Raw genomic sequence first — 89,727 nt, forward strand, 5'->3', positions numbered from 1 at the left:
CGGCGGGGTTTCAACGTGCTGCGCGGGCCTCCGCCACCAGCCGCTCCAGCGTCGGCAGGTCCACCGCGCCGGGCACCAGGGTGCGGCCGATCACGAGCGCCGGCGTGCCCTCGATGCCCAGCGTCTGGGCCAGGCCGAGATTGGCCTCGATCCGCGCGGTGACCTCCGGATGGTCCATCTCCCGCCGCAGCCGCGCCCAGTCGAGGCCCGCGCGTTCCGCCTGCTGGCGCAGCACCGGCTCGGTCGGCTCCGTCCGCAGCCCCATCAGCGCGTCATACAGCCGGCCATACCCACCCTGGCGCTGCGCCGCGAGCAGGGCGCGGCTGGCCAGCACGCTGTTCGGGCCGAGGATGGGCAGGTCCTTCATCACCACGCGGAGGTTGGGGTCGCGGCGGATCAGCGCCTCCATGGTCGGGTGCAGCTGCTTGCAGTAGCCGCAGCGGGCATCGAAGAACTCCACCAGGGTCACGTCGCCCTGCGGATTGCCCTTCACCGGGTCCGCGGCATTGCGGAACAGCGCCGCCTCCTGCGCCTGGATGGCTTCCCGCCGGGCGGTGGCGCGCGCCGCCTGCTCCGCCGCCTCCAGCCCGCCGAGGGCCTCGCGCAGGATATTCGGGTCCTCGCGCAGCGCCTGGCGCAGGATCTCGACGATCTCGGCCCGCTGGGCGGGGGTGAAGCCCTGGGCCACCGCCGCCAGGGGCAGGGCCAGGACCAGCAGCAGGGCGGCGGCCCGGATCAATCGGCGCATGGGATTCCTCACCTGCCGCGGAGCGGCGTTCATCACCTGCCGCGGAGCGGCGTTCATCACCTGCCGCGGAGCGGCGTTCGTCACCTGCCGCGGAGCGGCGTCCATCATCTGCCGCTTCGCGGCCGGTTCTCGGGCTCGGCGGCGTTGCGCAGGTCCTGCGCCCGCAGCCGCTGCGGCCCCGCCGGCAGGGCGGCCTCGGCGCGGGTGGCCAGCCTGCGCGCGCTGGCCGGGTCGCCCAATAGCAGCGCCTCCTCCGCCAAGGCGAGGTCGGCCTGCGGCATATTGCCGAGCCGCCCCTGCGCAACCGCCACCTGGCGCCAGACGAAGGGGCTTTCGCGTTCCGTCCGCAGGGTGGCGTCCAGCTCCTCCAGCGCCTGGCGCAGCTGCGCCGGCTGGCCCAGCTCGATCAGCACCCGGGCATGGCTGAGGCGGACCATCGGCTCGTCCGGCGCCAGGCGGCTGGCCATTGCATAGGGGGCCAGCGCCTCCGCCGGGCGATGGCCCTCGAACAGGATCTGGCCCTTCAATTCGTGCAGCCAGGGCGAATTCGGCGCCTCCGCGATCAGCGCCTCGACCAGCGCCACCGCCTCCGCGATGCGGCCGGATCGGAACTGGGCGATGGCGCGGGCATAGCGGGCGGGGGCGGAGAGGTCCGAGGGCGGGTAGCGGCGCCAGGTCATGGCCGGGGCGTCGATGAAGCCGTCCAGCTTCGCCCGCACCATGGCAAAGCTTTCCTCGAATCCGGGCGGCGTCGGTGCATCGGCGAAGCGGGACCGCAGGATATGCTCGCGGGCGAATTCCAGACGGTCGCGGGACAGGGGGTGGGTGCGGAAATACGGATCCTGCCGGCCGACCGCCAGCAGCTCCTGCTCCAGCAGCTTCTCCAGCAGCGATTCCAGGCCGCGGGAGGACCAGCCGAGCCGGTCCAGATAGGTCACCGCCGCCTGGTCGGCGGATTGTTCCTGGGTGCGGGTGAAGGCGTAGAATTCGCCCATGGCGCTGGCCTGGCCGCCCAGCATGCCCGCCGCCAGCGCGCCGGATTGGCCGGAGGCCGCGGCCGCCGCCCCGCCCAGCAGCATGGCGCCCACGGCCCGCAGCATGGCCGCGCGCATCTCATCCGGCAGCCGCGCCAGGTGGCCGCCCGCGATATGGCCGGTCTCATGCGCCAGCACGCCGATCAGCTCCCGCACCGATCCGGCCTGCTGGATCAGGCCGGTATGGATGAACAGCCGGTTGCCGGTGCTGACGAAGGCGTTTATGGCCCGGTTCTGGATCAGCGTGATCCGAACCAGTCCGGGATCCACCCCCGCCGTGCGGAACAGCGGGTGCGCCAGGCGACGGACCAGGTTTTCGGTCTCCGCATCCCGGATGGTGACGATGCGCGACGAGGCCGATTGCGCCGCGGTCGGTCCGGCGGTGACCAGCGCGACGAGAAGGGCGAGGACGACCAGGATGACGACCAGCTTGGTGCCGGCGATCGAAGTGGCCAGGGGGCGCGACATGGCCCTTAGCCTAGCGCGATCGGTGCCCTCGGCCCACCCCGAAGCCTCCCGCCGCCCGGCGCCACGCGCCCTGCTGCCGCTGGTGCTGCCCCTGCTGCTGGCCGCCTGCGGCGCCGAGACGGCGCTGACCGGGGGCCCCACGCCCCAGGCCGGCGAGGAAGGATTTGTGCGCGGCTTCCTGGGCGGCGTGGCGGCGGAGGAGCCCCGCGCGGCGCTGATCGCGCGCAACGTGCTCTCGGCCGGCGGGTCGGCCGCCGATGCGGCGGTGGCGGGCGGCTTCGCGCTATCCGTCACCCTGCCGTCGCGCGCCGGGCTCGGCGGTGGCGGCGCCTGCCTGCTCTATGCGCCCAGCCGGAACGAGGTGGAGGCCATCGTCTTCCCCGCCGGCCCGCGTGCCGCCGTGCCCGCCGGCGCCGACCGCCCGGCCGCCGTGCCGCTGATGGCGCGCGGCCTGTTTGCCCTGCATGCCCGCGCCGGGCGCCGGCCTTTCGAGGAATTGATCGTCCCGGCCGAACAGGCCGCGCGCTTCGGCACCGAGGTCAGCCGCGCCTTCGCAGCCGACCTCGCCGCCGTCTCCGGCCCGCTCTTCGCCGATCCTGGCGCCGCCGCGGCCTTCGGCGGCCCCGGTGGCCAGCCGCTGGCCAGCGGCGCGCGGATGACCCAGGTGGATCTGGGCGGCACGCTGGCCACGCTGCGCACCGCCGGCGTCGGCGACCTGCACCAGGGCGCGCTGGCGCGGCGGCTGGAGGAAACCTCCCGCGCTGCCGGCGGCATGCTGACGGTGGCCGAGCTCCGGGAGGCGGTGCCCCAGGTGCTGCCGCCGCTGCAGTTGCGCGCCGGCAACGACCTGGTCTCCTTCCTGCCGCCGCCGGCCGATGGCGGCCTGGCCGCGGCGGCCGCCTTCGCGGCACTGCAGGCCGGCGCCCCTCCGGAAGCCGCCGCGGCGCGCAGCGTGGCCAGGTCGCCCGCCTGGCGCAGCCGCGGCGGCACCCCCATGGCGTTGCTCTCGGCCACCGACCTGCCGGCGGCCAGCCTCGGCCTGTTGCCGGCCTCCACCGGGCTGACCGTGGTGGATCGCGACGGCATGGCGGTGACCTGCGCCTTCAGCATGAACAACCTGTTCGGCACCGGCCGCATGGCGCCGGGCACCGGCATCCTGCTGGCGGCGGCCCCGGGCATCGGCCAGGTGCAGCCGGCGCTGCTCTCGGCCGGGCTGGTGCATGCGCCGAACCTGCGCGCCTTCCGCGCCGCCGCCGCCGGCAGTGGCCAGCAGGCCGCCCCGATGGCGGTGGCGCTGCCGCTGGCGCGGGTGCTGGGCGGCACGCCGGCCGCCGGCGCCGTGGGTTCGGCGCCGGAGCCGGGCCGCACCCAGCTGATGTCCTGCCCGCGCTACCTGCCGGGCGGCGAGGCGAGCTGCGCGGCGGTGACCGATCCGCGCGGCGCCGGCCTCGCCGTGGGGGCGGTGGACCGCTGAGCCGGCCATGCCGCTGAAGACGGGCCGGGGCGCGGAGGCCCCGCCCTTCCTGGTCATGGACGTGATCGCGGCCGCCAATGCGCGCGCCGCGCGCCTGCCCGCCGGTGCCCCCGGCGTGCTGCGGATGGAGGTCGGCCAGCCCGGTAGCGGCGCGCCGCGCGGGGCGGAGGAAGCCGCCATCCGCGCGCTGCAGGCGCGCCGGCCGATGGGCTATACTGAGGCCTTCGGCCTGGCCTCGCTCCGCGCCCGCATCGCGCGGCACTACCAGGACCAGTATGGCGTCGCGGTCCCGCCGGCGCGAATCGCGGTGACGGTGGGGGCCTCCGGTGCCTTTCCGCTGGCCTTCCTGGCGGCCTTCGATGTCGGCGACCGCATCGCCATGGCCGCACCCTTCTACCCGCCCTATGCCAATATCCTGGCCGCGCTGGGCATGGTGCCGCAGCTGCTGCCCTGCGATGCCACCACCCGCTTCCAGCCGACCCTGGAAATGCTGGAACGGCTGGACCCGCTGCCCGCCGGGCTGATCGTCGCCAGCCCCTGCAACCCGGCCGGCACCATGCTGGCGCCGGAGGAGCTTTCTTCAATTGCCCGCTGGTGCCACGCCAAGGGCGTGCGGCTGGTCTCGGACGAGATCTATCACGGGCTGTCCTGGGGCACCGTCGCCGAAAGCACCGCCGCGGCGTTTTCCGACAGCGCCATCGTGGTGAACAGCTTTTCGAAGTATTTCTGCATGACCGGCTGGCGGATCGGCTGGCTGCTGCTGCCGGAGGATCTGTGCCGGCCGGTGGAATGCCTGGCCCAGAACCTGTTCATCAGCGCCCCCCACATCGCCCAGGTCGCCGCCGAAGCCGCCTTCGACTGCACCGAGGAGCTGGAGGCGAACAAGGCCGGCTACCGCCGCGCCCGCGCCGCGCTGCTGGAAGGCCTGCCTGCGGCGGGTTTCGACCGCATCGCGGCGGCGGATGGCGCCTTCTACCTCTGGTGCGACATCGGCCATCTCAGCAATGACAGCCTGGATTTGTGCGCCCGGATGCTGGAGGGGGCGGATATCGCCGCCGCCGCCGGCGTCGATTTCGACCGCGAGCGGGGGCACCGGTTCCTGCGGTTCAGCTATTGCGGGGCGGAGGCGGAGGTGGTGCAGGCGCCGGCGCGGCTGAAGGACTGGCTCAGGCGCTGAGGGGGGGGCACCCTGCCCCCACCCCGACCAGCCTTCGGCGTTGCGGCAGTGCCGCAACCCCCCGCAAGTGCGGGGGAGGGAGCAGCCCTTCTCCCTCCCCTGCGGAGCGGGGGAGGGTCGGGGTGGGGGCTTCGGCGCCCCCTCACCCCAACACCCCCCCACCCCAGCGCCACCACTCCGCCGGCAGCGCCGCCGCCGCGGCCTCCGCCTGGGCGGGCGTGGCGAAAAGCCCGAAGCAGGTCGCACCCGATCCGCTCATCCGCGCCAGCAGGCAGCCCGGCTGCGCTTCGATCGCGGCCAGCACCTCCGCCACCGGGGGGCAGAGCGTGATGGCGGCCTCCTGAAGGTCATTCCCCAGCGGCCCCAGCCATTCGGCCAGCGCCGCGGCATCCGCCCAGGCCGCCGGCAATTCGGCCGGCGCCGAAAAGCCGCCCTGCCGCGCGCGGAAGACGGCCGGCGTAGCCAGCGGCAGGCGCGGATTGGCCAGCAGCAAGCCGCAGGGCGGCAGCGGCGGCACAGGGGACAGCACCTCCCCCACCCCCTGCATCCGCGCCGGCCGGCCGGCCAGGCAGACCGGCACATCGGCGCCGAGCCCCGCGGCCAGTGCCGGCAGATCCGCCGAAACCCCCCAAAGCCCCGCCAGCACCCGCAGCGCCGCCGCCGCATCCGCCGAGCCGCCGCCGATGCCGGAGGCCACCGGCAGGTGCTTGTCGAGATGCAGCGCCGCCCCCCGGCCCGCCCCCAGAGCCCGGGCCGCGCGCAGCACCAGATTGTCCGGCTCCGCCGTCAGCGCCGCCGCCTCCGGCCCGCCCAGCGTCAGGCGCAGCGCCGCCGCCGGCGCGGCCGAGACCCGGTCGCCGATGCTGGCAAAAACGGCCAGGCTGTCCAGCAGATGGTAACCGTCCGCGCGCCGCCCGGTCACGCGCAGGAACAGGTTGACCTTGGCCGGCGCGAAGCCGGATTGAAGCAAACTCAATCCCGGCGCTGCGCCGTGGAGGCCGGCGGGTCCGGCAGGCCGTCGCGCAGCTTGGTGGTGATCTTCGCGAGGTCGTCCGGCTCCGGCTCAAGCCCCAAGGCGCGGCGCCACTGGAATCGGGCCTCCTGCTGCCGGCCGGCGGCCCAGTAGACGTCGCCCAGATGGTCGTTGATGACGGAATTGCGCGGCTCCAGCTCCACCGCGCGTTCCAGCGCCGCCAGGGCGCCCGGGATATCGCCCATGTGGAACAGCGCCCAGCCGAGGCTGTCCACGATATTGCCGTCGTTCGGCCGCAGCTCCACCGCGCGTTCCAGCATGCGCCGCGCCTCCGGCAGGCGCTCGCGCCGTTCCACCCAGGTATAGGCCAGGTAGTTCAGGACATAGGGCTGCTCCGGCGCCAGCTCCAAGGCGCGCTGGAAATCCGCCTCGGCGCGCGGCCAGTTGCCGGATCGCTCATTGGAGATGCCGCGCGCATAGAATAGCGGCCAGTCACCGCCGCCCGGCGTCGCGATGCGGGCCAGGGCGCCGTCATAGGCCGTGACCGCATCGGGGAAGCGATTGCGGGCGCGCAGCATGTCGCCCAGGCGCAGCAGGGGCTGTGGCGCGCTGGGCATATCCGCGGCCAGGCCGCGCAGCAGCGTCTCCGCCATCTCCACCCGGTCCATGCGGTCGTACAGCCCGGCGCGGCGCAGCGTGGCGACGCTGGCCAGCGGATCGCCGGCGGGCAGCCCTTCCAGCACCTGCAGGGCGGTCTCGGGGTGGCGGTCCTCGGCGTAGTTCTCGGCGATCAGCAGCAGCGTCGGCGCAAAATTCGGCCGCAGCCGCAGGGACAGCCGGGACAGGATCAGCGTCGCCTCCCCACCGCCCTGCTGGCGCAGCGCCGCGGCCAAGGCGAGGTAGGATTCGGCAATGCCATCCACCGCCGAGCCGACGGGCCGGGTTTCCAGCAGGGCGCGGCGGCTGGCCGGCGTCGCGGCCGCCACCGCATAGTCGCCGAGGCCCCGCGCCAGGCCATCGACCAGCGCCATGGCCTCCGCCTCCCGCCCCGCGCGGGACAGAATGGCGGTGGCCACCTGCAGCAGGCGCAGCGAGGGGTCGGGCGTTTCCGCCATGGCGATGCGGATGGCGCGCTCCGCCTCCCGCGTCCGGCCGGCGAGGTCGGCGATCAGCGCCATGTGCAGGGCGTGGATGCCGCGCAGCCGCCCGGCCTCGGCCAGGGGGCGCAGCGTGGCCAGCGCCGCATCGGTCTGCCCGCGGCCCTGCTGCACCCAGGCCAGCAGCAGCGGCTGCAGCAGCTGTGAGGGGCCCTGGCGCGGCAGGGCGCGCACCCGCTGCTCGGCCCGGTCCCAGCGGCCGGCGAGCGAATCGGAGCCCACCAGCAGCAGCGCCGCCGCCTGGTTCTGCGGCAGGCGGCGCGCCAGGCGCAGCGCCTCCGGCCGCCCGTCCAGCAGGGCGGCGGCGAAGGCGCGGCTCAGCACCTCCGGCTGGTCGGGGTCGCGGCGCAGCGCCTCCAGCAGCCGGTCGGCCGCGGCGCGCGTATCGGTCTCGGATTGCGCAAAGCGGCCGGAGAGGTAGTTGCCGAAGACCCCGGATGGCTCCGCGGCCTCGGCCGAGACCGGCGTGGTGGCCGGGCTGGGCGTTCCGGCGGCGGCACAGCCCGAGAGCAGCGCGGCGGCGAGCAGAAGGGCACGACGGGGCGGGACGAACCAGGTCATGCCCGTGAGCCTAGCAGGCAAGCGCGCGGCTTCGCCAGGAGGCCGTGGATGCATCGCAGCATGGGCGCAGGGATCAGCCAAGGCCCAGCAGCAGCAGCAGCCCCGCCCCCGCGACCCAGGCCAGCATGGCCGTGGGCAGGGAGGCGCCGAGCCGCTCCAGGATCGCGGCCGGCAGGGCGGAGAGCAGCAGCGTGGCGGTGGAGACCATCAGGCTCGCGCCGTAGAAGACGATCTCATTGGTGGGGGTCAGCATCTCCGGCAGCCAGACGGGATGCAGCGCCATCATCACCGGCAGGGCCGGGCTGATCAGGCCATTCATCAGGCAGAGGCCTACCACGGCCACGAAAAGGGTCTGCGGCTGCATGGCGCTCAGCCCGCCCCGGGCGGCGTGATGCGCGGGCCGAGGCCGGCCGAGAGCATCAGCACGCCGGCCACCAGCCGGATGCCGAACAGCCAGCAGGCCGCGACCAGCGGCAGGAAGCGCGGGTGGACATAGGAGGGCACGGCGCGCCGGGCGAGCCAGACGGCCCAGCCGGTCAGCAGGCGGAATCCGCGCCAGATGTAGTTCGGACTGTCCTCCGGGACGATCGCCTGCATCATGAACCGGCCGAGGCAGGCCCAGGCGGTCAGCGCCAGGATATAGAGCGGGATCCAGAAGCCGAGGTGGTCGGCGACGAAGGGCTGCATCGGCGGCGAAAGATCCTGACGGGTCGCGCATCAGACATGGAAAGGGCGGCCGCGTCACCGCGGCCGCCCCTCAGCCATTCAGGCCGCTGGCCTGCTACTCGACGGCCTCGCGCCGATCCACCAGGCGAACGCCGCCCTTCGGGATGCGGATGTCGTCGATGAAGTCCTGCATCGCCTGGCTGGGCGCCGTGGTGAACTTGGAGACCAGCCAGATGGTGAAGAAGGAGAGCGGCACGCCGACGATGCCGCCCGAGATGTTGTTCAGCGTCCAGAGCCGCGCCACCGTCCGGCCGCGCAGCACCACGCTGTCCGTCGTCAGGATCAGCTGGCCGAACCACGACATGGCGCCATCCGTGATCTGCCCCGCATTGGCGACCAGGGCCGCGGCATAGGCCTTGAGCTCCGCATCCGCGGCCGGCAGCGCGGCGGTCTGCCGGGCGGCGGCCAGGATCGCCTCCTTCGTGCCGAAGAGCTCGACGAAGGACAGGCCGTAGAACTCGGTCCAGACCAGGTAGCCGGTGGTGAAGATATAGCCCACCGCCATGCCCCAGCAGGCCGCGGCATTGGTCGTCTTCTTGTACCAGACGCCCATGACCAGCGCGGCGAAAAGCCCCGCCGCGGCGATGGAGAAGGCCCAGGCCACCAGGAACAGGATGTCCGCCCCCGCATTGCCCGCCGTCCAGGCCGCCAGGATGGCCACCAGGATGAGCAGGACGCGGGAGATGATAAGGCGCTTGGCCGTCGGCGCGTTGCGGTCGATCATCTTGTAGTAGACGTCGTGCGACAGCGCATTGGCGAGTGCCAGCAGCAGCCCGTCCGCGGTGGAGAGCGCGGCCGCCAGGCCGCCCGCGGCGACCAGGCCCGCGATGACATAGGGCAGGCCCGCGATTTCCGGCGTCGCCAGCACGACCACGTCCGGATGGATGCGGAATTCGCCCCATTGCACGATGCCGTCGGTGTTGACGTCGACGATGTTCACCCACGGCACGCCGTAGGGGGAGACGATCTGCCAGTTTCGGATCCACTCCGGCAGCGCCGCGATCGGCTGGCCGATGACGGTCTGGTAGATCTCCAGCTTGCCGAAGGCCGCATAGGCCGGGGCGGTGAAGTAGAGCAGGAAGATGAAGAACAGCGACCAGGCGACCGACTGCCGCGCCTCACGCACCGAAGGCGTGGTGAAGTAGCGCATCAGGATATGCGGCAGGGCGGCGGTGCCGACCATCAGGCAGAAGACGAGCGCGAAGAAGTTGAAGGCGGCGGACCAGGAGAAGGCGCCGTTGGGGCCGATGAAGGGCGCCGTGTGCCAGCCCGTCACCCCAGGTGGCGGCAGCATCCCCGCGGCGCGGAAGCCCTGCTCCAGCCCCTCGATCCGCTCCAGCGCGAAGCCGTACATGATCTGCGGCACCGGCACGCCGGTGAGCTTCACCGACATCAGCACCGCCGGGATCAGGTAGGCGATGATCAGGATGATGTACTGCGCCACCTGGGTCCAGGTGACGGCGCGCATGCCGCCCAGCATGGAGCAGACCAGGATGCCGGCGAGGCCCAGGAAGACGGCGGTGAGGAAGGAGACTTCCAGGAAGCGCTGGGTGATGATGCCCACGCCCACGATCTGCGCCACCACATAGACGAAGGAGGCGGTGATCAGCACGATGACGCCGAGCGAGCGCGCGACATTGCCGCCGAAGCGGGCGCCCAGGAAGTCCGGCACCGTGTACTGGCCGAATTTCCGGAGGTACGGCGCAAGCAAAATCGCCACCAGCATGTAGCCGCCGGTCCAGCCTAGGATAAACGCCAGCCCACCATAGCCGAGCGCGTAAAGGCTGCCCGCCATGCCGATGAAGCTGGCGGCGGACATCCAGTCCGACCCCGTCGCCATGCCGTTGTAGATCGCCGGCACCCGCCGCCCGGCGACATAGTATTCGGCCACCGCCGCAGTGCGGCTGATGATGCCGATATAGGCATAGACGCCGATGGTCAGGACGACGAAAAGATAGCCGATGATGCGGTCCGGGACGCCCATCTGCTCGAGGATCGCGAGCAGGACGACGAAGACGGCGAAGCCGCCGGTATAGCCGGCGTAGATCTTGCCAAGACTGGCGATGAAGGGGTCCTTGCTCCCCGCGCTGGTGGACATGGGATCAGTCCTCCTGCACGCCGAATTCCTCGTCGATCTCGTTCTGCCGCTTGGCGAACCAGAAGAGACCGACGACGAAGACGATCAGGCTGCCCTGGGCCGCGAAGTAGAAACCCAGGGGAAAGCCCAGGACATGGATGGGATTCAAAGCATTCGCGAAGAAATGGATGCCGAAACCGGCAACGAACCATATCCCCAGGACCGTCCACATCAGCCCGGAGGTCTTCTTCCAATAGGCCTCGCCATTCAGCCGGTCGGTGGCAGCCACCCGGGCGCCCGTCCGAACCTCGACATCCTCCACCAAAGGCATCCGCTCTCTCCCCCGCCAGGCCGCCGGCCACCCCGGCGGCGACACGCTTCATCGCCGGCATGCGGCGTGAATTATTCGTTGTACGAGCGGCTATCATGTGTCCGCCCCGTCATGCAACATCGTTGCGAGGAGGCAAGAGGGGTATGGTGCTGACGTGGCTGCGGCAGCGTCTTCGGGCGGCGCCGTCCGACGATCCGCGGGCGCTGGACGTGTTTTTGGAACGCCAGGCCGCCTTCGTCACACAGAAGACGGTGATCGATTATTGCCGCGTCAAGGCGGGGCGGTCGGAGCGCCAGACCTTCGCCGATCCGGATTTCCAGGCGGCGCTGAACCACTGCCGCTGGCAGACCTTCCCCGCCGCGGTGCAGGACGTGGCCGCGCTCGCCGAGGCTTGGCTGCGGCCGCATGCCGGCGGCGCCGAACCCCGCCTGGCCGAGGCCCTGGCACGAATCGCGGCCGATATCCTGGCCCGGGCGGAGGCGCCGGAGGCGGAGCGCGCGGCGATCGCGGCGGAGGCCGCGCTGCTGCCCGCCCGCCTCGCAGCGCGGCAGGAAAGCCCGCCGGCCACCGCCGACCGCCTGCCCCTGGCGGCGGAGGCGCCGCTGCTGGCCACCCTGCCGATCCACCCGGACCAGCGGATCGGCGAGACGCCGGCGATCCGCGGCGCGCTGCGCTTCCACATCGTCGCGACCCAGCAGGAGATGGAGCGCGCCTTCGATCCGGCCGGCCTGGCGCGCAACCTGGCTGCAGTCTTGTTGCGCAGCCCGTAATGTAATCGCGTTGGTTTTATGGCAGTCGTGTAATATCCAGACATCTCATGAAGCATTCGTCATGCAACACTTCATGATGAAATCATTTTCATAAAATTCCGACTTCCCAGTCTCTTCCCCAGCCAGGACGTTTTGTATTCGCGCGAATCGGCGGTTCCGCGAAAGCACAACAAGCCAGAACAGGCCACAACAGGCGGGGCTCGGCGCGCGCGCGCGGCGTCATCGCGATTGGGGGGTATCGGATGTCTGCAAGCCAGACGGCCGCAAGGCCGATGTCGCCCGAGGAACGGAAGGTCATTGTCGCCTCCTCCCTCGGCACCGTCTTCGAATGGTACGATTTCTACCTCTACGGATCCCTGGCGGCGGTGATCGGCGCCAACTTCTTCAGCCAGTTCCCGGAATCCACCCGCAATATCTTCGCCCTGCTGGCCTTCGCCGCGGGCTTCCTGGTGCGGCCCTTCGGCGCGCTGGTCTTCGGCCGGCTGGGCGACCTGGTCGGGCGGAAGTACACCTTCCTGATCACCATCGTGATCATGGGCGCCTCCACCTTCGTGGTGGGCATCCTGCCGACCTCCGACAGCATCGGCATCCTCGCGCCGATCATCCTGATCATCCTGCGCATGCTGCAGGGCCTGGCGCTGGGCGGCGAATATGGCGGGGCTGCGACCTACGTCGCGGAACACGCTCCGCACGGCAAGCGCGGCTTCTACACCAGCTTCATCCAGGTCACCGCGACGGCCGGCCTGTTCCTGTCGCTCCTGGTCATCCTGTTCACCCAGCTGGCGGTGGGCGATGCCAATTTCCGCGCCTGGGGCTGGCGGATTCCCTTCCTGGTCTCGATCCTGCTGCTCGGCATTTCCGTCTGGATCCGCCTGCAGATGGAAGAAAGCCCAGCCTTCCGTAAGATGAAGGAGGAAGGCAGCGGGTCCAAGGCGCCGATCAGCGAGGCCTTCGGCCAGTGGAAGAATGCCAAGGTGGCGCTGCTGGCGCTGCTCGGCCTGGTCATGGGCCAGGCGGTGGTCTGGTACACTGGGCAGTTCTACGCGCTGTTCTTCATGGGCCAGGTGCTGAAGGTGGATGCCTTCACCACCAACATGCTGATCGCCTGGTCGCTGCTGCTGGGATCCGGCGGTTTCATCTTCTTCGGCTGGCTCTCGGACAAGGTGGGGCGGAAGCCGATCATCCTCGGCGGCTGCCTGATCGCGGCGCTGACCTATTTCCCGCTGTTCAAGCTGATGAGTGCGGAGGCCAATCCCGACCTCGCCCGCGCGCACCAGTCCATCTCGGTGCAGGTGGTGGTGGACAAGGCCGGCTGCTCCTTCCAGTTCAACCCAACCGGCACGGCACGCTTCACCCAGCCCTGCGACGTGGCCAAGGCGGCGCTGGCCCGCGCTTCCGTCAACTACACGGTCGAGGAAGCCGCCCCCGGCACGGTCGCCGGCGTGCGCATCCAGGGCGCGGCACCGATCATGGCCGATAGCCCGACCTTCGCGCGGGACCTCGGCGCGGCGCTGACCGCGGCGGGCTATCCTGCGGCCTCCAACCCCTCGGTGGTGAAGATGTCGAGCCCCTTCGACATCTTCCGCGAACAGCCGGCGGTGCTGATCGGCATCCTGACCCTGCTGGTGATCTACGTGACCATGGTCTACGGCCCGATCGCGGCGGCGCTGGTGGAGCTGTTCCCGACGCGGATCCGCTACACCTCCATGTCGCTGCCCTATCACATCGGCAATGGCTGGTTCGGCGGCCTGCTGCCGGCCACCTCCTTCGCCATGATCGCGCAGACCGGCGATGTCTATTACGGGCTCTGGTATCCCGTCGTCATCGCGCTGATCACCGTGGTGGTGGGCACCTTCTTCGTGCCGGAGACCAAGGACCGCGACATCTTCGCCACCGAGAACGACGCCCGTGCGGCGCGGGAGGCCGAGGCCCGCGGCTGAGGCCCAACCAGGCACGGCTTGTCAGGGGCCGGCGGGGCAACCCGCCGGCCCTTCGTCTGTCCGGCCCCCATCCGTTGCGGCAGTTGCGCGACCGCCCGCCCCCGGCGCAGTCTGCCGCCCCAGAACACCGAAGCCGGGAGCCCAGCCATGCCGAACCAAGGCCCTGCCGCAGCGGACCGCGACCCCCCGGCCGGCGGAGCCTGAGCGATGCCCGACGGCACCAACCCCCTGCTACTGCGGCAGGACAGCGAGACCGGCGTCACCCGCCTCACCCTGAACCGCCCGGACAGCCGCAACAGCCTGTCCTTCGCCATGCTCGGCGCGCTGCAGCATGCGCTGGAGGAGATCGCCCGCGACGCCAGGGTGCGCGTGGTGGTGCTGGCCGCCGCCGGCCCGGTCTTCTGCGCCGGCCATGACCTGCGGGAGATCACGGCGCATCGCAATGACGAGGATGCCGGCCGCGGCTTCTTCGAGGCCGCGATGCAGCGCTGCGCCACGGTGATGCAGGCCATCGTCGCTTTGCCCCAGCCGGTGATCGCGGAGGTGCAGGGCATCGCCACCGCCGCGGGCTGCCAGATGGTGGCGAGCTGCGACCTGGCGGTGGCCAGCGAGGCCGCGAAATTCTGTACGCCGGGCGTGGATATCGGCCTGTTCTGCTCGACGCCCGCCGTGGCCCTGTCTCGCGCCATCGCGGCCAAGCCGGCGCTGGAGATGCTGCTGACCGGCGCCATGGTGCCGGCGGCGGAAGCCCAGCGCCTGGGCCTGGTGAACCGCGTGGTGCCGGCGGCGGAGCTGACGGCGGAGGCGCTGGCGCTGGCCGGGCAGATCGCCACGCGCTCCGCCCATGCGGTGCGGCTCGGCAAGGCCGCCTTCCACCGCCAGCGCGGCCTGCCTCTGGACCAGGCCTATGCCCATTGCGCCGCGGTGATGACCGAGAACCTGCTGGCCGAGGATGCGGCGGAAGGCATCGGCGCCTTCCTGGCGAAGCGCAGCCCGGTCTGGCAGGACCGCTGACCCCGGCTTGCCGTAGATCATGGACAAGCCGGCGCGGCGGGGCCCTGATCCCGCCCGCGTCCAAGAGAACGACCAAGGGACTCCGAGAATGGCTGCCTCCGACTACGACGCCCTGCCGCGCACCCCGGCCAACCACCAGCCCCTGACGCCGCTGCTGTTCCTGGAGCGCTCCGCCACCACCTTCCCCGACCATACCGCCGTGGTGCATGGCGCCGTCCGCCGCAACTACCGCGAGCTGCGCGCCCGCTGCGTGGCGCTGGCCGATGCGCTGGCGAAGCGTGGCGTGAAGCGCGGAGATACGGTGGCCGCCCTGCTGCCGAACATCCCGGCCATGCTGGAATGCCATTACGGCGTGCCGATGTCGGGTGCCGTGCTGAACACGCTGAACACGCGCCTGGACGCCGGGACCATCGCCTATTGCCTCGACCATGGGGAGGCGAAGGTGCTGGTGGTGGACCGCGAATTCGCGCCGCTGGCCCGCATGGCGCTGACCCAGTGTGCCGTGAAGCCACTGCTGGTCGAGGTGGACGACCCCGAGGCCAGCGAGGCCGCGCGCGCCAACCGGCTGGAGGGCGCGCTGGACTACGAGGTGCTGCTGGCCGAGGGGTCCGAAAGCTACGACTGGAAGCTGCCGGGCGATGAGTGGGACGCGATCTCGCTGAACTATACCTCGGGCACCACGGGGCGGCCGAAGGGCGTGGTCTATCACCATCGCGGCGCGCAGCTGCTGGCCATCGGCAACATGCTCTCGGCCGGCATCGGCAAGCACCCGGTCTATCTCTGGACGCTGCCGATGTTCCATTGCAATGGCTGGTGCTTCCCCTGGTCCATCACTGCGCAGGCCGGCACCCATGTCTGCCTGCGCGCGGTGCGCGGCAATGCGATGTGGGCGCTGATGGCCGCCGAGGGCGTGACGCATATGTGCGGCGCGCCGATCGTCATGGCGACGCTGCTGGCCACCGCGGAGGCGGAGAAGAAGCCGCTGCGCCACCAGGTGCAATTCGTCACCGCCGGCGCGCCGCCGCCGGAGGCGGTGCTGGGCGCGATGAAGCAGGCGGGCTTCGCGGTCTGCCATGTCTATGGCCTGACCGAATGCTACGGCCCCTCCGTGGTCAACGAATGGAACCACGCCTGGGACACGAAGTCCGATGCCGAGCAGGCGGCGCTGATGGCGCGCCAGGGCGTGCGCTACATCGCGCTCGAGGGCCTGGTGGTGATGGACCCCGATACGATGCAGCCGGTCCCCGCCGATGGCACGACCATGGGCGAGGTCATGATGCGCGGCAATGTCGTGATGAAGGGCTATCTGAAGGACGAAGAAGCCACCCGAAAAGCCTTCGCCGGCGGCTGGTTCCACACCGGCGACCTCGCCGTGACCTACCCCGATGGCTATATCCAGCTGAAGGACCGCTCCAAGGACATCATCATCTCGGGCGGCGAAAACATCTCGTCTATCGAGGTCGAGGACGCGCTGTACAAGCACCCGGCCGTGGCGGTGGCAGCCGTCGTCGCGCGGCCTGACGAAAAGTGGGGCGAGACGCCCTGCGCCTTCATCGAGCTGAAGCCTGGCGCGGAAGCGACGGCAGAGGACCTGATCGCCTGGTGCAAGGGCCGGCTGGCCAGCTTCAAGGTGCCGCGCCACGTGGTCTTCGCCGAACTGCCGAAGACCAGCACCGGCAAGATCCAGAAGCACGTGCTGCGCGCCCAGGCGCGCGAGGGGGTTGGCTGAGCGGGGCGTGGCGTCACCTGCACCCGCCGAAGGCGGGTGAGCGGCCGAACGGCCGCCGCCGCATGTGCGGCGAGCCAAGCGCGCGGAGCGCGCGCCCGGCGCTTGAGGGATGGATGGGCGAATCTTTTCTTGCAAGGCGCGCGCAGCCTCCCCATCATCTTGCCAGTCGTCAACAACCGAAAGGAGGTGATCCAGTGTCTCATGGTATCAATGCGGGCGTCCGTTCCGCGGCCTGGATCATCGCCACTGCCAGCGCGGCGGCGAGTCACTAGGCTCAAGGCGGCAACGCCACAGGATCCATGCAAAAGGCCCCGGCGGAGTGATCCGCCGGGGTTTTTTCTTGGTGCTAGTCGCAACCTTTCCGGTTGGGCGGCGATGGGGGCTGGCCTCGCCAGGACCCTTACCGAATCATGTCGTCCCTCGCCGCGCTGAACGCGATGAACTTCTTCATGGCCGATGTCCGGGACGGGCTCGGCCCCTTCCTCGGCGTTTTCCTGCAGCAGCAGGGCTGGCAGCCGGGCGCGATCGGCCTGGTGATGACGCTAGGCGGCATCGCCGGCATGGCGGCCACCACGCCGCTCGGCCTGCTGGTGGACCACACCACCCATAAGCGCGCGCTGCTGGTCATCGCGGCGCTGGCCATCATCGCCGCCTGCTCCATCAACTATTTCGCGCCGCTCTTCGCCGTGACGGCGGTGGCGCAGGCGGTGGCGGGCATTGGCGGCGCGCTGGTCGCGCCCTGCATCGCCGCCATCACCCTCGGCCTGGTGCGGCAGCAGGGCTATGCGCATCAGCTCGGCCGCAACGAGGCCTATAACCACGCAGGCAATGCCTCCGCCGCCGCGCTGGCCGGGCTGTTCGGCTGGTGGTTCGGGCTGGTCGCAGTCTTCGTGCTGATGGCCGCCATGGCGCTGGCCGCCATCGTCGCGGTGCTGCTGATCCGCCCGCGCGAGATCGACCACGCAGCCGCGCGCGGCCTGCACGAGGCGGCGCCGGAGCCGCTGCTGCCGGCGCTGCTCGGATCCCGCCCGCTTCTGGTGCTGGCGGTGACGCTGATGCTGTTTCATCTCGCCAATGCGGCGATGCTGCCGCTGCTGGGCCAGGCGATGGTGGCGCGCAACCCGGATGTGGACCCGGCGGGCTATACCGCCGCCACCGTGATCCTGGCGCAGGTCACGATGATCCCGATGGCGCTGCTGGCCGCGCGGCTGGCCATGCGCCGCGGCTATTTCATGGTGTTCCTCATCGCCCTCGCCGCGCTGCCGCTGCGCGGCCTGCTGGCGGGCTTCGTCGCGCATCCGCTGGCCTTGGTGCCGGTGCAGATGCTGGACGGCGTCGGCGCCGGCATGCTCGGCGTCGCCGTGCCCGGCCTCGTCTCCCGCATCCTCGATGGCAGCGGCCATGTCACGGCAGGGCTGGCCGCGGTGATGACGCTGCAGGGCATCGGCGCGGCGCTCAGCGCCACGCTCGGCGGCTTCGTCGCGCAGTACTACGGCTATGGCGCCGCCTTCCTGGTGCTGGCGGGCGTCGCCGCCGCGGCGCTGCTGCTGTGGCTGGCCGCCAGCGCCATCCTGCGTCCGGCTGGCGCCGCGCAAGCTGCCTGCCCCGAAGCTGCCTGCCCCGAAGCTGCCTGCCCCGAAGCTGCCTGATTGACAGCCCCCGCCCGACGGCGTGACCATTCGGCCCGGGTAATCAAACAGGGGGCTTCAAAAATGTCTTGGGCACGGGGCCTTTCGGCCGCGTTCGTCGCCGCATGCGCGACCTTCTTCCAACCGGCGCCGGCTACGGCAGGACCGACGCTGGATGCGATCCGCGCGCGCGGATTGCTGGTGTGTGGCATCCATACCGGCGTCGCCGGCTTCGCGCTGCCGGACAGCCGCGGCGAATGGCAGGGCATGGATGTGGATCTCTGCCGCGGCGTCGCGGTGGCGATCTTCAACGATCCCACCAAGGTGCGCTTCGTCGGCCTCTCCTCCTCCACCCGCTTCACGGCGCTGGGCTCGGGCGAGGTGGATGTGCTGTTCCGCACCTCGACGCAGACCATGCTGCGCGACACCACGCTCGGCCTGCGCCATGCCGTCACCTATTTCTACGACGGCCACGGCTTCATGGTGCGCAACAACCTCGGCGTCTCCAAGGTCGCGGAGATGCGCGGCGCCACCATCTGCCTGATCCAGGGCACGACGAATGAGCAGGTGACGGCGGACTATTTCCGCTCGATCAACGTGCCCTTCACCCCCGTGCTGTATGAGCGCACGGACCAGGCCAGCGCCGCGCTGCAGGCCGGGCGCTGCGATGCCTTCGGCACGGATGCCTCCCAGCTTGCCGGCGTCCGCTCCTCCATGCCCCGGCCCGCCGACTGGACCATCCTGGAGGAGCGCTTCTCCAAGGAACCCTATGGCGCCTATCTCCGCCGCGGCGACGACGAGTGGTTCGACCTGATCCGCTGGTACACCTATGCGGTGATCGAGGCCGAGGAACAGGGCGTGACGCGCGCGAATGCCGAGGAGATGCGCCGCACCAGCGTGAACCCGAACACCCGCCGGCTGCTGGGCGTGACGCCGGAGCTCGGCCAGTCGCTGAAGCTGGACCCGGCCTGGGCCTACAACACCGTCCGCACCATGGGCAATTACGGCGAGATCTACGATCGCCACTTCGGCCCGAGCACGCCGGTGAACCTGCCGCGCGGCCCGAACCGGCTCTGGACCCAGGGCGGGCTGATCTACGCGCTGCCGCTGCGCTGACTCTGGGGCGGGGCAGGCCGGCGCGCCTGCCCCGCCAGCACCGCCTGCGAACCGGCCACCGCCCAGCGCGGCTGGCCGGCATGCACCATCATCCCCTCCGGCCCGATGCCGAGCTCCGCGCGCAGCCCCGCCAGGTCGCGATCCAGCCAGGCCATGTAGTCCAGCCCGGGATCGGCGATATCGACCTTGCAGGCGGCGCCGCGCGCCACGGCCAGGAAGAAGCTGTCCGGTCGCAGCGCGCCGCGCGTCACCACCTCCTTGGTGAACTCCTGCACCGGGATCGCCTGCTGGAACTGCAGAACGCAGGTCAGCATCGCCTCCAGCCGCGTCGGCTGGCCGCAGCCGCCGACGAAGCCGGCCAGGCACAGCTCGCCTTCGGTGGAGGTGTCGTAGCCGGTCAGCACATGCACATAGTCGTGCCGGCCCACCAGCACGGGCGGCATGCCGCGCGTCTCGCCCGGCAGCTCGAAGGGATTGTCCGCGTAGTAGCGCTGCAGCTCCGCCCCCAGCGTGCCGGGCGCGCGGGGCTGCCGCAGCTGCCTGGCATGGCCGCGGTCGAGGCCGAGCCGGGTGCGCGCGACGGCGGCCAGCGCGCCGGCCACGCCGCAGCCGGCCAGCTGCCGCACCAGCGGATCCGCCACCTGCAGGCGCAGCCGGGCAAGCCTTCCCGCCGCCGCGTGCCGCAGCAGGCCGATCTGCGGCTGGGGCTGGCCCAGCGCCGCGATCACCTGCGCCGCGCGCTCCACCTTCTGCGGATCGATGGCCTGGTCCATCAGGGGCATCAGCAGCGCAAGCTCGGCGATCGGCCGGGCGAGCGCGGGCGGCAGCGGCATGGTGGCATCGCCGGGCCTGGCCTCTGGGTCACGGAACAGATGCGTCGCGATGGCCCGCAGCACCGCGGGCTCCGGCGCGGTGGCGCCGCAGTGCAGGATCTCGCTGAGCCGCCCGAGTGCTGCGGCCTTCTGGTCTGCCGTGGCCTGAAGGAAGGGCTCGATCCGCATCCCTGGCTTCCCGCGCGTGCTGCAAGGCTCTCAGCCTAAAGCACTATCCGAAAACACTGGATCAGTGTTATCGGATTTCGTGCTTTAGGAATAATAACTTCTAGAGCACGAGATCCGTCCGAGAGGACGGATCGTGCTCTAGCGCGGCGCAACGCGGAGCCAAACGCGAATCCGCAGGCGGGATCAGATCCCGCCGCCATCCACCACGAAATACTGCGCCGTGACCATGGCGCTGTCATCGGCGGCCAGCCACAGCACCATGCGGGCGATATCGGGCGGCATCACCTTGCGCTTCAGGCATTGCTTCTGCATGTGCCGCTCCACCGCCTCCGGCGTCGCCCAGAGCGCCTCCTGGCGCTCGGTGAAGACCCAGCCGGGCACCACCTCGTTCACCCTGATCCCATCCACGCCGAGGTCCCGCGCCAGGCCACGGGTCAGGCCGCGCACGGCGGATTTCGCCGCCGTATAGGCCGGCATGCCGCCCTGGCCGGACATCCAGCTGACGCTGCCCATGTTGATGATGGACCCCGCCCCCGCCTTGCGCATCTCCGGCGCCACGGCCTGGGCGCAGAAGAACATGTGGCGCAGGTTGGTCGCCATGCGCTCGTCCCAGTAGTCGGGCTCGACCGTCTCGAGGCCGTGGCGGTCGTCGCGCGCGGCGTTGTTCACCAGCACCTGCACCGCGCCCAGGGTCCGTGCCACATGGGCGATGGCCTCCCGCAGCGCGGCGATGTCGCGCAGGTCGCAATGCAGGAACAGCGCGCCCGTCTCGGCCGCCACGCGCCGGCCGCCGGCATCGTCGAAATCGAGGAAGGCGACCCGCGCCTCCTGCTGCGCGAATTGCGCCACGATCTCCGCCCCGATGCCGGAGGCGCCGCCGGTGACCAGCACCACCTTGCCGGCCAGCGAGGGATAATGTGCGAAGCGCATGGGCGTCACCCTTGTTCAGCCGGCAACAGCGGCTGCGGATCGAGGAAGGTCTGATACCAGGACAGAGAGAAATGCAGATGCGGCCCGGTGACGCGGCCTGTCGCGCCCATCAGTGCGATCCGGTCGCCGCGCGCCACCACATCGCCCTCATTCGCAATGCGCTGGGACAGATGGGCATAGAGCGTGTTCACGCCATGCCCATGGTCCAGCACCAGGATCTGGCCGAAGAAGAAGAAATCGCCCGAGAGCGTGACGCGCCCCGGCAGGGCGGCGGAAATCGGCGTGCCGGTGGGCGCCGCGATATCCAGCCCGTAATGCGGCTGGCGCGGCTGGCCGTTCAGGATGCGCTGGCTGCCATAGATGCCGCTGATGCGCCCGCGCGCCGGCCAGGCCATCGGCGCCATGAAGCCGGTGCCGGCATTGTCCACCCCCCGCGCGGCGGCGAGCTGGGCGCGTTCCGCCGTGATCCGGCGCAGCGCCGCCTCGTCCGGCGTCACCATGGCGCCCGGCAGGCCGGTGATGCGCTGCACGTCCCAGTCGCGCTTCGCCACCGGCAGGCGCATCTCCTCCCGCCGCCCATCGGGCTTGGTGATGGACAGGGTGGCGCTGGGGTCGTGGTCGCGGCTGAAGCCGAGGGCGAAATAGCCTTCCGGGGAAACGCGCACCGCGCGCCCGTCCAGCGCCAGCCGCGTGCCGGCCAGCGCCTGGCCGCGCAGCAGCCCGCCCTGCGCGGGCACGCCATTCCAGGTGAGCTCCTGGGCCACGGCGCGACGGGCCAGCAGCAGAGCGGGGCTTGCGAGAAGAAGGCGACGAGCGATCAAAGCAGGGACTCCTGCGCCGGCGGGGTTTTGGGGCTTCGGCCGCGCTTCAGCGCCTCGCCCTCGGCCGTGGCGGCCACCTCTCCATCTGCGAAGGCGACCTGGAGTTTCGCGCCAGGGGCGACCTGCGCCGCACGGGTCAGGGCATGGCCTTGCGCATCCCGCACCAAAGCAAAGCCGCGGGCCAGGACGGATTGGTAGGACCCGGACTCCAGCCGCGCCGCAAGCCCGGCCAGCCGCGCCGCCTTTTCCCGCAGCAGCCCGGCCAAAGGCGCGGCGGAAAAAGCCTGCAGGGCGCGGGCGCCCTGGGCGCGCTGCACCAGCCGGGCGAAGGCGGCGCCCTTGCGGCCCTCCAGCAGGGCCAGGGTGGCGCGGCGGGCGGCGATGCCGGCGCGGGGGTGTGGGATGGGCAGCCGGGCCAGCGCCTCATGCCGCCGCCTGACGAAGCTGGCCAAGGCGGGGGCCAATCCCTCCTCCGCCTCGTCCAGCCGGCGGCGCAGATCCGCGACGCGGGCCGGCACATCCGGCAGGCGGCGTTCCAGGCGCAGCAGCACCGTCTCCGCCGCCCGCATCTGCCGCACCATGGCACCCCGCAGCCGCGCCTCCCGCTGCGCCAGGTCGGCCAGCAGGTCGGCCCGCGCCGGCACGGCCAGTTCCGCCGCCGCGGTCGGCGTGGGCGCGCGGCGGTCGGAGGCGAAATCGATCAGCGTGGTGTCGGTCTCATGCCCCACGGCGGAGATCAGCGGGATGGCGGAGGCGGCAGCGGCGCGCACCACCACCTCCTCGTTGAAGGCCATCAGATCCTCCAGGCTGCCGCCGCCGCGCGCCACGATCAGCACATCGGGGCGTGGAATCGGCCCGCCGGCCGGCAGCGCATTGAAGCCGGCGATGGCAGCGGCGATTTTTTCCGCCCCCCCCTTCCCCTGTACCGCCACCGGCCAAAGGATCACGCGGCGCGGAAAGCGCCGCAGGATGGTGGTGCGGATATCCTGGATGACGGCGCCGGCCTCGCTGCTGACCACGCCGACCACGGCGGGCAGGCGCGGCAGCGGCCGTTTCCGATCCTCCTCGAACAGCCCCTCGGCCAGCAGCTTCTTGCGCAGCATTTCGATGCGCGCCAGCAGCGCACCCTCGCCGGCGAATTCCAGTCGGTCGATCACTAGCTGGTATTTCGACCGGTCGGCGTAGGTGGTGATGCGGCCGGTGGCGATGACCTCCACGCCATTCTCCGGCTGGATCGCCAGCCGCGGCACGGTGGTCTTCCAGATCACCGATTCCAGCTTGGCATTCTCATCCTTCAGCGAGAGGTACCAGTGGCCGGAGGGATAGCGCTTCGCCTCGCACACCTCGCCCCGCACCCGGACCCGGCCGAAGGCGCCCTCCAGCGTGCGGCGCACGGCGCCGGCGATTTCGGAGACGGCGTATTCGGGAACGTTGCTGGCAGCGGGGGTGGGCGTCGTGTCCATGGCCGGACCCTATGCTAAGGGGCCGCCTGCGCGAAGCGGGGCGGAGAGATCGTGATGCGGGTGCTGGTGGTGGGTGGCGGCGGCCGGGAACACGCGCTGTGCTGGAAGATCGCGCAGTCGCCGCAGCTGGCAAAACTGTGGTGCGCCCCGGGCAATCCGGGCATCGCCGCCGTGGCCGAATGCGTCGCCATCGGCGCCGAAGATATTTCTGCCCTTGTCGCCTTCGCGCGGGACAAGGCGGTGGATCTGGTGGTGGCGGGGCCGGAGGCGCCGCTGACGCTGGGCCTGGCGGATGCCTGCGCCGCCGCCGGCATCGCCTGCTTCGGCCCCTCCGCCGCCGCCGCGCAGCTCGAGGGCAGCAAGGCCTTCTGCAAGGAAGTCGCGGATGCCGCCGGCGTGCCCACCGCCGCCTGGGCCCGATTCGAGGAGGCCGGCGCCGCCCGCGCCTGGCTGTCCGAAAAGGGCGCGCCGATCGTGGTGAAGGCGGATGGCCTGGCCGCCGGCAAGGGGGTGGTGGTGGCCATGACCCCGGCCGAGGCCGAGGCCGCCATCGCCGCCATCATGGAGGACCGCATCCATGGCAGCGCCGGCGCCGCCGTGGTCATCGAGGAATTTTTGCAGGGCGAGGAGGTTTCCTTCTTCGCCCTGTGCGACGGCACGGAGGCGCTGGCCTTCGGTGCGGCCCAGGACCACAAGCGCGTGGGCGACGGCGATACCGGCCCCAATACCGGCGGCATGGGTGCCTATTCCCCCGCCCCAGCCTTCACCGATTCCCTGCGCGACGAGGTGATGGCGCGTTTCATCCGTCCGACACTGGCGGAAATGGCCCGGCGCGGCACCCCCTTCCGCGGCGTGCTCTTTGCCGGGCTGATGCTCACGGCCTCCGGCCCGAAACTCATCGAATACAACGTCCGCTTCGGCGATCCGGAATGCGAGACGCTGCTGCCCCTGCTGCGCTCCGACCTGCTGCCCGTGCTCGCCGCCGCCGCCACCGGCAGCCTGGCCGGCCTCTCGCTGGACTGGGCGGCCGCCCATAGCCTGGTGGTGATCCTGGCCGCCGAGGGTTACCCCGGCACGCCCCGCCGCGGCACCGAGATCCGGGGCCTGCAGGCCGCCGCCGCCATCCCTGGCGTGCAGATCTTCCATGCCGGCACCAGCCGCGACGCGGCGGGGGCGGTGCGGGCCAATGGCGGCCGCGTGCTGGCGGTGCAGGCCAGCGGGGCCACGCTGCGCGCGGCGCGCGATGCTGCCTACCAGGCGGTGGAGGCCATCGACTGGCCGGAGGGATTCGCGCGGCGCGACATCGGCTGGCGCGCGCTTTAGACGCTACTCCGCCCGCAGCGCGGCGCGGATCTCGGCCTGGCCGGCGGGGTCCTGCAGCCCGGCCAGGCGGGCGGCGGCCACCACGGCATAGCGGTGCAGCAGCGACCGCCGCCGCGCCGGGGCCAGGGGATGGGCGGGGGCTTCCCGCACCAGGCTGGCCTCCGGCCCCTCCGCCACCACCAGGCCGACATCCTCCGGCAGCAACTCCTCGGGGAAGTCGAGGTCGACGGCGAAGTACAGCCGGTCACAGAAATCCCTGTACTCCGGCCACTTGCCGTCGCTGAGGAAATCCCGGGCGCAGGACTTCACCTCCAGCACCACGAAGCCGCCATCCGGCTGCAGCGCCAGGATATCCGCGCGCCGCCCGTTCGGCAGCGGCATCTCCCGCACCGGGGCCCAGCCGCGCTGGGCGCAGAAGCGCGCGGCGGCGCGGCAGACGGACAGGGTGCGCTCGGCGGGAAGCAGGGCGGGCGAGGACAGGAGCGAGGCGGGGGGCGAAGCTGCGGACATGGCGCATGTTCGCTGTGTGTTCACTGGTTGGTCAAGTGTTTCGCATATGGCGGAACCAATGGCTGCGCCATGCGTGTAACAAGCCATGGTCGCCACACGCTTCGCAGTCGCTGTGCACATCCTTCTTCTGCTGGCCACCGCGCCTGGCGGCCAGCTCACCAGTGGTCGCCTCGCGGAAAGCGTGGGGACCAACCCGGTGGTCATCCGGCGCCTGGCGGGGCAACTGGCCCGCGCCGGCCTGATCCGGATCCGCCGCGGCCCGGGCGGCGCTGAGCTCGCCCGGCCGCCCGGCGACATCACGCTGGGCCATATCTGGCAGGCCATGCGCCGCAAGGGCCTGCCGCTTCTGCCGGTGCATCGCGGCCCCGCCCGCAGCGAGCAGGGCCCCGCGCCGGCCATCCCCACCATCCTCCGCCGCGCCTTCGACTCGGCCGAGGCGGCGATGGAATCGGATCTCTCGGCGGTGACGCTGGAGGAACTCTGCCACCAGATGCGCGCGCCGGCCGAGGCTCACGCCACCTGATCGAGCCCGGCGCGCAGGAACTCCGCCCCCGGCGCCGCCGCATCGATCAGCCCGTGCCGCAGGAAGAAGTCGATCAGCACAAGGTTCACGTTGAACTTCACCTGGTCGCGGTCGCGCACCTCCGCCAGCAGGCGTTGCGCGGGCCATAGCTCGAAACGCTCCACCTCCTCGTCATGCGGGCGCGGCACCAGGCCGTCGGGCAGTTCCAGGTCGTGGCAATGCAGCACGTCCCGCCGCAGCCCCTCCGGCGTCGCCATGACGTAGGAGACGCGACCCACCGGCTGCGCCCGGGCGGCGACCTCGGGCGGGATCGAGGCCTCCTCCGCCGCTTCCTTCACCAGCGTCTCCGCCGCCGACAGCCCGGCCGGGATGCCACCGGCCACCACATTGTCGATCTGCCCGGGCGCCACCGATTTGTGGCGGGACCGGAAGCCAACCCAGAGGTGCAGGCCCTCCGCCCGCCGGACGAAGCCGTTCACATGCACGCCCTGGGAGATGGCGCCGAAGGCCGGCATGGCGCCGCGGTCCAGCTGCGCCAGCACCGGGCCCTCCGGCGTCGCGCGGATATCGAAAAGCTCGCCCCGCAGCGCCAGGTGGCCCCGCCCGGCCAGGCCCTTGGCGACCTCCGCCAGGGCATGGCTGCGGGCGCCGGGTGCGCGCAGGCGGCCGGCCAGCGCCACGCCCTGGTGGTCGAAATGGAAGTCCCGCGGGTAGAAGGCCAGCGCCCGGGCCAGGTCCCCCCCCACCCAGCCGACCTGCGCCTCCCCGATCCGGAAGCGGAGGAGATGGGCGGGGGAGGCGATGTTGTTGCAGGCCTGGATATGTCGCTCGAAGCGGGCGAGAGCAGGATCGGGCGGCGGGTCGGTGGGGGGCATGGGGCCCTGTAGCGCGCACAGCGCATGGCACGGAAGCCCGTGCGGCGCTTTGCGCCCGGCGCTAGAAGCCCCATCTGCTGACCAACTGGCTTCCGGAGCTTTCCTGTGCGGACCGACCAACCCCGCGAGCGTGGCCATCTGCGCACGCTGCTGACGCTTGCCCCCTATCTGTGGCCGAAAGGAGAGTTGGGGCTGCGCCTGCGCGTGGTGGCCAGCCTGGTGCTCCTGGTCTTCGCCAAGGCCGCCAATGTGGTGGTGCCCATCGCCTTCGCCCGCGCGGTGGATGCCCTGGCGCCGGAGGCCGGGGTTGCGGCGGGCATTGCCGTGGTGCCCATCGCCCTGGTGCTGGCCTATGGCCTGTTGCGGCTGACCAGCTCCGCCTTCAACGAGGCGCGCGACGCCATCTTCGTGAAGGTGCAGGCGCGCGCCATGCGGCGCATCGCGCTGCAGGTCTTCCAGCACCTGCATGCCCTGTCCCTGCGCTTCCACCTGGACCGGCAGACCGGCGGCCTGTCCCGCGTGCTGGAACGCGGCACCCGCGGCATGACCTTCGTGCTGGATTTTCTCCTCTTCAACATCGTGCCGACGATCTTCGAGATCCTGCTGGTGGCGGCGATCCTCTGGGGCATGTTCGACTTCAGCTTCAGCTTCGTCATCCTGGTGACGGTCGGCATCTACATCGCCTTTACGCTGATGTTCACCGAATGGCGCCTGCGCTTCCGCCGCGCGATGAACGACACGGATACCGAGGCCAATACCCGCGCCGTCGACAGCCTTCTGAACTTCGAGACGGTGAAGTATTTCGGCAATGAGCGGCACGAGGCCCGGCGCTACGACGCCAGCATGGAACGCTACGAGCGCGCCTATTCGCGGTCCGAGGTCAGCCTGAACGCGCTGAACTTCGGCCAGCAGGCGGTGATCGCGGTCGGCCTGACGGTGGTGATGATGATGGCCGCCGGCCGTGTTTCCGGCGGCGGCATGACGGTAGGCGACTTCGTGCTGGTCAACACCTACATGATCCAGCTGTTCCAGCCGCTGAATTTCCTCGGCTTCGCCTATCGCGAGATCAAGCAGGGGCTGGTGGACATGGAAGCCATGTTCGCCCTGATGCGGGAGGACCGCGAGGTGGCGGACGCGCCCGGTGCGCCGGCCCTGGTCGCGACCGGCGGCGAGGTGCGCTTCGAGAATGTGCGCTTCGGCTACCGGCCGGACCGGGAAATCCTGAAGGGCGTCAGCTTCACCGTGCCGCCGGGCCGGACGCTGGCCATCGTGGGTCCCACGGGCGCGGGCAAGTCCACCATCAGCCGCCTGCTGTTCCGCTTCTATGACGCGACCGGCGGGCGCGTGCTGATCGACGGGCAGGATGTGCGGGAAGTGCAGCAGGACAGCGTCCGCGCCGCCATCGGCGTGGTGCCGCAGGACACCGTGCTGTTCAACGACACCATCCGCTACAACATCGCCTATGGCCGCCCCGGCGCGACGCAGGAGGAGGTGGAGGCCGCCGCCCGTGCCGCCCAGGTGCACGACTTCGTGCTGCGCCTGCCGGATGGCTACGACACCAAGGTGGGCGAGCGCGGCTTGAAGCTTTCGGGCGGCGAGAAGCAGCGCGTGGCCATCGCCCGCACCCTGCTGAAGAACCCCCGCATCGTCATCCTGGACGAGGCGACCAGCGCCCTGGATACCCGCACCGAGCAGGACATCCAGGCCGCGCTGCGCGACGCCGCCCGCGGCCGCACCACCCTGGTCATCGCCCATCGCCTGTCCACCGTGGTGGATGCGGACGAGATCCTGGTGCTGCAGGAAGGCCAGGTGGCGGAGCGGGGTTCGCATGCCGCGCTGATCGCCGCCGATGGCCTCTATGCCGCCATGTGGCGCCGCCAGTCCGAGGCGGTGGCGGCGGCGGAGGCCGCCGCGGCGGCCCAGGCGGCGGAAGCCGCCACGGGGATCCAGGCGGCGGAAGCCGCCAAGGGCATTCAGGCGGCATCGAAGCTGCCCGCCTGAGGGGGGTTCCCATGCCGCGCCCGCCTGCCTATGTCCCGATTCATTGAGGAGGCCGCCTATGCAGTTCGACCCCCAGGGCGAGGCCCCTGAAGATCTCAGCCATGCCGGTTCGGTGGTGGACAAGGCCATCGAATACATGATCGAGCAGGGCATCGACCCGATCTCCATCGCCTCGGCCCTGCTCGGCGGCTCGCTCGGCATGCTGGCGCGCAGCATGGACGACCGCGCGGTGGCCGGCGTGCTGCGCAGCGCCCTCGCCTCGGTCGAAGCCGGCGAATTGGCGGAGATGCGGCGCGCGTCGGAAGCCGAGCAGGCGGCTAATCCCTGAGCTGGGGCCGGCCCCAGGCTTGACGAACCGGGCGCGATCCGCGATACGCCCCGGCTCCGGACCACTTCCGCGCGCGGCTGCCTGGACCACTCGGCCCAGGACCCGCGCGTGTGCTTTTCGGGATTGATGAGTCATGGCCCGCCGCTGCGGTATCACCGGCAAGGGCGTGCTGACGGGCAACAACGTCAGCCACGCCAACAACAAGACGCGCCGGCGCTTCCTGCCGAACATGCAGGAGACGTCGTTCTTCTCGGACATCCTGGGCACGCCGGTCCGGATGCGCCTGACGGTGAACGGCATCCGCACGGTGGAGCACAATGGGGGTCTCGACTCCTTCCTGCTCGGCACCCCGGACCGCCGCCTGCCGGTCGAGGCGCTGGTGCTGAAGCGCCGGCTGGAGCGCGCGCGGGACAAGAAGGCCGCTGCCTGATCCGGCGGCGCGGGCCAGGGCGCCCGCGCCAGCCGTTCAGGGCGACCCCACCGTCATGGGGCACCCCCTGGCCGCCCGACACGAAATCGTGTGGTTGGGCGCGATGCGGACGGTGCATTAACCGCGCGGCAACCGGCGCGGCGCCAAGCTTCCGGCGATGCCAACCGAGTCGCACCTTGCCGTCGCCCTCCTGGTCCTCGGAGCCTGGATCGCCTGCGCCTTGTGGGTCCGCAGCGCCCTCCTCCAATCGCGGGATCGCGTCGCCTCGGCCGAACGCCTTGCCGCCGCACGGGGGCGCTGCCTTTCGCTGGCCGCGCAGGAATTGCGGGGGCCGGGCCTGGCGCTGATGGCGCAGGCCGCGGACGAAAGCCCCGCCCCCCGCCGTGCGGGCGAGGAAACCCAGCTGAAGGCGGTCGCCCAACAATTGCTGCGCCTGGCCGATGACCTGGCCGACTTCGCCACCGAACCCTCCCCCCGCTCCCTGCACGAGGCCCCGGCCCTGCTCGGCCCTGTGATCGATGCCGCAGTCGCCGGCGTCAGCGCCCAGCTGGGCGCCGGCCGCCGCCATTGGCAGGTGGAGCCCGATCTGCGGGCGCTGCGCGTGCGTGCCGATAGCCGCGCGCTGGAAGGCGCGCTGGCCGCCCTGCTGCGCCGCGCCGCGCGCCATTCCCGCGACGGCGATGTGGTGGCGCTGCGCCATGTGCTGGGATCGGAAACGGTCGCCATCGTGGTGGAGGATGAGGGCGATGGCCTGCCGGCGCAGGACCTGGTGCCGGAATCCGCCAGCCCCAGCCAGCAGTCCGGCCTCGGCGCCGGCAATGGCTCACGCGGGCTGGACCTCGGCCTGACCCTGGCGCGTTCCCTGGCCGCGGCGCATGGCGGCGACATCCGCCTGGAAAGCGCCCCCGGCATCGGCGCCCGCGCCTGGCTCACCCTGCCGCGCACACGGCTGCTCGACGCGGCCTGATCGGGATCAGCTGGGCGCCTCGAACAGCAGCAGCAGGCTGCGCTGCCAGAGGCTTTCATTGTCGTCGGAGATCAGCGCCACCAGCACGCGGCCCTCTCGCTCCAGCACCGCCACACCCTCGTAATTGTCGACCGGCAACGGGGGCTCCAGGCGCAGCAGGACCTCGCCCTGCACCAGTCGGCCCTGGCTGGCCTGGCGCAGCTGGTCGGGGGCCAGGCGCAGCAGACGGCCGCCAAAGCCGGCCAGCAGGCCGAAGGACCGCTCCAGCACCAGCGCGCCGCCATCCGGCAGCGCCGCCGCATCCACCGGCACATGGCCGGCAGCGGGACGATAGCCGAAGGCGCGCCAGGAGTCGGGGCCGCCGATCCAGCCGGTAAGGTCGCCGGGCTCGCCCGGACCCCAGGGCAGCCCCTCGGACAGCGCCAGCCAGCGCCCATCCGCCAGCACCGCCAGGGATTCCAGCGCGGCATTGCCGGGCGAGCGATCGAGTCCCGGCGGGGCGGGCATGGGGCGGGCGGGGCCCGTCCAGCTGGCATAGGCGGCGATGCGGTGCCGGCGCTCGAAACCCACCAGCCAGGTGCCGTCCGGCAGCCGCGCCAGCGCCTCCGCATCCGCCGCGCGGCCGGGCGGCATGGCGCGGCCCCGCTCGTCCCGCAAAAAGCCACTGCGGATCAGCGAAAGGTTCAGGGGCCGCAGCCCCTCATCCAGCGCCAGCCGCATCTCGACGAAGCGCGCGCGATCGCTGATGGCGGTCAGCGTCAGGTCTGGCGCCAGATGCAGCCCGGACAGCCCGCCGAAGCCCAGCACGCCGGTGTTGATCTCCAGGCCGCCGAGCAGCCGGAGCGCGCCGAAGGGGCCCTCCGGCAGGTCGAGCCGGCGGGTGAGCGGCGGCTCCGCCCCCTTCCCGCAGCTGGGCAGCGCCGCCAGCGCGGCGGCGGCGCCCAGCAGAAGACCGCGGCGGGTGGTCAGGCGACCAGGGGCGCGCGTTCGGAAGCGGCCCGCTGCCAGGCCAGCGCCGCATCCTCGTCGAAGAGCTCGGCGAGCTTCTTCATCATGGTGCCGCCCAGCTCCTCCGCATCCACGATGGTCACCGCGCGGCGGTAGTAGCGGGTGACGTCGTGGCCGATGCCGATGGCGATCAGCTCCACCGCCTCGCGGCCCTCGATCTCGCCGATCACCTTGCGCAGGTGGCGCTCCAGATAGTTGCCGGGGTTCACGGACAGGGTGCTGTCATCCACCGGCGCGCCGTCCGAGATCACCATCAGGATGCGGCGATGCTCGGTGCGGGTCAGCAGGCGCTTGTAGGCCCATTCCAGCGCCTCGCCGTCGATGTTCTCCTTCAGCAGCCCCTCGCGCAGCATCAGGCCGAGGTTCTTGCGGGCGCGGCGCCAGGGGGCGTCGGCCGACTTGTAGATGACGTGGCGCAGGTCGTTCAGCCGGCCCGGATTGCGCGGCTTGCCCTCCTGCACCCAGCGCTCGCGGCTCTGGCCGCCTTTCCAGGCGCGGGTGGTGAAGCCCAGGATCTCGACCTTCACCGAGCAGCGCTCCAGCGTGCGGGCCAGGATGTCGCAGCACATGGCGGCCACGGTGATCGGCCGGCCGCGCATGGAGCCGGAATTGTCGATCAGCAGGGTCACCACCGTGTCCCGGAAATCCGCCTCGCGCTCCTTCTTGTAGGACAGCGACTGCATCGGGTTCACCACGACGCGCGCCAGCCGCGCCACGTCCAGGATCCCCTCCTCCAGGTCGAATTCCCAGGCGCGCTGCTGCTGCGCCATCAGCCGGCGCTGCAGCCGGTTCGCCAGCTTGGAAACCACGCCCTGCAGGTGGGACAGCTGCTGGTCGAGCTGCTGGCGGAGGCGGGCGAGCTCATCCGCGTCACACAGGTCATCGGCCTCGACGACCTCGTCGAAGGCCTTGTTGTAGGCGCGGTAGATGGAGGCGTCGTCGGTGGCCGGCACCTCCTTGCGCTGCTGCGGTCCGCCCGGGCGGTCGTCGCCCTCGGCGGCGGCGCCTTCCTCCTCGCCCTCCTGGCCCTCATCCTCGGCGGCGTCGCCCTGCATGGTCTCGGGCTGGGCGCCGAGCATGCTCTCGGTGTCCTGGGCCTGGGATTCGCCCTCGCCGGACTGGTCCTGCTGCGAGGTGGTCTCGCCGCCCTCGCCCTCCTCCTCATCCTGCTCGGCCTCGGTCTCCACTTCGGCCTCGGCCAGGTCGAGCGCGGCCAGCAGCTTGCGGGCGGCGCGGCCGAAGGCGTCCTGGTCCGTGCTGCGCTCGGCCATCTCGGCCAGCGCAGCCTCGGCGGATTCGCCGATGGTGTCGCGCCACATGTCGAGGATGCGCTGGGCGGCGGCGGGGGCTGGCTCCCCGGACAGACGCTCCCGCGCCAGCAGGCCCAGCGCCGCGGCCAGCGGTAGCTGGTCCTTCCGCGTCATGCGGTCGTAGCCCTCCGACTCGCACTGGTCGGTCAGCCGGGCGCGCAGATTGGCGGCGACGCCGGACATGTGCTGGCTGCCCACCACCTCGACCCGCACATCCTCCAGCGCGTCGAAGACCTCCCGCGCCTCGCGGCGGGCGGGGATCCGGTTGGCGTGCACGCCCTCATCATGGTGGCGCAGCTTCAGCGCGATGGCGTCCGCCGCGCCGCGCAGCTTGGCCATTTCGGCCGGCGGCAAGGCGCGCGTCGGCAGCGGCAGGCGGGCGCGCTTGCCGGCGAGGCCGGAGGGGCCTGGCTGATAGGCCACCTGCACTTCCGGCTGGCGCGCGATGGCGCGCACCGCGCCGGCGGTGGCCCGCTTGAATTCTTCCTGGCGCGTCTGGTCGGGCTTGCCGCTCATGCTTGGAAATCCGTCATGCGCGCACCGCTTCCCGGGCGCGGGCGGCTGCCAGCGCGGGTCGGGCCTCGAGCGCGGCGAGGTAGGAGGCGATGACCGGAGAGGGCGTCAGCATGCCCCAGGCGGTCACATATTGCAGGGTGGAGCCGATCAGCACATCGGCCGTGCTCAGCGCCGCGCCGAGCAGGAAGGGGCCGCCGGAGGCCTCGATCTGCCGCTCGATGCGCCCCAGCGCGGTGGCGAAATCCGGCCAGCCCAGCGCCCGTGCCGGCGGCGGCTCTGCCCGCGGAAAGGCCTTGTCGGCCAGCGCCGGTTCCAGCACGCCGGCGCCATAGGCCATCAGCGTCTGGTACAGCGCGCGTTCCGGATTGCCGGGCGGCGGCGAGAGCAGGCCGGGATGCAGTTCGTCCAGATAGGCGCAGATGCCCAGGCTTTCGGAAACCACGATGCCGGTCCAGTCGCCGGCCGGCCCGCGATCCTCCAGCACCGGCAGCTTGCCGTCCGGGTTGATCGCGAGGAATTCCGGCCGCTTATGGGTGCCTGCCTCCAGGTCGTGCTGGATCAGCGCATAGTCGGCGCCGAATTCCTCCAGCAGCCAGAGGATGCGGAAGGCCCGCGTTCTCGGTGCGAAATGCAGCAGGAAGCGCGGACCCGCCATGCGGCCTCACCCCGCCTTGCGCAGCATGCTGCCGGTGGAGAGCTCCTCGTTAAAGCAGCGCTGGTAGTATTCGGCCACCGTGCCGCGCTCCGCCTCATCGCACTTGTTCAGGAAGGTCATGCGGAAGGCGAAGCCGATGTCGCCGAAGATCTTGGCGTTCTCGGCCCAGGTGATGACGGTGCGCGGCGACATGACGGTGGAGATGTCGCCGGCGATGAAGCCGGCGCGCGTCAGGTCGGCGAGCGCCACCATGGCTTCCGTCTGCCGCTTCATCTTCGCGTCCTTCTCGTCCCAGCCGAGCTTGGCCATGACGATCGCCGTCTCCTGCGCATGCGGCAGGTAGTTCAGCGTGGCGACGATGTTCCAGCGGTCCATCTGCCCTTGGTTGATCTGCTGCGTGCCGTGATAGAGGCCCGTGGTGTCGCCGAGGCCCACCGTATTCGCCGTGGCGAACAGCCGGAACATCGGATGCGGGCGGATCACCTTGTTCTGGTCGAGCAAAGTGAGCTTGCCCTCCACCTCCAGCACGCGCTGGATCACGAACATCACGTCCGGGCGACCGGCGTCGTATTCGTCGAAGACCAGCGCGCAGGGGTGCTGCAGCGCCCAGGGCAGGATGCCTTCGCGGAATTCCGTGACCTGCTTGCCGTCCTTCAGGACGATCGCATCCTTGCCGATCAGGTCGATGCGGGAGATGTGGCTGTCCAGGTTCACCCGGATGCAGGGCCAGTTCAGCCGCGCCGCCACCTGTTCGATATGCGTCGACTTGCCGGTGCCGTGATAGCCCTGGACCATGACGCGACGGTTGAAGGCGAAGCCGGCGAGGATCGCCAGCGTCGTCTCCCGGTCGAAGCGATAGGTGCTGTCCACCTCCGGAACATGTTCGGTGCGGCGGCTGAAGGCCGGCACCTTCATGTCGCTGTCGATGCCGAAGACATCGCGCACGAGAAGGTGCGTGTCCGGCATATCGATCACGGAGGTGGGGCTAATCTCGGCGAGGCTGGCGGCCTTGTTCATCTGCTGGTCCGGCTGTGACATCGATTGCGATCCTAGGGCGCCAGGACGGGCGCGGCTACCCGGCTGGTGCGGCTGCGGGCGTGGCTTTGCCCGGAAGCTTGCGGCGAACCAGGCTGTAGGCGCGGTTGATGTCCTTCAACCGCTCCTCCGCCTGGCGATCGCCGCCATTGGCGTCGGGGTGGTAGCGTTTGGCGAGTTCCTTGTAGCGCGTTCGCAGCGCCAGGGCATCGAGCGGCCAGCCCAGGCCCAGCACATCCAGCGCCGCGCGCAGTTCGGCCGGCGGTTCGTCCTGCCGCGGCGGCTTGGCGCGGCGCTGGGCATGCAGCGGCGTGGCGCCCAGTACGCCCAGCGGGTCGCGCAGCACCTCCGGGTCGAAGGGATTGGCGCCGCCGAGCCGGCCGAGCGGCCAGGTCGGGCGCTGCCAGCCGGAATCCTCGCGCAGATGCGCCTCGATCTCGCCGGGGGACATGCCCTTGTAGTAGTCCCAGGCGCGGTTGTAGGCGCGCACATGGTCCAGGCAGAACCATCGGTATTGGTTGAGCGTCTTGCGGTCGCGCGGCGCGCGGAATTCGCCGGGCAGCGGGCAGCCCGGGGACTCGCAGGGGCGCACCGGCGCCTCCGGCTCCGCCGTCATTGTTCCGATGCGGTCGCCACGTCGCGCCATTCCGGGTTTATGGTCGCCGGGTTGCGGCCGCGCAAGGCGGGCCGGCGAAACGGAGCCATGCCGGATCCGGCCCTGTCCAAGCCCGCAGCAGCCCCCACATGTCAGGAACAGCCATGACCGACCGAGCCCAGCGCATCGCCACCTGCCTGCAACGGGCCTTCGCCGAGGCGGAGGTCGCGGTGCAGGACGACAGCGCCCAGCATGCCGGCCATTCGGGCGCGCGGCCGGGCGGGGAGACTCATTATTCCGTGCGCGTCATCAGTCCCGCCTTCGCGGGCCTGTCCCGCGTGGCGCGGTCCCGCGCGGCGCATGAGGCGGTGGCGGCGGAATTCGAGACCGGGCTGCACGCGCTGTCGCTACGGCTGCTGACGCCGGAGGAAGCCGCGAAGGCTGGGTAGGCCCTTCTCCCTCCCCCGCGACGCGGGGGGTTGCGGCACTGCGGCGACGCCGAAGGCTGGTCGGGGTGGGGGGTCAAAGCTCAGGATGCTGGGCGACCGGGCCATTCTGCACGCCCCCCCCCCCACCCAACCCTCCCCCCCCTTCGGGTGGAGAGGGCTTAAGCGCTACTCCGCGCTGCCGCCCGCGCGGTGCCGCTGCACCACGGGACTGTCCTCGGCATAGGCATAGCAGCTGCCGATCGGGAGGCGGCGGGGCGGTGGGGCCTCGGCCGGTTGGCCGGCGGCGATCGCCGCTTCCCGCCGCGCCCGGTCCCGGCGCCATTTCCAAGGGGCGATGGTCTGGTAGGCGACGGTCGCCATCTGGGCCATCACCTCTCGCAGATGCGTGCAGCCCAGCGCACCACCCACCCTTTCCTTCACCGCCCGGTTGAAGCCCGGCCCGATGGAGACGCCCGCCAGGCGGCTCATGCTGGCCGCCGCCTTGGGGCAGACGTCATAGGGGGTGAAGTCGGAGACGGCCTCGCAGGCGCGGATCACCATCTGCTCATCCACCGTCATGCGCACCCACATGCCGTGCAGCGCATCCCCCGGCTGCAGCGTGCCGCGGTCCATATTGTCGAAGGGATAGGACTTGGTGTCGACCAGATGCGCCTCGATGTCGAAGAGCCCGTCGGTGCGCTGGTAGCCGTCCATGGTGATCTGGCGGCGGTGCAGCGGAATGCGCGAAACCTCGGGCTCGGGGAGCGGCATCGGGCGGGGTCCCGGGATGTTGCAGTGCAGCGCCTGGGTATCGCATGGCGATCCCAGCCCTGGAAGGCTAGGCTTTCGCCCCCTCATCCCGCAGCAGCGATTCCACCGCCAGGGGCGGCACCTCCGCCGTGGTGAAGGCCTCCCCCGGCCCGCGCAGCAGCACGAAGCGCATGGCGCCGTCGCGCACCTTCTTGTCCTTGCGCATCCGCGCCATCAGCCGCTCCGCCGAGAAGCCGCGCGGCAGGTCCCCGATGCGCGCCGGCAGGCCGAGCTCCTGCAGGTGGGAGATCACCCGCCCCGGCAATTCCTGCGAACAGAAGCCCAGCCGGGCGGAGAGCGCGGCGGCCAGGCCCAGGCCCAGCGCCACCGCCTCCCCATGCAGCAGCGTGCCGTCATAGCCGCACTCGGCCTCCAAGGCGTGGCCGAAGGTGTGGCCGAGGTTGAGCAGGGCGCGGCCGCCCTCGGCGCTTTCCTCCCGCTCATCCGCCGCCACCACCCCGGCCTTCAGCCGGCAGGATTCCAGAACCGCATGGGCCAGCGCCGCCGGATCGCCGGCCACCGCCCGCGCACCCTCCGCCTCGCACCAGTCCCAGAGCGGGCCCTGCAGCAGCCCGTGTTTGGCCACCTCGGCATAGCCGGCGCGGAGTTCGCGCGGCGGCAGGGTGGCCAGCACGCCGGTATCGGCCAGCACCAGCAGCGGCTGGTGGAAGGCGCCCACCAGGTTCTTGCCCAGGCCGAGATTGATCCCGGTCTTGCCGCCCACCGAACTGTCCACCTGCGCCAGCAGCGAGGTGGGAATCTGCACGAAGGGCAGGCCGCGCAGCGCCACGGCTGCGGCGAAGCCCGCCAGGTCGCCCACCACGCCGCCGCCGAGTGCCACGACCGTGGTGCGCCGGTCCGCGCCCGCGGCCAGCGCCGCCTCCACCACCCGTTCCAACTGGGAAAAGGATTTGCTGGCCTCGCCGGGCGGCACCTCGATGGTGGCCACCACGGCGATGCCGGCGGCATCCAGCCCCGCCCGGAGCGCCGGCAGGTGCAGCGGCCCGACCGTAGCATCCGTCACCACCACCACGCGCCGCGCCGGCAGCACCGGGGCCAGCCGCGCGCCGGCCCGCGCCACGAGCCCCTCGCCCACCAGGATATCGTAGCTGCGCTCGGCCAGCCGCACCTTCATCCGCGCCGGTTCGCGATGCGCCGCCAGCGCCTCCATCACCCGCCTGGTCGTGGTCTCGGGCGGCTCGTCGGTGCAGTCCACGATCACGGAGGCCTCTGCGAAGGTCGGGTGGCGCGCCGTCATCAGGCGCTCCAGCACCTCGCGCGGGTCCCGGTTGAGAAACAGCGGCCGATGCTCCCGCCCCGCCACGCGGCGCAGCAGCACCGGCAGCGAGCACCGCAGCCAGACCGCGACGGCGCCCGATTCGGCAACCGCGCGCCGGGTGCGCGCATCGGTGAAGGCGCCGCCCCCCGTCGCCAGCACCAAAGGCGGCCCGGCCAGCAGGCGGGCGATCACCCGGCGCTCGCCATCCCGGAAATGCGGCTCCCCGTATCGCGTGAAGATATCCGTGATCGGCAGGCCGGCCGCGGCCTCGATCTCGCTATCCGCATCGACGAAGGGCAGGCCCAGCTTCACCGAGAGGCGCCGGCCGATGGAGGACTTGCCGCAGCCGGGCATGCCGACCAGCACCACGCTGCGGCTGGGCGGGGTGAGGGCCGCCGGCTCCGGCGGGGCGGCATCCGGCAAGGGCCAGGCCGAAAGGGCGGTGTTGCGTGACACGGTGGCGAAGGCTACAGCAACTCCGGTTCGGATGAAATCATCCGATCCGATCTCTTGCTGTAGTTTCAACGACTTCACAGCTCGGTTTTTGTCGGTCGTGCCGGACGGCACACAGCGCGTGAGGATCCGCTTCCACGATGTTCCGACACCCGCTCCTGCTGCTGGCGCTTGTGATTGCAGCCCTGCTGGCCATCGGACTGCTCGGCATCGGCGCCTTCCCGCCCTCCGTCACGCCGCAGCCGGTCGAGCGCAGCGTGCCGGCCGAACGCTTCGGGACCCGCTGACCTAGCTGGGCCGGCCCCGCCCATGGATCGCCATGCCGAGGCTTTTCTCGAAATGCTGGCGGCGGAGCGCGGCGCGGCGCGCAACACGCTGGCTGCCTATGCCGCGGACCTGGCCGATTTCAACGCCCATTGCACGCCGCGCGGCATCACGCCGCTGACCGCCGATTCCGGCACCATCCAGGCCTATCTGCGCAGCCTGACCGATGCGGGCCTGGCCGCCCGCACCGCCGCCCGGCGGCTCTCCGCGCTGCGCCAATTTTTCCGCTTCCTGGTGCAGGAGGGCCTCCGCACGGAAGACCCGACCGAACTCCAGGAAGGCCCCCGCCTGCCGGCCAGCCTGCCGAAACCCCTGGCCGAGGCCGAATTGACCGCCCTGCTGGAGGGCGCCGCCCGCCTGCCCGGCGCTCGGGGCCCCTTCGCCGTGGCGCTGGTGGAACTTCTCTACAGCAGCGGGCTGCGGGTGAGCGAATTGGCCTCCCTGCCCGCCGGCGCGCTGCGACCGGACCAGCCGCTGGTGGCGGTCCGCGGCAAGGGCAACAAGGAAAGGCTGGTGCCGATCTCCGCCCGCGCCCGCGCCGCCGTGCTGGCCGCCGCCGCGGCCAAGCCGGAGCCGGAGCGGAAATCGCGCTGGCTCTTCCCCTCCCGCGCCGCGGGCGGGCATGTCACCCGCCAGACCATCGGCCTGGTGCTGAAGGATGCGGCCCTTGCGGCCGGGCTCGACCCGGCGCGCGTCAGCCCGCACGTCCTGCGGCACTCCTTCGCCTCCCACCTGCTGGCGCACGGCGCGGATCTCCGCAGCCTGCAGATGCTGCTCGGCCACGCCGACATCGCCACCACGCAGATCTACACCAAGGTGCTCGAGGAACGGTTGCAGCGCCTGGTCGAGGAACACCACCCACTCGCGACGCAGGAGCCTGCCGCATGACCCACTCGCCTCTCGCCCGCCTGCATCGCAGCGAACTCGCCGTGCCGGCGATCCGCCCCGAACTCTTCCCCAAGGGCGCGGCCGGCCCGGCCGACGCCGTGTTCCTCGACCTGGAGGACAGCGTGCCGGAAGCCGAGAAGGACCGCGCCCGCGCCAATGCCGTCGCCGCCCTGTCCAGCATCGACTGGGGCAGCAAGATCCTCGCCGTGCGGGTGAACGGCCAGGACACGCCCCACTTCTACAAGGACATGATCGCCCTGCTGGAAGCCGCCAGCGACCGGCTCGACGTCATCATGATCCCGAAAGTCGGCGACCCGCGCGAAGTCTTCGCCGCCGACCTCCTCGCCAGCCAGATCGAAGCCAGCGCCAATCGCGCCCGCCGCGTCGGCCTCGGCCTGGTGATCGAGACCGCCAAGGGCCTCGCCCACGTCGAAGCCATCGCCAGCGCCTCCCCCCGCACCGAAAGCCTGCACCTGGGCGTCGCCGACCTCGCCGCCAGCCTCGGCATGCGCACCACCGCCATCGGCGGCCTGAACCCCGACTACGCCAGCCCCGCCGGCCTCCTCGACCCCTGGCACTTCGCCGTCGCCCGCATCATCACCGCCGCCCGCGCCGCCGGCCTGCGCCCGATCGACGGCCCCTACGGCGACTTCCGCGACACCGAAGGTTTGACAGCCAGCGCCCGCCGCGGCCGCGCCCTCGGCGCCGAAGGCAAAATGGCCATCCACCCCAACCAGGTCGCCACCCTCAACACCGCCTTCCAGCCCGACGCAAAAGAAGTGGCCCAAGCCCACCGCGTCCTCGCCGCCATGGAAACCGCCCGCCTCGAAGGCCGCGCCGCCGTCGCCCTCGATGGCAAACTCCTCGACATCGCCTCCATCCGCCAAGCCGAAGCCATGGTGGCCAAGGCGGCACGTTCGGCGGGGTAGAGGGGGCGGCGCTGGGTGATCGCAAGGAGGGCTCCGCCCTCCCTGCACCCTCCCGCCAAGGGGCAGTGGCCCCTTGGAACCCTTTGAGTCATGAACAGAAATGGAGAGGGGCCGGGGGTACCGCATGTTCGGCGGTCCCGCTGGCCCCTCTCCATTTCTGTTCAAGGTCCTGAGGTCCAGGAGGCCACTGCCTCCTGGCAGGGGGTGCAGGGGGACAGCGTCCCCCTGCAAACAACCCGCGCCGACCCTCCAACCCCCGCCTAAACGTGCAGTCCTTGGTCGACCAAGGGCAGGCTGCGCAGACGGCGGCCGGTGGCGGCGAAGATGGCGTTGCAGACGGCGGGGGCGAGTGGGGGCACGCCGGGTTCGCCGATGCCGCCGAGGGGTTGGCCGCTGCGGATGATGTGGGTGTCGACCTGGGGGGCCTGGTTGATGCGCAGGATGGGGTAGGTGTCGAAGTTGCGTTCGACGGCGGCGCCGTCTTTCAGGGTGATGTGTTCGGCGGCCATGGCGGAGAGGCCCCAGACGACGGCGCCCTGCATCTGGGCGGCGACGGTGTCGGTGTTCACCACGTCGCCGCAGTCGACGGCGACGGTCACCTTGTGGACGCGGATCTCGCGGCCGGTGACGGAGATTTCGGCGACCTGGGCGCAGAGGGTGCCGTAGCATTCGACATAGGCGAGGCCGCGGTGGCGCCCGGCGGGGGCGGGGGTGCCCCAGCCGCCTTCGCGCGCGGCGGTGTTGAGGACGGTGAGCGCGCGGGGGTCGTGGGCCAGGAGTTCCTGGCGGAGCGCGAGGGGGTCTTTGTTCGCGGCGAGCGCGACCTCGTCCAGGAAGGATTCCAGGAAGAAGCCGTATTGCGAGGAGCCGACGGAGCGCCAGAGCCAGACCTTGGGCGCGGCCTGGATGCGGTGCCATTCGGCGCGGAAGGCGCCGAAGCGGTAGCGGGTGTCGCTGATGGATTGCAGGGAGAAGGGGTCGTTGCCCCGCAGCGGCCCGGCGAAGAGGGCGGGGCGGTAGTCGCCCATCACGGACTGGCCGGCGGCGCGCAGGTTGAGGCCGACCACCTTGCCCTGGGCATCGAGGGCCGCCTGGATGCGGGCGGCGAAGGCGGGGCGCCAGTAGGATTGGGCGAATTCCTCCTCCCGCGTCCAGATCAGCTTGACGGGGCGGTTGATGGCCTTGGCGACGGTGGTGGCCTGTTCGACGATGGTGGTCACCAGGCGCCGGCCGAAGCCGCCGCCGGTCATCGGCGTGTGGATGCGGACGTTTTCGCGCGGCACGCCGGCGACGCGGGCGGCGTCGCGGATGCACCAGTCCTGGTGCTGGGTGGAGCACCAGACGTCCACGCGGTCGCCCTGGATCTGGACGGTGGCGTTTTCCGTCTCCATGGGGGCGTGGGCGAGGTAGGGCGCGGTGTAGGTCGCCTCCACCCCCTTGGCGGCGCCGCGCAGCGTGGCCTCGATATCGCCGTCGTTCTTGCCCCGGAAGGCTTCGGGGGCGGCGAGGCCGGCCTGGAGGCGGCGGATGAGCTCGGCGCTGTCCAGCGCCTGGTCCGGCGTCGGCTTGAAGCGCAGGGTGATGCGCTGGGCGCCCTGCATGGCGGCCCAGGTGTTCTCGGCCACCACCGCCACGCCATTGGGCAGCGGCACCACGTCGATGAGGCCGCGGAGGCCGGCGAGGGAGGCGCGATCGAAGCTTTCGAGTTCTGCGCCAAAGACGGGCGAAAGCCGAGCGACGGCATAGGCCATGCCGGGCAGCTTCACGTCATGGCCGTAGATGGCGGCGCCGCGTGTCTTGGCCGGGATATCGGCGCGCGGCGCGGCGCGGCCGGTCAGGCGCCGCTCCGCCGCGGGCTTGATGCGGGGCTGGTCGTCGAGTGGCAGCCGCGCGGCCAGGTCCACCAGCTCGCCGTAGGAGAGGCTGCGGCCGGAGGTGGCGTGGAGCACGCGGCCTTCCGCCGTGGTCAGCTCGCCGACCGGCGCGCCGAGCCGCTCCGCCGCCGCCGAGGTCAGCGCCATGCGCGCCTGGGCGGCGGCGCGGCGGATGCGGTCGTGCCAGAAGCGGATGCCGAAGCTGGCGCCGGAATACATCTCCCCCACCGGCTGCAGCCGCAGCGCGGGTTCGGGCTGGCCGGCGGTGACGCGGACCGCGCTCAGCGGCACGTCCAGCTCATCCGCCACGATCATGGCATGGGCGGTATGGGTGCCCTGCCCCATCTCCGTCACCGGCGATGCGAAATCCACCAGGCCGTCCTGGCCGATGCGCAGGAAGGCGGTGATCTGGCCGGGGCCGCCATTCGGGCTGTTTGCCGCGGCGGCGGTGATGACGGCGGGCGGCGCGGGCTGCGCCGAGGCGGGGGCGAGCGGCACCACCAGCGTGGCGATGCCCGCCTGCAGAAGGGTTCTGCGCTGCATGGCCATCCCCCTCAGGTCTTCGCCGCGGCGTGGTGGATGGCGGCGCGGATGCGCTGGTAGGTGCCGCAGCGGCAAATATGGCCGGCCATGGCGGCGTCGATATCGGCATCGCTGGGCTGCGGCTTCTCGGCCAGCATGGCGGCGGCGGACATGATCTGCCCGGATTGGCAGAAGCCGCATTGCGGCACCTGTTCGGCCACCCAGGCCAGCTGCACGGGATGCGCGCCCTCGGGGTGCAGGCCCTCGATGGTGGTGACCTTGCGGCCGGCGAGCTCGCCCAGCGTGGTCTGGCAGGATCGCGCCGGCTGGCCGTCCAGATGCACGGTGCAGGCGCCGCATTGCGCGATGCCGCAGCCGTATTTGGTGCCGGTCAGGTTCAGCAGGTCGCGCAGCGCCCAGAGCAAGGGCATGTCGGGCTCCGCATCAAGCCGATGCGGCTGCCCGTTGACGGTCAGGTCGATCATCCCGGAACGCTCCCCACCCGGGCCGCCCGTGTTGACGGTGCGTGCCTGCCCGGCAGGCCAAGCGGTAGCGTTTGTTATGAACCATATGCAAGCGCGAAGATGACGGCGGGTTCACGCCGCCAGGCTCAGATCCGGCCGATCAGGTCCCCGAACCCCCAGACCAGCGTGCCCAGGATCAGCAGCGCGAAGCCGGCGCGTTCCATCACCTGGCGGTCGATGTCGCGCTGCAGCCGCTTGAAGCTGGCCAGCCGCACCGTGCGCTCGGCCCCGTCCACCCGCTCCATGTCGGAGAGCAGCGCCAGCAGGTCCGCCCGCGCGATCAGCACCTTGCGGCTGGCCAGCACCAGGCCGAGGGCAGTGAGGATGGCGCCGGAGCGGGCGAACCAGGTCCAGTCGCCGGTGCCGATGCTCATCCAGATGCCCGCAGCCATGGTCAGCAGCGAGGCCAGCGTGAAGCCTCGCACCACGCGGCGGAGTGCGCGGGAGCCCTCCTCCGTCAAGACTTTTCCGCGCGCCTCCGTCACGACTTGTGCACGCGCAGCGGCCCGAAGCTCTGCGCCACGGGCATCACCTGCAGCGTGTTGACGTTCACCCGCGCCGGGCGGGTGGCCACCCAATGAACGGCGTCCGCGATATCCTCGGGCTCCAGCGCCTCCGTCCCGGCGTAAGGGGCCGCGGCCTTCTCGGCATCGCCCTTGAAGCGCACGGCGCTGAATTCGGTGCCGCCGACCAGGCCGGGCTCGATCTCCGTCACGCGCACCGCCGTGCCGAAAAGGTCGGCGCGCAGGTTCAAGCTGAAGTGGCGGACGAAGGCCTTGGTCGCGCCGTAGACATTGCCGCCCGGATAGGGCCATTCGCCGGCGGTGGAGCCGATATTCACCACATGGCCGCGGTTTCGCGCCACCATCCCCGGCAGCACGGCGCGGGTGACATACATCAGCCCCTTGCAGTTGGTGTCGACCATCGCGTCCCAGTCATCGAGGTCGGCGCCCTGGGCCGGGTTCAGGCCGAGCGCCAGGCCGGCATTGTTCACCAGCAGGTCGATCTCGGCGAAGCTGGGCGGCAGCGTCGCCACCGCCTGCTCCACCGCCGCGCGGTCGCGCACATCCAGCACCAGGCCATGGCAGCGATCCGCGCCGAGCTCCGCGACAAGCGCATCCAGCCGCTCCGACCGGCGCCCGGCGGCGAGGATGCGCCAGCCATCGGCGGCCATGCGCCGCGCGATGGCGAGGCCGAAGCCGGCGGTGGCGCCGGTGATGAAGGCAAGGCGCATCGCATCTCTCTCCGTTCTGGTTCAGCCGATCCGCAGCAGGCCAGGCCCGTGGGTGCGCAGCCAGGCGACCGCTTCCTCCCGATGCGGGGAGAGGCGGGCGACATGCGCCCAGAACCGCGCCGAGTGGTTCATCTCCCGCAGATGCGCCACCTCATGCGCCACGACGTAGTCCAGCACCCATTCGGGCGCCATCACCAGGCGCCAGGAGAAGGCGAGCGTGCCGTCCGGGGCGCAGCTGCCCCAGCGGCTGCGCGGGTCCTTCAGCCGGATGGCGCGCGGCGTGACCTCCAGCGCCGCGGCATGGGGGGCGGCCAGCGCCGTGATGCGCCGCTTCGCCTCGGCGCGCAGGAAATCCGCGACGCGGCGGGCGAGGAAGGTCGGGTCGCCGCTGACCACGATGCTGTCCTCGTGCAGGAAGGCGCCGCCGCGGGCCGCCGGATCGTGCAGGATGGCATGCTCCCGCCCGCCCAGCGGCACGCTTCCGCCGGCGACGAAGGGCGTATTGGGGGCGAGCGCGGCCAGCTTCTGGCGCACCCAGGGGCCATTGTCCCGCAGCAGCTTCAGCCCGGCGCGCCGCCCCGCGCGCGGCGGCAGCGTCACCACCACGGCGCCGGCGCGCGGGCAGATCCGCAGCGAGACATTTCGCGCCCGCGTGGAGGGACGCCACTGCACCAGGCATTCGCCCGGCGCATCCGCTTCATCCGGCAGGGTGACGAGTTCCGAGTCGGGCAGCTCCATCGCAGCAGCCTGCCCCGGCGCGGTGGGCCGGCTCAACCGCGGTGTGCGGCCGGGCGCCGGAAGCCGGCGCGGGCCTCCGCGGCCTCGGCCCGAAAAGCGCAGCCCTCGGCATGGTCGTTGATCAGGCCCATGGCCTGCAGGAAGGCATGCACCGTGGTCGGGCCGACAAAAGCCCAGCCGCGCTTCTTCAGGTCCTTGGAGAGGGCAATGGAGGCGGCGGAGGTGGCCGCGCCCTGCGGCGGCAGGTTTTGGGCATCCGGCTCGAAGGACCAGACATAGGCGGCGAGCGAACCCTCGCTGCGCACCAGCTCCTGCGCCCGGCGGGCATTGTTGATCACCGCCTGGATCTTGCCGCGGTGGCGGACGATGCCGGCATCGGCCAGCAGGCGTTCGACATCGGCCTCGGTATAGGCCGCGATGCGGTCGATATCGAAGTTGGCGAAGGCCGCGCGAAAATTCTCGCGCTTGTTCAGGATGGTCAGCCAGTTCAGCCCGGACTGGAAACCCTCCAGGCAGAGCTTCTCGAACAGCCGGCGGTCATCCGCGACCGGGAAACCCCATTCCCGGTCGTGATAGGCGATGTAGCCGGGCGTCGCGGCGCACCAGTGGCAGCGTGGGCGTCCATCGGGGCCGGTGAAAGGGTCCGCCATCGCTCAGCCCGGCAAGGCCTTCAGCTCCACCTCGACGAAGGAGAGCTTTTCGCTGCCCGCATTGACCACATTGTGCTCCACGCCCGGGTCGCGGGTGTAGGAGACGCCCGCGGTCAGGGTGGCGTTGGCGGTGGCGCCGCCGGGCAGTTCCAGCAGCAGCGTGCCGTCGGTGACGGGGATCACCACATAGCCCCAGCCATGGCGATGCCAGCCGGTCTCCGCGCCGGGATCGAAATCCCAGCGCGTGACGCGGACCATGTCGTCGTCCTGCTGCAAGGTGCCGATCGCCGGCGCCCGGCAGGTGAGCGGCGTGCTCACTCCGCCGCGGCCTTCATCCCGAGGCCCGGCAGCGGCAGCGCGCCGGTGGCCTGCATGTTGTCCCAGGCCTTCTGGCCGGCCTCGGCGGACAGGGGCAGGTGCGGCGGGCGGATGTTGCGCCAGGCTGCATCGCCCGTGCTGCGGGCGATGATCTCGCGCAGGCCGGGGATGAGCGGGCTGGCGGTGGCGGCCTTGCGGGTCGCGTTCAGAACGGCCTGGGCGGCATCGGCCTCCGGCCCCGTGCGGTGCTTGTAGACGATCGCACCGAAGCGAGCGTTGACGTTGCCGGCTGCGGTGATGCAGCCCGCGCCGCCCTCGGCCAGGATCTTCTGGACGAATTCGTCGGAGCCCGAATAGACCTCGAACCCGTCCTTGGCGAAGTTGTCGATCATCGCCTTCATGTTCGCATAGTCGCCGGAGCTGTCCTTCACGCCCTTGATGACGCCCGGAAAGGCCTTCAGCAGGCGGCCGATCAGGTCGAGGCTGAAGGGCACCGCGGATTGCTGCGGGAAGTGGTAGAGGTAGATGGCGATGCCGCCGCCGACCCGCTGAACCAGTTCGGAGAAGTAGGCAAACAGTCCGTCATCGGAGGGCGCCTTGTAGTAGAAGGGCGGCAGCACCAGAACGCCGCGGCAGCCCTGCGCCTTGGCGTGCTTCGTCAGCTCCACCGTATCGGCGAGCGACGCGCAGCCGGTGCCCGGCATCAGCTTCGTGGCCGGCACGCCGCGGGCGATGATGCCCTCCAGGATCTGCTTGCGCTCCTCGAAGCCGAAGCTGTTCGCCTCGCCGGTGGTGCCCAGGATGCCGAGGCCGTTGCAGCCATTGGCCAGCAGCCAGTTGCAATGCGCCGCATAGCGGTCGAGGTCCGGCGAGAAATCGGCCTTCATGGCGGTCAGCGCCGCCGCATTGATGCCGCCGAAAAGCGCGTCTTTCATCTTCAGGGTCCTTCCCTTGGAAATCAGGCCCGCCGCGGGCGGGGCATCGGCCGTGCCGCCCGGGGCCACTGCCCCGGCCAGTCCACGGCATGGTCTTCCAGCGCATCCGCGTCCCGCTCCGCCACCACGCGGCCGCGGACGGAGACTCCGGCTTCATGCACCGTCTCGCGGCTGCCGGAGACCAGCGGGTGCCACCAGGGCAGGTCGCGGCCCTCGGCCAGCAGGCGATAGGCGCAGGTGGGCGGCAGCCAGTCGATCGCGGCCACCTTGGCGGGCGTCAGCTTCACGCAATCCGGCACCTTGGCCTTGCGGTTCGCATAATCCTTGCAGAGGCAGCTCTGCCCATCCAGCAGCCGGCAGGCGACGCTGGTCCAGACCAGCGCCTCGGTCTCGGCATCGCGCAGCTTGTGCAGGCAGCAGCGGCCGCAGCCATCGCACAGGCTTTCCCATTCGGCACGCGTCATGGCGCCGAGCGACTTGGTACGCCAAAAAGGTTCGGGGGAGGCCATGGGTGGCACGCTACCCCCTGCGGTGGCGGGTGGGAACGCCGCCGGCCGCATATCAGCCTTCGGCGACGTCGCGGAAATAGGGTTCGACGGTGCCCTTCAGCTTCAGCGTCAGCGGCTGGCCCTTGCGGTCCACCGCCTTGCCGACGGAAACCCGCACCCAGCCCTCGCTGACGCAGTATTCCTCGACATTGGTCTTCTCGGTGCCGTTGAAGCGGATGCCGACGCCGCGCGCCAGCAGCACCTCCTGGTAGAAGGGGCTGCGCGGGTCCACGGAGAGGCGGTCGGGCAGAGTCTCGGGGGCGTTTTCGGGGGCGTTTTCGCTCATGCGGGGGTGGTAGTCGCAGCGGGCGGCGCTGCCAAGGGTTCCTGCCAGCGGCGCAGCGCCGCCAGGAAGCGGGCGGCGGCCTGTTCCGGCGGCCAGGGCTGCCAGGGCGTGCCGCCATAGCCCTCCACCAGCGGGTCCGTTTCCATCACGGCGGCGCGGATGCCGAGCGTGTCCCGCACTTCGGCGCTGGACCAGCCGGCGACATGCACCGCCTCCGCCGCCGCCATGGCCACATCCAGCTTCTTGTGCAGTTTCCGCTGCGCCGGATCCCAGGGCGGCAGGGCGTAGCGCTGCGCGATCACCGACCAGAGCCGCTCCTGCAACGCCAGGAAGCCCGGCCCCAGGAAGGGTTTGAGGGGCGAGATGCAGTCGAAATTGGTCAGCCCCTCCTCCGCATCATGCAGCAATTCGCGCAGCGCCTCCGCCGGGCCGGGCGCGGGGCGGGCCCGAAGCCGCAGCGCCAGCACCGAAAGGCAGTGCTGCGCGACCGAAAGCGGCGCGCCCGGCCAGATGGAATGGCCGCCCCAGCGGAAGGTGCGGGACAGGCCGGTGGCCAGGTCCTCATCCGTCCAATCGAAGGGGGTGGGCGCCAGCAGGTCCAGCCGGCGGCCGGAGGGCAGGCGGACCCAGGCGCGGGCCTCGTTCAAGGTGCCGTCAGGTCGAATTCGGCGGTCACGGCCAGGTCCTCGCTGAACCAGGACCGGATCGCCGCCTGGCGCTGGCCGCAATATTCCGGGTGGCCCTCCGCATCCAGCCGCATGGTCAGGTCATGCCCGGGGACAAGCAGCGTGCCCGGCACCGCCCGCCACAGCGACCAGATGCCGGCCATGGAGGATTCGGACGCCGCGGCATCCATGGTCATGTCGGCGGCCATCGAGAGCATTTCCGCCCGGTTCTTCGCCGCATCGCCGCTGAAGATCACCGGCGGGTCATTGGCGGCCAGGTAATAGACCAGGCAGCCCGGCGTATGGCCGGGGGCGGCGATGGCATGGATGCCCGGCAACGGCTCATCCCCCGCCGCGATCCTGCGCGTGCGGGGGTTCTGGGCCAGTTCGCGCACATGCAGCTCCGGCAGGGCGTTGAAATCCCAGGGCTCGGCCTCGGCCCAGGCCATCTCCGCCGCGCCAATCCAGACCGTGGCATTGGGGAAAAGCGGCGCATTCACGCTGTGGTCCCAATGCGCATGGGTCAGCAGGATGTCTGTCACATCCTCCCGCCTCACCCCGCGGGCCGCCAATTGCTTGGCGAGCTCCGGCCGCACGCCAAAGGACCCCACATCCACCAGCGCCACCCTTCCCTCGCCCCGCAGCAGGGCGATGGTGCTCCAGCCCAGCGCGCCATGGCAGACCGACTTGCCCGGATAGCCCTGCACCAGCACGTCCAGCGTATACATCAGCGCGTCCCCGATCCTTCGCGCCACAGTAGCGGGGTTGCGGAGCGCGCCAAGCCGGCCGATTCTTGGGGGCAGATGAAGTTCCTCCACGCCGCAGATATCCACCTCGACAGCCCCATGGCCGGCCTGCAGGCGCGCGCCGACCTGCCGCCGGACCTGCTGCGCCACTGCACCCGCCGCGCCTTCACCGCCCTGTTCGACCTGGCCATCGCGGAGGACGTCGCCTTCGTCCTGATCGCCGGCGACCTGTATGACGGCGACTGGAAGGATTTCTCCACCGGGCTTTTCGTGGCCGAGCAGATGAAGCGCCTCGGCCGGCCCTGCTTCCTGCTGCGCGGCAACCACGACGCCCGCTCCGTCATCACCAAGGAGCTGGCGCTGCCCGCCAATGTCTTCGAATTCTCCACTCGAACCTGCCAGACGCATGAGCTGGGCGAGCTCGGCATCGCCATCCACGGCCATTCCTTCCCGAACCGCGCGGTGCCGGAGGATCTTTCCCTCGGCTATCCCGAGCCCCGCCGCGGCTGGCTGAACATCGGACTGCTGCATACCAGCGCCAATGATCCCGGCGAGCATGAGACCTATGCCCCCTGCGACCCCGCCCTGCTGCGGCTGAAGGGCTACGACTACTGGGCGCTTGGCCATATCCACCAGCGCCAGGTGCTGTCCGAGCACCCCTGGATCGTCTTCCCCGGCAATATCCAGGGCCGCCATATCCGCGAGACCGGCGCCAAGGGCTGCAGCCTGGTGACGGTGGAGGAGGGCCGGGTGGTCTCGGTGGAACACCGCGCCCTGGACACGCTGCGCTGGGCCTTGCTGGAGGTGGAGGCGGCGGCGGAGGAGACCCTCGCCGCCCGCATCGCGGATGCCGTCGGCCAGGCCCTCTCCGAATCCGAGGACCGCCCCCTTCTGGCCCGCCTGGTCCTGACCGGGGAGGCGCTGCCCGGCCTCGCCGCCGATGCCGAGCGCCTGGCCGCTGAATGCCGTAACGCCGCCATCGAGGCCGGCGGCACCCTGTTCATCGAGGCCGTGCGCCTGCGCACCCGCCCGCGCCGCAGCCTGGAGGCCGGCGCGCTGGACCCGCTGCGCGCCGCCTTCGCCGCCGGCCTCGCCGACCCCGCCCGCAGCGCCGCCCTGCTGGCCGAGATGGCCGCCCTGCGCGCCAAGATCCCCGCCCCGGCGCGGGAGGGGCTGGACCTGCCGGAGGATGCGGAGGCGCTCGCCCGCATGGCGGAGGAAGCCTGGGCCCTGGCAGCGGCCGCCATCGCGGCCGAACAGCCGGCATGAGGCCCTCTGACCATGAGCACGACCTGCGGCCGCTGCTTGCAGCCCGCCAGCGGCGTGGCGAGCCAAGCGGCCGCAGGCCGCGCCCGGCGCTTGAGGGCGGCAAGGACGTGCCAACGAGCTGCCGGAGGCGGGCTTTGGCATGAGGCTGCTGCGCCTGGACCTGCTGCGCTACGGGCACCTGACCGATACGCGGCTGGATTTTCCCGAAGACGCACCGCTGGTGGTGGTGCTCGGCCCGAACGAGGCGGGGAAATCCACCACCCTCTCCGCCATCGGCGATGCGCTCTTCGGCTTCCCGACGCGCAGCCCCTATGCCTTCCTGCACGAGACCAGCGCGCTGCGGCTCGGCTTCGAAGTGCTGGGGCGCGACGGCAGCCGCGCCACCTTCCTGCGCCGCAAGGGCAACAAGAACACGCTGCTGGATGCGGCGGAAAACCCGCTGCCGGATACGGCGCTGCTGCGGCTGCTGGGCGGCGCCAGCCGGGCGCTGTTTGAGACCACCTATGGGCTGAACGGGGCCACCCTGCGGGAGGGCGCGCTGTCCCTTCTCGCCAGCGGCGGCGAGGCGGGCGAGAGCCTACTGGCAGGCATGGGCCTGCCGCATCTGCGCCGTGCGCTGGACCGGCTGGATGCCGAGGCCCGCGCCCTGCACGGCGATGGCCGCGGCCGCCGCGCCCTGGCCATCGCCGCGGAGGCCTGGGCCGAGCAGCGCCGCGCGGCGGAGGAGGCCGCGATCCGCCCGCGCGAATGGCTGGAGACCAAGGCGCGGTACGATGCGCTCTGCACCGCCATCGAGCAGGCGACCGCCCGGGGCGATGCCCTGGCCGCCGAGGCCGCCCGGCTGAACCGCGCCCGCCGCATCCTGCCCTTGCTCGCCAGCCTGGACGCGCTGCGGCAGGAGGCCGCCGCGGTCGCCGATGCCCCGTCCCTGCCCGAGGACGCCGCCGCCACGCTGCGCCAGCTTCTGGAAGACCAGCGCCTGGCCGCGGAGGATGAGCGGCGCGAGCGGGCGGAAGCCGAGGCGCTGCAGGCCGCCGCCGCCGCCCTGCCGCAGGACCCTGAGGTGCTGGCCCAGCAGGATGCCATTGACCTGCTGGCCGCACGGCGCGCCGGCGCGCTGGAAGCGGCGCGGGACCTGCCCGGGGTGCAGCGCAAGGTGGAGGCCTATCGCGCCGAGGTCGAGGAAGCCGCCGCTTTGTTCGGCAGCGCCGCCACGCCCGAGGAGGTGCGCGAAGCCCTGCCCCGCGCCGCCGATCGCCAGGCCGCCCAGGCGCTGATCCGCCGCCGCACCGAGCTCGCCACCGCCCTGGCCAGCGCCGAGGAAGCCCTGGCCGAGGCGCGGCGCCAGCTGGCGGCGGCCGAAGCGCGCCTGGCCGCCTGCCCCGCGCCCCCCGCCACCGCGCCGCTGCGCCGCGCCATCGATGCCGCCCGCGGCGAGGGCCAGCTCGATCGGGAGCTGGCGGTGGCGCAGCGGGCGCAGGCGGAGGCTGAGCGGCAGCTTGCCATCCCCCTCGCCGCCCTGCCGCTTTTCACCGGGTGCGCCGAGGCGCTGGCCGCCCTGCCCCTGCCCCTGCCCGCCGCCACGGACGCCGCCGCCCGACGCCTGGCGGAGACCGCCGCATCCGCCGAGGCCGCCCGTCAGGCCGAGGGCACCCTCAGCGCCGAGATCGCGGCGCTGGAGGAGGCGGTGCAGGCCCTGGCGCGCGGCGAGACGGTGCCGACTCCCGCCGTGATCGCCGCCGAACGCACCCGCCGCGACGCCGCCTGGGCCACGCTGCGCACCCATCTGGCCGCCGGCACCGCCCCAGACCCGGCCCTGCCCGACCAGTTTGAGGCGCTGCGCGACCAGGCGGACCGCCTGGCCGATGCCCGGGCCGACGATGCCGGGCGGGTGAACGACTATGCCGCCCGGACCGCCCGCCTGGCCCTGCTGCGCGACCGGCAGCCGCGGATGCGGGAGGAAGCCGCGGCGGCGGAGGCGGCGGTGGCAGCGGCCCAATCCGACTGGCTCGCGCTCTGGCAGCCCGCCGGGCTCGTGCCGCAGGACCCCGCCGCCATGGCCGAATGGCGCCGCAGCCGCGCCGAGGTGCTGCGCCTGGCGGACCAGGCCACGATGGCCCGGACCGTGCGGGAGGCGCTGGCCGGCCGCCTGGCCGCCGCCTGCGCCGCGCTTCAGGCCCTGATGCCGGGGACCGAGGCCAGCGTGCCCCCCGGGCTCGCCCCGCTGCTCGACCGGGCCCAGGATGCGCTGGAGGCGGCGGAAACGGCGCAGCAGCGGCATCGCGACCTCGCCCGCCGCGCGGCGGAGGCGGGGGAGCAGGTGGAAGCCGCGCGCCATGCCCAGTCCCGCGCCGCCGCGGCACTGTCCGATTTCGCCCCGCAATGGCAGGACGCGACCCAGGCGCTGCGCCTGCCACCGGACGCCTCGGCGGAGGCGGTGGAACGCGCCCTTGGCGCCTGGACAAGGGTGGCGGAGGCGGCCAAGGCCTGGCGCGGCGATGCGGCCCGCGTCGCGGATATGCAGCAGGCGATCGACAGTTTCGCGGAGGAAGCCGCGCAGCTGGCGCAGCGGCTCGGCCTGCCGCCGGGCGGGGAACCGGCCCCTGCCCTGGTCGCGCAGCTCGCCCGGCGCCTGGACGCGGCGCGGGAGGCGGCGAAGGATTTTGGGCGGCTGGCGGAACAGCAGCGCGACCGGCGGCAGAAGCTGGCCATGGCCTCCGCAAGACGGACGGAGGCGGAGCGCCGGATCGCGGCGCTGCGGGAGGCAGCCGGCGCCGCGGACCTGCCGGCGCTGGAGACGGCGATCCGCCGCTCCGCATTGCGCACCGAATTGCAGGCTGCGCTGGCCCGCGCGGAGGCCGCGCTGCGCGCCCAGGGCGATGGCCATGCGGAGGCCACGCTGCGCGCCGAGGCCGAGGGCACGGACCCAGACGAGGCCGCCGGCCGGCTGCAGGGGATCGAGGCGGAGCAGGCCGCGCTGCGCGAAGACCTGACCCGGCTGGGCGCGGAGCGGCAGCAGGCCGAGGCGAGCCTGGCCGCCATGCAGCGCGGCCGGGATGCCGCCGCCCATGCCCAGGCGGCCCGCCACCACCTGGCCGAGGCCGGCGCCGCGGCGGAGCGCTATGCCCGCCTGCACCTGGCCCGCAGCCTGCTGCAAGCCGGCATCGAGCGCATCCGCCAGGAACGCCAGGGCCCGCTGCTGCGCCGGGCCAGCGCCCATTTCGCCCTGCTGACCGAGGGCCGCTACGCCCGCCTCGCCACCGATGAGGACGAGGCGGGCCGCACCCTGCTGCGCGCGCTGCGCGACAGCGGCGCCGAATGCCCGGTGGAGGCGCTGAGCGAGGGCACGCGGGACCAGCTGTTCCTGGCGCTGCGCGTGGCCGCGGTGGAGGCGCAGGCGGAGGCGTCGGAGCCGCTGCCTTTCGTTGCGGACGACCTGCTGGCCACCTTCGACGATGCCCGCGCCAGCGCCGCGCTGGCGCTGCTGGCGCGGCTCGGCGCCACCACCCAGACCATTCTTTTCACGCACCATGCGCATCTGGCGGAGCTCGCCGCGCGGCAGGGCGCGGTGGTGCGGCAGATGCCGCACTTCCAAGCCGTGACCTCACCGTCGTAGGCTCGGCCGAACGGAGGAATACGACCATGGACGCCACCACGCTGCCGCCGGTGCTCCGCCTGGCCCCTGATGACGGCGTGCTGATCGCGCGCATCGCCCTGCCCCCTGGCACCACCGTCGCGCCCGGCGTGACGGTGGGGGAAAAGCGCATCCCGCCCGGCCACAAGGTGGCGATCCGCCCGCATGCGGCGGGCGAGGAGATCCGCCGCTACGGCCAGATCATCGGCTTCGCCACCGCCCCCATCGCGCCCGGCGACTGGGTGCATACCCACAACTGCGCCATGGGCGATTTCGCGAAGGACTATGCCTATAGCCGGGAGGTGAAGACCACCGCACGGGCGAATACGCCGGCAAGCTTCATGGGCTATCGCCGCCCGGATGGCCGCGCCGCCACGCGCAACTATATCGGCATCATCACCAGCGTGAACTGTTCCGCCCATGTCGCGGACCTCATCGCCGATGCCTTCAAGCGCAATCCCTTCGCCGGCACCGACCCGCTGGCCGACTACCCCAATGTGGATGGCGTGGTGGCGCTGACGCACAAGACCGGCTGCGGCATGACGGAAGGCGAGCCGCTGCGGCTGCTGCGCCGGACGCTGGCCGGCTATGCGCGGCATCCGAATTTCTCCCACGTCATTGCCATCGGCCTGGGCTGCGAGGTGAACCAGCTGGGCGGGATGCTGGAGGAGCAGCGCCTGGCCGGAAGGCTGCGCAGCATGGACATCCAGGAGATGGGCGGCACGCGGAAGACCGTGGAAGCCGGCATCGCCTTCGTGAAGGGCGTGCTGGCGGAGGCCAATGCGCTGCAGCGCGAACCGGTGCCGGCCAGCGAGCTGGTGGTGGCGCTGCAATGCGGCGGATCGGACGGCTATTCCGGCATCACCGCCAACCCCGCCTTGGGCGCGGCCAGCGACCTTGTGGTGCGCCACGGCGGCACCGTGATCCTCTCCGAGACGCCCGAGACCTATGGCGCCGAGCACCTGCTGACCCGCCGCGCCGTCTCCCGCGAGGTTGGGGAAAAACTGGTCGACCTGATGCGCTGGTGGGAGGACTACACGGCCAAGGAGGGCGCGGAGATGAACGCCAACCCCTCCCCCGGCAACAAGGCCGGCGGGCTGACCACGATCCTGGAGAAATCCCTCGGCGCCATGGCCAAGGCGGGCACCACCAACCTGGTGGAGGTGTATCGCTATGCGGAGCCCGTCACGGCCAAGGGCTTCGTCTTCATGGACACGCCCGGCTACGACCCGGTGGCCGCGACGGGGCAGGTCGCCGGCGGCGCCAACCTGGTCTGCTTCACCACCGGACGCGGCAGCGTCTTCGGCGCCAAGCCCGCGCCTTCCATCAAGTTGGCCACCAACAGCGCCATGTATGAGCGCATGTCGGAGGACATGGACGTGAACTGCGGCACCATCCTGACCGGCGAGGAAACCATTGAGCAGGCCGGCCAGCGCATCTTCGAGCTGATGCTGCGGGTGGCCAGCGGCGAGCGGACGAAAAGCGAGAGCTATGATTTCGGCGGCGCCGAATTCGCCCCCTGGGTGATCGGCGCGACGATGTGATGTTCGCCTTCCACCCGCGCAGCCCGCACCCGGCGCTGCGCGGGCTGGTGCGCGGCCTGTGGCACTACGAGGAAAGCCGCGAAGCGCCGCAGCGCCGGCGCGAAATGCCCTGTGCGGAGGCGGTGCTGCTGATCAACCTGGGCCCGCCCATCGGCGTCGCCTGGCCCGATCCCGCCACCAAGACGCGCTTCGACACCGCCGCGGGCTTCCTGGCCCGGCCGCATCCGGCGCCGGCGCGCAGCTTCATGGGCGGCCGGCAGCGCGGGGTGCAGGTGATGCTGACGCCGCTGGGCGCGGAGCGGCTGCTGCGCTGCCCGATCTCCGGCGTGCCGGCGCAGTTCCTGGACCTTCGCGAGACGCTGGGCCTCGGCGGCCCGGGGCTCGCCGCGCAGTTGGCGGAAACGACGGACCCCGACGCCTGCCTGGACCTGCTGGAGGCCGCGCTGCTGCGCCGGCTGGCAGGCGATCCGCCGGCCGATGCGGTGGCGGAGGCCTGGCGACGGATCGAGGCGAGCGCCGGGCGCATCGGCATCGGCGCGCTGGCGCGCGATCTCGGCCTGTCGCGCCAGACCCTGGTGCGGCGCTTCCATGACCGTACCGGGCTGACCCCGAAACTCGCCGCCCGGCTGCAGCGCTTCGGCGCCGTCATCGCCCGACTGCCGGAGGTGCCGGAGGCCGGCTGGGCCGGGCTGGCGGCGGAGGCCGGCTTTGCCGACCAGTCGCATCTGATCCGGGAGGTCCGCGCCTTCACCGGCCTGGCCCCCGCCGCGCTGCTGCGCCGGCGCCTGACCGACGGGCTGGGCTTCGGCGCGTAGCGCCTCAGACCGCCTCGCGTCGAAGCGCGCCATGGAGAAAGACATCCACCGCCGCGCGCGCCAGCGTCGCCACCTCCGCCGCATCCGGCTCACCCCGCACGCCGAGCAGCAGCTTGAAGTGCGTGGCGCCCAGCGCCATGCCGAAGAGCATGCGCGCGGCGGCCTCCTCATCCTGCAGGCGGATGTTGCCGCGCGCCACTTCCGCCGCGATGCGCCGCTGCAGCGATCCGGCGCCCTTGTTGAACAGCACGCGATGCGTCGCCTCCGCCAGTTCCGGCGAGCGATTCACCTCGGAGATGACCAGGCGGAAGATGCCGGTCTGCCGCAGCGCGAAGAGATGCGCGGCCGCCGCCTGCAGCATGCCGCGCAGCGCGCGCCCGAGGTCCGGATCCGCCTCCAGCTCGGACGCCACATGCAGCGGCGCGAGGGCCGCGGCGACCGTCGCCTCGAACAGCGCCGCCTTGGAGGGGAAGTACTGGTAGAGCGTGCGCTTCGACATGCCGGCGGCGCGCGCCACATCATCCATGCTGGCGGCGGCATAGCCATCCCGCATGAAGACCTCCGCCGCCGCCTCCGTCAGCAGGTGGCGCCGCGCCGTTTCCGGCATCGGCGCGCGGCCCGGCTTGCGCCGCGCCGGCGCGTCCACCTCGATCATGGCGCGGCCGCCTGCGGCTGTGCCCCCGCAGCGGCGTCAGCCTGGCCTGGCGGCGGCACCGGGCGGGTGCGGAACAGCCGCAGGATCAGCAGGAAAAAGATCGGCACGAAGGCCAGCGCCAGCAGCGTGCCGGCGATGACGCCGCCGATCACCCCGGTGCCGATCGCATTCTGCGCGCCGGACCCCGCGCCGCTCGCGATCGCCAGCGGCACGACGCCGAGGGTGAAGGCGAGCGAGGTCATGATGATGGGCCGCAGGCGCTGGCGCGCCGCCTCCGCCGTCGCCTCCACCAGCGACAGCCCTCGGTTGAAGCCTTCCCGCGCGAATTCGACGATCAGGATGGCGTTCTTGGCCGACAGGCCGATGGTGGTCAGCAGGCCGACCTGGAAATAGACGTCGTTCGACATGCCGCGCAGCAGCGTGGCCACCACCGCGCCGAGCACGCCGAGCGGCACCACCAGCATCACTGCCGTGGGGATCGACCAGCTTTCATACAGCGCCGCCAGGCACAGGAAGACGACGATCAGCGAGATGGCATAGAGCGCCGGCGCCTGGCCGGAGGCATTGCGTTCCTCAAAGGACACGCCGCTCCAGGAATAGCCGAAGCCGGGCGGCAGCTGCGCCGCCAGCCGCTCCATCTCCGCCATCGCCTCGCCGCTCGTGCGCCCGGGCGCGGGCGTGCCCTGGATCTCGCGCGAGGCGATGCCGTTGAAGCGTTCCAGCCGCGGCGAGCCATAGCCCCATTCGGTGCGGCCGAAGGCGGAGAACGGCACCATCTGGCCACTGGCATTGCGCACGAACCAGCGGTCCAGGTCGCCAGGCAGCATGCGCGAGGCCGCCTCGCCCTGCATGTAGACGCGCTTGATGCGACCCCGGTCGAGGAAGTCGTTCACATAGGTGGCGCCCCAGGCGGTGGAGAGCGTGGTGTTGATGTCGGAGACGGACAGGCCCAGCGCGCTGGCCCTTTCCCAATCCACCAGCAGGCGGAACTGCGCCTCATCGTCCTGGCCATTGGGCCGCACGGCCGTCAGCACCGGGCTTTGCGCGGTCAGGCCCAGCAGCTGGTTGCGCGCCTGCATCAGCGCCGCATGGCCGGCGCCGCCGCGATCCTGCAGCTGGAAGGTGAAGCCGGTGGCATTGCCGAGTTCCGTGATGGCGGGCGGCGCGAAGGCGATGACGATCGCATCCTGGTAGGTCGCGAAGTGGCGCATGATGCGCCCGGTCAGCGCCCGGGCGCTGCCATTCGGGCCCGTCCGCTCATCCCAGGGCCGCAGGCTGATGAAGCCGAGGCCGGTATTCTGGCCACGCCCGCTGAAGCTGAAGCCGTTGATGCCGAAGTTGGAGGCGACGACATCCTTCTCCTCCTCCATCAGGTAGCGGTTCAGCGCGTCCAGCGCGCGCTGGGTGCGTTCGCTGGTGGCGCCGGGGGGGGCGATGATCTGCACGAAGGCGGTGCCCTGGTCCTCATCCGGCAGGAAGCCGCCGGGCAGGCGCAGGAAGGCGAAGCCGAGGCCGGCGAGCAGCGCGGCATAGATCGCCATCATCCGCCAGGGCCGGCGCAGGCTGCCGCGCACGCCGCGTTCATAGCCCGCCGTGGTACGGTCCACCGCGCGGTTGAACAGGCCGAAGACGCCCCGCTGGCCCTGGCCGGGCTTGTGCGGCTTCAGCAGCGTGGCGCAGAGCACGGGGGTGAAGAAGATCGCCACCATCACCGACAGCGCCATGGCGGTGGCGATGGTGATGGAGAACTGCCGGTAGATCACGCCGGTGGACCCGCCGAAGAAGGCCATCGGCAGGAAGACCGCCGAAAGCACCAGCGCGATGCCGATCAGCGCGCCGGTGATCTGGTCCATCGACTTGCGCGTGGCTTCCAGCGGGGAAAGGTGCTCCTCCGCCATCACGCGCTCGACATTCTCGACCACCACGATGGCGTCGTCGACCAGCAGGCCGATGGCCAGCACCAGGCCGAACATGGTCAGCGTATTGATGGAATAGCCCGCCGCCGCCAGCACGCCGAAAGTGCCGAGCAGCACGACGGGAATGGCCAGCGTCGGGATCAGCGTCGCGCGCCAGTTCTGCAGGAAGACGAACATGACGAGGAAGACGAGCACCACCGCCTCGACCAGCGTATGCGCCACGCTGGTGATGGACAGGCGCACGAAGGGGGTGGTGTCGTAGGGGTAGACCACTTCGAGCCCGGCCGGGAAGGTGCCGCGCAGCCCGTCGATGGTGGCGCGCACGGCGGCCGCGGTCTCCAGCGCATTGGCGCCGCTGGCCAGCCGCACGCCGATGCCGGCGGCGGGGCTGCCGTTGAAGCGCGCGGAATTGCTGTAGCTTTCCGCGCCGATCTCGATGCGCGCCACGTCGCGCAGCCGCACCTGCGATCCATCGGTCTGCACGCGCAGCAGGATGGCGCCGAAATCCTCCGGCCGCTGCAGATAGGAGGGGCCTATGATGGTGGCATTCAGCTGCTGGCCCGGCACCGCCGGCAGCGCGCCGATCTCGCCGGCGGAAACCTGCACGTTTTGCGCCTGGATGGCGGTGCGCACATCGCCCGGCGTCAGCCCGTAGTTCAGCAGCTTCGCCGGATCCAGCCAGATGCGCATGGCGAATTGCGAGCCGAAGACCTGGTAGTCGCCGACGCCCGGCGTGCGGCTCAGCGGGTCCTGGATGGTGCTGACCAGGAAGTCCGAGATATCGGGGCTGGCCAGCCGCCCGTCGCGGGAGACGAAGCCCACCACCATCAGGAAGTTGCTGGTGGACTTGGCGACGCGGATGCCCTGCTGCTGCACGGTCTGCGGCAGGCGCGGCGTGGCAAGCTGGACCTTGTTCTGCACCTGCACCTGGGCCGTGTCCGGATTGGTGCCCTGGGCGAAGGTCAGTTGGATGGTGGCGGAGCCGTCCTTGGTGGTCTGGGAGGAGAAGTAGATCAGCCCGTCGATGCCGCTCAGCTGCTGCTCGATGATCTGTACCACCGTGTTCTGCACCGTCTCGGCCGAGGCGCCGGGATAGCTGACGGTGATGGAGATGGCGGGCGGGGCGATGGCCGGATATTGCGCGACGGGCAGGCTGCGCAGCGCGAGCAGCCCCGCCAGCATGATGCCGATGGCGATGACCCAGGCGAAGACCGGGCGGTCGATGAAGAAGCGTGCCATGGGCGGGACCTTAGCTGGCCGGCCGCGCGGCGGGGGCGGGTGCGGCGGCGCGTTCGGTGGCGTTCACGCGTGCGCCGGCGCGGATGCGCTGCACCCCCTCCACCACCACGCGATCGCCGGGCGCCAGGCCATCGGTCACCAGCCAATCAGTGCCGATGGCGCGGTTGGTCTGCAGCAGGCGCTGCTCCACCACGCCCTCGGCATTCACCACCAGGGCCATCGGCTCGCCCCGCGGGGTGCGGGAGACGCCCTGCTGCGGCACCAGCAGCGCGCGGTCCGTGACGCCTTCCTCGACCCGAGCGCGCACGAACATGCCGGGCAGCAGCAGCTGGTCCGGATTGGGGAAGACGGCGCGCAGCGTGACGGAGCCGGTGCCCTGGTCGACGATCACCTCGGCAACGCGGATTTCGCCGGCATGCGGATATTCCGTGCCATCCTCCAGGATCAACCGCGCCACGGCGCGATCCGCGGAGGGACGGCGCAACGCGCCGCTGGCGATGTCCCGGCGCTGTTGCAGCAGCAGCGCGCTGGGCTGCGTCACGTCGACATAGATCGGATCGAGCTGCGTCACGGTGACCAGCGCCGTGGTCTGGTTGGCGGTGACCAGCGCGCCGGGGGTGACGCTGGAGCGGCCGCTGCGCCCGGCGATGGGCGAGGTGACGCGGGTATAGCTGAGGTCGATGCGCGCGCTGTCCAGCGCGGCCCGATAGGACAGCACATCCGCCTGCGCTTCCCGCAGCGTTTGCTCCGCCGTGTCCAGGCTCTGCTGGCTGACCGCCTGGGAGCGGACGAGGGCGCGGTAGCGGCCCGCGGTGGCAAGCGCGCCGCGCACCGTGGCCTCGGCCCGGGCCAGCGCGGCCTCGGCGCGGGTCACCGCGGCCTCGTAGCTGGCGGGGTCGATCTGGAACAGTGGCTGGCCGGCGGTGACCACCTGGCCCTCGGTGAACAGACGTTCCCGCACCACGCCGCCGACCTGGGGGCGGATTTCCGCCACCTGGAAGGCGGTGGTGCGGCCGGGCAGCAGCGTTGTCACCGGCAGTTCCTGGCGCTGCAGGGTGACCACGGTGACCGGGGTGGGCGGCGGCGCGGCGGCCTGGGCGGCGGCCGGGCGCACCGGCTGCTCTTCGCAGGCCGCCAGAAGGGCAAGCAGCGCCAGGGCCGGCAGGCGAAGGGCCAGACGCGCGCCATGCTGTGGGGACATGGGACCTCTATGGAAACTGGTGCGTTTTCGGGTTGCGATACGCGCCGGTTTCCATCGGAAGTCAAGCAGCGGGTTGTAACCGCCGGTATCCGCCGCCGGGCGCGGCTCTCAGCGGTCCAGCTTCGGCAGGCGGAGCGCGAGTTCCCGCTTCAGCACCTTGCCGGCGCTGTTGCGCGGCAGGTCCGCCACCACGAAGACCTGGCGCGGCCATTTCGGGCGGGGCAGTGCCCCGCGCGCGAAGGCGAGCAGCGCCTCCGGCTCCGCCGGCGCGGAGAGACGCAGGAAGGCTGCGATCTCCTCGCCGAATTCGGGCGAGGGCCAAGCGAGCACCGCAGCTTCCGCCACCGCCGGATGGGCGGTCAGCGCGGCTTCGATATCCGCGGGGTGGATGTTGATGCCGGCGCGGATGATCATGTCCTTCTGCCGACCGCGCAGCGTGACGAAGCCCTGCTCATCAAGCGAGGCGAGATCGCCTGGATAGAACCAGCCATCCCGGAAAGCTTCGGCGGAGGCTTCAGGGTCGCGGTGGTAGCCGGTGGCGCAGGCGGGGCCGCGGTAGCGCAGCAGGCCGATCTCGCCGGGCGGCAGCGGGCGGTCGGCGTCGTCCACCACCTCCACCTCCACGGCGAAGACGGGGCGGCCCACGGTCTCGCCATGCGTTGCCAGGTCCTCCGGCGTCAGCAGGGAGACACCGCCGCCCTCGGTGCTGGCGTAGTATTCGAAGAAGCGCGGGCAGAGCCGGTCGCGGATCGCCAGGCGTTCCTCGGGCGACAGCGGCGCGCCGGAGGAGAAGAGCAGGTTCAGGTTTCGGAGCGGCGCCACGAGGTCATCGGTCAGCGCCAGCAGGCGGCGGAACTGGGTCGGCACCAGGAAGAGGCTGGTGGCCTCGTGCTGCGCGACGCAGGCCACCAGCTCCTCCGGCGTGCAGGGCGGCGGCTTCAGGATCAGCGCGCCGCCGGAGAAGAGCACCGACATGGCGAAGGTGCGGCCGCCACCGAAATACAGCGGCGTGGCGCAGACGAAGCGGTCGCGGCCGTTCAGGCCGAGATTGATCCAATGCGTGCGGAAGCGCGCGAGGAAATGGTGATGCGCGATCAGCGGCCCCTTCGGCCGGCCGGTGGTGCCGGAGGAGAGCGACAGCACGAAGGGTGCTTCCGCATCACTGGCGAAGTGTGCGCCGGTTGCATCAACTTCCTGCGGCATGTCGCAGCGCAGGCCGGGCAGCGGCGGCGCGTCCGGCTCCTGCAACACGAGCGCGGCGCCAAAGTGGTCGGCGACGTTGCGCTGCTCCTCCGCCGTCCAGCGCACATCCATCGGCAGGATCGGCAGGCCGGCGCGCGCCACGGCGTAGAGCGCCACCACATGCTGCGCCGTGTCGCGCAGGCAGATGCCGATAGGCTGGTCGCCCGGCAGGCCAAGGCCTTGGACCCAGGCCGCCATGCGCCGCACCCGTGCGGCGAATTCCGCATGGGTCAGAACCAGCGCGCCATCGATCAGCGCGACATGGCCGGGCCGCGCCTTGGCGTGGATGTCCAGCGCATCGGCGAGGTTCATGCGTCCGCGCCGTCCAGCTTGTAGATGCGCTCCACATTGGTGCGCAGGAATTTCTGCAGCACCGCCTCAGGCAGGTTCAGCTCGGCGATTTCGGACATGGTGCGGCCGAAGTCGAGCACCGGGAAATCCGTGCCGAAGATAACCTTGTCCTGGCCGTAGCTGCGAATGTAGTGCTTGAAGCTGTCCGGCCAGTAGCGCGGGCTGTGCGCGTCCGATCCGATGAAGACGTTGCTGTGCTTCCAGGCCATGGCGATCATCTCCTCGGTCCAGGGGATGCCGACATGGATGCCGATGATCTTCAGCTCCGGGAAGTCGCAGGCCACGGCGTCGAGCGCGATCGGGCGGCCGACGGAGCGCAGCGGATAGCGTGGGTCGTAGACCATGGACTGGCCGACCTGCAGCTGCACCGGCACGTCGAGCTCGGCGCATTTCGCGTAGAAGGGGTACCACTTGGCATGGTCTGGGGCGAGCTCGAACCAGTGCGGGTAGAAATGCGCGCCGATGAAGCCGTACTCCGTCACGGCGCGGGACAGCTCTCGCACGCCGCGCATGCCTTCGGTGGGGTCGAGGCCCGCGAGACCATAGAAGCGATCCGGATGCGCCTGCACCGCATCCGCCACCAGCCTGTAGTCCACATGATAGCAGGCGGGATGGCCGAGGCGGCCGACCTTGGCCGCAATCAGGAAGGCTTTCTCGATGCCCGCGGCGTCCATGCGGGCGATCATGTCCTTCAGGCTCATGCCCTCAAAAATCTCGCGCTTGACGCGCATCTTGCTGGTGTAGAAGCCAGTGCGGTCCGGCCGGCCGGCAAGGGCCTCCGGCGTCCAGATATTCACCACCGCGTCGATCGCCCGGATGCCCGTCACGCTCTTCCCCTTGCCGTCAGACCCATCTCCCGCGCGATGGTATCGCGCAGCACCTCGTTCGCGCCTTCGCCGAAAGTGTAGAGGCGCGAATCCCGCCACAGCCGCTGCATGTCGCTCTCGGCAGAGTAGCCGGCGCTGGCCATGATCTGCATGCCGGCATCCGCCACGTCGCGCAGCGTCTCGGTCGCGATGATCTTGGCCTGCGCCGCCTCCCGCCGGCAGGGCGCGCCGGCATCGATCAGCTGCGCCAGGTGGCGCACCATCAGCCGGGACTGGTCCACGCGCAGACGCATATCCACCAGGCGATGCGCCACGGCTTGGAAGCGGCCGATCGGCTGGCCGAATTGTTCTCGTGTTCGCGCATGATCCAACGCAATGCGCAGCGCGGCTTCCGCGGCGCCGGTCACCGTCGCGGCCATGGAAGCGCGGGAGTAGTGCAAAGTCGACATGAGATGCCCAAAGCCTTGGCCCTCCTGACCGAGCAGCGCCTCCTCCGGCAGAGCGACATCCTGCAGCCCGATGTCGAAGCTGGGCATGCAGTTGTTGCCGACCTTGGGCAGCGGCGTCATGGCAATGCCGGGCGCATCCGTCGGCACCAGGAACAGCGAGATGCCGCGCGCGCCTTCCTTCTCCGGCCCCGTCCGCGCCGGCAGGATGAGCCAGCGCGCGCCCTCGGCATCGCTGATCCAGGTCTTGCGGCCATTGATGCGCCAGCCGCCGGCCTGGCGTGTGGCGCGGGTGCGGATGGCCGCGGCATCGCTGCCCGCCTGTGGCTCCGTCAACGCCAGCGCGCAGAAGGCGCGGCCCGCCATAAGCAGCGGCAGCATTTCGGCGCGCTGCGCCGCGGTGCCATGGGCGCGGATTGAGGCCAGACCGAAGCCCACCACGCGGTTGAAGATTGAAGCCGCCATATAGGCGTGCTGGCCCAGCGCCTCCTGCACCAGCGCCACCGTCGCCCAATCCGCGCCAAGCCCGCCTTCCGCCACCGGCACCGCCAGCGCAAACAGGCCGAGCTCGCCCATCTCCGGAAGCAGGTCGTAGGGCGGCACATGGCCCGCATCGCGCCGCCGGATCTCCGCCGGCGGCAGGCGCTTCGCCAGGAAGGCCTCGACCGAGCCGAGGATCTGCGCCTGTTCGGCGGGCAGCATCACACCCGCGGCCCGGCCGAGGCGTGCCAGGGCACCAGCATTTTGCGCAGCGCGCCGATCGCGAAGTAGAAAATGAAGCCGAGCAGCGACATGTGGATCAGCACCGCGAACATCTGATCCGTCTCGAAGGCGTTCAGCCGCGCGATCAGCAGATGGCCGAGCCCCGCATTGCCACCGAGATATTCGCCGACCACAGCGCCGATGATGGCGAGCACGATGCCGATCTCCAGCCCCGTGATGATGAAGGGCAGCGCGGAGGGGAATTCCAATCGGCGAAAGACCTGCCACCGCGTGGCGTTCAGCGAGACCATGACATCCCGATGCCCCTCGTCGATGGATTTCACGCCCATCGCCGTATTGGTCAGGATCGGGAAGAAGGCGAGCACCGCGGCGACGATGACCTTCGAGGTCACGCCGAAGCCGAACCACAGCACGAAGAGCGGCACCAGCGCGACCTTCGGGATCACCTGCGTCGCCACGATGAAGGGGTTCAGCGTGAGTTCCAGCCAGCGCAGCCGCGCGATCAGCACGCCGAGCACCACGCCGATGACGCTGGCATAGGCGAAGCCGGACAGCGTCGCATAGACCGTCATCCAGGTGTGGTGCCAGGCGCGCGGATCGCGCAGCATCTCCAGCCAGGCGGTCCAGACAGCGCCGGGGCGCGGCAGGATCAGCGGCGAAACGCCGGCGTAGCGCACATAGGAATCCCAGATCAGGATCAGCACGGCCAGCAGGACGGGCGTGGTGATCCAGGGCAGCGCGCCATCCATGGTGACGAAGCGCTTGGCAAATTGCGCGGGGGCGGGTTTTGCGGTCATCGCGGCGCCCTCAGCTGATCTCGTTGAGGCGGTGCCGCAGCTGGCGGACGATGGCCTGGAATTCGGGCGTCGATTGCAGGTCCGGCCCGCGCGGCCGCGCGAAAGGCACCTGGACCTCCATGTCCACGCGGCCGGGACGCGGCGAAAGCAGCAGGATGCGGTCGGCCAGGAACACCGCCTCCGCGATGGAATGCGTGACCAGCACGATCGTCTTGCGTGTCTCCATCCAGATGCGCTGCAGCTCGATATTCATCGCCTCCCGCGTCATGGCGTCCAGCGCGCCGAAGGGCTCGTCCATCAGCAGGATGCGCGGATCGTAGGACAAAGCGCGCGCGATGGCGGCGCGCTGGCGCATGCCCCCCGACAATTCGCGCGGCCAGCGTTTCTCGAATCCCTGGATGCCGACCAGCTTCGCCAGCGCCTGGGCGCGCGCGGCGCGGTCCGCCTTCGGCGCGCCCTTCAGCTCCAGCGGCAGGGCGATGTTCTGCTCGATGCTGAGCCAGGGGAACAGATTGGCTTCCTGGAAGACCATGCCGAGGTCGGACAGCGCCTCCGCCTGGCGCTGGCCATTGCGCCACAGGCTGTGGCCCTCGATGGCGATCTCGCCGGAGGTCGGCGCGATCAGCCCGCCGATCATGCGCAGCAGCGTGGTCTTGCCGCAGCCGGAGGGGCCGAGCAGCACGAGGAATTCGCCATCCGCCACGGCCAGATCGGTGGCGGCCAGCGCATGCACCGGCTCGTCCCGCGTGCCGTACCACTTCTCGACCGCCTGGAAGGCGATCGCCGGTTGCGTCTCTGTGTGTGCAGCCTGCATCCCGCGAGGATCGCGCGCCTTCCCGGCGCTGTCCACCCCGATCAGTCCAGCGGAAACTCCGCCTCGCCCGCCGCGATGGCATCCGCCGCCTGGTTCGCGCCGATGATCCGCGCAAAACCGAACTGCATGGCGGAGAGCGAGGCGGCGTGGCGCGCTTCGTCGAAATCCGCCACCGCATCGCGTACCACGAAGCAGCGCAGATCCCGCTGCGCGGCATCCCGCACGCTGCTCTCTACGCACATGGAGGTGGTGACACCACCGACCATCAGCGCGCGGATGCCGCGCGTGGCCAGCACGACATCCAGCGCCGTGCCGAAGAAGGCGGAGTAGCGCGGCTTGTCGAGTACCACGTCGCCGGGCTGCACCCCCGCCTCCTCCGGTAGCGCCACATCCGCGCTGCCGGCCGCCAGCGCGCGCAACTCGCCCAGCCGCGGCCGCAGCTCCGTCGTCAGTAGCCCGCCATCGGCATGATCCGCGCGCAGAACGTGGCGCGTCCAGATCACCGGCATGCCCACGGCACGCGCCGCCCGCGCCAGGGCAGAACCCTGCCGCGCGGCTTCGGCGCAGGCCGAGACATCCCGCCCCTGCGCGGCCACAAAACCCTCCGGATCCAGGAAGCCGCGCTGGTAGTCCACCAGCAGCAGCGCGGCCTCCGCGCGCCGAAAACGCATCAGGCGAGCGCGCGCTCGACGAACTCGTTGGTATAGAGCGTCTCGGCCTTGACGCCCGCCGGCGCGAAGCCCGCCGCCGCCATCAGGTCGTAGCCGCGCTGCCAGCGCTCCGGCACGTTGCGCAGCATGTTCTCGCGCCCCGCGGTCAGCCAGAACTGCATCTCGTTGCGCAGGATCAGCGGCGCGGTCGCGGCGTTGCGCATCTCCGCAATCTCGAAGCCGCGCAGATTGGCCAGCGTCTTCGACAGATCGGTGTCGGCCAGCATATCGTCCAGCGAGCGCTTCACCGCGCGCAGGAAGCGCACCACCAGGTCGCCATTCTGCGCCAGCGTCGAACGGCGCGCGATGTAACACTGGCCCGGAATCGGCGCGACGTCGTCCGTGTTCCAGGAGATATGCGGCGTATTCGCCGCCTGCAGCGCCACCGGCACGCCTGCCGAGACGATATAGGCATCGAGCCGCCCCTGCGCGATCAGCTGCAGCCCGGCCGGCGAATTCGGTGCCACCTGCCGCGCCACCCGCGCCCGGTCCAGCCCGCGATCCTGCAGCATCACATCCAGCACGATCTCCGTCGCCCCGCCGACCGAGAGCACGCCGATGGTCTTGCCCACCATATCCGCCGGCGTCCGCACCGGCTTGGCCGGGCTGCTGATGACGTAGAAGGGCGAGCCCTGGCTGATGGTGCCCACCGCGATCAGGTCGTCGCCGCCTGGGCGGGAGGAGGCGCGGATATGGTCGCCCACGCCGGTGCGGGACAGCAGCCCGCCGCCGCCCACGATCTGCTGCACCGCCATGGCGGAGCCGCGGCCCTGCTCGATGGTGACGTCCAGCCCCTCGCGTTCGAAATAGCCGCCGCCCTTGGCGTTCAGCACATCGACGAAGGCCAGGATGTAGGAGAAGGGCGTGACGAAGGTGATCGCCCGCGCGGCTTGGGCCCCCGCGTCCCGCAGCGTCAGGGCGACAAGCCCGCCGCTGCCCAGGGCGAGCGCGGCGCGGCGCGAAAGGGTCGGGTTCGGCATGGTCAGCTCCTCGGGCATGGCGCCCCAAGCTGAAGCCGCGCCGGCCCCGCCGTCAATGGCACTTGCATCCCAGCCGGTCAGACCGGCCGGTCGCCCTGGATGGTCACGCGGTTGCCGTAGCGCGTCGCGGGCCAGTAGTCCCACATCGCCCGGTGCTGCGCGCAGCGGTTGTCCCAGAAGGCCACCGAATTCGCCCGCCAGCGGAAGCGGCACTGGAACAGCGGATTGGCGGCGTGGTCGAAGAGGTAATCCAGGATCGCCGTGCTCTCATCGAGCGGGATATCCAGGATGCGCCGCGTGAAACCCTTGTTGACGAAAAGCGCGCGACGGCCGGTAACGGGATGCGTGCGGATCACCGGATGCACCGCGCGCGGATACACCGGCTTGTCCTGCACGCCGAGATTCGCATAGGTGCCGCGATAGACCTCCTCCCCGTCATGCACGGCCGTCAGGCCTTCCAAATATGTCTTCATGCGGTCCGAGAGCGCGTCATAGGCCGCGTACATGCTGGCGAACAGCGTATCACCGCCGACCGCCGGCTGTTCCTTGATGTAGAGGATGCTGCCCATCGGCGGTTCCTCGTCGCAGGAGACGTCGGAATGCCAGAACTCGCCATTGGCGCGCGGGCTGTCGCGATCCGCCTTGATGATCATCAGCGCCGGATGGCCCTCCGTCGGCGCCGCCGGATGGATATGCAGCTCGCCAAACTGCCGCCCGAAATCGAGGTGCTGCTGCGGCGTCATCTTCTGGTCGCGGAAGAAGATCACCAGGTTCTCGGCCAGGGCGCGATGGATTTCCTGCATCTGCGCTTCGGTTGGACGGCCGAGGTCGACGCCGTCGATTTCCGCCCCGATGATCGGGGTCAGCTTCTGCACCGAGATGCTGCGATAGGGCTCCGCGGCATCGGCCGCATGGCGGTAGCGCGGCCCGGACTTGCTGCTCACATGGTTCATGGGCGTTCCCCTTTTTCGTGCATCGGCCGAGGCTGATGAGGCCGAAAGGGAACCGCAGGCGCCCGGGCGCGTCAAGCGAGGCGCGCGCTATTGCAGCGTCACAATCTCCTCCGTCAGACGGTCCAGCGGCATCTCCAGCTCCACCGCGCCGGCCTGCATGGCGGCCCTGGGCATGCCGTAGATCACGCAGCTCGCCTCGCTCTGCCCCAGGGTGCGGGCGCCGGCGCGGCGCATCTCCAGCAACCCGGCCGCGCCGTCGCGGCCCATGCCGGTGAGGATGATGCCCATGGCCGCGCGCCCGGCCACGGCGGCGACGGAGGCGAAGAGCACATCGACCGATGGCCGGTGGCCGGAGACCGGCGCGCCGTCATGCAGCCGGCAGGCGAAATGCGCGCCGTCCCGCACCAGCTCCAGGTGGCGCGCGCCGGGCGCGATATAGACGTGCCCGGGCATCACCCGGCGGCCATCCTCGGCCTCCGTCACCGTCATCGCGCATTGCGCATCGAGACGCCGGGCGAAGGAGGAGGTGAAGCCGGCCGGCATGTGCTGCGTCACCAGCAGCGCCGGCGCGGTGGCGGGCAGGCGCGTGATCATGCGCTGCAGCGTCTCCACCCCGCCGGTGGAGGCGCCGATGGCGACGATCCGCCCCGCGGTGGACAGGCGCGGATCCACCTGTAGCGGTGCGCTGGCCACGGGCCGGGCCTCCCGGGCGCGGGGACGCGCGGCCGCCGCGGCCTTCACCTTGGCCACCAGCTCCGCGCCCAGTTCGATCATGCCGCTGCGGATATCGATCAGCGGCTTCGCGACATAATCCACCGCGCCGAGTTCCATCGCTCGCAGCGCCGCCTCCGCGCACTTCTGCGTCAGGGTGGAGATCACCACCACCGGCATGGGCCGCAGCGCCATCAGGCGCTCGAGGAAGCTGAGGCCGTCCATGCGCGGCATCTCGATATCCAGCGTCAGCACATTCGGCGACAGCGCCTTGATCCGCTCGCGCGCGATGATCGGGTCGGGCGCGGTGCCGACCACGGTGATGCCGGGATCGCGCGAGAGCAGTTCGGTCAGCAGCTGGCGGATCAGCGCCGAATCATCGATCACCAGGACCTTCACGGGCATCAGACCATCTCCGCGGCGGGTAGGCGACCCGCGACAAGCTCTGCCTCCAGCGCATCGCCGGCCGCCGCTGCCGTCGCGGCAGGCAGCAGCATCATGAAGGCCTGGCCGCTGACCGGCATGTAGAGGATGCGGCGGGCATGGTGCCCGCCCAGCTGCCGCACCAGAGGGCTGAGGCGTGCCCGCCGTAGATAGGCGTCGACGAAGCTGACATTGCGCCCACCGATCAGGCCACGGTCCTGCGCCAGCTGCGCACCGCCGAACAGCTTCACCTCCAGCCGCGGCCGCTGGCCGCCGCGCCGCAGAATATCGTCGATCAGCCGCTCCATGGCGAAATTGCCGTAGCGCAGGCTGGCCGTGCCGCCACCCCAATGGCCTTCGCGGCTTTCTGGCAGCATGAAGTGATTGAGCCCACCGATGCCCGCGACCGGATCGCGGATGCAGGCGGCGACGCAGGAGCCGAGCACGGTGGCGATCGCTTCCTCCGGCGCGGCCGTGACGTAGTGTTCGCCGGGCGAAACCCTGACGATGCGGCGACCGGCCGAGGGATCCAGGCCCACCCGCTGCCCTTCAGCGCAGCTTGCGGTAGATGGTGCGGCCCAGATGCTGGAAGCGCTCGCTCACACGGTACAACGTCTCCGAATGGCCGACGAAGAGATGGCCGCCGGGGCAGAGCATCTCCGCGAAGCGGTCGAACAGGATGCGCTGTGTCGGCTTGTCGAAATAGATCACGACATTGCGGCAGAAGATCGCGTCGAAGGGCCCGCGCATCGGCCAGGCCTGCAGCAGGTTCAAGGGCAGGAAGCTGATCAGGGATTTCAGCTCCGCCCCCATCTCGACCTGGGACCCCACCGCCTGGGTATGGGCGCGGCGCAGATGGGGCGGAATGGCGGAAGCGCGGTCCGCGGCGTAGCGGCCGGCCTCGCCGTGCGCCACCATGTCCGTGTCGATATCGGTGGCCAGGATGCGCGCATCCCAGGAATCGAGATCGGGCATGGCGCTGCGCAGCGTCATCGCGATGGTGTAGGGCTCCTCGCCCGAGGAGCAGCCGGCGGACCAGATGCGCAGCCGCCGCTGGCCACGCGGCAGCTTCGGCAGGATGCTCTGCGCCAGGTGATCGAAGTGGTGCGGTTCGCGGAAGAAGCCGGTCAGGTTGGTGGTGATCGCATTGATCATCCGCACCTGCTCCTCCGCGCCGTCCGGCCCCTCCAGCACCGCCACATAGGCGGCGAAGCTGCCGAGCCGCAGCGCGCGCAGGCGGCGCCGCAGCCGGCCATAGACCAGGTCGCGCTTGCTGTCGCTGAGCGCGATGCCGGAATGCTGCCGGACCAGCGCGACGATCCGGCCGAAATCCTGGTCCGTCAGCGACACCTCGCCGAGCGACGGGTCGGCCAGGGCGGAGGCAGCGGTCAAAACGCCTCCCATTTCGCGTCATTCTCCGCCGGCCTGGCCGCGGCCCGCGGCGTGGCGGGCTTGGCCTTGGGCTTGGCTTCGGGCGGCGGTGCGGTGGTGACCATGCCGGCCGGCAGCACGAAGCCCGCCACCATGGCGGAGAGCTGTTCCGTCTGCTCCTCCATCGACTTCGCCGCCGCCGCCGCTTCCTCCACCAGCGCCGCGTTCTGCTGCGTGATCTTGTCCATCTGCGAGACCGCCACGTTCACCTGCTCGATGCCCGTGCTCTGCTCCTGCGAGGCCGCCGAGATCTCCGCCATGATGTCCGTCACCCGCTTCACCGAGGTGACGATCTCCTCCATCGTCTGCCCGGCGGAGGCCACCAGCTTCGAGCCACTGTCCACCTTGCCCACGCTGTCCGAGATCAGCGCCTTGATCTCCTTCGCCGCATTCGCGCTGCGTTGCGCCAGGTTCCGCACCTCCGCCGCCACCACCGCGAAGCCGCGCCCCTGTTCGCCGGCGCGTGCCGCCTCCACCGCCGCGTTCAGCGCCAGGATATTCGTCTGGAAGGCGATCTCGTCGATCACGCCGATGATGTCGCTGATCTTGCGGCTGGACTGGGTGATGCCGTCCATGGTCTTCACCACTTCCGTCACCACCCGCCCGCCGCGCTCCGCGATCTCGGAGGCCGAGCTCGCCAGCCGGTTCGCCTGCTGCGCATTGTCGGCGTTCTGGCGCACCGTGCCGGTCAGCTCCTCGAGGCTGGCCGAGGTCTCCTCCAGGCTCGAAGCCTGTTCCTCCGTCCGCTGCGACAGGTCGGTATTGCCCATCGCGATCTCGCGCGCCGCGGTGCTGATGGTGCCGCAGCTTTCGGTGATGGTGGCCACCACGCTCGACATGGTGTCCAGCATGCCATTCACCCCGGCGCAGAGCTCGCCGATCTCGCCATCCTTGCCGGCAAGCGCGATGCGCTTGCTCAGGTCATTTGCCCGCGCCGCCGCCACGATGCCCTGGGTTTCCGCCACCGCATCCTTCAGCGCCTGCGCGGCGCGCACCTGGGCGGTGACGTCGGTGGCGTATTTCACGACCTTGAAGGCGCGGCCATTCTGGTCGAGGATTGGGTTGTAGCTGGCCTGGATCCAGACCTCGCGGCCGCCCTTGCCGATGCGCCGGTACTGGCCGGCATCGTATTCGCCCGCGCCCAGCTTTTCCCAGAAGATGCGGTATTCGGGACTCTGCCGATGGGCGGGATCGACGAAAAGGCTGTGGTGCTGGCCACGCACCTCCTCCAGCGTATAGCCCAGCGCGTTCAGGAAATTGGCATTGGCATGCAGCACGCGGCCATCCAGGCTGAACTCGATCACGGCCTGCGATTTGTCGATGGCGGACAGCTGGCCCTGCTGCGTGCGCAGCTCCGTCACATCCATCCATTCCAGGATGTTGCCGTCATAGACGCCGGCGGCGTCGTAGCTGGCATTGACGTTCAGCGCGAATTTCAGCGCGCCCACGGTGATGTCGGTGCGGAAGGGCAGTCTCGACGGATCGGCCAGCATGCGCCGCTGATGCGCGGGATCGCGATGGAAGGTATCGATGCACATGCCGACGATGCGCGCAGGGTCAAAGCTCGGCCAGAGCTTGCGGAACTGCTCGGCATGCCGCGCCAGCAGCGCCTGCGTCGCGCGGTTCACATGGGTCACGACGAAGTCGCGATCCACCATCATCACGGCGAGGGAGGCACAGTCCACCGCCTGGCGGGCGCGCAGGCCCTGCAGCGCCTCCTCCGCCTCGGTCGCCAGCACCAGCGCGCGGCGCGGCGCCGGCTCCTCCGCCGCCAGCGGCAGCGCCGCCAGCCGCAGCAGCCGTGTGGCGCCGCCCTCTGCCGCATGGTGCAGCAGGGCGGACACCGCCTCGCCCACCGCGATCCGCGCCAGCAGCGTGCCGAGGCCCCGCTCCTGCTCCGTCAGCAGCGTCGCATAGCCCCGGCCGCGCAGCGATTCCGGCTTCGCGCCGAGCAGCGCGGCGAAGGCGGCGTTCACATCCAGCAGCGTGCCATCCGCCGCCAGCTCGATCATCGGCTGCGCCGCTTCCAGCGCCTCCAGCCGCGCCTCCATCTCACGGACGGAGGCGCGCCGGTCACGCGCGGCGCGGCGATCCAGGAAGCCCAACGGGGTTGCGGTCGTTTTGACCCGGCTCATGAACATGGCAAGCGCTCCGGCTTCAGGCGTTCAGCGTGGCAGGCATGGCGAGAACCTCCTCGCCGAAGTTGAGCAAGGCATCGAGCGAGACCAGCGCGACCATGCCGCGCTCCAGCGGCACCAGGCCGGAGAGCAGGCATTCCGGCGCCTGTGCGCCCATCTCCGGCACCGGGCGCACCTCCCCGGGTGCGACGTCGATGATGTCGGAGACCGCATCCACCAGCAGGCCCGCGAGGCGCGCGCCGATCTGGATGATTACCACCACATGCATCGGCGTGGCCGAGGTGGCCGCCATGCCGAAGCGCGCGCGCAGGTCGAGGATCGGCACGATCACGCCGCGCAGGTTGATCACGCCGCGGATCCAGGAAGGCGCGTGCGGAATCGCCGTGGTTTCCGTCCAGCCCTTGATCTCCCGCACCGCCATGATGTCGATGCCGAATTCCGCCGCATCCAGCGTGCAGGTGATGAACTGGCCGGCCGTGCCGCCGGCGCCGTCGGCGGCCTGCGCGCCGAAGCTGGCGGGCTGGGCGTTGGGGTTCATGGGCAGGTCCATGGATGATCCTTGCGCGCTATTGCAGGGCGGATGGGGTGGCGGGCGAACGCGGCGCGCTGGCCGCCACGCGGCCCTGGCCGAGGCCGAGGCCCGGAATGTCGAGGATCAGCGCGACACGGCCATCGCCCAGAATGGTGGCGCCGCCGATGCCCTCGACGCGGCCGTAATTCGCCTCCAGGCTCTTCACCACCACCTGCTGCTGCCCGACCAGGTCGTCCACCAGCAGGCCGAGCTGGCCGGCATGGTCCGTTTCCACGATCACGACGATGCCGCGGGAGGGATCGGCCTCCGCCTCCGGCACCGCGAAATGGCGATGCAGCGGCAGCAGCGGGATATAGGCGCCGCGGATCGAGAGCACGTCGCCGCGCCCGACCACTGCATGGATATCCTCGGGCCGCGGCCGCAGGCTTTCGACGATGGCGGCGATCGGCAGGATATAGGCCTCCCGCCCCACGGAGACGACGAGCCCATCCAGCACCGCCAGCGTCAGCGGCAGGGAAAGCAGAAAGCGGGAGCCGGAGCCGAAGCGCGATTCCAGCGCGATGCGCCCGCCCAGCGCCTGGATGTTGCGTCGGACCACATCCATGCCGACACCGCGGCCGGAGACGGCGGAGACGGTGGCGGCGGTGGAGAAGCTTGGCAGGAAGATCAGCTCGTCGATCTCGGACTCGCTCAACACCGCATCCGGCGCCACCAGGCCGCGTTCCCGCGCGCGGGCCAGCACGCGCGCGCGGTCGATGCCGCGGCCGTCGTCGGACAATTCGATGACGATGCGGCCGCTCCGCTGCGCGGCGCTGAGATGCACCGTGCCCTGCCGCGGCTTGCCCGCCGCCTCGCGCTGATCTGGCGTCTCGATTCCATGGTCCAGCGCATTGCGCAGCAGATGCGTCAGCGGATCGGCCAGCTGCTCCACCACCGTCTTGTCGATCTCGGTGGATTCACCGGTGACCACCAGCCGCACATCCTTGCCGAGCTGCGCCGACAATTCGCGCACCAGCCGCGGCATGCGGGAGAAGACCGATTTCACCGGCTGGGTGCGGATGGACATGACGCCCTCCTGCAATTCCCGCAGGTGCTGCGACAGCGTCTCCAGCCCCGCCGTTAGACCGGGGCAGAGATCCGGCGGCAGGCTGCCGGCGTGCTGCACCAGCATGGCCTGGCCGATCACCATCTCCCCAACCAGGTTCACCAGCCGGTCGATCTTCTGCACGTCCACGCGCATGGACTGCGCGGCGGGCTGGCTTGCGGCGGCGGCCTGCGGCGTGGTGGCGGCGACAGCTTGTGCGGCAACGGGTGCAATCTCGGCCGGCGCGGCCTCCTGCGGCGTGTCCGCCTCGGCCACCACCTCCGCCGCGATGGGCGAGATGGTTAGTTCGCAGTCGTCCGCGACGAACTCGAACACCTCCTCCACGCTTCCGCGCGGCACGGCGGCCTGCAGAACGAAGTGCCAGTCCAGATAGGCATCCTCCGCCTCCATCCGCTCCAGCGGCGGCAGGCGGGTGAGGTCGGCGGTGACGGTGACGGGGCCCAGGCGCTGCAGCTGGCGCACCAGTAGCAGCGGCTCATTGGCGTTGCGGAACAGCTCCGGCCGCGGCCGGAAGTCGATGCGCCAGCCCTCCGGCAGATCCACCGGCGCCGCGGTTGCCGGCGCCGCCACGACGCGCGGCGCGCCGGCCGGGGCTTCGGCCGCGATGCGGAAGGCCTGCATCAGCGCATCCTCGAAACCCGCCGCCACCGCCGTGCCGCCGCGTTCCGCCGCCAGCAGATCCGCCAGCGCATCGGCGCCGCGCAACAGCAGCGCCACCTGCGCCGCATCCAACGGCAGCGTGCCCTCCCGCAGCAGGTCCAGCAGCGTCTCCATGCCATGCGCCAGGCGCACCAGCCGATCGAAGCCGAAGGCGCCGCCACCGCCCTTGATGGAATGGATGGCACGGAACAGCGCATGCACCGTCTCGCCATCCTCCCGCCCCTCGGCCAGGTCGGAGAGCTGCGCATAGGCGCTTTCGAGGAGCTCCGCGCTTTCCTCGAAATAGGTGGCGCGAAGGTGGTCGAAGCTCATGGTCAGCCGGCCACGCGTTTCACGACGTCGATCAGCTTCTCGGGGTCGAAGGGCTTCACCAGCCAGCCGGTGGCGCCCGCGCTCTTGCCCTCCGCCTTCTTCGACGCCTCCGATTCCGTCGTCAGCATCAGGATCGGCGTGGCGCGCATGCGCGGATCGGCACGCAGCGCGCGGATCAGCGCGACGCCGTCCATATTCGGCATATTGAGGTCGGTGATCACCACATCCACCGGCGCGGCCTGCAGCGCGGCGAGCGCCAGCTTGCCATCGGCCGCCTCGCTGACCTCGAAGCCCGCCTTGCGCAGGGTGAAGGCCACCATTTCCCGCATCGTGCGGCTGTCATCCACCGTCATCACGCGCTTCGCCATGGGTCAGACCTCGAGGGGGATGGCGGTGGAAAGGCCCAGATCGGCGATGGCCGAGGCCAGTACGGCGGAAGCGCCCCGCAGCCGGAAGGGAATGCCGCGCGCCTGGGCGCTGGCATGGGCGGCCGCCAGCAATTGCAGGCAGGGGGTGGAGATTCGCTCCACCGCGCCGCCATCCAGCCAGATCGCCGGGTCCTGCAGCCGCTCGCGCAGCGCCTGGCAGAGCGGCTCCGCCTGGGTGAGGTCCAGCGAGGCTGGCAGCACCAGGCCGGAAGCTTCCGGCGAGTCCGGATCAGTCATGTGTGGCATGCGCCGTATCCAGTTGGGGAGCGGACCGGTGCATCCTGCGCCGGATAGATTGGCGGCCGGTTAAGCGGCCGGCAGGGCCTGCGCGGTCAGAACAATTCCACCTCGCCGCCGGCGGAGTCCGCCTCCGGCGCCGCGCCGGAATCGTCCAGCAGCCGGGCCAGGAAGCGCTGCCGCACGCTGCTCAGCGATTGCCGGTCCAGCATGCGCTGCAGCAGCGCCGCATCCGGCACGAATGCGTCGCCCAGCGCCGGCACCGCCGCGCGGCTGTCTCGCAGCATGGCCTCCGTCGCCTCGCCCAGCGCGCCCAGCGCATCATTCACATGGTTCAGGTGCTGCGTCGTGCGGTCCTGGAACTGCGTGCCGGTGATGAGGTGGGAGATGGTGCCCGCCATGGCGGCGGAGGAGGTCATGGCCTCCGCCAGCACCGCGGCCAGCGCCTGATTCTGCGCCACCATCCCTTCCAGCACCGCATCCAGACGCGCCCGCGTCGCTGCCTCGGCCGATCGGTCACGGCCCGCGATCGCCTGCAGCTCCGCATGCGCGCCGCGCACGCCGCGCGCCACCGCCGCGATGCGTTCACGCACGAGGCGGGAGGTGGTGTCGGTTTCCTGCGACAGCTCCTTCAGCTCCATGGCGATCACCTTGAAGGTGCCGCCGGCGCCTTCGGCGCGCTGCGCCTCGATCGCCGCATTCAGCGCGACGAAGCGGGCCTGGCGGTTGATGGTATCGATCCGGGCCACGCATTGCTCGGCGCCCACCACCTCCGCCGTCACCTCGGCCAGCGCCTGCACCATGCGCATCGCCTGGTCGGAGACCTGGCCCAGCGCCTCGATCGCCTGCACCAGCGCCGTCTCGACGAAGCGCACCGCCTCGACCATCGGCACCTGCTCGCCGGCCACCTGCAGCGTCTCGACGATGCCGGCGACGCGCGTCACCAGCCCGCCTTGCGTCTCGGCCGCATCGGCCAGCTCCCGGAAACGGCCGCTGAGGTCGATGGTGCTCTGCTCGATGAGGCCGGCGGAGGCGGTGATCTCCTCGGTCATGGCGATGAAGGCGCGGCGCTCGATCTCGCCCAGCTCCAGCCAGCGTCGCAGCAGCTCCAGCTTCGGATCGGCCCCCGCATCGGCGGGCGGCGCATCCGGGGATCCAGCCGGGAAAGGTGCCGCCTGGCGGGGTTCGCCGAAAGCCGCCTGGGCTTGAAATGCTGCCACGCTCGGAACCATGCCCTTGTCCAATCCGCGCATCCTGCGGCAGGGGGGCCAAAGAATTGGTAAAGCAGCGCGACCTTTGCGCCGCGGCGCCGCAAGGCGCTTTACATCCAGCCCGGCATGCCGACATGCCGCCAGACTGGGAGGAAACCTGATGCCCGCCCGCCGCCTGACGCGCCGCGCCGCCCTGGCCCTGTTCGCCGCCCCCAGCGCGGGCGGCGCTGCCGTGGCGGCCGAGGATCCAGCCGGGGATCCAGCCTGGGCGGCGCTGCGCCAGGGCGGCATCGCGCTGTTCCGCCACGCCCAGGCGCCCGGCGGCGGCGACCCGCCGGGGATGCGCCTCGGCGCCTGCGAGACCCAGCGCAACCTGGACGAAACGGGCCGCGCGCAGGCCCGCCGCATCGGCGCCGAGTTCCGCCGCCGCGGCATCGCGGTGGGCGCCGTGCTCACCTCCGCCTGGTGCCGGGCGCAGGAGACGGCGGAACTGGCCTTTCCAGGCGCCGTGCGTCCGGAGCCCGCCTTCGATTCCTTCTTCGGCAACCGGGCGGCGGAGCCGGAGCACACCGCCGCCGCGCGGCGCATCCTGCTGGCGTGGGAAGGTCCCGGCGCGCTGCTGGCCACCACGCACCAGGTGAACATCACCGCGCTGACCGGCCTCTTCCCGGCCTCGGGCGAGGCGATCGTGCTGCAGCGGCAGGACGGGGCGCTGGCCGTCGTCGGGCGCATCCGGCCATGAGGGCGGCGGCGATCCTGCTGCTGCTGCTGACCCTGGCGGCGGGGGCCGCGGCCGGCCTGCTTTATCTGCAAAGGATCCGGCGGCCCTGGCTGACCCGGGCGCATCTGATCCTGGCGCTGGCGGGCAGCGCGCTGGTGCTGGTGCTGGTCGTCACCGCCCCCCGCGGCGCCAGCCCGCCCGATGCCCTGCCGCCGCTGCTGCTGGGCCTGGCGCTGGCCGCCGGCTGGGGCGCGCCGCGGCTGCTCGGCCGTGGCCATGCCGGGGCGCGGCTGGGGCTGGCGGCACATGTGCTGCTGGGCCTGGCGGGCTTCCTGGTGCTGCTGGCCTGGGCGCGCGGGGCGTAAGCCTGGCGACCGGTTGAAATGCCGGCCGCCCTCTCGCATATCGCCCGCCGCGCAACTTTCCCGAGGGATCCGTCATGAGCGAAACCGTAGAGCGGCATGAATTCGGCGCCGAGGTCGGCCGCCTGCTCGATCTGGTGGTGCATGCGCTGTATTCGGAACGCGAGATCTTCCTGCGCGAATTGGTAGCCAATGCGGCCGATGCGGTGGACCGCCGCCGCTTCGAGAGCCTGACCGATGCCGCGTTGATGCTGCCGGACGATGCGAAGGTGCGGATCGTGCCGGACAAGGCGGCGCGGACGCTCACCATCTCGGACGCCGGCATCGGCATGTCCAAGGCGGAGCTCACCCAGCATCTCGGCACCATCGCGCGCTCCGGCACGCTGGCCTTCGCGAAATCGCTCGCCGAAGCGCCGGCGGCGGAGAAGCCCAGCCTGATCGGCCAGTTCGGCGTCGGCTTCTATTCCGCCTTCATGGTGGCGGAGCGGGTCGAGGTCACCTCCCGCCGCGCCGGCACCGAGGAAGCCTGGCTCTGGGCCAGCGCGGGCAGCGGCGAATACACCCTGGCCCCCGCCAGCCGTGCCGAGGCCGGCACCGACATCGTGCTGCACATGAAGGCGGATGCGGAGGAGTTCCTGGAGCCGCTGCGGCTGCAGACCATCATCCGCAAATGGGCCGACCACATCACCATCCCCATCACCGTGACCAAGGACGGGGTGGAGGAGGCCGCGAACGAAGGCACCGCGCTGTGGCGCAAGTCGAAGTCCGAGGTGACGGCGGAGCAGACCACCGAATTCTACCGGCATCTCGGCAATATCTTCGACGAGCCCTGGGCCACGCTGCACTGGCGCGCGGAAGGCGCGCTCGACTTCACCGCCCTGCTCTTCATCCCCGGGATGAAGCCCTTCCAGGCGGTGGAGGGTGAGCGGGAGAGCCGCGTGCGGTTGCATGTCCGCCGCATGTTCATCACCGAGGAAGCGGCGCTGCTGCCGCCCTGGCTGCGCTTCGTGCAGGGCGTGGTGGATACCGAGGACCTGCCGCTCAACGTGTCCCGCGAAATGCTGCAGGCGACGCCGGTGCTCGCCCGCATCCGCCGCGCCGTCACCAGCCGCGTGCTGTCCGAGCTGAAGACCAAGGCCAAGGACGCCGAGAGCTTCGCAAAATTCTGGGAGAATTTCGGCGCCATCCTGAAGGAGGGCGTCTGGGAGGATGCGGAGCACCGCAAGGACCTCGCGCCCCTGATCCGCTTCCGCTCCTCCGCGGTCGAGGGCTGGACCTCCCTGCCCGACTACGTCTCACGCATGAAGCCGGGGCAGGAGGCGATCTATGTCCTGCTCGGCGACAATGCCGAGGCCCTGGCGAAATCGCCGCAGTTGGAAGGCTTCCGCGCCAAGGGCGTGGAGGTGCTGCTGCTGACCGACCAGATCGACGCCTTCTGGCCCGAGCGGCTGGAGAAGTTCGACGACAAGCCGATCCGCAGCATCACTCAGGGCAGCATCGACCTCTCCGCGGTCGAGGGCACGGCGCAGCAGGGCGAGGCCGCCGACCTCTCCCGCCTGCTGCCGCTCCTGAAGGACGCGCTGAAGGACGACGTGGCGGAGGTGCGGGCGACCGACCGGCTGGTGGAGAGCGCCGTGGTGCTGGCCGCCGGCGAGATGGGGCCGGACCTGCAGATGCAGCGCCTGATGCGCCGCGCCGGCCGCGGCTTCCCGGGGGGGCTGCCGGTGCTGGAGGTGAATCCGCGCCATCCGCTGATCCGCCGCCTGGCGGATCGCGCCGCGGCGGCAGAGGACCTGGCCGAGAGCGCCGGCCTGCTGCTGGACCTGGCCCGGGTGCAGGATGGCGATACGCCGCGCGACCCGGTGGCCTTCGCCCGCCGGGTGGCGGAGGCGCTGGCAATCGGCTGAACGCGCGGCGCGGCGGGCGCGGCGGCTTGGCCCGCCGCGCCGGGCTTCAGGCTTCCAGCTCGCGCAGCCGCTGCAGGTGGAAGCCATCGCCGAGATGCGCGCCCAGCTCGGCCTGCGCGGTCTTCACCAGGGCCGCATAGGCCCCCGGGTTGCGCGACAGCCCGCCCAGGAAGCCCAGCACCTCGGACTCGCTGGGGAAGGCGAGCAAGCCCGGCGTGGCCGTATCCTCCGCCGTCACCAGCACCACCGGCCGACGACGCAGGATGGACTGGGCCACGCCGCTCAGCAGGCCCAGCTTGGCGATATTCCCGTCACGCTCCACCAGCAGCGTGACGTCGGCGAAGAAGTCGTTCCAGAAGTTGCGGCCGCGGCTGGCCAGCACGACGCGCGCGGGCGACCCGGCCAGCCTGTCCTTCGAATCCGGGTCCACCAGCACGATGGGCGCCGTGCCGGTGGCGGCCCTCAGCGCCTCGATGAAGGCGAGATCCGCCTCCGACACCACCTGGCCATGCAGCGAGACCCCGATGCTGCCGAGCTCTGTCGCCGGGCGGCTCTCGCCGAAGAGGTTGGTGGCGAGCGCGACATCCCAGCGATCCTGCAGCGCCTGGCCCTGCGCCAGGTCCGGCCGGTTGACGAACAACGCGAAATTGGCCGGCAGCACGCGGCCCGCCAGTCCCAGCTTCGCCAGGCGCTTGCTCGCCTCGGCCACCTCCGCGGGCGTGGCCACCAGCACCACCACCTCGCTGCCGGCAGGCGGGGGCGGCACATCGGCCAGCCGGTCCAGCAGGCGGCGGCCATAGATGAAGAGGCTGGCCGGCTCCTCCGGCGCCTCCTCGAGGATCGGCAGGCCTGCGGCGCGCAGCCGCTGGGCCTGCCAGCAGAAGCCCTTGGGGGCAGTGCCGAGGATGTTCCAGACCTGGCTGCGCAGGCCCTGTCGCTGCTCGATCACCGCATGGTTCAGAAGCAGTGTCACCAGCTGGGAGTCCGCGCCGAGATCCGCGACATGCAGCACCGGCCGCAGATGCGCGCCGGGCGCCAGGCCGGCCGGGGTAGAGGCCGAGGTCCGAGTGGTGATCAGGGCGCCTTTCGACGCCACCGCGGCCGGCCTGAGACTCAGCCGGGCGCAGGATGAGGCATCGCGCGCGGCGGCCAGCGGGTCCGGCATGCCATCCCCGCCCGCGCCCGGCGTGCCATCCGGCAGGATCAAGGGGGCTCGGCCCTCGGCCAGGCAGGCCGCCAGCCAGTCCAGCCAGGGGCCCAGGGCCGCCGGCGCGGCCTGCCAGCCGTCCTTCGCCTCGGGCGCCAAGGCCAGGGCCTGGGGCAGCTGCACCAGGCTGGCGGCGCCGCGGAAGCCGACGATGCGGGTCAGCAGATCCTGCTCCGCCCCCTCCTCGATCGCGGCGAAATGGCCGATGTCGCGCACCACCTCGGCCCGGCGGAACAGGGGGGAGGCGCGATGCGGCTGACGGAAGCCGCCCTCCAGGCCCGCCAGCGCCTGGCCAGCCCAGTCCAGCTGGACAACCTGGGAGATGCCGGCCAGCAGCGACGGCTGCGCCGCCAGCGCCGCCACTTCCAGCTTCAGCCGGTCCGGATGCGACACCAGGCTGGCGCCGTGGCAGAGCACGAATTCACCCGCCGCCGCCTGCAGCGCCAGGTTCAGCGCGGCCCCTGCGGCCAGGCGCTTCGCCTGCACGATCGGGCGGATGCGCTTGTCCTGCTGCGCCAGGCCGCGCAGCAGCCCGGCCGTGGCATCGGTGCTGGCATTGTCGACGACCAGCGCTTCCCAGTTGCCATGGCTCTGCGCCTGCAGCGCGGCGAGGCTGGTGGCGAGCGTGGCGGCGGCGTCCGTGGCCACCATCAGCACGGACACCAGCGGCCCATCGCCGGCGCCGCGCCAGGGCCAGGCGAAGCCATCCAGCAGCCGCCCGCCCGGCGCCGCCTGCCGCAGCGCCAGCGGCGCCAGCTGCTGGCTTTCGAAGAAGGCGTTCAGCAGCACCAGCCTGTCGGTGGCCAGCGGCTCGGCATTTGCCAGCAGCAGCATCAGCTCGGGCGCCGGAAGCGAAGCCTGCAGCCGGCTGGCCTCGAGATGCGCGAGGCCGCTGCGGCGGTTGCGCAGCAGCAGGTCCAGATAGAGCGCAACCGCCGCGGCATCCTTCTGGAAGGCGGGCGTGTCCCGCAGCGCGGCCAACGTGGACAGCGCCAGGTCGGGCGCTTCGGCGCGCAGCCCCGCGGCCAGCAGGCGGCGCGCAGGCAGCAGGTCCGGCCGGCTGGCGATCAGCCCCTGCAGCAGCGTCCTTGCTTCCGCCGAAGCGCCCGTGGCGAACAGCGCCGCGGCGCCGCGCAGCAGATAGGGCACCACGGCCTCGGCCGGCGCCCCGCCGGCCGGCACCCGGTCCCGGGTCTGCCGGAACAGGGCGCAGGTAGCCTCCGGGTCAGGCAGGGCCCAGAGCCAGTCCATCACCTGCAGCGCGGCCTGGGCCAGCGCCTCGCCCGACAAGGAGGCCGGGTCCCGCAGCAGCGTGGCGGCCTCGGCATAGGCCTGGGACAGGCCGGTCTCGGTCTTGCTTGCGTCAATCAAGGTGGGAGCCTCAGGCACCTGGGGGCCTCTGGGTTCGGGAGGGGGAAGGAAAGGCTGGCCATGCGGCCGGCGCGGGAACTGCCGCTACCGCGGCGCCCCCTGCCGTATCCGAAACGACAGACCTCCTGCAGGCGGAAGGCGACCATTGCATTGCTGATCGGAGACTACCATTGCGATTCGGGCGGCACCAGCCTGCACCCGCCGGCTCGCCCGGCGGCAAGTCAGTGCAGCAAGGGATCCAGCACCCGACCGAGGTGCTGGCTGATGCGCTGCGGATGGAAATGCTGGGCACGCTCCAGGTAGGCGCGCGAAAGCCCGGCCCGCTCCTCCGCCGTCAGGGCCAGCGCATCGGCGACCGCACGGCGCAGATCCTCGGCCGACTCCGGCTCGAAGAGGAAGCGCTGGGAGACAACGGGCAGCAATTCGCGCAGCTGCCGCGTCGCCGGGCCGATCAGCAGCGAACCGACGCTGAGTGCGAGCAGCGCGACGCCGGAGGTGAGGAAGCGCTCATAGGGGATGACCACGCAGGCGGCGCCGCGCATCAGGGCGGGCACCTCGGCATCCTCCACCTTGCGGATATCCCAGACGATGTCCTGCCGCCCCGCCGCCTGGGCGCGCAGCTCATCGAGGAAGGGATCCTCCGGAATCGGCTCGCCGCTGATCTGCAGCCGCGCCTGCTGCGCGGCGAGGAAATCCGGTGTCAGCACCTCGATCAGCCGCTCCGTGCCCTTGTAGCGGCGGATCTTGCCGAAGGAGAGGATGTTGCGGCCATGCGGCGCGGCAGTGGTCTCGGCGATGGCGGCCTCGCTGACCGCAGACTGGGCCGCCGCTTCCGGCTCATAGACGCCGAGATAGGAGGGGTGCGGCAGGAAGTAGATCTTGCGCCGGTCCAGGCGGATCTGGTCCGCCAGCACATTGATCGCCTCGGTGTTGTGCACCAGGATCCGGTCGCTGAAATCGCCGATTGCCTGGCGGATCTGCAGGAACTGCTGCACATGCTCCAGCTCGTGCGGCAGGCTGTTGTGCACGGTCCAGACCAGGCGGCCGCCCATGGCGACGAAGCGTTCCAGCGCGGCGCGGAAATACTCCGCCGCCACGCGCGCCTCCACCTCGGTGCGGCAGGGGCGGACGATGTGTTCCTCCCAGTGGATGTGCAGCAGCACCTTCTCCCGCGCCTGCAGGCGGGCGATGGCGTCGTCGACGCGGCCGCGCAGCGGCGTGTAGCGCTCCGCAAGGCCTGAATAGAGCACCTCGGTATAGGGGTTGTCCCGATACATGGTGCAGTTGATCACCGGAACCGGCATGTCAGCTCTCTCGCACGGGCAGGATGATCTTCGGCGCGACGAAGGGCCTGACGCGCAGCGGGAAGGGCATATAGGCGGGCTCGCCGGCCTTGATGCGAGCGTGGAAGGATTCCGAGTTCTCGTGGTAGATGTGCCGCGGCTCGGTGAAGCCGGTTCGGGAGATGCCGAATTCCTCGCTGGCCGTCAGGCTGTCCGACCGCGCCCGGCCGAACAGCAGCGGCCAACGCAGACGCGGCACGGCGCGGGCGCCCCAGGTCAGGCCGATGCGCTGGATGAATTCCAGATCCGCCGCGATGCGCACGCTGTCGAAGAAGCCGACCTTGTCGAGCACGGGCGCGCGCCGGAAGACCAGCGAGATGCAGCAGAGATGCGAGATCTGGCCGCCCGCCTTGATGACGATGTCGCCGTCCGAGGTCATGCGCAGCCAGTCGGTGGTCAGCCCCATCACATCCGGCCGGCGCAGCAGCACGCTGATGCTGCTGGCCAGGCGGTCGGGATGCGACCAGTCGTCGGAATCCTGCAGCGCGATGAATTCGCCCTGCGCCTGCAGCATGCCGGTGTTCTTGCTGACATAGGTGCCGTCATTGGTGGTCTTCAGGATCACCTTCACCCGCGGGTCGGAGCGTTCGAGCTCCATCAGGATCTGCGGCGTGCGATCCGTGCTGGCGTCGTCGACGATGATGAGCTCGAGGTTGCGGTAGCTCTGCTGCAGGATCGAGCGGGCGGCCGTCGGCAGGTAGGTCTCGACGTTGTAGGAGGTCATGATGACGGAGACCAAGGGCCCGTCGAAGACCGGCGGGAAGGGCCCGGCGAAGCGGCCGTGCCGGCCGCTGCCCACCAGCTGGTCGAAGGCCTGGGCGCCCTGGCTGCGGTCCAGCAGCACCGGCTGCGCGCCGACGCGCGCGAACATCGGATCGAGGCAGCGCAGCGCGCCGGGCGTATCGCCGGCCTTGTGCGCGACGGCGTAGCGGAACAGCGGCATCTCCAGCGGATAGGCGGCGGCGCCGCCGTTCCGGTGGGTCCAGTCCACATGCTGCGCGGCGCGCGCATTGTTCCCCGTCTCCAGGTTCACCGCGGCCGCCAGCAGGCGCAGCTCCAGATCCGCCGGCGCGCGCTCGATCGCCGCCTCGGCGGCTTCCAGGGCGCGGTCGAAATGGCCGGTGAAGAACAGGTTGCGGACATATTCGCGCTGCATCTGCCCGCTGTCGCGGGAGCCAGCGTCGTCCAGCAGCGCCTGCGCCTCCTCCACCTCGCCCAGGCCGCGATGGGCGCGGATGGCCCAGACGGTGGCGCGCTCGTCGCGCTCCTCCGGCTTCATGGCGCGGAACCACCGCAGCACCGTCTTGTGGTCGCCGGCCAGCTGGCCAAGGCGCATCAGCTCGATCTTGTAGCGCAGCTCCTCCGGCGCCGCCTCGGCCAGGCTTTCCAGGATCGGGATCGCCTCGTCGAAGCGTTCCGCCATGGCGACGGTGCGGGCGTATTCGTAGCGTGTCTGCACATCGCCCGGCGCGCCGGCCAGCTCGCGCTGCCGCACCTCCAGCAGCTGCGCCATCAGCCGGTCGGCGCGCTGCCGGGACCGCAGCGGCTCGCGCTTGTTCAGATCCAGCTCCAGCGCCAATACCCGCTCGCTGAGCCGCGCATCCTTGGGCTTCTGCAGCAGGGCGCGGTCGAGCAGGCGGATCGCCTCCTCCGTCTCGCCCAGGCGGTGCTTGAGCGTGGCGCCCAGCATCAGCGCATCCATCTCCGCCGGCTTGCGGCGCAGCACCGCCTCCGTCAGGGCCATGGCATTCTCGAACTGGCCCAAGGCCTGCTGCACGCGGGCGGCGGAAAGCTGCACCCAGGGATCGGGAATGGACTCCGCCGGCAGCAGGCCGAGCGCGGGCAGCAGCTGCGCCATCCATTCCTGCGCCAGCGCGTCCTTGCAGAGCTGCGCCAGGCCCAGCAGCTCGGCGCGATCGAAGGCCTGCACCGTCTCCGCCACCGTGCGCGGCGGCAGGAAGGCGATGGCCATGGCCTGCACCACGCCGCGGGCCAGGGCGACGCGCACGGCGTCCGGCGGCAGCGCGCCGAGCGCGCTGGCCGGCATCGCTGCGCGGGCGCCGGGCGCAAAGAGGGCGAGCAGCAGATGCTGCGCCCAGTCCGGCGCCAGGCCATCCAGCGAATTGCCGGCCTGGCCGGTGGCACGGTGGCGAATCACCGCCTGCAGCACCCGCCAGGCGGGCTCGGTCGTGGCCGGCAGGGAGTCCAACAGGCGCAGCGCCTCGGCCGCCGCACCGGCCCGCAGGCGCAGCGCCACGGCCAGCCGCGACAGCGCCGGGTCACGCGGTGCCGCCGCGATCTCCTGCAAGGCCGCTTCGGGGTCGAGCGTGCCCGAGATCAGCCGCAGGCTGAGCGCCAGGGCGCGCGGCTGCGCCCATGCGGGCGCATCCGCCAGCATCGCATCGAGCTGCTTCAGCGCATCGCCGGTGCGGCCGCGATGGGCCAGGAAGCCGGCACGGTCCAGCTCCTCCTTCTTGCGGGCCAGGATGGCCTCGATCGCCTCCGCCGGCATCTCGACATAGACCGGCAGGCGGGCCAGCGGCGCGGCGTCCGGCGCGTCCGAGGGATAGAGCAACAGCTCGCCCTCGATCGCATGCGGCGCCAGCGCGAGGAGCGGGACCGTCACGCTCGCCTCCAGCAGACCGCGGAAGATCCTCTCGGGCTTGAAGTCGAGCGCCATCACGCGCGGCGCCGTCAGCTCCAGACGCATCGGGCAGCGCAGCGGCTCCGCCATCGCGACCTGCGCGGGATCGACATGCACCACCAGGACGCGGCCATCGCGCCAGCGGGTGGCGACCGGCAGCCGTGAGGCACCCGGCGCCGCCGCGGTGTCCGCCACTGCGACCACGGCGCGCAGGCGGGAGGCGACGGCGCGCTGCTTCGGGTTCAGCGCCGCCGTGGGCCCGATCAGCCCGGTGATGAGATCCGCCTGGCCGAGGAACTGCATCAGCTCCGCCGACCAGTCTTCCACCGGCACCTCGGGGCGGCCGAACAGCGCCTGCAGCATCGCCAGGTGCCCGGGCTCCAGCGGCGGCTGCGCCGCATGCTGCGGCGGCTTGCCGTCGCGCAGCGGCGTCAGCACGTTGCGGTCGAATTCCGGCGCCAGCAGGAAGCGGCGGATGCAGCTGTGGTAGCCTTCCCGCGCCGAGGACTGCAGATTGTCGCGCGCCGTCGGCGGGCGGCCCAGCACATAGCGGAACAGCGTATCGACGCCGAGCGGCGCGGCGGCGGTGGTGAAGACGCGATGCCGCAGCAGCGGATCCTGCGCCGCCTGCGCGCGCAGCGCCGCCTGGGTCAGCTCCGCCAGGCGTGTCTGCGCGGACTCCGCGGGCGCCGCCTGCCAGCCCGCGGCGCCCAGGCGCAGGGCGGAATCCTCATGCGTCAGCAGGCGCAGCAGGAAGCGCGGCCAAGGCTCGGCGAAGCTGGCGCCGGAAAGCTGCAGGCGCCCGGCGAAGATATGCGTCTCGGCCAGGCGGCGCGGCGCTTCCGGCACGATGGCGGCGCGTGCCGCCTGCGGCGGGGCCCGGCCCGCGGCAAGCGGCCCCAGCACGGTCTCGGCGAAGGCATCGGAGAGCAGCAGCGCCCGCGCCGCCGTCAGCGGGTCGCGCGCCCCGTTCGGCAACTGCGCGGCATCGGCCCGGCCGAAGAGCAGTTCCACCAGACCAGCGGCCCAGGCGGGCGACTTCGGTGCGGCACGAGCGCTGCCGTCCTTGAGCGCCAATTCCGGGTTCGATTCAGACAAGACGCGCTCCGATTCCTGCTGGAAGCCTGCCGGTTGGCGCCTTGAGGGACCGCCGCCGAGACACCCATAAGACACGACAAGGCAGGCGCCCCTCTCATCAGGACGCCATACCCCAAGGTCAAGTCACCGCACATGCGGCGTCAAATTAACTGCACTTTATATGATTAGAGAGACCGCCCCCGATCCAAGACAAGATCTCGATCAATGCATAAGGTACGCCGCAGCGTCCTGGGTTCCCCGCGACATTAGGGGGGGAAATCAATCGGAAATCAAGCCACCGCGTTTGGGCAGGCCGCCTTCGCGCGGGATAGTTGCGTGACAAACCGGCCTCACGCGCGTCCGTAGGTGTCTTCCAGGCGGACGATGTCGTCCTCGCCGAGGTAGGAGCCGGACTGCACCTCGATC

Annotated in this window: 82 protein-coding genes; 25 read left to right on the forward strand and 57 right to left on the reverse strand. The window is 71.2% G+C overall.

The features are described from left to right. Positions 1 to 10 precede the first annotated feature (10 nt). Complete coding sequence (locus J3S20_RS24470; RefSeq protein WP_216839519.1) at positions 11 to 748, reverse strand: DsbA family protein; 738 nt, start codon at positions 746 to 748, stop codon at positions 11 to 13. A 104-nt stretch (positions 749 to 852) separates the two neighbouring features. Continuing rightward, positions 853 to 2,250, reverse strand: coding sequence for a M48 family metalloprotease (locus tag J3S20_RS24475; protein WP_216839522.1), 1,398 nt, complete (start codon positions 2,248 to 2,250; stop codon positions 853 to 855). On the opposite strand from J3S20_RS24475, the gene J3S20_RS24480 reads away from it, so the two are divergent. Next, entirely contained in the window at positions 2,201 to 3,724 is a 1,524-nt protein-coding gene (locus J3S20_RS24480) for a gamma-glutamyltransferase (RefSeq protein ID WP_246603230.1), read from the forward strand. The genes J3S20_RS24475 and J3S20_RS24480 overlap by 50 nt on opposite strands. A gap of 7 nt (positions 3,725 to 3,731) precedes the next feature. Next, positions 3,732 to 4,901 (forward strand): pyridoxal phosphate-dependent aminotransferase, encoded by a 1,170-nt coding sequence (locus J3S20_RS24485; RefSeq protein WP_216839524.1) that lies wholly within the window; start codon positions 3,732 to 3,734, stop codon positions 4,899 to 4,901. 142 nt (positions 4,902 to 5,043) lie between these two features. Here J3S20_RS24485 and J3S20_RS24490 read toward each other — a convergent pair whose 3' ends face one another. From J3S20_RS24490 to J3S20_RS24515, 6 genes are all read right to left on the reverse strand, one after another. Further along, positions 5,044 to 5,877 (reverse strand): 4-(cytidine 5'-diphospho)-2-C-methyl-D-erythritol kinase, encoded by an 834-nt coding sequence (locus tag J3S20_RS24490; protein ID WP_246603231.1) that lies wholly within the window; start codon positions 5,875 to 5,877, stop codon positions 5,044 to 5,046. Further along, complete coding sequence (locus J3S20_RS24495) at positions 5,874 to 7,592, reverse strand: tetratricopeptide repeat protein (protein WP_216839526.1); 1,719 nt, start codon at positions 7,590 to 7,592, stop codon at positions 5,874 to 5,876. The genes J3S20_RS24490 and J3S20_RS24495 overlap by 4 nt, the downstream gene beginning before the upstream one ends. A gap of 73 nt (positions 7,593 to 7,665) precedes the next feature. Beyond that, complete coding sequence (locus tag J3S20_RS24500) at positions 7,666 to 7,956, reverse strand: hypothetical protein (protein WP_216839528.1); 291 nt, start codon at positions 7,954 to 7,956, stop codon at positions 7,666 to 7,668. 5 nt (positions 7,957 to 7,961) lie between these two features. Next, on the reverse strand, positions 7,962 to 8,279 hold the full coding sequence (locus J3S20_RS24505; protein ID WP_216839530.1) for a hypothetical protein: 318 nt from the start codon (positions 8,277 to 8,279) through the stop codon (positions 7,962 to 7,964). Positions 8,280 to 8,373: 94 nt separating this feature from the next. Continuing rightward, complete coding sequence (locus tag J3S20_RS24510; RefSeq protein ID WP_216839532.1) at positions 8,374 to 10,416, reverse strand: sodium:solute symporter family protein; 2,043 nt, start codon at positions 10,414 to 10,416, stop codon at positions 8,374 to 8,376. 4 nt (positions 10,417 to 10,420) lie between these two features. Further along, complete coding sequence (locus J3S20_RS24515) at positions 10,421 to 10,726, reverse strand: DUF4212 domain-containing protein (RefSeq protein WP_216839533.1); 306 nt, start codon at positions 10,724 to 10,726, stop codon at positions 10,421 to 10,423. A gap of 143 nt (positions 10,727 to 10,869) precedes the next feature. On the opposite strand from J3S20_RS24515, the gene J3S20_RS24520 reads away from it, so the two are divergent. The 6 genes from J3S20_RS24520 (at position 10,870) to J3S20_RS24545 (ending at position 18,923) form a co-directional block, all read left to right on the forward strand. Continuing rightward, complete coding sequence (locus J3S20_RS24520) at positions 10,870 to 11,496, forward strand: hypothetical protein (RefSeq protein ID WP_216839534.1); 627 nt, start codon at positions 10,870 to 10,872, stop codon at positions 11,494 to 11,496. A 272-nt stretch (positions 11,497 to 11,768) separates the two neighbouring features. After that, a complete protein-coding gene (locus tag J3S20_RS24525) occupies positions 11,769 to 13,436 on the forward strand; it encodes an MFS transporter (protein WP_216839535.1) in 1,668 nt (555 codons plus the stop codon). A gap of 207 nt (positions 13,437 to 13,643) precedes the next feature. Further along, complete coding sequence (locus tag J3S20_RS24530; protein ID WP_216839536.1) at positions 13,644 to 14,450, forward strand: enoyl-CoA hydratase; 807 nt, start codon at positions 13,644 to 13,646, stop codon at positions 14,448 to 14,450. A gap of 88 nt (positions 14,451 to 14,538) precedes the next feature. Continuing rightward, positions 14,539 to 16,179: an acyl-CoA synthetase gene (locus J3S20_RS24535; protein WP_216839538.1), complete on the forward strand. Its 1,641-nt coding sequence runs from the start codon at positions 14,539 to 14,541 to the stop codon at positions 16,177 to 16,179. A gap of 410 nt (positions 16,180 to 16,589) precedes the next feature. After that, entirely contained in the window at positions 16,590 to 17,828 is a 1,239-nt protein-coding gene (locus J3S20_RS24540; protein ID WP_216839540.1) for an MFS transporter, read from the forward strand. Between the two features lie 180 nt (positions 17,829 to 18,008). Continuing rightward, positions 18,009 to 18,923: an amino acid ABC transporter substrate-binding protein gene (locus tag J3S20_RS24545; protein ID WP_343215295.1), complete on the forward strand. Its 915-nt coding sequence runs from the start codon at positions 18,009 to 18,011 to the stop codon at positions 18,921 to 18,923. On the opposite strand, the gene J3S20_RS24550 is transcribed toward J3S20_RS24545, so the two are convergent. The 4 genes from J3S20_RS24550 to xseA form a co-directional block, all read right to left on the reverse strand. Next, complete coding sequence (locus J3S20_RS24550; protein WP_216839544.1) at positions 18,902 to 19,924, reverse strand: hypothetical protein; 1,023 nt, start codon at positions 19,922 to 19,924, stop codon at positions 18,902 to 18,904. The genes J3S20_RS24545 and J3S20_RS24550 overlap by 22 nt on opposite strands. A gap of 183 nt (positions 19,925 to 20,107) precedes the next feature. Then, positions 20,108 to 20,854, reverse strand: coding sequence for an SDR family NAD(P)-dependent oxidoreductase (locus tag J3S20_RS24555; RefSeq protein ID WP_216839547.1), 747 nt, complete (start codon positions 20,852 to 20,854; stop codon positions 20,108 to 20,110). 5 nt (positions 20,855 to 20,859) lie between these two features. Continuing rightward, a complete protein-coding gene (locus J3S20_RS24560) occupies positions 20,860 to 21,675 on the reverse strand; it encodes a M23 family metallopeptidase (RefSeq protein ID WP_216839549.1) in 816 nt (271 codons plus the stop codon). After that, positions 21,672 to 23,138 carry an exodeoxyribonuclease VII large subunit gene (gene xseA / locus J3S20_RS24565; protein WP_216839551.1) on the reverse strand — a complete coding sequence of 489 codons (1,467 nt, stop codon included), beginning with the start codon at positions 23,136 to 23,138 and terminating at the stop codon, positions 21,672 to 21,674. Before xseA ends, J3S20_RS24560 begins: the two co-directional genes overlap by 4 nt. 54 nt (positions 23,139 to 23,192) lie before the next feature. On the opposite strand from xseA, the gene purD reads away from it, so the two are divergent. Then, positions 23,193 to 24,461, forward strand: coding sequence for a phosphoribosylamine--glycine ligase (gene purD / locus J3S20_RS24570; protein ID WP_216839619.1), 1,269 nt, complete (start codon positions 23,193 to 23,195; stop codon positions 24,459 to 24,461). A 3-nt stretch (positions 24,462 to 24,464) separates the two neighbouring features. Here the strand turns inward: purD and J3S20_RS24575 are convergent, their stop codons facing one another. Next, positions 24,465 to 24,971, reverse strand: coding sequence for an MmcB family DNA repair protein (locus J3S20_RS24575; RefSeq protein WP_216839552.1), 507 nt, complete (start codon positions 24,969 to 24,971; stop codon positions 24,465 to 24,467). An 85-nt stretch (positions 24,972 to 25,056) separates the two neighbouring features. Here J3S20_RS24575 and J3S20_RS24580 point away from each other — a divergent pair, with 85 nt between their 5' ends. Beyond that, a complete protein-coding gene (locus J3S20_RS24580; protein WP_216839553.1) occupies positions 25,057 to 25,494 on the forward strand; it encodes an Rrf2 family transcriptional regulator in 438 nt (145 codons plus the stop codon). Here J3S20_RS24580 and J3S20_RS24585 read toward each other — a convergent pair. Next, positions 25,482 to 26,369 carry an NUDIX hydrolase gene (locus tag J3S20_RS24585; protein ID WP_216839554.1) on the reverse strand — a complete coding sequence of 296 codons (888 nt, stop codon included), beginning with the start codon at positions 26,367 to 26,369 and terminating at the stop codon, positions 25,482 to 25,484. The two genes, J3S20_RS24580 and J3S20_RS24585, sit on opposite strands and share 13 nt — an antisense overlap. A gap of 105 nt (positions 26,370 to 26,474) precedes the next feature. Between J3S20_RS24585 and J3S20_RS24590 the strand changes: the two genes are divergently transcribed. From J3S20_RS24590 to J3S20_RS24605, 4 genes are all read left to right on the forward strand, one after another. After that, positions 26,475 to 28,370 carry an ABCB family ABC transporter ATP-binding protein/permease gene (locus J3S20_RS24590; protein WP_343215296.1) on the forward strand — a complete coding sequence of 632 codons (1,896 nt, stop codon included), beginning with the start codon at positions 26,475 to 26,477 and terminating at the stop codon, positions 28,368 to 28,370. Between the two features lie 58 nt (positions 28,371 to 28,428). Then, entirely contained in the window at positions 28,429 to 28,698 is a 270-nt protein-coding gene (locus J3S20_RS24595) for a hypothetical protein (RefSeq protein WP_216839555.1), read from the forward strand. Between the two features lie 133 nt (positions 28,699 to 28,831). Then, entirely contained in the window at positions 28,832 to 29,128 is a 297-nt protein-coding gene (rpmB, locus tag J3S20_RS24600) for a 50S ribosomal protein L28 (RefSeq protein ID WP_216839556.1), read from the forward strand. Positions 29,129 to 29,285: 157 nt separating this feature from the next. Further along, complete coding sequence (locus J3S20_RS24605) at positions 29,286 to 30,095, forward strand: sensor histidine kinase (protein ID WP_216839557.1); 810 nt, start codon at positions 29,286 to 29,288, stop codon at positions 30,093 to 30,095. A 6-nt stretch (positions 30,096 to 30,101) separates the two neighbouring features. On the opposite strand, the gene J3S20_RS24610 is transcribed toward J3S20_RS24605, so the two are convergent. The 5 genes from J3S20_RS24610 to J3S20_RS24630 all read right to left on the reverse strand — a co-directional run bounded on the left by J3S20_RS24610 (position 30,102) and on the right by J3S20_RS24630 (position 35,265). Beyond that, positions 30,102 to 30,902, reverse strand: a complete 801-nt coding sequence (locus tag J3S20_RS24610) for an esterase-like activity of phytase family protein (RefSeq protein WP_216839558.1) — start codon at positions 30,900 to 30,902, stop codon at positions 30,102 to 30,104. 158 nt (positions 30,903 to 31,060) lie between these two features. Continuing rightward, positions 31,061 to 32,929 carry a cobaltochelatase subunit CobT gene (cobT, locus tag J3S20_RS24615; protein WP_216839559.1) on the reverse strand — a complete coding sequence of 623 codons (1,869 nt, stop codon included), beginning with the start codon at positions 32,927 to 32,929 and terminating at the stop codon, positions 31,061 to 31,063. A 13-nt stretch (positions 32,930 to 32,942) separates the two neighbouring features. Further along, positions 32,943 to 33,584: a glutathione S-transferase family protein gene (locus J3S20_RS24620; protein ID WP_216839560.1), complete on the reverse strand. Its 642-nt coding sequence runs from the start codon at positions 33,582 to 33,584 to the stop codon at positions 32,943 to 32,945. A gap of 6 nt (positions 33,585 to 33,590) precedes the next feature. Continuing rightward, positions 33,591 to 34,601, reverse strand: a complete 1,011-nt coding sequence (cobS, locus tag J3S20_RS24625; protein ID WP_216839621.1) for a cobaltochelatase subunit CobS — start codon at positions 34,599 to 34,601, stop codon at positions 33,591 to 33,593. Between the two features lie 55 nt (positions 34,602 to 34,656). Continuing rightward, positions 34,657 to 35,265, reverse strand: a complete 609-nt coding sequence (locus tag J3S20_RS24630; protein WP_216839561.1) for a J domain-containing protein — start codon at positions 35,263 to 35,265, stop codon at positions 34,657 to 34,659. A gap of 113 nt (positions 35,266 to 35,378) precedes the next feature. On the opposite strand from J3S20_RS24630, the gene J3S20_RS24635 reads away from it, so the two are divergent. Further along, a complete protein-coding gene (locus J3S20_RS24635; protein ID WP_216839562.1) occupies positions 35,379 to 35,663 on the forward strand; it encodes a BolA family protein in 285 nt (94 codons plus the stop codon). 165 nt (positions 35,664 to 35,828) lie between these two features. Here J3S20_RS24635 and J3S20_RS24640 read toward each other — a convergent pair whose 3' ends face one another. Next, positions 35,829 to 36,413: a DUF2889 domain-containing protein gene (locus J3S20_RS24640; protein ID WP_216839563.1), complete on the reverse strand. Its 585-nt coding sequence runs from the start codon at positions 36,411 to 36,413 to the stop codon at positions 35,829 to 35,831. Between the two features lie 67 nt (positions 36,414 to 36,480). Further along, positions 36,481 to 38,187, reverse strand: a complete 1,707-nt coding sequence (gene aroB / locus J3S20_RS24645) for a 3-dehydroquinate synthase (protein ID WP_379793808.1) — start codon at positions 38,185 to 38,187, stop codon at positions 36,481 to 36,483. A gap of 137 nt (positions 38,188 to 38,324) precedes the next feature. On the opposite strand from aroB, the gene J3S20_RS24650 reads away from it, so the two are divergent. The 3 genes from J3S20_RS24650 to J3S20_RS24660 are packed head-to-tail and all read left to right on the forward strand — an operon-like array spanning position 38,325 to position 40,325. Further along, a complete protein-coding gene (locus tag J3S20_RS24650; RefSeq protein WP_216839564.1) occupies positions 38,325 to 38,471 on the forward strand; it encodes a hypothetical protein in 147 nt (48 codons plus the stop codon). A gap of 22 nt (positions 38,472 to 38,493) precedes the next feature. Next, positions 38,494 to 39,396: a tyrosine recombinase gene (locus tag J3S20_RS24655; protein ID WP_216839565.1), complete on the forward strand. Its 903-nt coding sequence runs from the start codon at positions 38,494 to 38,496 to the stop codon at positions 39,394 to 39,396. Then, on the forward strand, positions 39,393 to 40,325 hold the full coding sequence (locus J3S20_RS24660) for an HpcH/HpaI aldolase/citrate lyase family protein (RefSeq protein WP_216839566.1): 933 nt from the start codon (positions 39,393 to 39,395) through the stop codon (positions 40,323 to 40,325). The genes J3S20_RS24655 and J3S20_RS24660 overlap by 4 nt, the downstream gene beginning before the upstream one ends. Positions 40,326 to 40,585: 260 nt before the next feature. Here the strand turns inward: J3S20_RS24660 and J3S20_RS24665 are convergent, their stop codons facing one another. The 12 genes from J3S20_RS24665 to J3S20_RS24720 form a co-directional block, all read right to left on the reverse strand. Beyond that, on the reverse strand, positions 40,586 to 42,742 hold the full coding sequence (locus tag J3S20_RS24665) for a xanthine dehydrogenase family protein molybdopterin-binding subunit (protein WP_216839567.1): 2,157 nt from the start codon (positions 42,740 to 42,742) through the stop codon (positions 40,586 to 40,588). An 11-nt stretch (positions 42,743 to 42,753) separates the two neighbouring features. After that, positions 42,754 to 43,206 (reverse strand): (2Fe-2S)-binding protein, encoded by a 453-nt coding sequence (locus tag J3S20_RS24670; RefSeq protein ID WP_216839568.1) that lies wholly within the window; start codon positions 43,204 to 43,206, stop codon positions 42,754 to 42,756. A gap of 125 nt (positions 43,207 to 43,331) precedes the next feature. Next, on the reverse strand, positions 43,332 to 43,706 hold the full coding sequence (locus J3S20_RS24675) for a hypothetical protein (protein ID WP_216839569.1): 375 nt from the start codon (positions 43,704 to 43,706) through the stop codon (positions 43,332 to 43,334). 20 nt (positions 43,707 to 43,726) lie between these two features. Next, a complete protein-coding gene (locus tag J3S20_RS24680) occupies positions 43,727 to 44,479 on the reverse strand; it encodes an SDR family NAD(P)-dependent oxidoreductase (RefSeq protein WP_216839570.1) in 753 nt (250 codons plus the stop codon). A gap of 21 nt (positions 44,480 to 44,500) precedes the next feature. Beyond that, on the reverse strand, positions 44,501 to 45,217 hold the full coding sequence (locus tag J3S20_RS24685; protein ID WP_216839571.1) for a M48 family metallopeptidase: 717 nt from the start codon (positions 45,215 to 45,217) through the stop codon (positions 44,501 to 44,503). Between the two features lie 32 nt (positions 45,218 to 45,249). Beyond that, positions 45,250 to 45,867, reverse strand: coding sequence for a DNA-3-methyladenine glycosylase I (locus J3S20_RS24690; protein WP_216839572.1), 618 nt, complete (start codon positions 45,865 to 45,867; stop codon positions 45,250 to 45,252). A 3-nt stretch (positions 45,868 to 45,870) separates the two neighbouring features. Further along, complete coding sequence (locus J3S20_RS24695; protein ID WP_343215297.1) at positions 45,871 to 46,185, reverse strand: cupin domain-containing protein; 315 nt, start codon at positions 46,183 to 46,185, stop codon at positions 45,871 to 45,873. Then, positions 46,182 to 47,120 (reverse strand): dihydrodipicolinate synthase family protein, encoded by a 939-nt coding sequence (locus J3S20_RS24700; RefSeq protein ID WP_216839573.1) that lies wholly within the window; start codon positions 47,118 to 47,120, stop codon positions 46,182 to 46,184. Before J3S20_RS24700 ends, J3S20_RS24695 begins: the two co-directional genes overlap by 4 nt. Positions 47,121 to 47,143: 23 nt before the next feature. Next, a complete protein-coding gene (locus J3S20_RS24705; protein WP_216839574.1) occupies positions 47,144 to 47,629 on the reverse strand; it encodes a YcgN family cysteine cluster protein in 486 nt (161 codons plus the stop codon). Positions 47,630 to 47,681: 52 nt separating this feature from the next. Beyond that, complete coding sequence (locus tag J3S20_RS24710) at positions 47,682 to 47,954, reverse strand: DUF3297 family protein (RefSeq protein WP_216839575.1); 273 nt, start codon at positions 47,952 to 47,954, stop codon at positions 47,682 to 47,684. Then, complete coding sequence (locus J3S20_RS24715) at positions 47,951 to 48,601, reverse strand: HD family hydrolase (protein ID WP_216839576.1); 651 nt, start codon at positions 48,599 to 48,601, stop codon at positions 47,951 to 47,953. The genes J3S20_RS24710 and J3S20_RS24715 overlap by 4 nt, the downstream gene beginning before the upstream one ends. Further along, positions 48,598 to 49,347, reverse strand: coding sequence for an MBL fold metallo-hydrolase (locus J3S20_RS24720; protein ID WP_216839577.1), 750 nt, complete (start codon positions 49,345 to 49,347; stop codon positions 48,598 to 48,600). Before J3S20_RS24720 ends, J3S20_RS24715 begins: the two co-directional genes overlap by 4 nt. Positions 49,348 to 49,422: 75 nt before the next feature. Here J3S20_RS24720 and J3S20_RS24725 point away from each other — a divergent pair, with 75 nt between their 5' ends. The 4 genes from J3S20_RS24725 to J3S20_RS24740 all read left to right on the forward strand — a co-directional run bounded on the left by J3S20_RS24725 (position 49,423) and on the right by J3S20_RS24740 (position 56,627). Beyond that, a complete protein-coding gene (locus tag J3S20_RS24725; RefSeq protein WP_216839578.1) occupies positions 49,423 to 50,634 on the forward strand; it encodes a metallophosphoesterase family protein in 1,212 nt (403 codons plus the stop codon). A gap of 139 nt (positions 50,635 to 50,773) precedes the next feature. Then, on the forward strand, positions 50,774 to 54,250 hold the full coding sequence (locus J3S20_RS24730) for a YhaN family protein (RefSeq protein ID WP_216839579.1): 3,477 nt from the start codon (positions 50,774 to 50,776) through the stop codon (positions 54,248 to 54,250). A gap of 26 nt (positions 54,251 to 54,276) precedes the next feature. Then, positions 54,277 to 55,812 carry a UxaA family hydrolase gene (locus J3S20_RS24735; RefSeq protein WP_216839580.1) on the forward strand — a complete coding sequence of 512 codons (1,536 nt, stop codon included), beginning with the start codon at positions 54,277 to 54,279 and terminating at the stop codon, positions 55,810 to 55,812. Continuing rightward, positions 55,812 to 56,627 carry an AraC family transcriptional regulator gene (locus J3S20_RS24740; RefSeq protein ID WP_216839581.1) on the forward strand — a complete coding sequence of 272 codons (816 nt, stop codon included), beginning with the start codon at positions 55,812 to 55,814 and terminating at the stop codon, positions 56,625 to 56,627. Before J3S20_RS24735 ends, J3S20_RS24740 begins: the two co-directional genes overlap by 1 nt. A 4-nt stretch (positions 56,628 to 56,631) precedes the next feature. On the opposite strand, the gene J3S20_RS24745 is transcribed toward J3S20_RS24740, so the two are convergent. From J3S20_RS24745 to J3S20_RS31190, 20 genes are all read right to left on the reverse strand, one after another. Further along, complete coding sequence (locus J3S20_RS24745; RefSeq protein ID WP_216839582.1) at positions 56,632 to 57,282, reverse strand: TetR/AcrR family transcriptional regulator; 651 nt, start codon at positions 57,280 to 57,282, stop codon at positions 56,632 to 56,634. Beyond that, complete coding sequence (locus tag J3S20_RS24750) at positions 57,279 to 60,437, reverse strand: efflux RND transporter permease subunit (protein WP_216839583.1); 3,159 nt, start codon at positions 60,435 to 60,437, stop codon at positions 57,279 to 57,281. Before J3S20_RS24750 ends, J3S20_RS24745 begins: the two co-directional genes overlap by 4 nt. A gap of 10 nt (positions 60,438 to 60,447) precedes the next feature. Further along, complete coding sequence (locus J3S20_RS24755) at positions 60,448 to 61,638, reverse strand: efflux RND transporter periplasmic adaptor subunit (protein WP_216839584.1); 1,191 nt, start codon at positions 61,636 to 61,638, stop codon at positions 60,448 to 60,450. A 108-nt stretch (positions 61,639 to 61,746) separates the two neighbouring features. Beyond that, a complete protein-coding gene (locus J3S20_RS24760) occupies positions 61,747 to 63,192 on the reverse strand; it encodes a class I adenylate-forming enzyme family protein (RefSeq protein WP_216839585.1) in 1,446 nt (481 codons plus the stop codon). Continuing rightward, positions 63,189 to 64,058 carry an amidohydrolase family protein gene (locus J3S20_RS24765; protein WP_216839586.1) on the reverse strand — a complete coding sequence of 290 codons (870 nt, stop codon included), beginning with the start codon at positions 64,056 to 64,058 and terminating at the stop codon, positions 63,189 to 63,191. Before J3S20_RS24765 ends, J3S20_RS24760 begins: the two co-directional genes overlap by 4 nt. After that, positions 64,055 to 65,206, reverse strand: coding sequence for an acyl-CoA dehydrogenase family protein (locus J3S20_RS24770; RefSeq protein WP_216839587.1), 1,152 nt, complete (start codon positions 65,204 to 65,206; stop codon positions 64,055 to 64,057). Before J3S20_RS24770 ends, J3S20_RS24765 begins: the two co-directional genes overlap by 4 nt. Further along, positions 65,206 to 66,024 (reverse strand): ABC transporter permease, encoded by an 819-nt coding sequence (locus J3S20_RS24775; protein ID WP_216839588.1) that lies wholly within the window; start codon positions 66,022 to 66,024, stop codon positions 65,206 to 65,208. The genes J3S20_RS24770 and J3S20_RS24775 overlap by 1 nt, the downstream gene beginning before the upstream one ends. A 10-nt stretch (positions 66,025 to 66,034) precedes the next feature. Continuing rightward, entirely contained in the window at positions 66,035 to 66,838 is an 804-nt protein-coding gene (locus J3S20_RS24780) for an ABC transporter ATP-binding protein (RefSeq protein WP_216839589.1), read from the reverse strand. Positions 66,839 to 66,879: 41 nt separating this feature from the next. Then, positions 66,880 to 67,509 (reverse strand): cysteine hydrolase family protein, encoded by a 630-nt coding sequence (locus J3S20_RS24785; RefSeq protein WP_216839590.1) that lies wholly within the window; start codon positions 67,507 to 67,509, stop codon positions 66,880 to 66,882. Further along, entirely contained in the window at positions 67,509 to 68,546 is a 1,038-nt protein-coding gene (locus tag J3S20_RS24790) for an ABC transporter substrate-binding protein (RefSeq protein WP_216839591.1), read from the reverse strand. The genes J3S20_RS24785 and J3S20_RS24790 overlap by 1 nt, the downstream gene beginning before the upstream one ends. 59 nt (positions 68,547 to 68,605) lie before the next feature. After that, complete coding sequence (locus J3S20_RS24795; protein WP_216839592.1) at positions 68,606 to 69,481, reverse strand: TauD/TfdA dioxygenase family protein; 876 nt, start codon at positions 69,479 to 69,481, stop codon at positions 68,606 to 68,608. Between the two features lie 87 nt (positions 69,482 to 69,568). Next, entirely contained in the window at positions 69,569 to 70,597 is a 1,029-nt protein-coding gene (locus J3S20_RS24800; RefSeq protein ID WP_216839593.1) for a protein-glutamate methylesterase/protein-glutamine glutaminase, read from the reverse strand. Further along, positions 70,597 to 71,154 (reverse strand): chemotaxis protein CheD, encoded by a 558-nt coding sequence (locus J3S20_RS24805; RefSeq protein ID WP_216839594.1) that lies wholly within the window; start codon positions 71,152 to 71,154, stop codon positions 70,597 to 70,599. Before J3S20_RS24805 ends, J3S20_RS24800 begins: the two co-directional genes overlap by 1 nt. Positions 71,155 to 71,164: 10 nt before the next feature. Then, complete coding sequence (locus J3S20_RS24810) at positions 71,165 to 72,019, reverse strand: CheR family methyltransferase (protein WP_216839595.1); 855 nt, start codon at positions 72,017 to 72,019, stop codon at positions 71,165 to 71,167. After that, entirely contained in the window at positions 72,004 to 74,181 is a 2,178-nt protein-coding gene (locus J3S20_RS30980; RefSeq protein WP_216839596.1) for a methyl-accepting chemotaxis protein, read from the reverse strand. Before J3S20_RS30980 ends, J3S20_RS24810 begins: the two co-directional genes overlap by 16 nt. 22 nt (positions 74,182 to 74,203) lie before the next feature. Next, positions 74,204 to 74,734, reverse strand: a complete 531-nt coding sequence (locus tag J3S20_RS24820; protein WP_246603232.1) for a chemotaxis protein CheW — start codon at positions 74,732 to 74,734, stop codon at positions 74,204 to 74,206. A gap of 16 nt (positions 74,735 to 74,750) precedes the next feature. After that, positions 74,751 to 76,793, reverse strand: coding sequence for a chemotaxis protein CheA (locus tag J3S20_RS24825; RefSeq protein ID WP_216839597.1), 2,043 nt, complete (start codon positions 76,791 to 76,793; stop codon positions 74,751 to 74,753). Between the two features lie 2 nt (positions 76,794 to 76,795). Beyond that, the gene (locus J3S20_RS24830; RefSeq protein ID WP_216839598.1) at positions 76,796 to 77,161 is read right to left on the reverse strand and encodes a response regulator; all 366 of its coding nucleotides are present in this window, start codon (positions 77,159 to 77,161) and stop codon (positions 76,796 to 76,798) included. Between the two features lie 3 nt (positions 77,162 to 77,164). Next, on the reverse strand, positions 77,165 to 77,458 hold the full coding sequence (locus J3S20_RS24835) for an STAS domain-containing protein (RefSeq protein WP_216839599.1): 294 nt from the start codon (positions 77,456 to 77,458) through the stop codon (positions 77,165 to 77,167). 95 nt (positions 77,459 to 77,553) lie between these two features. Next, positions 77,554 to 78,678 (reverse strand): methyl-accepting chemotaxis protein, encoded by a 1,125-nt coding sequence (locus J3S20_RS31190; protein WP_216839600.1) that lies wholly within the window; start codon positions 78,676 to 78,678, stop codon positions 77,554 to 77,556. A 151-nt stretch (positions 78,679 to 78,829) separates the two neighbouring features. Between J3S20_RS31190 and J3S20_RS24845 the strand changes: the two genes are divergently transcribed. The 3 genes from J3S20_RS24845 (at position 78,830) to htpG (ending at position 81,659) form a co-directional block, all read left to right on the forward strand. Then, complete coding sequence (locus tag J3S20_RS24845; RefSeq protein ID WP_216839601.1) at positions 78,830 to 79,411, forward strand: histidine phosphatase family protein; 582 nt, start codon at positions 78,830 to 78,832, stop codon at positions 79,409 to 79,411. Next, the gene (locus J3S20_RS24850) at positions 79,408 to 79,755 is read left to right on the forward strand and encodes a hypothetical protein (protein WP_216839602.1); all 348 of its coding nucleotides are present in this window, start codon (positions 79,408 to 79,410) and stop codon (positions 79,753 to 79,755) included. The genes J3S20_RS24845 and J3S20_RS24850 overlap by 4 nt, the downstream gene beginning before the upstream one ends. A 74-nt stretch (positions 79,756 to 79,829) precedes the next feature. Next, positions 79,830 to 81,659 carry a molecular chaperone HtpG gene (gene htpG / locus J3S20_RS24855; protein ID WP_216839603.1) on the forward strand — a complete coding sequence of 610 codons (1,830 nt, stop codon included), beginning with the start codon at positions 79,830 to 79,832 and terminating at the stop codon, positions 81,657 to 81,659. 46 nt (positions 81,660 to 81,705) lie between these two features. On the opposite strand, the gene J3S20_RS24860 is transcribed toward htpG, so the two are convergent. From J3S20_RS24860 to J3S20_RS31305, 4 genes are all read right to left on the reverse strand, one after another. Continuing rightward, positions 81,706 to 84,237 (reverse strand): glycosyltransferase family A protein, encoded by a 2,532-nt coding sequence (locus tag J3S20_RS24860; RefSeq protein ID WP_216839604.1) that lies wholly within the window; start codon positions 84,235 to 84,237, stop codon positions 81,706 to 81,708. A 221-nt stretch (positions 84,238 to 84,458) separates the two neighbouring features. Next, complete coding sequence (locus J3S20_RS24865; RefSeq protein ID WP_216839605.1) at positions 84,459 to 85,541, reverse strand: glycosyltransferase; 1,083 nt, start codon at positions 85,539 to 85,541, stop codon at positions 84,459 to 84,461. Position 85,542: 1 nt separating this feature from the next. Next, on the reverse strand, positions 85,543 to 89,322 hold the full coding sequence (locus tag J3S20_RS24870) for a glycosyltransferase (protein WP_216839606.1): 3,780 nt from the start codon (positions 89,320 to 89,322) through the stop codon (positions 85,543 to 85,545). A 329-nt stretch (positions 89,323 to 89,651) separates the two neighbouring features. Beyond that, on the reverse strand, positions 89,652 to 89,727 hold a 76-nt coding region (locus tag J3S20_RS31305), incomplete at its 5' end, for a hypothetical protein (RefSeq protein ID WP_216837025.1).

The sequence above is a fragment of the Falsiroseomonas tokyonensis genome (genome assembly GCF_019024325.1).
In the GTDB taxonomy this organism is placed as follows: domain Bacteria; phylum Pseudomonadota; class Alphaproteobacteria; order Acetobacterales; family Acetobacteraceae; genus Falsiroseomonas; species Falsiroseomonas tokyonensis.

Excerpts from the sequence above, each read along its gene's own strand:
- J3S20_RS24470 (WP_216839519.1), bottom strand. The coding sequence starts at position 748 with ATGCGCCGATTGATCCGGGCCGCCGCCCTGCTGCTGGTCCTGGCCCTG.
- J3S20_RS24480 (WP_246603230.1), top strand. The coding sequence starts at position 2,201 with ATGACGACCAGCTTGGTGCCGGCGATCGAAGTGGCCAGGGGGCGCGAC.
- J3S20_RS24475 (WP_216839522.1), bottom strand. The coding sequence starts at position 2,250 with ATGTCGCGCCCCCTGGCCACTTCGATCGCCGGCACCAAGCTGGTCGTC.
- J3S20_RS24485 (WP_216839524.1), top strand. The coding sequence starts at position 3,732 with ATGCCGCTGAAGACGGGCCGGGGCGCGGAGGCCCCGCCCTTCCTGGTC.
- J3S20_RS24495 (WP_216839526.1), bottom strand. The coding sequence starts at position 7,592 with ATGACCTGGTTCGTCCCGCCCCGTCGTGCCCTTCTGCTCGCCGCCGCG.
- J3S20_RS24500 (WP_216839528.1), bottom strand. The coding sequence starts at position 7,956 with ATGCAGCCGCAGACCCTTTTCGTGGCCGTGGTAGGCCTCTGCCTGATG.
- J3S20_RS24505 (WP_216839530.1), bottom strand. The coding sequence starts at position 8,279 with ATGCAGCCCTTCGTCGCCGACCACCTCGGCTTCTGGATCCCGCTCTAT.
- J3S20_RS24510 (WP_216839532.1), bottom strand. The coding sequence starts at position 10,416 with ATGTCCACCAGCGCGGGGAGCAAGGACCCCTTCATCGCCAGTCTTGGC.
- J3S20_RS24515 (WP_216839533.1), bottom strand. The coding sequence starts at position 10,726 with ATGCCTTTGGTGGAGGATGTCGAGGTTCGGACGGGCGCCCGGGTGGCT.
- J3S20_RS24520 (WP_216839534.1), top strand. The coding sequence starts at position 10,870 with ATGGTGCTGACGTGGCTGCGGCAGCGTCTTCGGGCGGCGCCGTCCGAC.
- J3S20_RS24525 (WP_216839535.1), top strand. The coding sequence starts at position 11,769 with ATGTCGCCCGAGGAACGGAAGGTCATTGTCGCCTCCTCCCTCGGCACC.
- J3S20_RS24530 (WP_216839536.1), top strand. The coding sequence starts at position 13,644 with ATGCCCGACGGCACCAACCCCCTGCTACTGCGGCAGGACAGCGAGACC.
- J3S20_RS24535 (WP_216839538.1), top strand. The coding sequence starts at position 14,539 with ATGGCTGCCTCCGACTACGACGCCCTGCCGCGCACCCCGGCCAACCAC.
- J3S20_RS24540 (WP_216839540.1), top strand. The coding sequence starts at position 16,590 with ATGTCGTCCCTCGCCGCGCTGAACGCGATGAACTTCTTCATGGCCGAT.
- J3S20_RS24550 (WP_216839544.1), bottom strand. The coding sequence starts at position 19,924 with ATGCGGATCGAGCCCTTCCTTCAGGCCACGGCAGACCAGAAGGCCGCA.
- J3S20_RS24555 (WP_216839547.1), bottom strand. The coding sequence starts at position 20,854 with ATGCGCTTCGCACATTATCCCTCGCTGGCCGGCAAGGTGGTGCTGGTC.
- xseA (WP_216839551.1), bottom strand. The coding sequence starts at position 23,138 with ATGGACACGACGCCCACCCCCGCTGCCAGCAACGTTCCCGAATACGCC.
- purD (WP_216839619.1), top strand. The coding sequence starts at position 23,193 with ATGCGGGTGCTGGTGGTGGGTGGCGGCGGCCGGGAACACGCGCTGTGC.
- J3S20_RS24575 (WP_216839552.1), bottom strand. The coding sequence starts at position 24,971 with ATGTCCGCAGCTTCGCCCCCCGCCTCGCTCCTGTCCTCGCCCGCCCTG.
- J3S20_RS24580 (WP_216839553.1), top strand. The coding sequence starts at position 25,057 with ATGGTCGCCACACGCTTCGCAGTCGCTGTGCACATCCTTCTTCTGCTG.
- J3S20_RS24585 (WP_216839554.1), bottom strand. The coding sequence starts at position 26,369 with ATGCCCCCCACCGACCCGCCGCCCGATCCTGCTCTCGCCCGCTTCGAG.
- J3S20_RS24595 (WP_216839555.1), top strand. The coding sequence starts at position 28,429 with ATGCAGTTCGACCCCCAGGGCGAGGCCCCTGAAGATCTCAGCCATGCC.
- rpmB (WP_216839556.1), top strand. The coding sequence starts at position 28,832 with ATGGCCCGCCGCTGCGGTATCACCGGCAAGGGCGTGCTGACGGGCAAC.
- J3S20_RS24605 (WP_216839557.1), top strand. The coding sequence starts at position 29,286 with ATGCCAACCGAGTCGCACCTTGCCGTCGCCCTCCTGGTCCTCGGAGCC.
- cobT (WP_216839559.1), bottom strand. The coding sequence starts at position 32,929 with ATGAGCGGCAAGCCCGACCAGACGCGCCAGGAAGAATTCAAGCGGGCC.
- J3S20_RS24620 (WP_216839560.1), bottom strand. The coding sequence starts at position 33,584 with ATGGCGGGTCCGCGCTTCCTGCTGCATTTCGCACCGAGAACGCGGGCC.
- cobS (WP_216839621.1), bottom strand. The coding sequence starts at position 34,601 with ATGAACAAGGCCGCCAGCCTCGCCGAGATTAGCCCCACCTCCGTGATC.
- J3S20_RS24630 (WP_216839561.1), bottom strand. The coding sequence starts at position 35,265 with ATGGCGCGACGTGGCGACCGCATCGGAACAATGACGGCGGAGCCGGAG.
- J3S20_RS24635 (WP_216839562.1), top strand. The coding sequence starts at position 35,379 with ATGACCGACCGAGCCCAGCGCATCGCCACCTGCCTGCAACGGGCCTTC.
- J3S20_RS24640 (WP_216839563.1), bottom strand. The coding sequence starts at position 36,413 with ATGCCGCTCCCCGAGCCCGAGGTTTCGCGCATTCCGCTGCACCGCCGC.
- J3S20_RS24650 (WP_216839564.1), top strand. The coding sequence starts at position 38,325 with ATGTTCCGACACCCGCTCCTGCTGCTGGCGCTTGTGATTGCAGCCCTG.
- J3S20_RS24655 (WP_216839565.1), top strand. The coding sequence starts at position 38,494 with ATGGATCGCCATGCCGAGGCTTTTCTCGAAATGCTGGCGGCGGAGCGC.
- J3S20_RS24660 (WP_216839566.1), top strand. The coding sequence starts at position 39,393 with ATGACCCACTCGCCTCTCGCCCGCCTGCATCGCAGCGAACTCGCCGTG.
- J3S20_RS24665 (WP_216839567.1), bottom strand. The coding sequence starts at position 42,742 with ATGCAGCGCAGAACCCTTCTGCAGGCGGGCATCGCCACGCTGGTGGTG.
- J3S20_RS24670 (WP_216839568.1), bottom strand. The coding sequence starts at position 43,206 with ATGATCGACCTGACCGTCAACGGGCAGCCGCATCGGCTTGATGCGGAG.
- J3S20_RS24680 (WP_216839570.1), bottom strand. The coding sequence starts at position 44,479 with ATGCGCCTTGCCTTCATCACCGGCGCCACCGCCGGCTTCGGCCTCGCC.
- J3S20_RS24685 (WP_216839571.1), bottom strand. The coding sequence starts at position 45,217 with ATGGAGCTGCCCGACTCGGAACTCGTCACCCTGCCGGATGAAGCGGAT.
- J3S20_RS24690 (WP_216839572.1), bottom strand. The coding sequence starts at position 45,867 with ATGGCGGACCCTTTCACCGGCCCCGATGGACGCCCACGCTGCCACTGG.
- J3S20_RS24700 (WP_216839573.1), bottom strand. The coding sequence starts at position 47,120 with ATGAAAGACGCGCTTTTCGGCGGCATCAATGCGGCGGCGCTGACCGCC.
- J3S20_RS24705 (WP_216839574.1), bottom strand. The coding sequence starts at position 47,629 with ATGGCCTCCCCCGAACCTTTTTGGCGTACCAAGTCGCTCGGCGCCATG.
- J3S20_RS24710 (WP_216839575.1), bottom strand. The coding sequence starts at position 47,954 with ATGAGCGAAAACGCCCCCGAAAACGCCCCCGAGACTCTGCCCGACCGC.
- J3S20_RS24720 (WP_216839577.1), bottom strand. The coding sequence starts at position 49,347 with ATGTATACGCTGGACGTGCTGGTGCAGGGCTATCCGGGCAAGTCGGTC.
- J3S20_RS24725 (WP_216839578.1), top strand. The coding sequence starts at position 49,423 with ATGAAGTTCCTCCACGCCGCAGATATCCACCTCGACAGCCCCATGGCC.
- J3S20_RS24730 (WP_216839579.1), top strand. The coding sequence starts at position 50,774 with ATGAGGCTGCTGCGCCTGGACCTGCTGCGCTACGGGCACCTGACCGAT.
- J3S20_RS24735 (WP_216839580.1), top strand. The coding sequence starts at position 54,277 with ATGGACGCCACCACGCTGCCGCCGGTGCTCCGCCTGGCCCCTGATGAC.
- J3S20_RS24740 (WP_216839581.1), top strand. The coding sequence starts at position 55,812 with ATGTTCGCCTTCCACCCGCGCAGCCCGCACCCGGCGCTGCGCGGGCTG.
- J3S20_RS24745 (WP_216839582.1), bottom strand. The coding sequence starts at position 57,282 with ATGATCGAGGTGGACGCGCCGGCGCGGCGCAAGCCGGGCCGCGCGCCG.
- J3S20_RS24750 (WP_216839583.1), bottom strand. The coding sequence starts at position 60,437 with ATGGCACGCTTCTTCATCGACCGCCCGGTCTTCGCCTGGGTCATCGCC.
- J3S20_RS24755 (WP_216839584.1), bottom strand. The coding sequence starts at position 61,638 with ATGTCCCCACAGCATGGCGCGCGTCTGGCCCTTCGCCTGCCGGCCCTG.
- J3S20_RS24760 (WP_216839585.1), bottom strand. The coding sequence starts at position 63,192 with ATGAACCTCGCCGATGCGCTGGACATCCACGCCAAGGCGCGGCCCGGC.
- J3S20_RS24770 (WP_216839587.1), bottom strand. The coding sequence starts at position 65,206 with ATGCTGCCCGCCGAACAGGCGCAGATCCTCGGCTCGGTCGAGGCCTTC.
- J3S20_RS24775 (WP_216839588.1), bottom strand. The coding sequence starts at position 66,024 with ATGACCGCAAAACCCGCCCCCGCGCAATTTGCCAAGCGCTTCGTCACC.
- J3S20_RS24780 (WP_216839589.1), bottom strand. The coding sequence starts at position 66,838 with ATGCAGGCTGCACACACAGAGACGCAACCGGCGATCGCCTTCCAGGCG.
- J3S20_RS24785 (WP_216839590.1), bottom strand. The coding sequence starts at position 67,509 with ATGCGTTTTCGGCGCGCGGAGGCCGCGCTGCTGCTGGTGGACTACCAG.
- J3S20_RS24790 (WP_216839591.1), bottom strand. The coding sequence starts at position 68,546 with ATGCCCGAGGAGCTGACCATGCCGAACCCGACCCTTTCGCGCCGCGCC.
- J3S20_RS24795 (WP_216839592.1), bottom strand. The coding sequence starts at position 69,481 with ATGAACCATGTGAGCAGCAAGTCCGGGCCGCGCTACCGCCATGCGGCC.
- J3S20_RS24800 (WP_216839593.1), bottom strand. The coding sequence starts at position 70,597 with ATGCCCGTGAAGGTCCTGGTGATCGATGATTCGGCGCTGATCCGCCAG.
- J3S20_RS24810 (WP_216839595.1), bottom strand. The coding sequence starts at position 72,019 with ATGGGAGGCGTTTTGACCGCTGCCTCCGCCCTGGCCGACCCGTCGCTC.
- J3S20_RS30980 (WP_216839596.1), bottom strand. The coding sequence starts at position 74,181 with ATGAGCCGGGTCAAAACGACCGCAACCCCGTTGGGCTTCCTGGATCGC.
- J3S20_RS24820 (WP_246603232.1), bottom strand. The coding sequence starts at position 74,734 with ATGGACCTGCCCATGAACCCCAACGCCCAGCCCGCCAGCTTCGGCGCG.
- J3S20_RS24825 (WP_216839597.1), bottom strand. The coding sequence starts at position 76,793 with ATGAGCTTCGACCACCTTCGCGCCACCTATTTCGAGGAAAGCGCGGAG.
- J3S20_RS24830 (WP_216839598.1), bottom strand. The coding sequence starts at position 77,161 with ATGGCGAAGCGCGTGATGACGGTGGATGACAGCCGCACGATGCGGGAA.
- J3S20_RS24835 (WP_216839599.1), bottom strand. The coding sequence starts at position 77,458 with ATGACTGATCCGGACTCGCCGGAAGCTTCCGGCCTGGTGCTGCCAGCC.
- J3S20_RS24845 (WP_216839601.1), top strand. The coding sequence starts at position 78,830 with ATGCCCGCCCGCCGCCTGACGCGCCGCGCCGCCCTGGCCCTGTTCGCC.
- J3S20_RS24850 (WP_216839602.1), top strand. The coding sequence starts at position 79,408 with ATGAGGGCGGCGGCGATCCTGCTGCTGCTGCTGACCCTGGCGGCGGGG.
- htpG (WP_216839603.1), top strand. The coding sequence starts at position 79,830 with ATGAGCGAAACCGTAGAGCGGCATGAATTCGGCGCCGAGGTCGGCCGC.
- J3S20_RS24865 (WP_216839605.1), bottom strand. The coding sequence starts at position 85,541 with ATGCCGGTTCCGGTGATCAACTGCACCATGTATCGGGACAACCCCTAT.